The 84,955-nt window shown below is 45.6% G+C and carries 77 protein-coding genes (1 of these 77 only partly in view); 20 read left to right on the forward strand and 57 right to left on the reverse strand.

All coding sequences use genetic code 11. The annotated features are described in order from the left end of the window. On the reverse strand, window positions 1–733 hold the 5' portion of the coding sequence (gene pdhA / locus OB236_RS04885) for a pyruvate dehydrogenase (acetyl-transferring) E1 component subunit alpha (RefSeq protein WP_076231750.1). It extends 341 nt beyond the left edge of the window; 733 of the gene's 1,074 nt are visible here — the first part of the coding sequence; the start codon lies at window positions 731–733; its stop codon lies off the left edge, out of view. A gap of 210 nt (window positions 734–943) precedes the next feature. On the opposite strand from pdhA, the gene OB236_RS04890 reads away from it, so the two are divergent. After that, window positions 944–1,669 (forward strand): alpha/beta hydrolase, encoded by a 726-nt coding sequence (locus OB236_RS04890; protein ID WP_262683015.1) that lies wholly within the window; start codon window positions 944–946, stop codon window positions 1,667–1,669. A 357-nt stretch (window positions 1,670–2,026) separates the two neighbouring features. Here OB236_RS04890 and OB236_RS04895 read toward each other — a convergent pair whose 3' ends face one another. After that, complete coding sequence (locus tag OB236_RS04895; RefSeq protein ID WP_262683016.1) at window positions 2,027–2,872, reverse strand: lipoate--protein ligase family protein; 846 nt, start codon at window positions 2,870–2,872, stop codon at window positions 2,027–2,029. Between the two features lie 88 nt (window positions 2,873–2,960). Continuing rightward, on the reverse strand, window positions 2,961–3,389 hold the full coding sequence (locus tag OB236_RS04900; protein WP_076231744.1) for a MarR family winged helix-turn-helix transcriptional regulator: 429 nt from the start codon (window positions 3,387–3,389) through the stop codon (window positions 2,961–2,963). A 243-nt stretch (window positions 3,390–3,632) separates the two neighbouring features. Between OB236_RS04900 and OB236_RS04905 the strand changes: the two genes are divergently transcribed. From OB236_RS04905 to OB236_RS04935, 7 genes are all read left to right on the forward strand, one after another. After that, complete coding sequence (locus OB236_RS04905) at window positions 3,633–4,058, forward strand: MarR family winged helix-turn-helix transcriptional regulator (protein WP_076231742.1); 426 nt, start codon at window positions 3,633–3,635, stop codon at window positions 4,056–4,058. A gap of 24 nt (window positions 4,059–4,082) precedes the next feature. Next, window positions 4,083–4,736: an HlyD family secretion protein gene (locus OB236_RS04910; RefSeq protein ID WP_240414280.1), complete on the forward strand. Its 654-nt coding sequence runs from the start codon at window positions 4,083–4,085 to the stop codon at window positions 4,734–4,736. Window positions 4,737–4,774: 38 nt separating this feature from the next. Further along, entirely contained in the window at window positions 4,775–6,382 is a 1,608-nt protein-coding gene (locus OB236_RS04915) for a DHA2 family efflux MFS transporter permease subunit (protein WP_262683017.1), read from the forward strand. 44 nt (window positions 6,383–6,426) lie between these two features. Next, the gene (locus tag OB236_RS04920) at window positions 6,427–7,656 is read left to right on the forward strand and encodes an efflux RND transporter periplasmic adaptor subunit (protein ID WP_262683018.1); all 1,230 of its coding nucleotides are present in this window, start codon (window positions 6,427–6,429) and stop codon (window positions 7,654–7,656) included. Between the two features lie 27 nt (window positions 7,657–7,683). Next, the gene (locus OB236_RS04925; protein ID WP_262683019.1) at window positions 7,684–9,432 is read left to right on the forward strand and encodes a hypothetical protein; all 1,749 of its coding nucleotides are present in this window, start codon (window positions 7,684–7,686) and stop codon (window positions 9,430–9,432) included. Between the two features lie 277 nt (window positions 9,433–9,709). Continuing rightward, on the forward strand, window positions 9,710–10,579 hold the full coding sequence (locus OB236_RS04930; protein ID WP_262683020.1) for a diguanylate cyclase domain-containing protein: 870 nt from the start codon (window positions 9,710–9,712) through the stop codon (window positions 10,577–10,579). Window positions 10,580–10,643: 64 nt separating this feature from the next. Further along, window positions 10,644–12,827 (forward strand): cellulose biosynthesis cyclic di-GMP-binding regulatory protein BcsB, encoded by a 2,184-nt coding sequence (locus OB236_RS04935; protein ID WP_262683021.1) that lies wholly within the window; start codon window positions 10,644–10,646, stop codon window positions 12,825–12,827. 131 nt (window positions 12,828–12,958) lie between these two features. Here the strand turns inward: OB236_RS04935 and OB236_RS04940 are convergent, their stop codons facing one another. The 8 genes from OB236_RS04940 to OB236_RS04975 form a co-directional block, all read right to left on the reverse strand. Beyond that, the gene (locus tag OB236_RS04940) at window positions 12,959–13,357 is read right to left on the reverse strand and encodes a VOC family protein (protein WP_262683022.1); all 399 of its coding nucleotides are present in this window, start codon (window positions 13,355–13,357) and stop codon (window positions 12,959–12,961) included. A gap of 48 nt (window positions 13,358–13,405) precedes the next feature. Next, window positions 13,406–14,032, reverse strand: coding sequence for a fumarylacetoacetate hydrolase family protein (locus OB236_RS04945; RefSeq protein ID WP_262683023.1), 627 nt, complete (start codon window positions 14,030–14,032; stop codon window positions 13,406–13,408). A gap of 17 nt (window positions 14,033–14,049) precedes the next feature. Continuing rightward, a complete protein-coding gene (locus OB236_RS04950) occupies window positions 14,050–14,835 on the reverse strand; it encodes an SDR family oxidoreductase (RefSeq protein WP_262683024.1) in 786 nt (261 codons plus the stop codon). 64 nt (window positions 14,836–14,899) lie between these two features. Next, window positions 14,900–15,655: an SDR family NAD(P)-dependent oxidoreductase gene (locus tag OB236_RS04955; RefSeq protein WP_262683025.1), complete on the reverse strand. Its 756-nt coding sequence runs from the start codon at window positions 15,653–15,655 to the stop codon at window positions 14,900–14,902. A 66-nt stretch (window positions 15,656–15,721) separates the two neighbouring features. Further along, the gene (locus OB236_RS04960) at window positions 15,722–16,696 is read right to left on the reverse strand and encodes an NAD-dependent epimerase/dehydratase family protein (RefSeq protein WP_262683026.1); all 975 of its coding nucleotides are present in this window, start codon (window positions 16,694–16,696) and stop codon (window positions 15,722–15,724) included. 48 nt (window positions 16,697–16,744) lie between these two features. Continuing rightward, on the reverse strand, window positions 16,745–17,494 hold the full coding sequence (locus tag OB236_RS04965) for an amino acid ABC transporter ATP-binding protein (RefSeq protein ID WP_076231922.1): 750 nt from the start codon (window positions 17,492–17,494) through the stop codon (window positions 16,745–16,747). Window positions 17,495–17,531: 37 nt separating this feature from the next. Continuing rightward, the gene (locus OB236_RS04970; protein WP_076231719.1) at window positions 17,532–18,188 is read right to left on the reverse strand and encodes an amino acid ABC transporter permease; all 657 of its coding nucleotides are present in this window, start codon (window positions 18,186–18,188) and stop codon (window positions 17,532–17,534) included. Between the two features lie 46 nt (window positions 18,189–18,234). After that, on the reverse strand, window positions 18,235–19,059 hold the full coding sequence (locus OB236_RS04975; RefSeq protein WP_262683027.1) for a substrate-binding periplasmic protein: 825 nt from the start codon (window positions 19,057–19,059) through the stop codon (window positions 18,235–18,237). Window positions 19,060–19,646: 587 nt separating this feature from the next. On the opposite strand from OB236_RS04975, the gene OB236_RS04980 reads away from it, so the two are divergent. Continuing rightward, window positions 19,647–20,378: an IclR family transcriptional regulator gene (locus tag OB236_RS04980; protein WP_262683028.1), complete on the forward strand. Its 732-nt coding sequence runs from the start codon at window positions 19,647–19,649 to the stop codon at window positions 20,376–20,378. 187 nt (window positions 20,379–20,565) lie between these two features. Continuing rightward, complete coding sequence (gene allB / locus OB236_RS04985) at window positions 20,566–21,966, forward strand: allantoinase AllB (protein WP_262683029.1); 1,401 nt, start codon at window positions 20,566–20,568, stop codon at window positions 21,964–21,966. Window positions 21,967–22,156: 190 nt separating this feature from the next. Here allB and OB236_RS04990 read toward each other — a convergent pair whose 3' ends face one another. The 6 genes from OB236_RS04990 to OB236_RS05015 all read right to left on the reverse strand — a co-directional run bounded on the left by OB236_RS04990 (window position 22,157) and on the right by OB236_RS05015 (window position 29,543). Continuing rightward, entirely contained in the window at window positions 22,157–22,699 is a 543-nt protein-coding gene (locus tag OB236_RS04990) for a GDYXXLXY domain-containing protein (RefSeq protein ID WP_262683030.1), read from the reverse strand. Then, window positions 22,692–23,921: a DUF2157 domain-containing protein gene (locus OB236_RS04995; RefSeq protein ID WP_262683031.1), complete on the reverse strand. Its 1,230-nt coding sequence runs from the start codon at window positions 23,919–23,921 to the stop codon at window positions 22,692–22,694. The genes OB236_RS04990 and OB236_RS04995 overlap by 8 nt, the downstream gene beginning before the upstream one ends. A gap of 246 nt (window positions 23,922–24,167) precedes the next feature. Further along, window positions 24,168–24,533, reverse strand: coding sequence for a response regulator (locus OB236_RS05000; protein ID WP_076231710.1), 366 nt, complete (start codon window positions 24,531–24,533; stop codon window positions 24,168–24,170). 28 nt (window positions 24,534–24,561) lie between these two features. Then, the gene (locus OB236_RS05005; RefSeq protein WP_262683032.1) at window positions 24,562–25,053 is read right to left on the reverse strand and encodes a chemotaxis protein CheX; all 492 of its coding nucleotides are present in this window, start codon (window positions 25,051–25,053) and stop codon (window positions 24,562–24,564) included. Next, window positions 25,050–27,638, reverse strand: a complete 2,589-nt coding sequence (locus OB236_RS05010) for an ATP-binding protein (RefSeq protein WP_262683033.1) — start codon at window positions 27,636–27,638, stop codon at window positions 25,050–25,052. The genes OB236_RS05005 and OB236_RS05010 overlap by 4 nt, the downstream gene beginning before the upstream one ends. 87 nt (window positions 27,639–27,725) lie before the next feature. Continuing rightward, the gene (locus OB236_RS05015; RefSeq protein WP_262683034.1) at window positions 27,726–29,543 is read right to left on the reverse strand and encodes an APC family permease; all 1,818 of its coding nucleotides are present in this window, start codon (window positions 29,541–29,543) and stop codon (window positions 27,726–27,728) included. Between the two features lie 369 nt (window positions 29,544–29,912). On the opposite strand from OB236_RS05015, the gene OB236_RS05020 reads away from it, so the two are divergent. Together OB236_RS05020 and OB236_RS05025 are read left to right on the forward strand one after the other, a co-directional pair. Beyond that, window positions 29,913–30,938, forward strand: coding sequence for a metallophosphoesterase family protein (locus tag OB236_RS05020; RefSeq protein WP_262683035.1), 1,026 nt, complete (start codon window positions 29,913–29,915; stop codon window positions 30,936–30,938). Between the two features lie 53 nt (window positions 30,939–30,991). After that, on the forward strand, window positions 30,992–31,921 hold the full coding sequence (locus OB236_RS05025) for an NAD-dependent epimerase/dehydratase family protein (protein ID WP_262683036.1): 930 nt from the start codon (window positions 30,992–30,994) through the stop codon (window positions 31,919–31,921). A gap of 64 nt (window positions 31,922–31,985) precedes the next feature. Here the strand turns inward: OB236_RS05025 and OB236_RS05030 are convergent, their stop codons facing one another. The 9 genes from OB236_RS05030 to alaS all read right to left on the reverse strand — a co-directional run bounded on the left by OB236_RS05030 (window position 31,986) and on the right by alaS (window position 42,008). After that, window positions 31,986–34,046, reverse strand: coding sequence for a methyl-accepting chemotaxis protein (locus tag OB236_RS05030; protein ID WP_372237357.1), 2,061 nt, complete (start codon window positions 34,044–34,046; stop codon window positions 31,986–31,988). Between the two features lie 386 nt (window positions 34,047–34,432). After that, window positions 34,433–35,713, reverse strand: coding sequence for a peptidase U32 family protein (locus OB236_RS05035; RefSeq protein ID WP_262683037.1), 1,281 nt, complete (start codon window positions 35,711–35,713; stop codon window positions 34,433–34,435). Between the two features lie 33 nt (window positions 35,714–35,746). Further along, window positions 35,747–36,676, reverse strand: coding sequence for a peptidase U32 family protein (locus OB236_RS05040; protein ID WP_262683038.1), 930 nt, complete (start codon window positions 36,674–36,676; stop codon window positions 35,747–35,749). A 26-nt stretch (window positions 36,677–36,702) separates the two neighbouring features. After that, window positions 36,703–37,788 carry an endolytic transglycosylase MltG gene (gene mltG, locus OB236_RS05045; RefSeq protein ID WP_262683039.1) on the reverse strand — a complete coding sequence of 362 codons (1,086 nt, stop codon included), beginning with the start codon at window positions 37,786–37,788 and terminating at the stop codon, window positions 36,703–36,705. Between the two features lie 84 nt (window positions 37,789–37,872). Beyond that, window positions 37,873–38,178, reverse strand: a complete 306-nt coding sequence (locus OB236_RS05050) for a DUF1292 domain-containing protein (protein ID WP_076231694.1) — start codon at window positions 38,176–38,178, stop codon at window positions 37,873–37,875. Window positions 38,179–38,205: 27 nt separating this feature from the next. Beyond that, the gene (locus tag OB236_RS05055) at window positions 38,206–38,517 is read right to left on the reverse strand and encodes a DUF1292 domain-containing protein (RefSeq protein ID WP_076231692.1); all 312 of its coding nucleotides are present in this window, start codon (window positions 38,515–38,517) and stop codon (window positions 38,206–38,208) included. 5 nt (window positions 38,518–38,522) lie between these two features. Further along, window positions 38,523–38,942, reverse strand: a complete 420-nt coding sequence (ruvX, locus tag OB236_RS05060) for a Holliday junction resolvase RuvX (RefSeq protein ID WP_076231690.1) — start codon at window positions 38,940–38,942, stop codon at window positions 38,523–38,525. A 61-nt stretch (window positions 38,943–39,003) separates the two neighbouring features. Next, the gene (locus OB236_RS05065) at window positions 39,004–39,267 is read right to left on the reverse strand and encodes an IreB family regulatory phosphoprotein (protein WP_076231688.1); all 264 of its coding nucleotides are present in this window, start codon (window positions 39,265–39,267) and stop codon (window positions 39,004–39,006) included. A gap of 104 nt (window positions 39,268–39,371) precedes the next feature. Continuing rightward, complete coding sequence (gene alaS / locus OB236_RS05070) at window positions 39,372–42,008, reverse strand: alanine--tRNA ligase (protein WP_262683040.1); 2,637 nt, start codon at window positions 42,006–42,008, stop codon at window positions 39,372–39,374. A 160-nt stretch (window positions 42,009–42,168) separates the two neighbouring features. Here alaS and OB236_RS05075 point away from each other — a divergent pair, with 160 nt between their 5' ends. Beyond that, window positions 42,169–42,537 (forward strand): hypothetical protein, encoded by a 369-nt coding sequence (locus tag OB236_RS05075; protein ID WP_262683041.1) that lies wholly within the window; start codon window positions 42,169–42,171, stop codon window positions 42,535–42,537. Window positions 42,538–43,062: 525 nt separating this feature from the next. Here OB236_RS05075 and OB236_RS05080 read toward each other — a convergent pair. The 5 genes from OB236_RS05080 to cymR form a co-directional block, all read right to left on the reverse strand. Next, window positions 43,063–44,133 carry an AI-2E family transporter gene (locus OB236_RS05080; RefSeq protein WP_262683042.1) on the reverse strand — a complete coding sequence of 357 codons (1,071 nt, stop codon included), beginning with the start codon at window positions 44,131–44,133 and terminating at the stop codon, window positions 43,063–43,065. Between the two features lie 190 nt (window positions 44,134–44,323). Then, entirely contained in the window at window positions 44,324–44,521 is a 198-nt protein-coding gene (locus OB236_RS05085) for a hypothetical protein (protein ID WP_076231682.1), read from the reverse strand. Between the two features lie 11 nt (window positions 44,522–44,532). Then, complete coding sequence (locus tag OB236_RS05090; RefSeq protein WP_262683043.1) at window positions 44,533–45,057, reverse strand: PRC-barrel domain-containing protein; 525 nt, start codon at window positions 45,055–45,057, stop codon at window positions 44,533–44,535. 50 nt (window positions 45,058–45,107) lie between these two features. Further along, window positions 45,108–46,256, reverse strand: a complete 1,149-nt coding sequence (locus tag OB236_RS05095; RefSeq protein ID WP_408638409.1) for a cysteine desulfurase family protein — start codon at window positions 46,254–46,256, stop codon at window positions 45,108–45,110. 25 nt (window positions 46,257–46,281) lie between these two features. After that, window positions 46,282–46,701: a cysteine metabolism transcriptional regulator CymR gene (gene cymR / locus OB236_RS05100; RefSeq protein WP_076231676.1), complete on the reverse strand. Its 420-nt coding sequence runs from the start codon at window positions 46,699–46,701 to the stop codon at window positions 46,282–46,284. Window positions 46,702–46,870: 169 nt separating this feature from the next. Here cymR and mnmA point away from each other — a divergent pair, with 169 nt between their 5' ends. After that, window positions 46,871–47,962 carry a tRNA 2-thiouridine(34) synthase MnmA gene (mnmA, locus tag OB236_RS05105; protein ID WP_262683044.1) on the forward strand — a complete coding sequence of 364 codons (1,092 nt, stop codon included), beginning with the start codon at window positions 46,871–46,873 and terminating at the stop codon, window positions 47,960–47,962. 106 nt (window positions 47,963–48,068) lie between these two features. Here mnmA and OB236_RS05110 read toward each other — a convergent pair whose 3' ends face one another. The 15 genes from OB236_RS05110 to OB236_RS39755 form a co-directional block, all read right to left on the reverse strand. Then, a complete protein-coding gene (locus OB236_RS05110; protein ID WP_076231672.1) occupies window positions 48,069–49,409 on the reverse strand; it encodes a hemolysin family protein in 1,341 nt (446 codons plus the stop codon). Between the two features lie 331 nt (window positions 49,410–49,740). After that, complete coding sequence (locus OB236_RS05115; protein WP_262683045.1) at window positions 49,741–51,066, reverse strand: replication-associated recombination protein A; 1,326 nt, start codon at window positions 51,064–51,066, stop codon at window positions 49,741–49,743. A 161-nt stretch (window positions 51,067–51,227) separates the two neighbouring features. Further along, window positions 51,228–51,980, reverse strand: coding sequence for a tRNA threonylcarbamoyladenosine dehydratase (locus OB236_RS05120; protein WP_076231669.1), 753 nt, complete (start codon window positions 51,978–51,980; stop codon window positions 51,228–51,230). 318 nt (window positions 51,981–52,298) lie between these two features. Further along, window positions 52,299–54,080, reverse strand: a complete 1,782-nt coding sequence (gene aspS / locus OB236_RS05125; protein ID WP_262683046.1) for an aspartate--tRNA ligase — start codon at window positions 54,078–54,080, stop codon at window positions 52,299–52,301. Window positions 54,081–54,129: 49 nt separating this feature from the next. Then, window positions 54,130–55,407: a histidine--tRNA ligase gene (gene hisS, locus OB236_RS05130; protein WP_262683047.1), complete on the reverse strand. Its 1,278-nt coding sequence runs from the start codon at window positions 55,405–55,407 to the stop codon at window positions 54,130–54,132. Between the two features lie 442 nt (window positions 55,408–55,849). Beyond that, window positions 55,850–57,808: an FAD-dependent oxidoreductase gene (locus OB236_RS05135; protein WP_262683048.1), complete on the reverse strand. Its 1,959-nt coding sequence runs from the start codon at window positions 57,806–57,808 to the stop codon at window positions 55,850–55,852. A 262-nt stretch (window positions 57,809–58,070) separates the two neighbouring features. Further along, window positions 58,071–58,247, reverse strand: coding sequence for a hypothetical protein (locus OB236_RS05140; protein ID WP_262683049.1), 177 nt, complete (start codon window positions 58,245–58,247; stop codon window positions 58,071–58,073). 148 nt (window positions 58,248–58,395) lie between these two features. Continuing rightward, entirely contained in the window at window positions 58,396–58,836 is a 441-nt protein-coding gene (dtd, locus tag OB236_RS05145) for a D-aminoacyl-tRNA deacylase (protein ID WP_262683050.1), read from the reverse strand. A gap of 58 nt (window positions 58,837–58,894) precedes the next feature. Then, complete coding sequence (locus OB236_RS05150) at window positions 58,895–61,087, reverse strand: RelA/SpoT family protein (protein WP_076231659.1); 2,193 nt, start codon at window positions 61,085–61,087, stop codon at window positions 58,895–58,897. Between the two features lie 145 nt (window positions 61,088–61,232). Further along, entirely contained in the window at window positions 61,233–61,745 is a 513-nt protein-coding gene (locus OB236_RS05155) for an adenine phosphoribosyltransferase (protein ID WP_076231657.1), read from the reverse strand. Next, window positions 61,742–64,183: a single-stranded-DNA-specific exonuclease RecJ gene (gene recJ, locus OB236_RS05160; protein WP_262683051.1), complete on the reverse strand. Its 2,442-nt coding sequence runs from the start codon at window positions 64,181–64,183 to the stop codon at window positions 61,742–61,744. Before recJ ends, OB236_RS05155 begins: the two co-directional genes overlap by 4 nt. Before the next feature lie 62 nt (window positions 64,184–64,245). Further along, window positions 64,246–65,208 (reverse strand): cation diffusion facilitator family transporter, encoded by a 963-nt coding sequence (locus tag OB236_RS05165; RefSeq protein ID WP_317259313.1) that lies wholly within the window; start codon window positions 65,206–65,208, stop codon window positions 64,246–64,248. Window positions 65,209–65,262: 54 nt separating this feature from the next. Beyond that, the gene (gene secF / locus OB236_RS05170) at window positions 65,263–66,174 is read right to left on the reverse strand and encodes a protein translocase subunit SecF (protein WP_076231651.1); all 912 of its coding nucleotides are present in this window, start codon (window positions 66,172–66,174) and stop codon (window positions 65,263–65,265) included. Beyond that, the gene (gene secD / locus OB236_RS05175) at window positions 66,164–67,390 is read right to left on the reverse strand and encodes a protein translocase subunit SecD (protein ID WP_262683053.1); all 1,227 of its coding nucleotides are present in this window, start codon (window positions 67,388–67,390) and stop codon (window positions 66,164–66,166) included. The genes secF and secD overlap by 11 nt, the downstream gene beginning before the upstream one ends. A gap of 113 nt (window positions 67,391–67,503) precedes the next feature. Continuing rightward, entirely contained in the window at window positions 67,504–68,034 is a 531-nt protein-coding gene (locus OB236_RS39755) for a post-transcriptional regulator (RefSeq protein ID WP_317259314.1), read from the reverse strand. A 160-nt stretch (window positions 68,035–68,194) separates the two neighbouring features. Between OB236_RS39755 and spoVB the strand changes: the two genes are divergently transcribed. Next, complete coding sequence (gene spoVB / locus OB236_RS05185; RefSeq protein WP_262683054.1) at window positions 68,195–69,760, forward strand: stage V sporulation protein B; 1,566 nt, start codon at window positions 68,195–68,197, stop codon at window positions 69,758–69,760. A gap of 27 nt (window positions 69,761–69,787) precedes the next feature. On the opposite strand, the gene OB236_RS05190 is transcribed toward spoVB, so the two are convergent. Next, window positions 69,788–70,456 (reverse strand): DUF421 domain-containing protein, encoded by a 669-nt coding sequence (locus tag OB236_RS05190; protein ID WP_262683055.1) that lies wholly within the window; start codon window positions 70,454–70,456, stop codon window positions 69,788–69,790. Between the two features lie 272 nt (window positions 70,457–70,728). Between OB236_RS05190 and OB236_RS05195 the strand changes: the two genes are divergently transcribed. Genes OB236_RS05195 through OB236_RS05210 form a run of 4 tightly spaced genes read left to right on the forward strand, consistent with a single transcriptional unit; the run spans window position 70,729 to window position 74,320 of the window. Then, window positions 70,729–71,700, forward strand: coding sequence for a metal ABC transporter solute-binding protein, Zn/Mn family (locus tag OB236_RS05195; RefSeq protein WP_408638410.1), 972 nt, complete (start codon window positions 70,729–70,731; stop codon window positions 71,698–71,700). Between the two features lie 21 nt (window positions 71,701–71,721). Further along, a complete protein-coding gene (locus OB236_RS05200; RefSeq protein ID WP_262683056.1) occupies window positions 71,722–72,486 on the forward strand; it encodes a metal ABC transporter ATP-binding protein in 765 nt (254 codons plus the stop codon). 5 nt (window positions 72,487–72,491) lie between these two features. Beyond that, entirely contained in the window at window positions 72,492–73,427 is a 936-nt protein-coding gene (locus OB236_RS05205; RefSeq protein ID WP_262683057.1) for a metal ABC transporter permease, read from the forward strand. Further along, the gene (locus OB236_RS05210; RefSeq protein WP_262683058.1) at window positions 73,424–74,320 is read left to right on the forward strand and encodes a metal ABC transporter permease; all 897 of its coding nucleotides are present in this window, start codon (window positions 73,424–73,426) and stop codon (window positions 74,318–74,320) included. Before OB236_RS05205 ends, OB236_RS05210 begins: the two co-directional genes overlap by 4 nt. A gap of 100 nt (window positions 74,321–74,420) precedes the next feature. Here the strand turns inward: OB236_RS05210 and OB236_RS05215 are convergent, their stop codons facing one another. After that, window positions 74,421–75,722, reverse strand: coding sequence for an ArsB/NhaD family transporter (locus OB236_RS05215; RefSeq protein ID WP_262683059.1), 1,302 nt, complete (start codon window positions 75,720–75,722; stop codon window positions 74,421–74,423). A gap of 137 nt (window positions 75,723–75,859) precedes the next feature. Between OB236_RS05215 and OB236_RS05220 the strand changes: the two genes are divergently transcribed. Next, complete coding sequence (locus OB236_RS05220; protein ID WP_076231632.1) at window positions 75,860–76,219, forward strand: TIGR04086 family membrane protein; 360 nt, start codon at window positions 75,860–75,862, stop codon at window positions 76,217–76,219. Between the two features lie 62 nt (window positions 76,220–76,281). Here OB236_RS05220 and yajC read toward each other — a convergent pair whose 3' ends face one another. The 9 genes from yajC to OB236_RS05265 form a co-directional block, all read right to left on the reverse strand. Beyond that, window positions 76,282–76,611, reverse strand: coding sequence for a preprotein translocase subunit YajC (gene yajC, locus OB236_RS05225; RefSeq protein ID WP_262683060.1), 330 nt, complete (start codon window positions 76,609–76,611; stop codon window positions 76,282–76,284). A 31-nt stretch (window positions 76,612–76,642) separates the two neighbouring features. After that, window positions 76,643–77,776 carry a tRNA guanosine(34) transglycosylase Tgt gene (gene tgt, locus OB236_RS05230; RefSeq protein WP_076231627.1) on the reverse strand — a complete coding sequence of 378 codons (1,134 nt, stop codon included), beginning with the start codon at window positions 77,774–77,776 and terminating at the stop codon, window positions 76,643–76,645. A 34-nt stretch (window positions 77,777–77,810) separates the two neighbouring features. After that, window positions 77,811–78,863 carry a tRNA preQ1(34) S-adenosylmethionine ribosyltransferase-isomerase QueA gene (queA, locus tag OB236_RS05235; RefSeq protein WP_262683061.1) on the reverse strand — a complete coding sequence of 351 codons (1,053 nt, stop codon included), beginning with the start codon at window positions 78,861–78,863 and terminating at the stop codon, window positions 77,811–77,813. A gap of 7 nt (window positions 78,864–78,870) precedes the next feature. Further along, window positions 78,871–81,030 (reverse strand): SpoIID/LytB domain-containing protein, encoded by a 2,160-nt coding sequence (locus OB236_RS05240; RefSeq protein ID WP_262683062.1) that lies wholly within the window; start codon window positions 81,028–81,030, stop codon window positions 78,871–78,873. A gap of 18 nt (window positions 81,031–81,048) precedes the next feature. Beyond that, window positions 81,049–82,059: a Holliday junction branch migration DNA helicase RuvB gene (gene ruvB, locus OB236_RS05245; protein ID WP_076231622.1), complete on the reverse strand. Its 1,011-nt coding sequence runs from the start codon at window positions 82,057–82,059 to the stop codon at window positions 81,049–81,051. Window positions 82,060–82,089: 30 nt separating this feature from the next. Next, window positions 82,090–82,725 carry a Holliday junction branch migration protein RuvA gene (gene ruvA / locus OB236_RS05250; RefSeq protein WP_076231620.1) on the reverse strand — a complete coding sequence of 212 codons (636 nt, stop codon included), beginning with the start codon at window positions 82,723–82,725 and terminating at the stop codon, window positions 82,090–82,092. Then, on the reverse strand, window positions 82,722–83,225 hold the full coding sequence (gene ruvC, locus OB236_RS05255; protein ID WP_076231617.1) for a crossover junction endodeoxyribonuclease RuvC: 504 nt from the start codon (window positions 83,223–83,225) through the stop codon (window positions 82,722–82,724). The genes ruvA and ruvC overlap by 4 nt, the downstream gene beginning before the upstream one ends. 152 nt (window positions 83,226–83,377) lie before the next feature. Then, window positions 83,378–84,004: a BofC C-terminal domain-containing protein gene (locus OB236_RS05260; RefSeq protein ID WP_262683063.1), complete on the reverse strand. Its 627-nt coding sequence runs from the start codon at window positions 84,002–84,004 to the stop codon at window positions 83,378–83,380. Window positions 84,005–84,258: 254 nt separating this feature from the next. After that, the coding region (locus OB236_RS05265) for a hypothetical protein (protein WP_262683064.1) at window positions 84,259–84,955 on the reverse strand (697 nt) is incomplete at its 5' end.

An 84,955-nucleotide genomic window follows, 5' to 3' on the forward strand; every position in this document is an offset into this window, starting at 1 on the left:
GTCCACGCTCAGCAGCATCCTGAACGGCTTTAACTACAGCCAGAACATCCATACCATCTACCTGCACGCCTACAATACCCGCTGCTACTGCTTTATGAGCAACAGATGCTGCTGCGGTTTGCTTGGAGAATGGAGTCGTGATGGCATAGCCGTTATTTTGCACAACAAAAATCGCAGGAAGTTTAAATGCACCTGCAAAGTTCATACCTTCATAGAAATCGCCTTCGGACGAACCGCCGTCACCTGTATAGGTAATGGATACACGTTTTTCTCCGCGTTTTTTGAATGCCATGGCAACGCCCATTGCATGAAGAATTTGTGCACCGATAATGATTTGCGGCATAAGTACATGTACATTTTCCGGAATTTGTCCGCCGTGCTGATGACCGCGGGAATATAGGAATGCCTGATACATCGGAAGACCATGCCATACGATTTGCGGCATATCGCGATAACCCGGACATACAAAATCATCTGAATTTAAAGCAAATTCGCTACCGATCATTGTTGCTTCCTGACCCGATACTGGAGCGTAGAAGCCAAGACGGCCTTGACGGGTTAAGTTAACTGCCCGTTGATCCCAAGTACGCGTAAATACCATACGTCTCATTAATTCTTTTAACTGCTCGTCACTCAATTTCGGCATTTCTTGCTCATTTACGACAGTGCCGTCAGGCGCTAGAACGGATAAAGGCTGTACCTCGGTTACAGCTACTTCATACGGCTTACTCATGTACATTCACCTCAATAGTAGGATTTCAATGCCATTAAAGCTGGAATTCTGTTATAGTAGTATTATAAACCTGTTTTCACTCAGAACACAACTACTTACTTGAAAAATATGATTTTTATTAGTCCCACCCTATATAACAGTTTTAAAAAATATATAGTACAGATTAATAAAATCCACAAAACTATACTAATACAACAGGAGGAACCCCCTATGGACGAAGCCATTTATTATAAACGAACGATTGTAAAAGAACAGGTACCCTCTACCTCATTGGGTCAAGAAAGGCCAGTTCGAATCCTCTTACCGCCTGGTTATCAGGAGCTAAACACATATCCTGTCATATATTGTCAGGATGGTGAGCAATTTTTTAATTTTGGACGCATCGCTACACTCATGAACCATCTGATTTATGATGAGGGAGTTCAGCCTGCGATCATTGTTGGCGTCGATGTTGACGTCTCGACGAGAACCTCGGAGTATGCTCCAGGGGAAGCGCGTTTTGAAGCCTACACGCATTTTTTCTCACAGGAGCTTCTGCCCTTCGTTGAAAGTCGTTTCCCCGTGGGCAGCATTGCCAAGGATCGTATCATCGCAGGAGACTCATTGGGAGGAACCGTATCTTTGCATCTAGCCTTAAATTATCGTAGCCTATTTTGCAATGTCCTATCCTTATCCGGTGCATTTTTACAGCAAACACAAGATCAAGTTGCCAAGGAAACCGATTTGTCCTGGCTGAATCTGTACATGCTGATTGGAACGGACGAGCTGGAAATCGCTACACAGGGAGGCACTTACGATTTTCTTGAGGCAAACCGACAAACCAAACAGCTCCTCGAAGCGAGAAGCTGCAACCTTACTTATATAGAAAAGCCTGGCAAGCATGTATGGGGCTTTTGGCAAAAGGAGCTTCCAGAGGCGTTGAAGTTGTTCCTATAAGGGGGTGCACCCTCCCTTGAAGGGAGGGCCCCAGAGGGCTTGGCCCTCTGGACTCCCCTTGATCGTGTGCAGACTGTTGTGTTCTCGGGACGCTTTCGTCCCATACGGGACACGCTTGGGGCTCGATTGGGTGAGTTCGACGTATGCAGACTGTTGTGTTCTCGGGACGCTTTCGTCCCATACGGGACACGCTTGGGGCTAGATTGGGTGAGTTCGACGTATGTAGAATGTTTGTGTTCTCGAGTCGCTTTCTCCCCATTCGGGACACGCTTGGCTTCGAGATCAGAAAGATCAGACCAAGATTAACGGGGTGGATCGTCCCATACGGGACATTGCCTCCGTTTTTTGTTTATTAACTTATTTTAATCCATAACGAGTTCGTAAGGTTTCGACCATTGTGGTTATTTCGGTTTCATTAGGTAGATCCAGGGATGCTTGGTTATCGGTCTTAGGTTTGTGCGCTCTAATCGACTCTTTTATAGAATCAATGAAGGACTGCTCATCTTTTAACCCGATCAACTCCTCCAGACTGGCCATGCTGTTTTCCGTTACTTTTGGAAAACAGAGCCCTCCTGTATCACACGTACCTTCGACTGCCGTCTCACCTGTGGCTATATTGTAAAATTGCTTGGCCAATTCGGCCTTATCGTTGCCAATACCACGTACAACAACGAATGCTTGGACTGCGATAGCATGCGCCTGACGCCGCTGGGCAATTCCGCAAAATTTGCGTCCCCTTATGCTGAGATCGTAATCGCCAGGACAGTACGAGCCGATGATTTCGCCTTTTGATACATCGGATGTTACTTTATGCAGGGATTCACTGATTAATCGGAACATCGTTTCAAAATCATGACGAAAATCAATATTTCCCTGACGCTTGGGCATAATCAGTGTTATGTTGATGACACCCAGATCAAGTGGTACCGCGGCGCCACCGGAATTTCTGACAATTACCGAATAGCCCTGCTCTTCAAGCCACTCCATCGCCTGTAAGGCATAAGGTAAACGGCTGTCTCGCAAACCCATCACAAAAGCTCGTGGATGCCTCCATAGATGAACAATGGGTGTTCCACCAGCTCCCACTCTTCTGGTCAACAGCTCGTCCAATGCAAAAGGGACAAGCACATCACTTTGCTCCGTCTGCTCGGTCCGGTCCCAGATCAACATATCCCCCGGTAATGACCATTCCTCTAATTCCATGTTGTTGTAAGCCTCCTTAGGTCTGTAAAACCGTTCATCGCAACCAGATTCCATTGTAATGCGCAATCCAATTATACACAGTGGGATGCTATCCTTTGTCCTTATATACTACTTCTTTGAATATCCGAATCAAATGCTGAATGTCCTCATCCGCCAAATCACCAAAAAAGTTTTCAACATTTGCTCTACGCTGCAATCTGATCGTTCCCAGCATCTGTCTTCCCGCTTCTGTGATGCTTAAGTAAACGACTCTACGATCTTCATCGGTCCTCTCCCTTTCGACGAGACCTGCAGCTATCAGCTTGTCCGATAAGGTAGTGATGGCTCCGGGTGTATAGCACAGCATATCAGCAATCTGAGATGCCTTAAGAGGCCCCTCAATTTCAAGTCTCTCTAACAAAAAGCCCTGAACAGGCGTCATCCCATTTTCATTAAACTTGGACCATGAAACCGATATTTTACGAAACAGCTGTCTCGCTGCCTCTTCCAGCTCCAAGAGGTTGCGGTGATCAGTCATTAGCTTTATGCCCCTTTATCTTAATAATTGTCGTTGTAAAGTTCATTTTACCATGCATGGAGAACTTGCCCAAGCTTTTGTTCAGCACAGGTCTATATGCCTAAATATTTGTGTTGACGATAGATTGGTAATTGTGATATTTTTTGTTGTATAGTTTTAACTTAAAACTAATTAGCATAAAATATCTTTCGTGTAAATCTAATCTTAATCAGTTGTATTCACTGGAAAAGGAGGTAAAACCTTATGGATGATTTGGAGCATCAGCTGGATCGAATGGAAGAGTTAATATTAATGGGTATGCACCGAACGAATAAATGGGGATCCCTCACCTTTTCGAAGCAGCAGTATTTGCTTCTCATCACTTTGGATAATAAGAAACGGGCCACTGTGAGTAATCTCGCCGACGAGCTCAACCTGTCTCCGAGCGCGACAACCTTGGCCATTAATCGATTGGTTCGTGACGGACATGTCGCACGTACCCGTGATGAAACTGATCGTAGAGTCGTTTGGGTAGAGCTAACGCCTGAAGCCAGAGTGCTGGTCTACGAACAAAAGGAACGGCGCAGACAAGTACTCCGCAGCATGATCAGCAGTCTTGAACCTGAGGAATGTGAGCAGTTTATTACTATCGCCCGCAAAATGCTGACTAATATCCAAGATCCAATATAAATAGAGAGGAGCTATAACCATATTATGAAGAAAAAAATTATTATTTTAACCGTTTTAGCTATTATTCTTTTGGGAGGCGGAGCTGGCGGCACTTACTATTTTGCGATGGCCAGCAAGTATATCAATACGGAGGATGCCAAAATTGCAGGTGATTTACGCGCAATCGGCACACCCGGAGCTGGCAAGCTGATTGAGTGGAACTACAAGGAAGGCGATTCCTTCAAAAAAGGTGACATCCTCGGGATGGTTGAAACAACACCGGCTCGTGGCAATACACCTGCTATTTTACAAGAGATCATTGCTGTAGAGGAAGGCACGATTATTCAATTTAACGGCGTTAAAGATCAGATGGTATCCCCCACCAGTGCAATTGCGATGAGTGCGAATCTGGATAAGTTGTATGTCACAGCCAACCTGCAGGAGACAGAAATCGCCGATGCCAAGATTGGCAATAAAGTCACGATTAAAGTGGACGCGTATCCGGATGCCGTTATCACAGGTCATGTGGAGCGCCTTGGTCTTGGAACCAATTCTTCCTTTTCACTATTATCATCATCTAACGCAAGCGGTAACTTTACAAAGGTCATTCAACGGATTCCCGTTAAAATTTCGATTGACAGCTACCAAGGTAAACGATTAGTACCTGGACTAAATGCAACCGTCAAAATTGAGAAATAAATCGCTTAACCAGCAACACAGTGAAAGGAGGAAACCGAGTGTCAACAAAGGATCCATCCATGGAAGCACCGGCAATACATACAGCTCCCGAGAAGCCCGCTGAAGGCAAGAGCAAAGGATCCGGACTCGCTATGCTAGCCGTCATTATCGCCGTTTTTATGGCTATTCTCGATATGAGTATCGTTAATGTCGCAATTCCCAAAATGATGTCTGTCTTCGGGGTCAATCAATCCGAGATCGAATGGGTTGTAACCGCTTATGCGTTAGTGAGCGGAGCTTTGGTTCCGGTAACCGGTTATTTGGGCGACCGCTTTGGTTATAAGCGCATCTTCCTGCTGGCCATGATTATATTCACAATCGGCTCTGGTTTATGCGGAATTGCCTGGAGCAACAGCTCAATGATCATCTTCCGCATTATCCAAGCGGCTGGCGGTGGTGCACTGATGCCCATTTCCATGGCGATGATATTTCGGATGTTTCCTGCAGAAAAACGCGGAATGGCGATGGGCTTATTCGGAATTGCCGTTATGTTCGCGCCTGCCACAGGTCCTACACTAAGCGGCTACATCGTCGAATATTTGGACTGGAGACTTATTTTCACCATTAATGTGCCCATCGGTATTCTCGATTTTTTCCTGGCAATGGCGGTCTTGAAGGAATTTAAATCTCCTGTTGCCAGTAAATTCGATCTTTGGGGCTTTCTTACCTCCAGTATCGGATTAGCATCCCTGCTGTATGGAGTCGGCAAGGTAACCGAGAAAGGCTGGTCGGACCACGAGGTCATCGCTTTTATAGCGATAGGTTTGGTTTGTCTTCTTATCTTTGTCGCTATTGAACTAACGATCGACTATCCATTACTGGATTTAAGCTTGTTAAAAAACGGCACGTACACACTTTCACTTGTCATTTCCAGTATTTCGACACTGATCATGATGGGTGTATTGTTCCTGTTGCCCGTATTTTTACAAACCCTCTCCGGCTTATCCGCCGTACAGACAGGTCTGATTCTGCTGCCGCAGGCCGTGATGTCGGGGATTATGATGCCGATAGCTGGTGCTCTCTTCGATAAATTCGGCGCTCGTCTGTTGGCAATCATCGGACTTCTTCTTACAGGAGTGGCTCTCTATTTAACCTCGGCCTTGGATATTACAACTGCATTTTCCACTCTCATTTTCTGGCTCGTGTTTCGGGCAATGGGAATGGGCTTGATGATGATGCCGATTCAAACCGTTGGCATGAACACCATTCCGATGAACAAGATGGGTCAGGGAACTGCGTTGTCCAACACCGTCAGACAGATCAGCTCATCCTTCGGTATAGCCTGGCTTGGACTGCTCTATTCGGATCGTCGTACTTTTCATATCGCGGATCTTTCCGATCAATTGAATATGTTCTCAACCAACGTCGCAACTCAATTCTCCCAGCTGCAGAATCAGTATATGAGCATGGGGCAATCGGCTACACAGGCAAGCTCAAGTGCACTGGCCTACTTGAACGGTCAAGTACAGCTGCAGGCCACAGTCATGGGATTGGATGATGTATTTATTATTACGGCTGTACTATCTTTTATAGCTGCCGTACTTTCCTTATTTTTGAGAAATACCAAAGTAAGCGGCGCACCCAAACAGCACGTGATGGGCGAATAATTAGCTATTATTACCGATTTTATTGTAAAGGGGCATCTATTCAAATGAACAATAATCCCGTCCAGTGGAAACGATGGATTCAAACCGGACTTATCCTCGCTATAAGCGGAGCAGTTGCAGTCGGCTGCTCAACAACGAGTGCCAGCAGCAGTCAAGCCAAATCAGTCAAAACCACACCTGCCGCCAAACAAAAGATGGAAGATAAAACCGAGCTTGATGCGGATGTAGTCTCTTCTACCCAGGTCAACATGCTGAGCAAAGTAAGTGGCGATGTAAAAGAAATTCTCAAAAAACGCGGTGACACCGTGAATCAAGGCGACGTTGTGCTCGTACTCGATTCTGTGGATGCTGCCAGAAACAAGGAAAAAACCGATCTTACGCTGCAAAATCTGCAGGCGCAAATTAACAAAACCCGCGAAGACATTTCTACGAATCGCGGAGTTCTTACCAATACCGTGCAGAAGCTCGAAATCCTGATCGCCGATCAGGAAAAAAGCTATAACAATACACGTAATGACTACGATGCGGGGCTTGCTACCAAAGCTCAGCTGGAGAAGATCGAAACCCAGATCAAGACCAATCGACTTGACCTGGATACAGCGCAAAAGCAGTTGGCTAATCTGGATGCAACCGATCCACTCGCTACACTACGTATTCAGCAGCAATCAACAGAGCTGTCACTTCGAGATATTGACAAAACCTTATCTGATTTTGAAGTGAAAGCACCGATCAGCGGCGTGCTGACCGATCTGTTTCCTGAACAGGGTATCACCGTGCAGGCCGGTTATGTAGCCGGTGTTATCCAGCAATTGAACCCGATTAAAGTTCATGCCGACATTACCGAAAGCTCTATGAAATATATTCAAGGCAAAACAACCATTCCTTTTGTTACACAAGGCAGTAACGCTTCAATGACAGGTACGATTACTTATCTGGCTGATGTCATGAGCCCGCAAAGCAAAACCTACGTGCTGGAGCTAAGCGTACCCAACCCTGATCAAAAGCTGAAATCAGGAATGAGAGTAAAGCTGCAACTGGGCGGAGGCTCTACTCAAGATGTCGTGACAATCCCGACCGCAAGCATCGTCAAGGAAGGTAATGACAACTATGTGTTTGTCGCAGCTAACGATCAGGCAGAGAAACGTAAGGTTACTTTGGGTCGGGTTGCCGATACGAATCGTGAAGTTACGGACGGCATCAAGGAAGGCGAACAAGTCATCGTGTCCGGTACCCAGGATTTGAAGGACAAAGACAAAATTGAACTGCGAAAATAAGTTTGAATTGTAAATGGAGGCTATTGAATGAAAAAAGTCAGAAAGCAAGCTCTGTCCGTAGTTTTGATATCATCACTTCTTCTATCATTCCCTTACTGCGCCGCATTGGCTGATGAGACGCAAGCCGCAGCTGTGGACACACGTTATCCCTCCACGCTGACCGGACCACTTCAGGTCAAGATCAATGGTTTGCTGAGTGAGCATACCTTAACTGGCACGCGTATCGGCACTATTGTCAAAATGTATAATGTTTCCAACGATACGGTACGAGTCCCCGATTACGAAATTCGGATCGTGACAGACAATGGAGCACGATATGTGCTGCGCGGCAGCTCAGACAATGCCATTTCGGTCCCTCCGATGTCCAATATCACACTCAGTTACATGGCTCAGGTCGAATTACCCGATAATCTGAAGCCGACAAGTATTGTTTGGGTCGATGTGAACAAAGACGTCTATCCGAAGGTCGAAACGACTATGCTGGATCTGCCCATCTCCAATCTGGTTTGGTACGGTGATCAATCCATCGTTTCAGACCCTGCGCTTATCAAAAAATGGGGAGAAGCATTCACGATTCCTTCACTGGATTCAGCTTTGACCTATACGCCAATTAACATGACTACAGATTTCAAGGATCAGACCCCCGTTCAGGTAATCAAGCTGCTTGTACAAAATCCGGGCAAACAAACCGAGGTTATTCCCGGTTTTATTATCGAGGGCAAATCCAGCACTCAGAACTACAAAGGTTCAAGAGCCGATCAAACCGTCAGCTCCATAGATCCTGGTGAAAAGAAATACATTTATTGGACGGTTCCAACGGATTTGGATACACAGCTGATCAGCTTCACGTTATCTACACCCGAATCGTTTAAAATTCCAAACCGGACAGACGCTTCAGCTAACCTTACCTATTATATAGGTCGTCTAAGCTTTGGTGCGCCTACAGCCGAACAGCTGGTATCAGACAGCACCAAAGCATCTGCCTATTTACTGAATTCACAAATCCCAATCGATCCGATCAACAACGTGGTCAACCCTAACATCAATATATCCGCTGCCGATTTTCAAATCTATGAAAATAAAGGAATGGGCTACAGCACCGGGATCATCAAAATGAGATTCTCCAACAAAGGCGATAAGCCGCTGCCAGTTCCCCAATTTGCCGCTGAACTGATGGGTAATGGTTTTATCTACGCCGGGAATCGAATCAATGCATCAACCAGTCTGGTCGTACCTGGAACGGATTATCTCGTCAACTATTCGTTTGTGCTTCCAGTTGGCGGTACAGTGGATCAATATAATCTGCGTTTAATTGATAATAAAACGGCAGCACCTTACAAAATCAATTTTGCACAATCGATCCTGACAGTCAACAAACCAGTGAAGGATAATGTAAAGCTGAATATGTATCCTTACGAGGTTACGATTCACGATTGGGCGTTAACGAATATTGCCCTATCCAACCCATCAACCTTAAGCTACAAATACAGCTACAAGCTGCGTATCAATATGGATTTAAAGACACTTGAGCCCGTGATGGTCGATAGCAATTACAACAAGCTTTTAATTGAATTAGAAACCAAGGATGGCAGACGGATTGCATCCAATACGCAAAGCTTGAACGGCGAAGGCCGTTTGACCTCTGGCGAACAGCTCATTTATTTCACAGATTCGACATCCGATCAGTTGGAAAATCCGATCGTCCTGAAAATTTATGAGGTCATCGAAACTCCAAATGGTCCAGTGAGAAGTTTGGTTGCTACACTGAACAATTAAATTCGTATATCCATATTCCACATCAGAGGCTACCCTGGGCAGAAGTTTGCGCCAGTCAGTAGCCTTTTTGTTGCTTGTGAATCCAACTTAATAAACTTTACTAAAAATTAGTTTGCAGTCCCCCCCTACTTTCGTTTATCTTAGTAAAATAATTTGTTGAAATTTCGTTTTTTTTTAGAAAAAAAGGTGAATTCATAAGCTCTGGGGAATATAGTTATGTCGAACCTAGAACTGCTTTGTGAATACGCAAGAATGATTTGGAGGGAGAATGTAAGAAATGAAATCGCCGGACAGAATGTATGCTAATATTTTACTTCAAGTGCTATCAATTGGGTTTCTAACTCTTTATCTTATAATGACAAACCAGGTTTATCCAACGAATACGCTGTGGTTTATAGTTGCTATATTGTTAGGAGTCGTCGGTTATTTTCGTAGAACCGATCACACGTTGATGCTTACTTTTTTTGTTATTGCCGTATACGGGAGCTCCGTTGTTTATCAATTGTATGTGAGGAATCATATAGCCACAGTCGGCTGGAACGAATTGATCTGGTTGCTTTGCTTTCCGTTCTTTTCGCTCATTGGGGGAATTAACAAACGGGGCGGTCAATCCAAAAACAAGGGCAGAAGCCCGCTTGCTAACAATAGAAAAAACAGTGAGTCCTATATCGATGAACCTTTTGTCATTGAGGAATCCTTGGACTTTGTTAATCACGATCTGTTTCTGAAGCGGTTTGAGGAAGCTATATTTTTGGGTGTACGCAACAAACGCAAGCTGTCCCTTATGATAGTAGAAATCAATCAGTTTCACGAATTTTTTAAAGAGTATGGTTACGAGCAAACTCAGCTTTTTCTGAATAAGGTCGCCGAACTTATTAATGATATTATGCCTGAGGTTGAGATTAAGGCATACCTGGAGGAAGGCCAATTCGCGATGCTCCTGTCAGGAACAGAGAGAGCCAATTCCAGCATAGCCGAGCTATGGCTCGATGATCATTTTAACTCCATGCTGCTCACCCGTCCTCGCGGCAAAGGCACTGTTACTGCCAAGCTTAGACATAGCAAAGTAGATTGCCCTCCACATGGCATGACCTGCTATGAAATTTTGGAGAAGGCTCAACAGGAATTAAAATTTAGTGATGTTTAACCTAATACAGCTCACCGATCGAACGTATCCGTCAAAGAAATCCCTAAGGAAGTGACTCATTTCGATGAAACCTTTATTGCGTTCCAGTGTGTTTATATTATTTCTTTTGGTTCTTTTCTCCACCGTCAACCTGCCTTCCATCTGGGCATTAGAGCCCGGAACTGTACCTAACTCGACCAGCGCTACTCCAAAAAACAGTGAAAATTTCCCGGTTTTCTCGGAGGATCGTACGCTTAAAGGCGAAAATGCCCGCGAAGACGTATATTTTGAGATTGGGAAAGGTCGAAAGGTGCTTCCCGGTTCATTCGTGGATATCGAATTTGGACATGCTACCACGCTGCTATCCAAAACCTCAACCTTGACCCTATTAATCGACGATACGCCAGTAGGTAGTGTGCTATTGGACAATTCCAATAAAGAGAAGGCTCACTTACGTTTGGATATCGCCAATTACCTTACAAATCCAGGTTATCGCAAGCTGTCCCTTATCACACATATGGTCATTTCCGATAATGCATGTCCAGACCCGAATAATCCTGCCAATTGGTTGACTGTAAGTAAAAATAGCAGCATTCACTTGAATGTCGGTAAAAATTACGCGAATGCTGATCTGACCTGGTATCCAAGTCCTTTCTTCGAAAAAGGCAGCCAACAGCCGATTCAATCCATCCTAGTCGTCCCCGACGAAATCGAGCAGGTGGAGTTCACTGCAGCCGCTCGTATGGTGCAGTTTTTTTCAGCCCAAGCATCGGCCAGCCGAATCAATATTCCGATCTATGCGGAATCGGATCTAACCGATACGATATTACGTGAGAACAACACGATTTGGATCGGACAGACAGGTCATTGGAAGGAACGCGGCCAAGCCATAGAAGATGCCTATCGCAAGCAAGCCGACCCGGCCCTTCAAGGACAAGGCTTTATCGGGGTAGGCCAATCTCCGTGGAATTCGGAATTAAACGGTTTGGTCATAACAGGCAAGGAAGAAGAACTCAATAATGCAGTATCCATATTAACGAATGAATCGCTATATGCTCAGCTGCTTGGTCAAACAACCTCCATTCCTGCTTCTTTGAAAAAAACGGAGGCTTTAAATCCGTTCAAGCAAGGTAGTCCCTATACGGTGACTTTGGAGAAAATCGGCTATTCCAATCTCTCCATAGGTGGCATGCAGCAAGCCGGTACCACAATTAATTACAATCTTCCTGCCTATGCGGATATAGAGAATGGTGCACGGCTTACATTAGCATTCAAGCATTCCAAGTCCATCGATCTCGGAAATTCCGTCATAGCGGTTAAGCTGAATGGTATACCTGTTGACAGTCATAGGCTCAGCGAGGCAACCAGCGATTCAGGATTACTGGAAATTGATTTCACCCAAGATTCTATCGGAGCTTCCCGGAGACTTGAGATTGAAGTTACCTTCCAATTTGCAAACCTGACGCAGAATAAGCAGCAGGAAGCTTGCGTAGACCCGAATTTGATTGGAAACTGGGCCGTTATTGATAATTCTTCTTCTTTAACGTACACGCCTGTTGAAAGAAAAAGCTTTAATCTGCAATCGATACCTTACTCATTTGTAGTGAACAACCGTTGGAACCAGACCACCTTCCTCTTTCCTGACAAAATCGGCACGAAAGAGCTGAACATAGCTATGACTGCTGTTGGAATTATCGGCAGAAGCGCACAGGACAACACTGATTTAACTATGGCGAAAGTATCCGCGGCAGGGCTCAAGGATCTGCTTCGGGATCGTAACGTTCTGTATGTTGGCACAGGCAAAGAACTCCCTGATTTCATGAATGGATTCGCTGACAGCTCCGTACAATTTAAAGGTGATCAAGTGACTTCGCTTGCCAAAAATGTAGAATTATTAAGTAATTTACAGAGCCGTTCAGCGGTTATCCAATTGTCTCGCTCTCCACTGAATGAGAACAAAACCTTGCTGCTTATGGCTGCAACTTCTCCGGATCGGATCAGCTCGATAAGTGATGTATTAACAAGTCCTGTTGAAAGTGGCAAAATATCCGGTAAATTTGTCGTTATCGACAGTCTGAATAAAGTTCATGAATTTGTTGAAGAACCGGTTCCCCCCAAGGCAAACGCCAAACCAAAATCCAATCAGGTGCGTGACTTTCTAACGGGTCGCGATCAATTCGAATTAAATGGTGTAGTATTCATCATTGCTTTTATAGGCATGCTTGCTGTGATTGCCGGTGTCATTTGGTTAACACTCAAGCGCAAGTAAAAACACTTAAATAGAAATTACAAATACAGCTCAAAAAGGACCTGGCGGTTAGCTTACCGTCAGGTCCTTTTCATATCTTGGAGCAATCCTTGATCTTTACTTGGTTAAGCAAGTCAAACCGTATGGAGCCTCTAAACCTGCTCCCTCTTCACCGGTTGTACGAATTGAAGCAGCTCTTGGTCCGGTCCAGTAAAGAAAATAGTTTGAGCCCCATCAATAGCCGTATTAGGCTTGTTGGAGTTGAACTCAATCCCCTTAATCCGGTAATAATCCATAGCTTCCTCTATATTATCGACAGTAAATGCCAGATGGTTGACGATGCCCTTATCCGAGTACTCTCCCTCCGGTTGGAGATCGCGAATGAGCTCAATCTCAAAACCGGTCTGATTCTCATGATACAGGAAGGCCATCTCTCTCCTTGGGTTCTGTCCTCTGATTCGCAGCTTGTATCCGAGCATCCCGCCATAAAATTCGATAGACCTGTCCATATCTGTGACAATAATTGCGATATGCTCCGCTTTTTTAATCAAGTTAATGTCTCCCGATTTCATATAGTAGTTCATATCAAATCTTAAATATCAAGTCAGCTGGACGGTACATTCCCCAACAATTTGGCCATCCCAGTGCAAGCTCATGTGGTCGCCGTCGTTAACCGGACCCACACCTTCAGGCGTTCCTGTATATATAATATCGCCCTCCCCTAAACCAAAATGAAGCGCGCAGAAATCTACGATGGTTTGTAAATCAAACAGCATCTGTTTAATGTTGCCAAGCTGAGCTTCTACACCATTTTTGACAAGGGCAAAATCCTTAGCCTTGCATGCTTCAAATCCTGGAAAAGCAATAAACTTGCTCACGAGTGCGGAATTCGGGAAACCTTTGGCCAATAACCAAGGGTAGCTTTTTTTCTTCATTTCGTTCTGAACGTCACGCAAAGTAAAATCAATGCCTATAGCTAACCCATCCACCAGTTCATCAACCGTAATTCCTTTTTCATAGGGGCGCCCAATACGAATAACAAGCTCAGTCTCAAAATGAACGGAACCGCGGTCAGCCGGCAATTCAATATGGCTGCCGTCCGCTTCTACCAGCGCATGTGTTGGCTTGGAGAAAAGAAAGGGAGAGGTCGGTACCTCATTATTTAATTCCTTGGCATGCAAAACATAGTTTCTGCCAACACAATAAATGTTGCGAATGCTGCTCACGTCAAGCACCTCATTTCTTAGATAGATTTAATCATTCCGCCGTCAATAAGTATGGAGCTTCCTGTGATGTAAGAGCTCGCATCCGATACCAGAAAAGTGACTACCTTCGCAAATTCCTCCACAGTCCCATAACGACCAAGCGGAATGGATTGTTTGGACATTTCCTCTACCTGTTCACGCGTCTTACCGGTCTTTTGGGCTTTGACATCATCCAGAAAGGCAACTCTGTCAGTAGCAATCCGACCAGGGGCAACCGTATTAACAAGAATATTGTATGGAGCCAGCTCCTCAGCTAATGTTTTAGTCAGCCCTACGATTCCGGCGCGGAACGTATTCGATAGTAGTAATCCAGGAATAGGCACTTTAATGGAGGAAGAAGCCATATTGATAATGCGTCCACCTTGTTTTTTTAGATCAGGCAGCACTTCACGTATTACCCGGATGTAGCTTAATAGATTGAGCTCAAAAGCAGCCTGCCATTGCTCATCCGAGAACTGTTCAAACGTTCCTGCCGGGGGACCACCTGCGTTATTAACGAGAATATCAATGGTTCCAAACGTATCGCGGGTCACTTGTACAAGTCGTTGTATATCATCAGGGTTCGTAATGTCAACCGGATGGTACGCCACTTTACCTGTACCGAGCTGTTCAAGCTCAGCTTGGGCCGCTTGAAGCTTGTCCTGATCCCGGCCCGTCAGCATCACGTTAGCGCCTTCCTTTACCAATTCGGCAGCAATCCCCTTACCCAGACCTTGACTGGAGGCGATGATCAATGCTACTTTTCCTTGCAGATTTAAATCCATATGATCCACTCCTTCATAAATTATCGGTATGAATAATGCTATAACGCTATTCCCGACCCCTTTGCTACCAGGCCGTGTAACCGCCGTCTGCAGCCAGAGTCGCGCCTGTAATAAAAGAAGCCTCATCTGAAGCAAGAAACAAAGCTGCATTCGCTATTTCTATCGGCGTACCGAAACGAGCCAAAGGGATTTTATCGAGCGCTAACGCTCGGGCTCTTTCCGGATCGGCCTGCCTCTGAAACGAGGCATGGAGAAATGGCGTGTCAATCGGCCCCGGACAAAGACTGTTGACCCGTATTCCATCCGGCGCATGATCCAAAGCCATCGATCTCGCCATATTCACCACGGCACCTTTAGCAGCCGAGTAGGCGATAGAATCTTTGGCGCCGACAAGTCCGAGCTGGCTGGCAATGAATACAATCGCTCCACCACCTTGGGAAAGCAACGGTACGGCGGCCTTGCTTAAGTAAAATGCGGAGTTCAGATTGACGTTAACAACATCCCGCCAATCCTCCTCCTTCATCGTGGTTACCGTACCCTTGCGCGAAATCGCTGCCGCATGAATAACGGCATGCAAACCTCCGAAGGACTCTTGTGCCGTATTCACCATTCGGTTACATGCATCCTGATCGCCAACATCACCGATGACGACAGCTGCTTTTCCGCCTTGGGTCCTAATTTGTTCAACGGTCTGAGCCGCATTCTCTGATATATCCGATGCGACTACGGATGCTCCCTCCGCTGCAAACAATGACGCTATCGCTCGTCCAATTCCCGAACCGGATCCTGTGACAAGAACAATCTTTCCTTTAACTCTCATGCTGCTCCATCACTCCATTTCCTGCATCAGTAAGCCATCGGCAAGCTGTGCAGCCAGACAGCTCCACTAAAATTTATGCGTCTCAAGCCATTTCATGTAATCGGCCAATCCAGAATTAAGATTATAAACAGGCACGAACCGTGTATCGGTTGTGAGCCGTGTAATATCCAATCGACCAGCGCGGCTGCCATCCTTGGCAAATAAGACAGCGTCGGATCGCTCTTCCGTAACCCGTATTTCCGTACCGGGTATCGTCCCCGCTACAGCTTCCGCTAATTCCATCAACGAATAGCCGCTTCCACCCGAAATATTGTAAACATCATGCTTCATATTCGGGGTGAGCAGCAGCTCAACAATACCTTCAGCAATGTCCTTGACATAGGTGAAATCTAGTATATAGTCAGGTGAGCCTACAAGAAGCGGCTTCCGATCTTTGGCCCTGTGAACAGCTTTCCACACTTGAGACATGGAAGTCCGCGAGCCCGTATTTCGTTCCAACGGACCGTAGCAGGCTGCAACCCTCACAGACGCAGCCTCCATTCCAGAAGTTTCGGACAAATAACGCGTTATCCATTCACCCGCTACCTTCGTCAATGGATACAATCCTGTTTGCTGCAGCCGCTCCATCTCTCCCAGAACGCAGTGCGGATCTGTTATGGGTTCATATATGGACGCTGAGCTCAGATAAATAAATCTTTTGACGCCATGTCTGGCAGCCGTGTTTACAACGAGCGAGCTCCCCACGACGCCAATGTGCAGGATACGCTCCGGTTCCTCCCTTTCACGCTCAGCGGTAGGGGTAATCGTTGCAGCGTGGACTACAGCCTTCGCAGGATTGCGGGAAAATAGCGCAGTCAACGATTCTTTATCCGTTATATCCACCTGCTCAAACTGAATACGCCGACCATAAGGCCCCCAAAGCGACTTAACGGGCTGGGCAGGCTCATGCAGATCTACGGCCAGCACTTCTTCACCACGATGAGCCAGACGTTCTACGATATGACTGCCCACAAATCCGCCGCCGCCAGTAACAATGATCATAATAATCCCCCCTGCTTCATATAGGGTACTGGAATCAACCATCCATTCTTACAGGACAGAAGACAGGAATTTCCGTGTTCTTTCGTGCTCCGTATTTCGGAACACCTGCTGGGGCGTACCTTGCTCGGCAATAACGCCGCCGTCCATGAATAGCACCCGACTGGATACATTCTCGGCAAACTTCATCTCATGAGTCACAACAAGCATCGTCATGCCCGCCTGGGCCAGATTGGTCATTACCTCCAACACTTCCCCTACCAGCTGGGGATCAAGCGCTGAGGTCACCTCATCAAAGAGCATCACTTCCGGCTCCATAGCCAGTGCTCTGGCAATAGCTACACGCTGCTGCTGGCCTCCGGAAAGACTCGCAGGATATTTATCTGCCTTATCGACCATTTTCACCAATTCGAGGAGATATTTGGCCTTCTTGATCGCTTCTTCTTTGGCTACATTCTTTAATAACATTGGACCTTCAATTATATTTTCCAGAACACTTTTGTGCGGCCATAGATTAAATTGTTGAAAAACCATGCCTACCCGAGTCCGCAGCCTCGTTATTTGCGGGTGATACGTTCTTGCTTTCGCCTTGGAAGGCAGGCTTTCCACCTTCTCGTCGCCAAGCCAGATCGAACCCGCTGTTGGCTCCTCCAAGAAATTAATACACCGAAGCATGGTGCTCTTCCCCGTGCCACTTGGACCGATAACAGCGATAACTTCTCCTTTATTAACCGACAAATCAACACCTTTTAATACCTCATGATTACCATACGATTTCCGCAACCCTTGAATTTGTAGAATCGGTTTCATATCAACAGCTCCTCTGCTTCAAAATCCCTTAGCGGTTATAATAGGACAGCTTTTTCTCGGCCCACATCTGAAACCACATGAGTAAACTGGTCATCGTTAAGTAAAGCACGCCGGCTGTACCCAGTATCTCAACAGGACGGTAGGTTGCGCTGTAAATTTGTTGGCTGTTCAGCATTAAATCCGTTACCGTGATAGAGGAAACTAATGCCGAGTTTTTGATTAGCAAAATGGAATTGTTAATGTATGGCGGAATGATAATCCTGACCGCTTGTGGAAGAATGATACGTCTCATCGTTTGTCCATAGCTCATCCCGATGGCCATAGCCGATTCGATTTGACCACGTGGGATAGCCTGTATGCCGGATCGAATAATTTCTCCCTTATACGCTGCAGAATTCATCGACATGGCCAAGATCGCCGCTGCGAACGCCGGAAGACGAATGCCCCAGCTCGGGAAGGCGTAATAGACGAAAAACAATACAAGCAGCAAGGGTGTTCCCCGCATGATCCACATATAGACCATAGAGATGGAACGCATAGTCCGGTTACTGGAAATGCGCATGAGCGCCAGAAATGTTCCCGCAATGGTAGCAATAACCATAGTCAGCAAGGAAACCTCCAGAGTAATCAGAGCGCCCTCCAAAAGAGCTGGAAAATAAGTGATAATAACGTCCCACTTGATCATGGTAATCAACTCCTTCAACTGATTTTGAGCGCTAGCTAATATGGCATTATTGAGAGAACGTGGAGCCTAACCATTTTTGGGCAATTTCTTCATATTTCCCTTGCTTTTTGGCGGCAAGAATCGCTTCATTAATAGCATTTTTCAGATCAGTCTCGCCTTGCTTCATGGCTACAGCCAGTTTACGACCTTCCATCCCTTTAGGAGATACCATGTAATCCTTGCCTTCTGTTTTTATCCAATGTCCAGCCAGCATTTTACCGGTAACCATGACCTCAATGCGACCGTTTTGCAAATCATGGAAGGCTTCAGCTTGTCCCGGATAGGTCTTCAATTCTTTATATCCACCGATTTTACGTGCTGGAGCATCACCGTTGGAGGAACCCGTTACAACACCTGTAATACGTCCTTTAATATCTTCCGGACTGTTGATTCCCGTTGTTTTCTTGTTATATACGGCAACAACCTCGTCATACGCAATATGCTCGGAGAAATCCAGGGTTTTTAGTCTTTCTTCCGTTACGCCGATACCAGACAAACCAATGTCGAAGTTACCTGTCATCAAGCCTGGAATGATTCCACTAAAATCCATCCGTTTCCATTCAATTTTGACACCCAGATGGTCCGCAATAATTTTTGCCCAATCCGCATCAATACCTACCAACTCGTTCTTTTCATTTGGAAAAATAGTCGGTGCATTGTTACCACTTGTTGCAATGACGATCGTACCTCGTTTCTTGATATCAGCCAAAAGACCTTTGACATTACCCACATCCGTTTTTCCGTTAGCTGCAGGAGCAGAACTGGAACAAGCACTGATTAGCAGTACCAGGGAAAGAATAAGAACGAGTACCAGGGAAGTTTGTTTTTTCATATTGATTAGCCTCCTAAAATAGTTTGTTATCGCTAAGCATGAACAATTGCATGACCTGAACCGAAAATGAAACCGTGCTTCGACCCCGTTTTACAGTTATCCCAACCTCCATTTGGTCCGACAAAACGTTTTGAGCATATACAAACGCCTCTGAAGATTTTGTCGAATTTTGTTTTTTCATGTAGCAAAATGTAACGTGGGTCTAACTTTACAACAGCTAAAAATAGTTGTCAATAACTTTATGTCATGTTAACTAACATTAAAATTGCGAGTAAACGAATTTAAATTTAAAATAATAGACCATGTAATAAAATGTAACATTTGTAAAGCGTTATCATTTTTAAGCGGTTTGGGACATTCGATCTTTATCTTTTTCCCCTTTTGTGATCTAATAAATAAAATAGTGTGGAACCGAGCGTTTGTCCCTCCCTGAGAAAGTATTTTAGAAATCATTGATCTAATTATCAATTATTGATAATATAATATTGATAGTTGATAATTAAAGTCGATTAACAACATTATATTTCGTCTACTCTCAATTTTCAACATAAGAATTTAATTTAGAAAATATCGGAAGGATGAAAAAAGTGAGTACACGCAAAACATTAGAAATTTTGGATTTGTATACGCTGGAAACGAGAGAGCTTAGTGTTCCTCAGATTTCTGAAATCATGAATATTCCTCAAAGCTCCGTGTACCGTTACATCCGCATTCTGAAAGAGAAGAAATATCTAATGGAGACGAACAGAGGAACTTACCGTTTGGGGCTTCGTTTTCTGGAAATGAATAACATGATTAACTTAAACAACGAACTCTCGCTCGCAGCTACGCCCGTTATGACACAATTGATGAACGAAACTCAGGAAACGACGGTATTGGTTATTTTATCCGGCTTTCAAACGATTTGTATTGAAAATATCTCGTCCTCCTTTCACATGGTTAAGGTCTCTTCTGAACCCGGCAAATTTATCCCCCTGTATGCGGGTGCTTCGTCCAAAGCCATTCTGGCCTATATGGGCAATGACGCCGTTAACAAATTGTTCAAGCATGGTATTGTTCAAAAGCATACAGAAAACACAATCACCGACAAGAATGCGCTGCTGGACAATTTGAAAGATATACGAACTCTTGGTTATGCCGAATCTGACAATGAGCTAGACGAAGGTGTGTATACGTATGCGGTACCGATCTTCTCAACTCATACAATCATCGGTTCGCTCAGTGTCGCCGGTCCAAGGGACCGAATGATTCAGAAGGATAAGGAGCAATTGATCGCAAGCTTAAAAAAGGCAGCCAAGCAAATCGAGCAAAATATTTAGCAGCACGCAGAGTACGGAGCCGTATCTTCTATCCAGAGGATGCGGCTTTTTTGTGTGCAGATCAATTTCGTTATTGAAATTATTTAAAGAATCAATTATGATTATTATCAATTAATAATAATTAATTATCACTATTTGATAATAAACAAAAATTCCAATTCAGGTACTATCATTTGGAGGCATAAACATGAAGCTTGATCTATGGATAAAAAACGGGCTTGTATACCGAACAGAAGAAGACTTCCAGTTAGCCAATATCGGAATTAAGGATGGCAAAATTCATATAATTTCTGAGCTCCATACCCAGTTTGAGGCGGAACGTGTCATTGATGCTGAGGGTTTATATGTATTGCCCGGTATGATTGACGCACATGTTCACTTCAGGGAACCTGCCAAAGATCCGGCTTCTACGGAAACTTTCTTTACCGGAACTCGTGCCGCGGCAGCAGGCGGAATTACCAGTATCATCGAAATGCCGAACTCTTTTCCATGTACGTATAACACAGAGCTATTGATCAATCGTAAGGAAATATTGAAAACGGAGGCTTTAATCGATTACGGTTTGTACGGTGCTGCCGGCAGTGACCATCTGGATGATATCATACCGCTCGCAGATGAGGGAATATCCGCATACAAAACGTTTATGCACAAAGCTCCAGCAGGTAGAGAGCAGGAATTCGAGGGTTTTACGATGACTCGTGACCGCGATTTGTATGAGGGCTTTAAGCAAATTTCGCAAACCGGGCTGCCACTCGCCTTACATGCCGAACATGAAGAGCTGTTAAGCTATTTCTCGGAATTTGCAGAACGCACGTTTGTTGAAGGGGATTATAACAAGCATTTGTTAGCCAGGAATACGCTAGTGGAAACCAGCGCTATTAACCGGGTTGTATTTTTCGCTGAACAGCTGCAGGTTCCGGTCATCTGCTGTCACGTGTCAAGTCCTGAAGCGTTAAAAATCATTAAGCGTGCCAAGCAGGACGGCATTCGTATTTATGCCGAAATGTGCCCGCATTATTTAATCTTTGATGACAGCTATTTGGAGAAGATCGGCCCTTATGGCAAGTGTAATCCTCCTCTTCGCAGTCCCCAACAGATTGAAGCGTTGTGGACCTATATCGAGGACGGAACCATCGATTATATTTCGAGTGATCATTCCCCTTTTCCTAAAGCTCTCAAGGAGCTTGGGCATGCGAATATTTTGAAATCCCCTGCCGGCTTCCCCGGTACAGAGCTATTGCTGCCGCTTATGCTTGATCAAGTGAGTAAAGGAAAGCTTTCCTTGCATAAGCTGGTTGAGCTCATGTCTGTGAATCCGGCCAAAACGTTCGGGATGTTCCCGAATAAAGGCACTCTTGGGATTGGCACCGATGCTGACATAACAATAGTTGACATGCGTGCACAACGAACCGTAAATATTCATGAGCTTTATACCGTTGCCAGAGAAACGGCGTTGCTCTATGAAGGCTTGGAGCTTCAAGGGCTCCCGACCCATACGATCGTGCGCGGCAAAGTAGTCGCAGAGCAAGGTAAAGTTGACGATAAGGCAAAAGGATGGGGACAGTTCATACCGCGAACGCAGCCTTAATGCAGATTTCGCAGCAGGTGGCAAAGGTTCAGCTGTAAGGATGGACGTAGACACACGATTACTACAATAGAAAAGGCACCCGTCGGGTGCCCTTTTGCCTTATAATCATTAACCCTTTACATCACACAACCCTTTAACCATCGAAGTAAGCTTGGTTCACTGCTAATCTTCCAGTATCTCCAACTCACCTTTACGAAGGTGTCACTTCTTCAAGGCCATTAATTCTCGCCTGTCCCCAAGGAGCGATCTTCACTCTTACGATCATATTGCGGGCTTCTCTTTCCAGCTCTTTGCCTGTACCCTCCGGCACATAGTACCGCTCCAGTCCATATTCTATACGAAGCAGGTCATCCCAGCTGTAATCGACGGTTCCTTTTAATACAGCCTCACCTGCTTGGGTGCTAGGTTTGCTGCGATAAATTCCCGTCGCTTCATACAGTCCATTGGCAGAAGGCTTCAGCAGCACATAAACAGCTTCACCTTGGCTCGGCTTATTAGCAGACTCCCTCCATAATTGAGGGTTCAGCGTACTAATCTCGTAGCCGAGCGTTACATAATCGCCGTATAAAAAGTCGCGTGGATCAACAGGTACGGTTTTAATTTTAATTTCGGTGCCGAACCAGCCAACAGCGTAGTAGGAGGTTGCAATTCCACCGAGGAACAACACCTGAAGCACGACTATAATCAGAAGTAACGTTAAACGGCGCTTTTTTTCCATCGGTTGATCACTCATTGTGGTTCCCCCCTTCATTGGCATCCCGGAGAACAACTTTTTTCCTGCGGTTTAAAAACCAGCTTAACGTTAGCAACAGTAAGCCACCAATAATAAAAAACAATGATTTATCCATAAAATCCCATGTTAATTTAAAATAAGCAACCATCGTGGTACATATAAACAACACCGTAGCAAAATTAATTTTGAAACGCCATTGCTCCATATACCCTCTCCATAATACGTAAAAGGAAAAGGTGAACAAGGCCAGCAAATACATCACGGCAATACCTGAATGTAAATAGATAAACGGTACTGCCAATATCCATTCAAATGCACTCGAGATCCGGTTATGCTTCCATTTACCATACAAGGATACAGCGAATAACAATAACAAGGCCCCCATGAAATAAGGAATCTGTGCCAGCAATTCCAGACGGTCGCCCCGCGTAAAATCATCAAAGGCTAGCACCATCACGATGGCAAACAGAAATGCTGACGCCAGCGGTACGGACTGCAGCGCAAATCCTGAGCTCCGATCCTTAATCCAATCCCCCAGAGTGTACAATAGCATCATAGGAACAAATATCCAGAGGAACTTCCATTCCTGTTCGATGACAAGCATCAAGGCTTGCAGCATGAAGCTTACCGCAAAGCACCAGATCACACCAACATGCTGACGTCTCCAGCTATAATAGCCTAATCCAACAACCATGATAGCGAAGCAGACATAACTAAATTGATGATGCTCAACAACCCCATACCACTGGGCAACTGTGAAAATCAGCAAACTCATCAAGTACAAAAGCTTGCTTCGATACAAATACGTGAGCAGCGTGCCCACCGAACCCCAGATGATGAACGAAGTAATATCGTAGGAGACCAAATGAAACATTTGTGCAATGAGGACAATACCCCCACCGAAGCAGGTGAGTCCCAAAGCCGTCATGGCAAGCCCAAGCCTGTCGTGGTCATTTTTGCGGAACAGCTCTCCACCTGCATAGAAAACAACCATCAGTACGATAATCAGGATCAGTCTAACCAGCTGTGGGATCTCCTGCCAATTCGCAGCAATAAAGCTTAATATCCCCAAGCCGACGAGTATGCTGCCGAGCAGCGGCAGCACCCCTATTGCATGCTTATTATCATGGTACAGATCCAATATTTGTTCATATTGCTCCCGGGTTATAATACGTTTATCGACCCATTCGGGACCCTCATGCTCCAGCCATTTTCTGCTCATTGTGCACCACCTCAAAGTTTTCGTAGAAAACTTACATCGTAAGCATTCACTACCGTTTTCGTAGAAAACTTACTTCGTAAGCATCTATTGTCTCTACCTATTGATAAGTATACCCGACCCCTCCAGGAAAAGAAGTACTATCTTTCTATAGTACCCTAATTGACTTCAGTAGACGCAAACAAACAGCCATCCTCAGAATCTCTCTGTTGACGGCTGTTATGGGATATACCTATGTACGTTTTGCTTTTAACCGGCCATTAACACTTTTCCGATGATTTCCAACAGCTTATCAGCCTCAAAGGGTTTCACGACATAGGATTTGGCACCGGATCTGATCGCGTCCAACACCTGCTGCTTCTGTCCAACCGCACTGATCATAACAACCTTGGCTTGAGGAAAGGACTTCAGCAAAATTTGCAGCGCCTCAATACCATCCATATTGATCATTGTAATATCCATCGTAACCAAATCCGGCTTATGATTAATATAACTTGCCAGCACTTCTCTGCCATCCGTCGCCTCTACTACCACTTTATGTCCAGCGCGCTCGAGAATGAGCTTGATATTTCTGCGCATTACCGTAGAGTCGTCAACAATCATAACGTTAGCCACTGCTTTGAATCCTCCAAACATAGGTAGATTATATTGCGAGTATACGAGCAAGCTCGGATTTATTTTGTGAAGGGATATATATACAATAGAAGTTACCTGAATCGGTTTGGAATCTTTTTACGAAAAAATTGCTGAATTTGGATCGCAGCTCCGCTTTTTTGGTCACGATCACCAAGGGCGCTCCTAAAAAAATATCATGTTCATCACGGTCTGTCAAAGCATTTCCAGAAATGACGTTAGCTATTTCTGCGACCACCTCAACCCCGTACTGCGCCGCTTCTTCCTCTGTAATATCCTCTAGCATAAATTTGTGAGCCAACGCCCCTGCCAAACCATGATCGACAGTAAGAATAACACCGCCTTGAATAACACCACTAAGCTGAATAAAGGCCGTTACATCCTCCAAATATAATCCTTCTTCATCATCCTCCAGCTCCCTCAAGCCAGAAATCCCAAGCCCAGTTATGTAAGCTGCCGATTTAGCCATAAAAGCTTGAAAATATTGTTCCTCGTGATTCACAGTGATCCGACCCTTTCTGCACCCGTAATATCTTCGTATGGCAGCTTCACAATAAATGCAGTGCCGCTACCTTTTGACGTGGATACCCGAACCGTTCCACCCAGCTTTTCAGCTTCCGCTTTTACTGCCGATAGGCCAATTCCTCTACCTGACCATTCCGTAGTATGCATTGTCGTTGATAGCTGATCTTTGAATATCAAATTGGCAATATGCTCGTTCGATAACGGCATCGCTTCATTATCAGGAGGCAGCAGACCTCTGGATTCCGCTCGTGATCTTACCGCTTCCAGATCAATGCCACGGCCATTGTCGGAAATCGTCAAGGTGAGTTCGTTCTGTTCTTGCTCGATGGAGAAGCTGACCGTTGCATATTCATCCTTGCCTTGCTCGACTCGTTCCTCCGGCGACTCAATACCGTGAATAACAATATTTCTTACAATATGAACAAGGGATTGCGTCAAACCATTCAAACGATCCGGATCAACAGGAATGTCTGCTCCATTCAGCTCAATTGGATGCAAAAGGAGGCCGTTACGTTCAGCCAGCTCCGATAAATAGGCCGGATAGTGCTGTATCAAAGCCTTTAACGGCTTAAAGCGCCATTTCCTTAGTTCAGCAAGCCACAGCTTGTCCTCTGCCAGGGTCAGCCTTATCCTTAATTCACGTTCCAAGTGCTGCCATTGTTCCTTCGTTAATTTCACTTCATATTCCATGCCCATCTCCGATGTCGCATCACCCAGAGCTTCCTTCAGAAGCAGGCTATCCTTGTCCAGCCATTCATTTAACCGCAACGAACGAAGCCATTGCTCGAGATCCTCCCAAGTCGGTTTGACTTCACGTCCGAGCAGCTCCATCAGTTCCGATTCCAGTTCATGGAGCTGCGGTACGATATGCATAAATTGCAGCAAGGCAAAGCTGCCTTTGAACGTATGAATCGATTTATAGATCTCAATCAGCTTATCCTCAACCGATTCATTACCACTTGAGAGCTCAACTAGCTCCGTATTGCAGAAGGTTTCGAAGCTTCTCGTAATTTGTGCGTAATCCTCGGAATGCGTGATCACATGAACGACCATTTGCAGTCTTTTGCGCTCACGATTCATTTGCTCTTCCAATCTACGGGTTTCGGTAATATCCGTAAGCATGACCATGATAGCCCCGCCAATAGTCGTCTGTGAAGCGTTCGATTCGGCTGCCGGCAAATACTTGAACTCCACCTGGACAACCATTCCGTGTATAAGAACCTCTTCAGGCAGCAACGAGAAAATTAATTCTCTTTTCCATTCGTCCTGCTCATTATAAAATTCGTCGAGGATCGATTCCAGCAGCGCCGCTTCCTGCTCATCACCTGCATAGAACAGTGATCCCAGTCGCTCTCCGGCAATATCCTGTTGAAAAATACGTGTGCACTCCACACTATGTTCTCCCATCGCCCGAAGGTCAGGGCCAATCGACATAAAACCTTGTCTGGCATTATCCAATAAGGAACGAATGGAGGCGGTTCGCTCGGCAACCGTATGCTCCAGTACCTGGTTCCACTGCATAATCTTATCAATGGCTCCGACAATTTGTGCTTCTGCATGCAGAACATGCTTAGGCATCTCTTTAACCGTACGTCCGGCAGCAACTTCCTCCAGAGTTAACGTGAAGTGACGCAATGGCAAAATAATTCGCTGTCTTACCATAAGAATAACAAGCCCGAGCAGCAGCAGCATGCCCCCAAGTGAGCAAAGTCCGAGAATGCGAAGTCGGTCGGCGGCTTCAGTCGTCGATCGTGTCGGTTGCTCTGCGTACAGCGACCCGATAGTTTTCCCTTCCATATCCAGCAAAGGCGCTGCAGATTGCGCAACCAATAGCTCTCCGCGGCGCTCTAGATTGAAATGCTCCACGCCATCTGTTTTCATAGTATCCACGTAAGTATGCAGCCGCTCTGTCGAGATCTCTTTTGTAGAAGTTAGAAACTGTCCAGAGTTAAGGAGAAGCGCAATATCGGCTTGCAGCGTATCCTTTAAGCCAACTATAATTTCATCGGAAAGCAGTCTGCCAAATATGACAAGACCTACGGGGGCCGCTTCTCCCTTATTACTCGTAACTGGTGCTACAGCGACAATGGCAAGTCCCTTGGACGTATTTACGATCCCGGAAAACTTCGGTTCCTTTTGAAACTTATTAAGAATAAAAGGGTACAAGACCTTGGTTTTCAACTCTTCTACATCCCCGGATTGCACCAGCACGTTGCCTTGTAAATCGGTTTCCGCTACAAAATCAATATTGGGCACTACATCGGGTACTACACCAACATTGTCCTGGATCCATCGTAAATCATTGTTCAGTACAGCTTGTCGGTTATCCTCCCAATACCCGTTTGTAACGGTAATCCCGAGAATAGCATCTCCGAGACGTTCGACCAGCTTCTGAGCAGTTTGATTCGTTAGAATCGATTTCTCTTGCTCAATCTTGTTCATTCCGGACATTTCATGTTGATAAAAAAGAATGGATACGGTAACCAGTGGAGCTACTATAAGCAGCACAACCCAGATCAATAGTTCTCTCATAAAGGAACGCTGCTTGTGAATTTGATTCATTGTACAAATATCCCCCATCAACACGTCTGCAAGCCATTTAATTCCATGTTACCTGATTCTTTCACCCATGAAAAGACAATTATTGACTTACCGATTCAAATGAAAGGGAACTGTGGCGATTACGATGTCCTTTTGTTGAAATAAGTACGCACGAATCAATAAACTTGTTTGATTATGCAATATATTTTGCCACCAATACTTCGTAATGAATTGCGGAATCAATACCGTAATGTGATCGGTATCCGCTGTTTTCCACTCCACCGTCTCAATAAATCGGATCAACGGCTTCATGATACTCCGGTAGCGCGACCGTAGCACAATAAGGCGTACACCCGGATTCCATTCCTCCCATTTGGCCTCCATCTTCTGAATGTCTTCATCATCAAAGCCTACATACACCGCCACCACATTATCCGTTAATGATTTGGCGTAGCTAATCGTATTAAGCACTACACGGGTAATACCGGCGACAGGGATCACGATCGTGCTTCCTTTAATAACCGGCTTGTCGATATCAATTTGAATTCTCAGCTCATCTGCCGTATTCAGATAATGCTTGTGAATGCTGTAGAAAATAAACATAACAACTGGCAAAAAGATAAATACCATCCACACCTGACTAAATTTCGTTATGATAAAAATAAAAGTAATGACCAGTGTCGTTAGCATCCCGATTGAATTAATGATCAGCTTCAAGCCCCAGCCGTTCGGCTTGAGCTTAATCCATTTGACCATCATACCCAGCTGCGATAAAGTAAACGGAATAAACACACCAACCGCATAGAGTGGAATCAAATTTTCCGTATTTCCGTGAAATACAATGACAAGCAGTGCAGACAGAACACCCAATATAATAATGCCATTGGAAAATCCGAGCCGATCACCACGAACCATGAACATATGCGGCATAAACTTATCCTTGGCCAGCATAAATGCCAGCAGAGGAAAGGCTGAATAGGCAGTATTTGCGGCTAAAAACAAGATAAGGGCAGTAACACCCTGAATGATGTAATAAATCGTTCCCCGGCCAAAGGTAGATGCCGCTATTTGTGAAACAACCGTTTCTTTTTCCGTGGGCTGAATTCCATACCAGTAAGCTAACAGACTGATCCCGATAAACATGCTTCCGAGAATAACACCCATCATCACAAGCGTCGAGGCGGCATTTTTTTCAGCTGGCTTTTTGAAGTTAGGGATTGCATTGGACACCGCCTCAACCCCCGTAAGCGCCGAGCAGCCAGAGCTGAACGCCTTTAATAGCAGGAACAGGCCGACACCCGACATCGTCATTCCAGAGACCGGCTGTGGCGCACTGACCCCGCCCGTTATATAATTATAAATTCCACAAACAATCAATATAAAAACTGAGCAAACAAACAAATAAACCGGCAAAGCCAGCACAGAAGCAGACTCTGAAATGCCGCGCAGGTTCAACACCGTCAAAAACGTGATCATTATCAAGGAAATCAATACACGATGGTCATGAAGGCTGGGGAATGCTGAGGTAATGGCATCCGTGCCGGCAGAGGAACTAACCGCGACTGTTAAAATGTAGTCTACAAGCAAAGAACCGCCCGCCATTAAGCCCGTTGACAGACCCAAATTATCTTTGGCTACAATATAAGCTCCTCCGCCTGCAGGATAATTAAAAATGGTCTGCCGATAAGATAAAATCAGAATCGTTAGCAGTCCCAGAACCGCCACAGAGATGGGAATCGAATACCATAGTGCAGCCACACCCACCGTCATGAGAACGAGTAGAATTTGTTCGGTTCCATAAGCTACCGAGGATAGAGCATCTGATGACAATACAGCCAAAGCCTTTAACTTACTTAGCTTTTCTTCACCAAGCTCTTCTGATTTCATAGGCCTTCCAATAAAAAGACGTTTTACTCTACTTACCATGTGATTGACTTCCTCTTCTCCCTGATTAGGTTCGTTTTAAACCTGTTACATACACACATGATGTATAATACAATCGCGAGGCTCTTACCGTAAAGTCGCAGTAGTTCCTTGAATATTAGATTTAATACGGTTTTAAGACTGAATAGGCTCAAAATAGCGTATTCATCCTGATCTCCCTAACTATATCGCCACTTATTGCCCCTTTATCTCGATTATTTGGAAGTTTAATTTATACTTGATTTCTGTTTGGATTGAGATCATCCTCTCGTATAGTTATAATAGAAGAGAAACTTCATTATAAAACAAACTTTAGGGTGACCTGTCAGACCAGATTTCATACAGGCCCTAGACTGATTGGGTGATACGATTGTGATAACACGCAGAAATTTTATCAAAAAAAGCTTACTATCTTTAGGTTTCTTATCTGCTGGAGCTGCAAGCTCCCTACCTTTTGTCAATGCAGAAACAACAGCAGATTCCACCGCTGGCTTCATCGAAGCCGTATCCAATGAACCCTTAATTTCATTATTCGTGCTTAGCGATCTACATATCACGATCAATGAATCATCCATGTCAGACAAACTGCACTTGGCACTTCAAGATATTACCAATTGGGAAACGAAACTCGATGCTATCGTGCTTGGGGGGGATTTAACTGATTTTGGACGATTAAGCGATTATATGTTACTCAAAAAGATTTTGAATCAATACGAGCTTCCACAAATTTATGGCAACATGGGCAATCATGATTATTACGATGTCTGGCTGACGGCCAAGGGTGAATTTTCAACAGAAACTGTACCTAACGGCAAGACAGATGCCATGTCCCGTGCCCGATTCCAGAATTTTCTCGCTTATGGGGCTTATGGGAATAAACCTTATATCGACGCCTGGATTAACGGAGTTCATTTGATTATGGTCTCCCAGGAGGCTTATGTAGAAGAAAGACCTGAGGTTGGCGAGGGAGCCTGGTACTCGGACGAGCAACTCGATTGGCTTCGCGAGATTATGAAGTCTCATGAGGACGGTAAACCATCACTCGTATTTATTCATCAACCGCTGCCTGCTCTTGGGACAGATGGACGAACTCATCAATTGATCCGCGCGAATGAGTTTACCGATATTTTGAAGCCCTACAAAAATGTTTTCGTCATATCCGGACATACGCACAGAAGCTTTGAGAGCGAGGATCACTATAACTGGAAAACCCCCTTCCATTGGTTTAACAATGCATCTGTTGGTCGTACCCGTAGTACATTGCCAGGACAAACGTCATCACTTGCTCAAGGCATGTATATTAAAGTGTATCCGCACCAGGTCGTTATCAAAGGGCGGGAGTTCAGCAACCGTACCTGGATTGACAATGCATCTTGGACAGTACCTCTGTTAAAGTAGTTTCTGTAGCTTCTATTAGAAATTTCTTCTAATTTATCATTGGAGGTTTACTCATGAATGTTCTTGTAACAGGAGGCGCAGGCTTCATTGCTTCTCACATTGTAGATCAGCTAATTGAGGACGGACACCACGTACATATACTCGATAACCTCTCTACAGGCAAAACAAGTAACATTAACCCCCAGGCATCCTTCTATCAGGCTGATATATTGGACGAACAGCTCTCTCAACTATTTGAAGCGATACATCCAGAAATTGTCATTCATCACGCCGCGCAAATCGATGTACAGACCTCTCTCAAGCAGCCTCTCCTTGATGCCAAGATTAATATCCTGGGCACTATAGCTATTCTCGAGCAATGCCGTAATCATGGCGTGAGAAAGCTGATCTATGCTTCATCGGCAGCCGTTTATGGTACACCTGAATATTTGGGTGTTGATGAACGTCACTCCCTAAAACCACTTTCATTTTATGGTATCTCGAAGCACACGCCTGAGCATTATATTGAAGCTTTCTCCTCTTTATTCGGGTTGGATTACACGATCCTACGCTATGCGAATGTTTATGGCATTCGTCAGGATCCCAAAGGTGAAGGTGGGGTCGTATCCATATTCGTGGACAAGCTGCTGCAGAAGCAGCAGCCGTTAATTTTCGGAGATGGGGATCAGACGAGAGACTTCATCTACGTAAAAGATATCGTTAGAGCCAATATGGCAGCTTTGACACATGGGAGCCGGGGCATTTACAATATCAGCTGGAACGTTCAAACGACTGTTGTCGAGCTGCTCCAGTTGATGTGTGAGCTGTGTGATACTCCTTATTCACCTAAATTCGAATCGCCACGTGCTGGCGATATTCTTCACAGTCGATTGGATAACACGGCAGCCAAGCAGTATCTGGGATGGGAACCCGTTTATACTTTACGGCAAGGCTTGCAGGAAACGTGCGATTATTATCACGCTGCCTTTACGGTACAGAAATGAGAAAAACCTCCAAACCATTTTTAAGTGGTTGGAGGTTTTTTGCTGCATGCCATCATCAGCTTAATTAAACATCAAATTTGGAAAGAGATTCTTGCAGCGAGTTGGATAACTGCTCAAGCTTGTCTGACAAACGAACCAAACCGGAGCTAATGTTCAACTGCTCGGAGCTGAGTGATGCGACTTCCTGTGATGTTGCCGAGGATTCCTCAGCAACCGCGCTAACATTAGTCATCGCGTCATTAAGAACCAATTGGGACGCATCAAGCTGGCTGATTGATTCTGTTACCTCGGATAGCTGTCCAATAAATCCGCCCATATGACTCTGTACTTCCTTAAAGATCAAATCAGCTTCTTTTACAGACAAGATCTGTTCCTGAAAAATCGGGTACGCATTGGATAAAGCTTTGACCGTTTCATCAATTTCCTTTTGAATCGTCTCGGTTATTTGTCCAACGATTGCAATCGATTGACGAGATTGATCAGCAAGCTTGCGAATTTCGTCAGCAACAACCATGAAACCTTTACCGGCAGCACCCGCACGGGCAGCTTCGATAGTTGCGTTAAGGGACAATATATTAGTTTGCTTGGAGACATTGCTCAATACTTCAAGAATTTTACGGATGGAGCGCGTGCTTTCTTTCAGATTATCGACTTTTTCAACCATATTCCTGGTCATTTCTTCGGTAGCATTCGTTTTCAGAATCAACTCGGACATGTATTGAATACCTTGTTCACTGGATTTCTGAACGTCTGTTGCAGCTGTACCCATGACAATATTGGAATTGACGACAGCTTTCATTTGCATGCCGATGCTATGTGTCAACTCATTACCACGTTCCGATTCAACCGCCAAGCTTGAAGCTCCTCCGGCTATTTCTTCTGTGGCAATCGCAATTTCCTTAGCGGAAGTAGCCGTTTTCTTGGACGCATCCGATAACTCGGTTGCAGTCTCTAATACTTCTTGAGCCGAACGATTGGTTTGCTGAACCAGTACGGTAATTTTCTCCATCATCTGATTAAAGCTATGACCCAATTGGCCGATCTCATCCTGTGATTGAACATTCATCCGAACAGTCAGATTCCCCTGTTCTCCTTCTTTCATCAGGTTACGAAGCATAATCACAGGCTTTCCAATCATTTTGGCTACCAGAATCCCGATACCTACAGCAATCAATGCTGCTACGAGTGCCATAATCCATGTAACATTGGAAATAGCCTTGGCATCCTTAACAAGCTCAGCAATTGGCATTGCACCCAGCAGGTACCACCCTGTTTTGGCCGATTTATAGTACACCAGCTGCAAGTCCTTTTTACCATTCATCGCGCTGCGCGCTTCATCCTTCAGAATATCAGGAGTGATATCCAAAACGGTCGGCTTGCCAATAGCAGCTTTATCAGTAGCATAAGCTATATTCATTTCAGGGGTAATAATAATGGTTTGTCCGCCTTCACCCATTTGAATATCAGCTAATTCTTTTCCTACAGCATCTACGTTAATTTCCATAAGCAGAACCGCTTGTGTGCTGTTGGTGGAAGTATTTTTCAATACACGTCCAAGAGCAAAGGCCGCCGTGTTGCTTCCTGAGGATGTATCTACAAAGCCTGAGGTTCTAGTTTCGATCCAGGAGGCACGACCGTTGTCATCCGTAATCTTTTTGAACCACGGTTCCTGAATCAAAGTTTCTTTGCTTGTAGAGCCTCCCGAAGCGGCGATAGGCTCACCTGTAGGACGAAATAAATGCAAAGCTTTAATCGTTTTGTTCGAGTATGTATACACGTTTAATTTATCGCTGATTTTTTGGCGCATTTGCAAATAATCATAGCTTCCTTTATTAACGGCTTCCGAGTCAACAAGCAGCCTTTTCATCTCGTCGTCCAACAAAATTTGCATCGACAGATCCTCATAGACCGTGTACATGATATCCAGCTTTTGACCTGCCTGAATGATCGTCTGCTCAGAAGCATCTGCTACCTTTTTCTGAATCACACCTTTGGAAATGTTGTACGACGTGAATCCTACTGTCAATACGAAAAAGAGAATGCTCACGAGAAAAATTAAAAATAATTTCATGCCGACGGATTTAATTGGATTTTCCAAACGAAGACCACTCATCGAATTTTTCATATGCTGTGAACTCGAAGCTCCTTTGTTGGATTCATTTTTTGACATAAGATTTTTAAAGAAATTGCCGATTTTTGCTGTCCATTCGTTGAGCACAGACAGTATTCCTTTCAAAGGAACCACCACCTAATCTGATATAGTTTCTTCTGCACAATAGTGATGACATAATAACATTAGAAATGATATTCGACATCGTTTTTGTAATTCCTTTTTATAAATCGCTTTCATTGGAAATAAAATAGTCCAAACGCTTCATTTTTAAATTTTTTGGCGATTTTTGCATTTTTTTCGACCATTTGGATCATATTACTTTTTTCCATTACTGTCCATGGGTATTATGACCCTAGACAAAAAAAGCCTCAAGAGTTAGAGGCTTCTTTTATCCGTTTTTATGCTTTGCGCATTCTTTTACGCATCATATCCATAGGTTGAACGGGCTGATCCAGCTTCATCCGGATCGATTGGAGAGGGTGCCGCGCTGCATCGAGCTCTTGCCCCGATTCATCATAGATAGCAGGAACGTTTTGCTTGAAAAAGGTTCCCGTAGGTCCAAAAAATTCAATCTCTTGACCCGGCTTAAAATGATTACGCTGCTGAACGGTAGCTATGCCGCTGTCCGCATCATAAGCTGTGACTACACCTACAAAATCATAAGGCGCTGCTTTATCCTCCGGCTCAAAAATATGGTCTTCATGATCCGGGTGCTCATAGAAAAATCCAGTATTCAAAGGCCGATTGGCAGCCTTCTGGATTTCGTAAAGCCATTCGGGCTTCATCTCATAATGTTCAGGATCAGCAAAATATGCATCGATCGCTTGACGGTATGCATTAACGACTGTAGCCACATAGTGAACGCTTTTCATCCGGCCTTCGATTTTGAAGCTATCTACACCCGAGCGTACCAGCTCAGGAATATGCTCGATCATCGATAAGTCCTTGGAGCTCATCGAAAAGGCGTCGTCCTCGGCCTGAAATAAAGGAAGCTCCTTAATCCCGATCTGCTGATCCTGCTCCGTTGTAAACAAATCATATTTCCATCTACAGGATTGCGAGCAGCCACCACGGTTAGAATCACGGTCGGTAAAATGGTTGGATAAGACACAGCGCCCTGAATAGGAGCTGCACATCGCGCCATGAACGAAAACCTCAATCTCCACATGGACGTTTTTCTTGATATCTTCAATTTCCTGCATACTCGCTTCACGCGCGAGCACAACACGATCCACGCCTTCTTCCTTCCAAAATTGCACAGCCTGCCAGTTCATCGTAGATTGCTGGGTACTCAAATGAATTTCAAGCTTGGGAGCAACCCGCTTACAGGTTTCAATAATAACCGGGTCCGCGACAATAATCGCTGCTACACCAGCATCCTGAATACCTCGTAAATAGGTCTCCAACCCTTCGATATCTTCATTATGGGCATAAATATTCGTAGCAACGAATACTTTGGCCCCGTAACGTTCTGCAAATTCCACACCTTCGCGCATCTCATCGAATGAAAAATTATCCGCATTGGAACGCAGTCCATACTGCTGGCCCCCAATATAGACGGCGTCAGCTCCATAATGGACAGCAAATTTCAGCTTTTCCAGATTACCAGCCGGGGCCAGTAGCTCCGGTTTATCCAGACGTACTCGCTTGCCAAGAAGCTGCTGCTGTATCATCGTCATCACGATCACTCCTTTTACCTATCCAATTCTAGTTTAATACACTTGCTCTTTAAAGAAAAAGCCGAACGTCAGCTCACGTCTTGGGTCCTGCAGCTCACGAATTGCATCCAGCCATTGTTCTTCGAATACGTAGTTTTCCGGGTCAGAGCAGAAGGTATCAATCGCCAGGCGATACCCTTTGATTACAGCTTCGTTGTATTCAGGTGACTTTAATAAGCCTTCAATCTTCAAGCTATCGATATGACCTTCAATCAGCTCATGCAGGTTTTCAAGCATACAAATATCATCAGAGCTCATAATATGCGTACCATTCTCGTCCTCGTACAGCGGATAACGCTCATCCTTACGTTCCTGTTCGATCAGAAACAGTCCATCCTCAAGCCCCTTGGATGCGCCTTGTTCGCGTCCCTGATGGTCCTCGTAATTGGTTACCAGGCTGCGTTTGGAATGGTATATATTCGTAATCCCGTGCACCTGCACCTGTACTTCCATGTGCGGCAGCTTGCTTTTTATTTCAAGGGTTTCATCCATATTCAGTTCCCGGGCCAAGACGACCCGCTTCGATCCCTTGGAGCCCCAATAATTGGCTGTTTCATAATTCGTGGAAGTCATTTCGGCATTCCAATGCAGCGGCAAACCCGGTGCAGCCTGGCGCATTGCTATTAATACTGCTGGATCGCCGAATACAACCGCATCGGCCTGCAGCTGCTGCACACGTTGTAAATAATCCGGAAGCTGCGCAAGCATCTCGTTATCGATAATTTTGTTAACCATCACATATACCTTGGCACCACGCTCATGGCACCAGGGAATTAAATTACTTAACTCGTCCAGCATGACCTCGCCAGATAACCGCATGCCATAACGGTGCTCACCGACCGATACCGCATCGGCTCCGGCCTCTACATAACGCCGTGCTTCTTCTGCTGTTCCGGCAGAAATGTACAGTTCTGGTTTTTTCATTGTACTCTCACCCTTCAATAAAAAAATTACTTTTTAAGCGTACTTTCGTTTTTCTTGCTGACCGCTATATTTTTTTGGTGCTGATCAAAGTTTTCCCCAAAGTAATGCGCTTTGGTGCCATCCTTTTTCGTGACATAATACAGGTAGTTGTTGTCTGCCGGGTATATCGCCGCTTTAATCGACGAAAGACTTGGGCTCGCAATAGGACCAGGTGGCAAGCCTTTGTGCAAATAAGTGTTATACAGACTTTCCGTTTGCAAATCCTTTTCAAATAATCGATCCTTCGGCTTATCAAACAAGTATTGAACAGTGGCATCGATTTGCAGCTCCATCTTCTTGCGCAATCGATTATGAATGACGCCGCTGACGAGAGGACGCTCTTCATCCAATACAGCCTCACGTTCGATCAACGAAGCAATGGTCAGCATCTCATGAAAGCTTTGTCCACGGTCCGCCATCGCTTGCTGCCAGTTGTCCGGAAGCTGCTCCAGCTTCTTGTCGAGCTCCAGCATCATATTATTGAGCATGTCCTCCACTTTAATGTCTTTGCTCCATTCGTAAGTCTCAGGAAACAAATACCCCTCCAGCCTGCTTTTCAGCTGTGCTTGATTTGCCATTTTCGTGAATACTTGGGCCGTAAAGTGACTCTCCTGCTGTGCCTTCTCTATGAATAATGCCGGATCGATTCCAAATTGCTGTTGAACCTTATCCGCGATCTGCCTTACGGTGTAGCCCTCGGGTACGGTAAGCTTGATCCCCTGCTCTTTAACTGTTAAACCTTTATTTAAAGTATCAATAATGGCATCGTTGGTCATGCCGGGAAGCATTTCATATTCGCCTGCCTGAAATTTACTACCCTGCTGAACATATTTCAAATAATAAGTAAAGATTCGTGCACTGCGAATCAAACCTTTACGTTCCAACAGCTCAGCAATGGAGATCGGGCTCATACCTGGTGGGATCATAATCGTTTGCGGTTTAGAGGATTCAGGAACAGGCTGTAAGGCTTCCTTCACATATAAAGTCGTGCCTACAGAAGCTACTACGACTACTATTAAAACTATCACAATTAAGGTTACTACAATCTTCTTTACTCTACTAAACGGTGCCACTACTACTCCTTTCGACCAAGTACGCATAAACAACGAAAAAGAGCGGATTGTCTCCGCTCACTCCGTTTGAAACCAACATCTTGTTTACAACGCACTATCCTCAGAAAACGTCATCTCATCATACAGCTCAGTCACGTTTTCCCATTCGTCATCATCATCTATGGTTTCCAGCTCAAGCTCTCCATCTGGGCCTGTTGTAACCCGGAAAACCTCAGGTTCTCCGATAACAGGCTGATCCTGCTTCACAACCGCATAGCCTTGATCACCCAGCTGAAATTCAGTAAGCAGCTTGTAAACAACGGATTGTTCATTATCATCATACAAAATAATATCATCTCCGTAGGTGCTGCGCAACTGACTTATTAATTTTACATCCTTTAATGTGAACAAAAAGAACGCCTCCTGTTGTCGTTTCAATTAATTGGAGTCTTCTTCTTCCTCTTCGACATCCTCATCCATCAATGTATTAAAGGTCTCTTCGACAATATTCCATTCTTCTTCGTTATCGATCGTAAACAACTGCAGGTCGTCTCCGTCTTCTTCATAACGGAAAGCATACACCTCATCGGATTCCTCTTCCGCGTCGACCGGCACAACCATCATGTACTTTTTATCGGAACCGTCAACCTCGAACTTCATAATGACTTCAAACTCTTCTTCATTACCTTCTTCATCCGGGATATAAATAATTTCCGGTTCTTCTTCTTGAAGTTGTTCTTCTTTAGTCACGCCAATCACCTCTTCGTATTGGAATCCATATAATTTTGCAAAATGAGCGCAGCTGCCATCTTATCGATGACTTGCTTTCTTTTCTTGCGGCTGACATCAGCATCAATCAGCACACGCTGTGCAGAGGCCGTTGTCAACCGCTCATCCCATAGATGTACGGGCAATGCGAAAATTTCTCGCAGGGACTCGGCAAAAGCGATACACAGCTCTGCACGAGGACCTATGGTATTGTTCATATTCTTGGGCAAGCCTACGACAAGTCCGTGAACGTTGTACTGCGCAATCAATTCACGAAGTCTTGCCATATCTTTCTCTGAGCTTGTTCTCCGGATGACCTCAAGACCTTGAGCTGTCCAGCCCAATTCGTCACTAAGGGCGATACCGATCGTTTTGTCTCCGTAATCCAAACCCATCAAACGTTCCATCTTATGCTAAACTCCCAACGGCAGGCAATCAAGTAATATCTTAAAATTCCTGCCCTGCATCTTATGATTTATGCTGCTGCAAATACGATCTGACCAGCTCTTCAATCAACTCGTCACGTTCGCGCTTGCGAATGATGCTCCTAGCGTTATTATGGCGTGGAATATAAGCCGGGTCGCCGGATAAAAGGTAGCCTACAATTTGATTAATCGGATTATAGCCTTTTTCCTGCAGTGCGTCATATACCGCCAATATAACTTCCTTGGGTGATGTTTCGATTTCTTCCGCTTTCACATTGAACTTCATCGTTTTATCCATCGAGCTCATCCCTACACCCCCTAGAAACAAAAATGATGAATAGTAACTTACAAAACACGTTACCTTCTTAGATATTCGCTATTTGTCGAAAGATTCCTCTTGACAGTGCAAATTTATTTTTTCAGCATCGCTTGATTTTCTACAAAATGTCCTACCTGCTCCAATGCCGCCGACAATTGGGAAGCATCCTTGCCTCCTGCTTGTGCCATATCGGGACGGCCACCACCGCTGCCGCCAACAATTGCAGCTGTTTCCTTGATCAGCTTACCGGCATGAAAGCCTTGAGCCACAAGGTCCGGTGTTACGGCTGCTACCAGATTCACTTTGTCATCCGCAATCGCACCCAACACGATGATTGCTGAACCAAGCTTAACCTTCATTTGATCCACAATACTGCGAAGTGAATCCATATCCCCGGCATTGACCTGCGCGGCCAGCACGGGTACTCCTGCAATGGTTTTCAACTGGTCCGTTAAAGAGCCAGCCTCGATTTTGCCAAGCTTCGACTTCAGGGATTCATTCTCTCTTGCCAATTCCTTCAGTTGAACAAACAAGCCCTCGATTCGTTTGGGAACCTCTTGAATGTTGGATTTCAGCAGTCCTGACGAATCACGCAGCAGCTGCAGCTGTTGATCTATATACATATAAGCATTACGGCCAGTCACGGCTTCAATCCGGCGAACTCCGGAGCCGATCCCTGATTCACTGACGATTTTGAACAGACCAATCTGGCTAGTGTTGGCCACATGACAGCCTCCGCACAACTCCAGACTGTAGCTGCCTACTTGAACAACACGGACAACATCGCCATATTTCTCACCAAATAAAGCCATCGCACCCATTGCTTTTGCATCAGCAATTGGTTTAAGTGTAATCGAAACCTGCGTGCTTTTCCAGATTTGCTGGTTAACCCGTTTTTCGACATCCTGCAGCTCTTCAGCAGTAATGCTGCCGAAATGCGAGAAGTCAAAACGCAATCTCTCTGGAGCTACCGATGAGCCAGCCTGATTCACGTGCTCACCCAGCACATCTTTCAAAGCTTTATGCAGCAAATGAGTGGCCGTATGATTTTTGATAATGTCCTCGCGCATTTCTTCACTGACCGCCGCCTGAACGGTATCACCCTTACGCAGCACACCCGATTCAACTACAACAGTATGCACATGCTGACCATGCGGTGCTTTGCTGACATCTACTACTTTTAAACGGACATCCCCTGAAGCAAGATAGCCGTGATCGCTCACCTGTCCACCGCTCTCAGCGTAGAAAGGAGTGACATCCAGCACCACCTGACACGTCTCGCCCAAACCGACCAAATCAACAAATTGATTCTCATGCACCACAGCAATCACTTTAGCAGTAGTTACCAATTCAGTATAACCAACAAACTCACTTTTAACCGTCAGCTCAGCAAGTGGTCCGCCCTGTACCTTCATACTGTCCGAATCCTGGCGAGCTGCCCGGGCACGATTACGCTGCTCCTGCATTGAGCTGTCAAACCCTTCACGATCTACCGTCAAACCTTTTTCCGAGGAAAAATCCTCTGTTAAATCGAAAGGGAAACCGTACGTGTCATACAGCTTGAAAGCATCCGCGCCGCTGATCTGTGTTTTGCCCTCGGAGCTGGCTTTTTCCGTTAATTCAGCAAGTATAGCCAAACCATCGGATAAGGTTTCATGGAAACGCTCCTCTTCGGTGCGAATCACCTTCTCGATAAACTCACGTTTGTCGACAACTTCCGTATAGTACATCCCCATGATTTCACCAACAATGGGGGTCAGCGTGTGCAGGAACGGTTTATCGAGACCGATTACTTTCCCGTAACGTACGGCACGACGCAGTAAACGACGAATGACATAGCCGCGCCCTTCATTGGAAGGAAGCACGCCGTCACCTACCGAAAAGGCAACCGTACGGATATGATCGGCAATAACCTTTAACGCTACATCGGTTTCTGTATTCACATGGTACTTCACACCCGCAAGCTTGGCGGTTTGCTCAATAATCGGCATGAACAAATCCGTATCAAAGTTGGAGTCCACATTTTGCAATATCGAAGCAAAACGCTCCAGACCTGCTCCTGTATCGATGTTTTTATTAGGCAATGGCGTGTAGCTGCCATCCTTGTTATGGTTGAACTGGGAAAACACCAGATTCCATACTTCAAGGAAACGTTCATTTTCTCCGCCTGGCCAGCATTCCGGATCACTCAAATCCCCATACGCATCGCCACGGTCATAAAAAATTTCGGTACAAGGTCCGCAAGGTCCTTCGCCAATATCCCAAAAGTTTTCTTCAAGCTTATAGATCCGTTCTTCCGGAAGTCCAATTTTTTTGTTCCAAAATTCAAAAGCTTCGGTATCCTCAGGGTACACCGTCACCGACAAACGTTCCGGATCAAAGCCGATCCATTCCGGACTCGTCAAAAATTCCCATGCCCAGGTAATAACCTCTTCTTTAAAATAGTCACCGATTGAAAAGTTACCGAGCATCTCAAAGAAAGTATGATGACGGCGTGTTTTGCCGACATTTTCAATGTCATTGGTACGAATACATTTTTGTGAATTGGCAATCCGCGGATTCTCAGGAACAATACGTCCGTCAAAATAAGCCTTGAGCGGTGCCATCCCTGCATTAATCCACAGTAAGGATGGATCGTTGTGCGGAACGAGCGGCGCACTCGGTTCAATGCGGTGTCCTTTACTTTCAAAAAATGCGAGCCATTTGGAACGGATTTCACTGGCTTTCATATTAAATACCTCCGGTGGTTTTTTTACCCTCCCAAACCCTCCCTATAGGGAGGGCCCCAAAGGGCTTTGCCCTCTGGACTCCCGTGGGAGCGTGGCGGACTGCGTTGTTCTCGGGCCGCTATGTCCCTCAGGGACACGCTCGACTGTGGTGCTATGCCTTTTGAGTTCATGCGTGTGCTCGGGTCGCTTTCGTCCCTACGGGACACGCTTGACTTTGGTGCTTGAGCAAGTGCGTGAGTACAAGTTCAAGTACGTGCGCTTGGTGCAGCTGTTGTGTTCTGGAGCCGCATCGTCCCTGCGGGACACGCTCAGGTCGGTGCTTGAGTTTTGCGGTACGGGAAGCTTCGCGCAGCGTGGGGTTCACTACTCCACCCCTATTGGGGATGGAGTAGGAGTTTTGCCCCAAGCGAAGCAGGTAAAGTTCTTCCGCAGGAAGGAATTTGTGCAAATGGGTCCCGGAGGGAGCAAGGGATTGTGCCGTAGAGTTTACGTGCCGCCTTTGAACATGGATGATTACCACTTCGTCTAATCAAGATCATCCAGGTTCAACAGTGGCCGAAGGCACATCCCTTGCGCACGCAGGGGACATTAGCATTTGCACAAATTCCCTGCTCTTGAACTTTGCCGCCCAGCCCAACTAAACTCCGATTCCACTCCCCAAAACCCCTTTTAAACAGAAAAACGCCCCTGCTAACAGGGACGAATTGATCGCGGTACCACCCTGGTTACTGCACAGCTGTCAATTAAGACGCAAGCCTGCTGTACAATCTCCTTGAACAAGACTTGTAACGAGTCCATCCGGCGGATTTGTTCCGCACTCCGAAATGAGCTTTCAACCATCCTTCATTAGTAAGGTTCTCTCAGCTAGCCTCGTGCAAGCAGCAATGGGCTATAACCTATTCTCTGGATAATGGACTATGGTTTACTTGATTTCATCAACGCTTTCAGTTATATACTTGTATACGATTATATACGTTTCTTGAAAGGAATGTCAACAAGCCGGCCAAGCAGCGGATTAGGAAGATGCGCCTGGAGAACAATTCAATCTTCTTGTTTACGTTGTTCTCCGATGTACATAATATTGGAAAACATGCTGAACAATTACCTTGATGACAGCAAACAACGGAACCGCCAGAATCAAGCCGATCACACCCGCTATCTCTCCACCCGCAAGCAGAGCAAATATAATCAGGAGCGGATGCATTTTTAACGAGCGACCTACTACCTGAGGCGAAATGACATTGCCTTCGAGAATTTGACAGACTGCATTCACTACAGCGACCATCAGCACCATCTTAAAGGAAATGGTCGAGGCCATTATAAGAGCGGGGGCCGCCCCAAAGAAAGGGCCCAGATAAGGGATAATATTAAACACGGCAACCAGACAAGCCAACAGCAGCGCGTACGGCATTCCCACCAGCCAATAACCCAGATACGCCAGTATTCCAATAATCACACATACTAAAAACTGTCCGCGAATATAATTACCGAGAGCCGTATCAATATCCATCAGCAGCTTGTAAACCTGTTTGCGCTTTGCTTTAGGTACCGTAGCCAGTACGGTTTTTTCTATCAGTTGAAAATCCTTGAGCATGTAGAAAGCCAAAAAAGGTACGATAAAAGCAATGAATATCATATTGATCGTACTGCCAATTCCGTCAATATACTTCGATATGGCATGCGATACGCCGTTTTCCAGCTTCATCAGAGATTGATTGATGCCAGTCCGGATAGTGTCCGGTACAAATTGCATATTGTTCATCGTATCGACAACGCCTTGAGCCTTCATTTCCAGCTGTGGAATATGCTCATTAAATTCATTCAATTGGTTAATGAACATCGGTATCAAGTTCATCAGTATAACCGTTGTGGACACGATGAAAACCGCATAAATCAGTAGAACAGCCACCGTCCTCGGCACCTTGCGTGCGTTAAGCAGGGATACAACAGGATTCAATACATACGATATGATCATTGCGATAATAAAAGGAGCCAGGATCTCAAGCAGAAAATGATAAATTCCGAGCCAGATCGGACGAATTTTCAATAAAACCAGCAGGATCAGCAGACCCAGCAGTATATGTATCATAATTGAAAATACTCTGCTTTTGTAAAAATGATTCATGCGTTCTCACCACCTCAGTTCCATGTCCAAGCCATTCTTGTCCAAATCGCTCAACTTCTATAAGTATATGTACAACCCTGCATCTTAATCCCCTTGGATAACACAAAAAAATCGCATTCGCTTCCAGCCGCTGCATGATTCAAGCGGTTAGGGCGAATGCGATTCGACATACATCTGATTCGATAATTTATCAGTTTGCATGAATATGCGGCATTTCCTCTTCAAAAAACAGATCATCGAGAGAGCTTAAAGTACCGTCTTCTTCAACTTGATATACGGACATTTTCTCTCCGTTCACACTAAGTTCAATAAAGCAGCCCCAGCAATAAAACTGATGCGAGCCTATTTTGCCAATATCCTTCGAATTACAATTCGGACAACGTAACATTTGGTATCACCCTATTCCTCATTTGATTTGACTATTTCAGTCAACCATTCATTACAGTGAACGGGGACTATAATTGCATCCTCACCCATTGTTACAGAATCCGGTAAGGGCAGCCATTTGCGCCCCTCTTTCAGATCGGAAATAAAACCTTCGGTCAATTCATAGCCTATTACTTTTTTACCCAGCTCGGGGTCCAGATAAACATCATCCACAATACCCAAATGCTGACCATTGACGGTTACAACAGGCATTCCCTTCACCTTGTGGTCCCCATTCAAGAGCGAGATGTACACTTGATCCTGAGCATCCAACGGGATGACAGCCTCTTCGTTATGAATGGTTATAGCATCTTCACCCAGTGCAATAACATCCTTCCAGGCAACACAGCTTGATACTGAAAACCAATGCCTGTTCTCCAGAAGTACGAGCTCAATCTGCCAAGCTTCATCTAGCAATAGATCCTTGACTGTACCGACTTGTTTACCTGTTTGTACACAAAGGATCGGTAATCCTATCACATCACGAGCTTTTTTCAAGCGCTGTATCCTCCCGATGCAATAGCTGCAAATGAATGAAACATCTCTTACTAATAATTATTACGTATACGGGTTACAATGGTTACAATTTTCTCTGTGCAAGTCATAATATCTTGCAAACTGCTGCTGGATCCGAAGCTGAGTCGGACAGCTGATGCGGTTACCTGCTCAGATAGCTTCATAGCTTGAAGCACATGTGATACTTCCAATGATCCCGAAGTACAAGCAGATCCGCTGGCAGCAGCGATTCCCTCCATATCAAGGTTCATCAGCATCGTTTCGGATGAAATACCAGGAAAACTGAGGTTGAGTATATGCGGCAAACGCGCTGTCGGGTGACCGTTGACTACCACTTGCTCTGTTCCCAATTGCTCTTGCAGCCTCGTTATCATCTCTATACGTAGTTTTTCCATCTTTTGTTGCATTTCATACCTATGATCGATAAAAATTTGTAATGCTTTTGCAAAACCTGCAATTCCCGGTACATTCTCGGTGCCTGCACGCCGCTTTCTTTCTTGAGCGCCACCATGCAAAATCGGCTCTAGCTGAATTTGTTTAGCTATATAAAGGGCTCCGATTCCTTTGGGTCCCTGAATTTTGTGCGCAGAAAAGCTCATTAAATCTATAGGAAGACTATTCAGACTAAGCTCCATGGCTCCCAAAGCCTGAACAGCATCGACGTGGAACCAGATCCCTTTACTTCTGGCCAGTTCCCCAATCTCAACAATCGGTTGAATCGTTCCCACTTCGTTATTGCCATACATCACACTGATCAAAATAGTATCGGATCGAATCGCCTGTACAAGCTGATTCCATTCGATCTGACCATTCGTATCCACAGGCAAATAGGTTACCTCAAAGCCCAGCTTTTCTAGATACTGGCATGTATGCAATACAGCATGATGTTCAGTCTGTACCGTTATAATATGCTTGCCCAAAGATGAGCGCGCAGCAGTTGCACCTAATATAGACATGTTATTGCTTTCGGTACCTCCGCTTGTAAAAACAAGCTGTGAAGCCGCACAGCCAAGTAAAGAAGCTATCGAATCTCTTGATCGTTGAACAACAGAACGTGCTTCTCTACCGGCACTATGCGTACTGGAGGCATTTCCATAGTAATGTGTGTAAATGGGCAGCATGGTTTCGAGAACCTCGGGATGAACCGGGGTTGTTGCTGCATGGTCCAAATAGATCGTCATGATAACTCCATTATCTTCATCTGAATTAAATATAGAACATGTAGCTATCGCTGACGCCTTCACCCTTGAAGCTGATTAAATCCTTCAATGTGGTGGAATCAAGCACTGTTGCGATGCTATCCCGGATGCGTACCCACAGGTCGCGTTTGGCTGGATCATCCTCTTCTGTGAAATCAACAGGGCTGATCGGTCCTTCCAGTACCCGAATCACATCGCCCGCAGAAATATCTTCTGCCAGCTTGGACAAAATATAGCCTCCATAGGCTCCTCGAATACTTTTAACTAAACCTGCATTACGCAAAGGGGCTACCAATTGCTCCAAATAGTGCTCGGAAAGCTGATGCTTTTCGGCAATACTTTTTAATGAGGTGGGTCCTTCTCCGTACCTGGACGCCAGTTCCATCATAATTGTTAAACCATATCGGCCTTTGGTAGAAATTTTCAAGTCAAGCACCTCATTTACATTTCAATACATGTTGGTATCGTATATATGGTATCATAAATCCTTGTATTTTGGGAGAAAAACCGTGTCATATTGATGAAATATTTATTATTCAGTATAACCCATGTATAATACAAGATAAACGTAAAGCAGCAAGGAGAGAAAATCCATAATGAATAAGCAAACACGAGTCGTTCTCGGTATGTCCGGCGGTGTCGATTCCTCCGTATCAGCTCTGCTTTTAAAGGAGCAAGGATACGAAGTTATCGGTGTTTTTATGAAAAATTGGGATGACACAGACGAGTGGGGCCACTGCACCGCTGAAGAAGATTCCGAGGATGTCCGCAGAGTATGCGACCAAATCGGCATTCCCTATTATACGGTAAATTTTGAGAAACAATACATGGATAAGGTATTTCAATACTTTCTGGATGAGTATCGCAAGGGCAGGACACCGAATCCGGATGTGATGTGCAACCGTGAAATTAAATTCGGGGAGTTTCTGAACAAAGCGCTTGAGCTTGGTGCAGACTACATTGCAACCGGACACTATGCGCAAGTAGACCAGCAGGATGGTATATACCGCTTACGACGGGGTGTTGACGGCAACAAGGATCAAACGTATTTTTTGAACGCACTTAATCAATACCAATTGTCCAAGGCTATGTTCCCGATCGGACATCTACCGAAGCCGGAAGTGAGAGCCATAGCGGAGCGGGCAGGTCTTGCAACTGCGAAGAAGAAGGACAGCACAGGTGTGTGCTTTATCGGGGAACGGGACTTTAAGGAATTTCTAAGCGGCTATTTGCCGGCCAAGCCTGGTGATATGCAGACCTTGGAGGGGGAAGTCAAAGGACGCCATGACGGATTGATGTACTACACTTTAGGACAGCGGCAGGGTCTTGGTATCGGTGGCGGCTCCGGCAGTGGAGAGCCTTGGTTTGTATCAGGCAAAAACCTGGAAACTAATGTTTTGTATGTTGTGCAGGGTGAGCAGCATCCAAGCCTTTATTCCTTGGGACTGAGAGCAACAGATCTAAATTGGATCAGCGGAACGCTGCCTCAACAGGAATACCGCTGTACAGCCAAGTTCCGTTATCGGCAGCCTGATCAAGGGGTTAGCGTCACTTTTAACGAGAAGGAACGTACGTGCGAGGTTATTTTTGACAAACCGCAAAAGGCGGTCACACCAGGCCAATCGGTCGTATTTTATGATGGCGAGCTTTGTCTTGGCGGTGCTATTATCGATACGGTTATAACTTAACCTTTCCTCAATTCAGCTAAGAACTTCACAACACACAAAAAAGCGGACTATCCGCTGCAGCCACTCTTTGTAAGAGTACATGCTGCAGGTGGATATCCGCTTTTTTTTACATGCTCATTGGGAGCGTAACCTCTTGTTCATCTTGCTCACTGCGTTTAATGACCAAAATTCGCGAGATTCGTAAATGATCGGTTTCATCAATCACAAATTCATATTCATTATTGTAATCGATCCGTTGGCTTCTTTTGGGAGGCATTTCTACCTGTGCATAAATCCAGCCACCTATAGTGTCGTAGTCATCAGATTCGATTTCTACACCAAAATAACTATTTACTTCTTCAATCAGCATCCGCCCGTCAATGGAATGTGTTGAATCATCACGCTTTTCGATCTGCGGACGCTCTTCATCAAATTCATCCTGAACCTCGCCGACAATTTCTTCTATAATATCCTCAAAAGTGACTAATCCCGATGTGCCGCCATACTCATCAATGAGCAGCGCCATTTGCGTTTTTCTTTTTTGCATCAGCTTAAGCAGCGCACTGATTTGCATCGACTCGGGAACTTTGGTGATCGGACGAATAATTTTTTTGATATTGCCAATACCTCGGTCTGACTTCAACAAATCCTTGATATGCACAAACCCAATGACATTATCTTTGTCTGGATCACAGACCGGATAACGGGTGTGCATTTCCGTAACAGCAATTTGTCGATTTTCCTCGTAGGATAGATTAGCGTACAAACATATCATTTCAGTACGAGGAATCATAATTTCACGGGCATTGGTTTCCGAAAATTCAAAAATATTGTCCATTAAAGTTAATTCAGCATTATCAATGAGTCCGCTTTTATTGCTTTCTTTCATCAAGCCGCGAATTTCCTGTTCCGTATGAGCTGTCTCATGCTCGTCTGTAGGCTCTATTCCAGATTTGCGCAGCATCCAGTTGGAAGTACCATTAAGAAACCAAATAAATGGAAACATGATTTTGTAAAACAGAATCATCGGGCCCGCAGCCATCAGCGTAATTTTCTCTGGCATGCGAATCGCATAGGTCTTGGGGAATTGTTCTCCCAGTGTGATATGAAAAGAGGTGATGATCGTAAAAGCAATAATAAACGAAATCGTATGCTGGATCGTTTCAGGGATTTGCAGCGGCTGCAACACCGGTTGGAGCAGTTTAGCTATTGCTGGTTCACCAATCCAACCAAGCCCCAGGGAAGCAAGCGTAATTCCCAATTGGCAGGCTGATAAGTATCCGTTAAGGTTTCTCATGATGATTTGAGCAAACTTGGCATTGCGGTTACCTTCCTTAACCAGCACATCAATGCGGCTATGACGAACCTTGACCAAAGCAAACTCTGCTGCCACAAAAAAGCCGTTTAAGAATACCAAAAGCAAAACTAAACTTAAATTCCAAAGTATCGGTAATGGGTCACTACTCAATTAATTTCCTATTCTCCTCGTTCGAGATGAATAGGTACACCTCCCCTAAATTCACAATTTTTTGAGACATTTGAAACTGATATATGTGAGAGCTTATCAACATAAATATTGGTATAGTATGCAAAAAAATGTTTCGATGCTTAATTAAGAAGCCTTCGTCATTCTTTTACGAGCATAATATAACTCTATAATTAAATTATATATGATTAAACTATACAGTCAAACCGTGGGCTATGCTTAAAAGTTAAACAAAACAGTCAAAAAGCTTGATCAGTTAAACTTATACCGAGAATTAGCCTTAAATGAGGCTAAAATGGGCCAGCCTGACCCATTATCGCGATTTTCGCTGCTTTTGCCCGTTTCTGCGCTCTTGATTAAGCCTTATTTTATCCTCCATGCCCTGTTCGGTTGCCTCGTAGAAGGTTTGCTCTTTGAGCTTGTCCGGTAAATACTGCTGGTCCACATAGTGCCCTGGAAAGTTATGAGGATATTGATAACCAACATGCCCAAGCTTCTCCGAACCTTTATAATGCGCATCACGTAAATGCAGCGGTACCTCGGCTGCGCCCAGAAGCTCAAAGGCTCCCATGACTTTGCCAATAGCGAGTGGAATCGCATTGGATTTGGGACTTTCAACAGCAAACAAAATGGCTTGAGCAATCACATATTTCGATTCCGGCCAGCCGATCTTATGATAGGCATCCATCGCCGTTACGGATTGCAGCATCGCCTGTGGATTAGCCAAACCTATATCCTCACTGCTCGCTACTATCAGACGGCGCAGAAAGGTCATCGGATCCATGCCCAGCTTCTCTACCGCATAGAGGAACCAGAACAGCGCTGCGTCACTGGAGCCGCGGATGCTCTTGTGGAAGGCTGAGAGCACATCATACTGAGTCGATTCATCTGCTTTGACGGTAGGACGCCGTATCGACTCCTCTGCCACCTCCAGCGTAATGTGTACCGCTCCGCTCCTATCCGGCGGAGTCGTTAGCGCAGCAAGCTCAAGCGCATTAAGTGCGCGGCGAATATCGCCCCCAGCCATGCGAGCAATATGCGCAAGCGCTTCCTCCGTAGCTGCGATAGGCAGCGAGCCAAGGCCGCGCTCTCGGTCAGTAAGCGCTCGGTGCAGCGCCACAAGCGAGTGCTCTTGAGTTAAGGCCTGCAGCTCAAACAGCGTGGATCTTGACAAGAGTGCGCCATTCACATGATGAAATGGATTCTCGGTCGTAGCCCCAATAAGCACGATAATACCCTGCTCGACAGCAGGAAGCAGCGCATCCTGACGTGACGTATTGAAGCGATGCACCTCATCCAGAAACAAAATGGTTTTACGACCGTACAGCGTCTTATTGTCTTTGGCTTGTTCAATGACCTCACGTACATCTTTGACAGTAGCATCCACCGCATTCAATTTGATAAAAGTGCCTTGTGTAGCATGCGAAATAATGTTCGCAAGCGTTGTCTTTCCTGTTCCTGGTGGGCCGTATAACAGTATGGATGATACCTGATCTGCTTCTATAGCCCGACGCAGCAGCTTACCCGGACCGACGATCTGTTCCTGACCAATATATTCATCCAGCGTAACCGGTCGCATCCGATCTGCGAGCAGCTTCCCTGCCGGGCTTTTCTCCTCTGCTAATGAAAATAAATCCATGCTTCATTCACAACCTCTAACGTATTCATATCTAGATTTCAAATAGTAAAAAAAGCACAGGAGAACTCCTTACGGAGCTTCCCCTATGCTTTACATTATAAAGGACTTTTTAGGCGTTTACAAAATGTGGTCACATTTGTGCTCACTACACTCCAAAATCCTCAGTCCTGATTCGATTTTTCCAGTAAATCTTTCACTACCACACTGACTGCAATCAATCCCGCTACAGGCGGCACGAAGGCATTGCTGGCCGGTGGTTGCTTGGCCTTACGAATTTCTGGTGCATTTTCCGGAACGATTTTCTGCGTAACGTCCACTCTCGGCTTAAGGGGGGCTTCCGTCGAAAAGACGACCTTAACTCCCTTTTTGATTCCATCCTTACGCAGCTTGTTTCTGATGACACGGGCTAATGGGTCCATGGAGGTTTTGGAAATATCGGCAACCTGAAACTTGGTAGGATCCATTTTGTTGGCCGCACCCATACTCGATATGATCGGGATTTTACGTTCCAGGCATTGTTTGATCAAATGAATTTTGTAGCTGATTGTATCCGAAGCATCCACAACATAATCCAAAGGATAAGCAAACAACTGCTCGTACGTTTCTTCCGTATAAAACATTCGCAAGGAAACGACGTCGCATTCAGGATTGATTTGTAAAATACGGTCGCGCATCAAATCGGCTTTGGGCTGGCCAACTGTCGACATCAGAGCATGCACCTGACGGTTAATGTTCGTAATATCGACTACATCCTTATCGATCAGCACGAGCCGCCCAATCCCTGTACGGGCTAATGCTTCAGCAGCCATACCGCCTACGCCTCCGATGCCTAATACCGCTACGCAACTGTTACGCAGGATTTCCAGACCTTCCGGTCCGATGGCAAGCTCCGTTCTTGAAAACTGGTGCAGCATGAAAAAACTACTCCTTTCAGTGGTGACCCTCCCAAACCCTCCCTATAGGGAGGGCCCCAAAGGGCTTTGCCCTCTGGACTCCCTTTGTTGTGCGCAGACGGTTTGGGTTTTCGGGTCGCATTCCGTCCCTATGGGACACGCTTGACTGTTGGTGTGATGCTTGTGTGCGAAACTTCGATTTCTCGGGTCGCTTTGGCCCCTTCGGGACAAGCTTGACTATTGGTGTGGTGCTTGTTTGCGAAACTGTGATTTCTCGGATCGCTTTGGCCCCTTCGGGACACAAGCTTGACTGTTGATGCAGGGCTTACTTACTACTTATTACGCTTTTGCAGCGGGTTGCTTAAGGGCTAAGCGGATTGATAATTGTTCCAGCTGTTTGTCGTCTACTGGACCTGGTGCATCTGTTAGTAAATCGGTAGCACTCGCGGTTTTAGGGAACGCAATCGTTTCACGCAGGTTGGTGCGTTTTGTAATTAACATTACGAGACGGTCAAAACCGAAGGCAATTCCGCCGTGTGGAGGAGTTCCGTATTCAAAAGCTTCCAGCAGGAAGCCGAATTTTTCTTGTGCTTCTTCTTTGCTGAAGCCGAGCGCTTGGAACATTTGCTCTTGAACCTCACGCTTGTAGATCCGCATGGAGCCGCCGCCAACTTCGTAGCCGTTTAGTACCAAGTCATAAGCTTGCGCTCTGATCTTGCCTGGGTCGGTATCGAAGAAATGTACGTCTTCTTCATTAGGACGGGTGAACGGATGGTGCTCGGCAACATAACGTTTAGCTTCTTCATCATAGCCCAACAGCGGGAAGTCCATAACCCAGGCGAATTTGAATTCGTTCTCGTCGATCAGACCGAGGTCGCGTCCGATTTTCAAACGAAGATTACCTAATACATCAGCAACAACCTTTTTGCTGTCTGCCGAGAATAACAGTAAATCTCCCTCTTCTGCTTCCAGACGAGTCTTTAACGCGGCAAGCTCTTCTTCGGAGAAGAATTTAACGATAGGGCCTTTCATTTCGCCTTCCTTGAGCACTACCCAAGCAAGACCTTTAGCGCCATAGCGTCCAGCGAATACGCCCAAGTCATCAATTTCCTTACGGCTCCAGCTGCCGCAGCCTTTGGCATTAAGCGCTTTGACTTGACCGCCTTTTTCAACAACGGAAGCAAATACTTTAACACCGGAATTTACTACGATATCGGATACATCGTTAAGCTCAAGACCGAAACGCAAATCCGGCTTATCCGAGCCATATTTGCCCATAGCATCAGCATAGCTGATACGTTGGAAAGGACGTGCAAGCTCGGTGCCAGTAGTCACTCTGAACAGCTCAACAGTAAGCTCCTCCATCATATCGAGCAATTGATCCTGCGACAGGAAGGAAGTCTCGATGTCGACTTGTGTAAATTCAGGCTGACGGTCCGAACGCAAATCTTCATCGCGGAAACAGCGTGCAATCTGGTAATAACGCTCCAAGCCGCCTACCATAAGCAACTGCTTAAAAATTTGTGGAGATTGCGGTAAAGCAAAAAATTCACCCGGATGCACACGGCTTGGCACCAAATAATCACGCGCGCCTTCAGGCGTGCTTTTGGTCAAAATCGGCGTTTCTACTTCCAAAAAGCCATTGGCATCAAGGAAGTCACGGAATACTTTGGCAGCTTTGGAACGCAGCATCAGCGTACGCTGCATCTCCGGACGACGCAGATCCAGGTAACGATATTTCAAACGTAAGGACTCGTCGATTTCGATTCCGTCTTCGATGAAGAATGGCGGGTTTTTGGCAGCATTCAAGATTTCAATCTCAGTAACCTGAATTTCGATTTCACCCGTTTGCAGGTTGGCATTAATCGTAGCTGCATCACGCTCAACAACTTTACCACTGACGGCCAGAACGTATTCATTACGTGCACGGTCACCTATAGTTAAGGCTTCACCTGAAAAATCAGGATTGAATACGATTTGTACCAAACCACTGCGGTCACGCAAATCAATGAACAATACGCCGCCCAAATCGCGTCTTCTTTGTACCCAGCCGTTCAGAATAACGGTCTCTCCTACATTTGCTTTCGTTAACGCTCCACAATGATGGGTTTTCAACAACATGACTATCATCAACCTCCAGGTTTTGTTAGATAAAGTTAGATAAAAATTCTTAGTTCAGCTTTATAGATTTCATATGTGCGACAAATTGGTCAAGCTTCACGGTTTGCTGCTCGCCACTCACCATCGACTTGATCGTGATCTCACCGCGTTCAAGCTCATCGTCACCGAGAATTGCAACATAGGAGGCTTTGAAGCGATCAGCCGATTTCATTTGCGCTTTAATTTTACGGCCCAAATAATCTTTTTCTGCCTTCAGACCAGCCAGTCGAAGCCATTGCAATTGCTTGGTAACTTCTTTCTCCGCAGCTTCTCCCAGACCAACCAAATAAATATCGAGCAGCTTCACTACAGGAAGGTCCACATTTTGCGCCTGCAGGATTAGCAGAGTACGTTCCAGACCCAGTCCAAGACCAACTCCAGGCTGATCGTTGCTGCCGCCACCAATTTGGCCTACAAGTCCGTTATAACGGCCGCCTCCGCCAATTGTATCAATAGCTCCAATACCTGCCGCCTTATACTCAAATGCCGTATGCGTGTAGTAATCAAGTCCGCGGACCAAGCGTGGATTAATACGGTACGGAATGTTCATGGCACTCAGATGTTCTTGGACCGCGGCAAAATGAGCGGTACATTCCTCGTCCAAATATTCCAGAATGGTCGGGGCGCCCTCGCAAAACTTTTGATCCACCTTGCAATCCAGAATCCGCATCGGATTTCGATCATAGCGGGATTGGCAATCGGAGCACAGTTGGTCTTTTACCGGGGCAAAAAACTCCTGCAGTTTCAGCTTGAATACGTCTCGACAAGCAATAGTTCCAACCGAGTTAACATCGACGGTCACATTCTTGATACCAAGCTCATTATAAAATGTGTATCCCAGCGCGATCACTTCCGCATCAATACTCGGGTCCACCGATCCGAAGGCTTCAATGCCAAACTGATGAAACTGGCGATATCGTCCGGCTTGCGGCTGCTCATATCGGAACATCGGCCCGATATAAAACAGTTTGCTGACGTCTGGCTCACCGAACAGCTTATTTTCCACATAGGCACGGACAACACCAGCTGTTCCTTCCGGACGCAGCGAGAAGCTTAGCGGCTTGTTGCGATCACCTTTAGCTTCAAACGTATACATTTCTTTCTCCACGATATCCGTTGTTTCACCAACACCCCGTTGAAATAGCTCGGTATTCTCAAAGATCGGTGTGCGAATTTCACGATAATTGAATCGTTGGCACAATTCACGTGCTTTGGATTCTACATACTGCCATTTTTCGATCTCTCCAGGAAGCAGATCCTGGGTCCCCTTCGGTTTCTGAATACTCATATAAGGCTGCTCCTTTCTTCTTTTGCCGGATATGGACGGAAATTAAAAAAGCTCCCGCCCCCGACATCAATTTGTCAGGGACGAGAGACTTATCGACGAAGTCTTCCCGCGGTACCACCCACGATTTGCATCTTAACATCTTAATCATCAAGATACACACTCAAAGCGGTTAACGCCCGCAATACGCAATTCGACTACTGCACAGTATCCATTTACTGTGGTTCCCCGATTGTCCTCCGGGAGGTCTGTTCGTTCGTTTCACATAAGGAAGCTTGCAGCTTGAGCTTCCCTCTCTGGATATGCGAGGGTACGAAGTACTTGATCCCATCAACGGATATATAATCCTATTCAATAACCATTATTGTAATAGCGAATTTTGGCAAAGTCAAGCCATTTGCTTGATAATGTGTGTTATTCCATTTAAGCACTGCGTTCAATAAGTTTATTTTGCCGCTTTAATATACTTATATACATCATTAATGAGCATGTAAGTATCCCCATTCGACAATTCCTGTTTTTTGGTAATCCCGTCTACGGTCTCTTTGTTCAGGATTCCCTTAGTCAATAAATTGTTCAAAGCATTCGCTGGAGTAGCATCTTGCTTCAGCAAGGATGCAATCATTTGCGCGGCTGAATCCAGCGTCAATGCTTGCTTGGCAGGTTCATTAGCCTTGGCGATTACCGCCGAAGCACTGCCTGACATCGCTCCGGGCTTGAACTTGCGCATGCCTTCCAGCATATTGACCATCCGCTGCTGATTCGAAGCTTTATCCAGATCGAATTCATTCCTGTAACCACCGCTGGAAAGTCCCAGGCTTACAGCTGTCTTTAACCCCTCATACGATTTGTGTTCCATGTAAGGGGCAGGTTTGAGACTATACGGCTTTAAGTCCATTCCTTGGTCATTCAGCATCGTATGCAGCTTGGCAATGGATTCTTTGGATGCCGATAGCTGCCGGAAGCTTATATTTTTATCGATTGCGATCTTCACCGATGCACCGGCAGCTTCGCCTTCAGCCATACCCACCGGTACAACTCGCGCACTGCCGTGAGGAAGTGTATCATAGCTCGCGGCTCGGCCAACGACCAGCAATCCATCTACCTTAAGCGGTACAATACTGCGGTAAGGCACCGCATATTTATCTGGATCAATCACGACTGCACCATTATCCTTGGGGCTTGTTCGTTGAATGTCAACCGGATATCCACCAAATGCGATACGGTCCCATTGATCCCGATTTTCCAGCAAATCGATAATCGACAATCTGTATTCACCCTGCATATGGCGTGATTCGCGCACATATAGCTCAGGTGCAATTCCTGCCAGTTCTACACCTTCAAATTCAGGGTACTGCTCCTTCAGATATGCCAGAACATTAGGAAGCTCGTCCTTGGCAATCTGGAAGGCTTCCTGCCGTGATTTAGGATCAAAAGGATCGACGCCAAAAATTTGCAGCGCATTAACGAGCATCGTATTATCGTTTTGTCGTCCCCCGTTTAGGCCACGCATTCTTACCTTTTCTTTATTAACAGCGGGGTAGTCCTGCATTTTGGTTAATCCCCACAGACTCATTTCATTGATTCCGTATACACCAAGCCCTTTGTCCTCAGCTTGTATCGGCTTGCTAAAGCTGGCCCAGCGTTCAGGCGTAATATCGCTAAGTCTGAATACAGCTGTGACCGCCATCCGGCTTTTGGGGTCCATCAAATCTTCGCGTCCCACTGTAAAAGGAACACCTGCTGCTGCTGCTATGTCTCCATCCTGTGTTGCATCAATAACCGCCTTCGCTTCGATAGCAACCCTGCTGCCATCTGATTTGGTAACGACTATACCCGTTACACGGGCAAGCGCTCCAGCTCCTGCTGTGGCCATCTGCGGCTCGATCTTCTTTGTTTTCAACAGCAAATCGATATTATCTTCTTTGCTCACAATATCATTAAACACATTAGCTGCTGTTACCACATCGAAGGAATCCCCTTCAATACGTCCATACCATTCACTGAATATCCCTTTATTCAGAATGTCATGATTCGACAATAAGCCTTTGCTGGGCTCATAGTTCATGTCCAGACTGTTCAGCCACCCCAGTGTCATTAATCCTCCGAGGATCTCACGATCATACCCATCCACTAAAAGTGTTTTGAGACCGTTACGTGCTGCCGATACCGCTGCAGCCAAGCCTTCCGGATCAGTTCCCACTACTATAAGATCATAGCTGCTTTTAATAATTTTGCTGCTTTTCACTACGGTTAGCTGCTGCGGCTTACCAGGTCCTCCTGATGAAGTCATCTTAGTAGCTAACAAATATGTACCTGCTCCTATTACGGCCACGAGCAGCACAGCAAACACTGCCAGCTGCCATCCCTTACTATTTCCACTTGAATAACCTGCTTTCCCCATCCTGTGCACCTCGTAAGTATCATTTTTATAATTCGATAAAATTGTGAGTTAAAATTACCCGCACCTTCTAAATACGAGCTATAGGTGATAATGGTTGCAAATGTTCGCTAAAATTCAACAAATGATCATAATTTAATGCTTGTCCGCTACTAATCGACCCATGAATGAATCCAAAACTAGACTAAGTGTATCACAGGTCAGGAAGAGACAAAAGAAAAAACCGCCAGAGCATGCCCTGACGATTTACTTGATCTGCATGTGGTTAACGATAGGTCCGGCGAGGCTGCTGCTTTAACTGCTCTGTAACCGATGAATAGTCTGCAGTGACTTCATTGCCGTTCAAACTGGCAGCAACCATTCCTATAGACTCCCCCAAGCCACAGGATAGCAGTTGCTGCTCAGGTCGATAAACGATATTTTGATTAACAGACTTATGCATAGGAAACAAGCTCCTTTTCAGTACTAGCTGATCGAGTTGACGGCTCGTTCACTGCTGAGCTTATTATTTCCACATTGAATTGCATTTATCCGTATGCCATACCGTATGCGCAGCATATCGTAAGAGCGGTTTGAGGCAGAAAGAACAGCTATCGGCTATCAATAATTAAGGTAACCGGGCCGTCATTAACTAAGGCTACATCCATCATTGCGCCGAACACTCCAGTTTCCACCTGTAAGCCAAGCCTGCGAAGATGCTCATTGAACTGCTCATATAAGGGTTCAGCTTGCTCCGGCCTGGCAGCAGCCATAAAGTTGGGACGTCTGCCTTTACGGCAGTCCCCATAAAGCGTAAACTGTGAAACCGACAAGATTTGGCCTGCTGTCTCGGTGATGGACAGATTCATTTTACCTGTCTCGTCCTCGAATATGCGTAACCCGGCTATTTTCTCAGCTGCATATCGGGTATCCTGCTCGGTATCCTCATGAGTCACACCCACCAGCAGCACAAGACCGTTCCGAATCGAACCGATCGTGACTCCATCCACGACAACGCTAGCCTGCTTACTACGCTGAACAACAATACGCACTTGTCCACACCTCAATCCTCGTGCTAAACCTGCTTTTAACTGGAAATCATTATCATTGTTATGTCTGCATGATCCGTTGTACCGAATAAATATCACGGATCCGTTTGATTTTTTCAACGACAGAATGCAAATGCTCAATATTGCGAATCAATATCGACATATGAATAACCGCCATCTTGTTTTTGTCCGAACGGCCGGAGACAGCCGATATGATTGTTTTGCTTTCGGAAACGGCCTGCAGCACTTCATTTAACAAGCCCATTCGATCATGTCCCGCAATTTCAATTTCTACGTTATAGCTGGCTTCAACCGAATCTACCCACTCCACCTCGATCAGGCGATTACCTTCTTCGCTCCCATCGTCTGCGGGAATGTTCGTACAATCCTCACGATGCACCGAAACACCTCGGCCACGAGTAATGTAGCCAACAATAACATCCCCTGGAACCGGATTGCAGCAGCGTGCAAAACGAACGAGCAAATTGTCTACGCCTTTAACTCGAACTCCGTGTGTAGGCCGACTTTTCTTCTCGGCTGTGGCTCCCTTGACTTCTTTAATCTCATTGGTAAGCTGGAGCGCTTGCTGCTGTGCTTCTTCCGCTTCTTTACGTATTTTATCGGTAAGACGGGTAACGATTTGTGCAGCAGTAATTCCACTAAAGCCAACCGCAGAGAACATATCTTCGACTTCATGGAAGTTGAACTTTTTGGCGACCTCCATAAGCTCGTTGTCTTTCATAAGAGCCGATGGCTCCAGTCCCAATCGCTTCAGCTCGCGCTCGATTGCTTCTTTACCCTTCTCTACGTTCTCCTCGCGCTTTTCCTTCTTAAACCACTGCCGGATTTTGCTGCGAGCATGTGAGGATTGGGCCAGCTTGATCCAGTCCTGACTCGGTCCATAGGAATGCTTAGAGGTTAATATTTCAATGATATCTCCGGTTTTCAGACGATAATCCAGCGAAACGATACGACCATTTACTTTGGCACCAATAGTACGGTTACCGATCTCGGTATGAATGCGATAAGCAAAATCAAGCGGGACTGAACCTGCTGGCAGCTCGATGACCTCGCCTTTGGGCGTAAAAACAAACACAAGATCGGAGAAAAAATCCATCTTTAATGACTCTACAAATTCGGAAGCATCCTCGGCATCCTGCTGAAGCTCCAATATTTCCCGGAACCAGCTCATCTTATCTTCAAAGCTGCCTGACGGTACGACACTGCCCTCTTTATAGGCCCAGTGTGCTGCTACACCGTATTCCGAGGTTCTATGCATTTCGCCTGTACGGATCTGAACCTCTAGCGGCTCCCCCTTGGGGCCAATTACTGTCGTATGCAGAGACTGGTACATATTGGATTTGGGCATAGCGATATAGTCCTTAAACCGTCCTGGCATAGGCTTCCAAAGTGTATGAATGATACCAAGTGTAGCATAGCAATCTTTTATATTGTCCACGATGATACGGAGCGCTAGCAGATCATAAATCTCATTGAACTGCTTATTGCGAGCTGTCATCTTTTTATAAATGCTGTAGATGTGCTTGGGGCGCCCTGAAATATCCGGCTCTATTCCCATTTCGGAGAGCTTTTCGCTGACATTATGCACGACGTCCTCGATATATTGCTCACGTTCGACACGCTTTTTTTGCATCAAATTGACAATCCGGTAATATTGCTGCGGGTTGAGGTAACGAAGAGCGATGTCCTCCATTTCCCATTTGATCGCAGAGATCCCCAGTCTATTGGCAATTGGACAAAATATTTCCAGTGTTTCATCAGCAATACGCCGCTGGCTTTCCTCGGACTGATATTTTAATGTGCGCATGTTGTGCAGGCGATCGGCCAATTTGATAAGAATAACCCGAATATCCTGAGCCATCGCAACAAACATTTTGCGGTAATTTTCGTTCTGATGCTCTTCTTTGCTCTTGAATTTGATTTTCTCAAGCTTGGTCAAGCCATCTACAATCATGGCACAGGTTTTCCCGAATTTGGCATTAACAATGTCCAGCGAAACAGTTGTATCCTCAACAACGTCATGGAGCAGCGCGGCGATGATTGAAGTTGCATCCATCTGCATGTTGACAACAATATCCGCAACTGCCAATGGATGTAAAATATAGGGCTCGCCCGACTTGCGAACTTGCCCGGAATGGGCCTGCTCAGCAAATTCGTATGCTTCCCTGATACGCTTCAAATCATGTTCTTTTATAAACCCAGACGCCTTTTCAAGAAGCTGCTCAATCCCCATTCGCTTTACTCATTCCCTTAATTCGATTTTAGTCCATTATGCATTTTTCATAGGCAATACGTCAACTTATTTACGACAATTCGACATATTTTGTCGAAAACAAAACCCGGATCCTTTGTCCGGGTTTTGTTTCAAAGCGTACCTTTTAGTAGGTTACCAATGAAATAATATCGATCGGACCCAGCTTTTCGCGTCCATTCAGCTCTAACAACTCAATCAAAAAGGCAGCTCCGACTACTTGTCCACCCAACTGCTCAATCAGATTGATCGAGGTCGCTATCGTTCCTCCTGTGGCAAGAAGGTCATCAGCAATCAGTACCTTTTGACCTGGCTGAATCGCGTCTTGGTGCATGGCAAGCTTATCCTTGCCGTATTCCAAAGCGTAATCCGCTTCAATGGTATGGCCGGGAAGCTTGCCGCTTTTCCGAATCGGTATGAAGCCTACTCCGAGCGCGATGGCGAGCGGCGCACCAATAACGAATCCTCTTGCTTCCGGTCCGGCGATACAGTCAATTTCGACTTCCTTTAACTGACGCGCCAGCTCGTTAATAACTTCCCGGTAAACGGGCCCATTTTGCAATAAGGTCGTGATGTCTTTAAAGCTGATGCCAGGCTGCGGGAAATCTTCTATAACACGGATATACGGTTTGAAATTCATATAATACCCTCCAGTAATGGTTTGTTTGATTGTTGCTTTTGCTCCATCAGCCATTCATGCAGCTCCTGAGCACTTGAATAGAGCAAGGCCTGCTCTACCTCGACATGAAGCTGTCGATTTTGGTAAATCTGAGATTGAGTGAGATCTTTTTTGTCAGGCTTGACTACGAGCCTATAGCTGCCTGCAGATTGTGTAATTAAGCCCACCTCGGTAAACACATCCAGCATAAATTGAATAAGACTGGAAGAAAGACCTGAACGCTTCGACAGACTGGCTATGAAAGCTGCAGACGGACTCGCTGCTGCTTGCTGTTGAACGGCTCCGTACACGGTCTTAAACATATCTCGCGATGGCAGAGCACCTTCATAAACAGTTCCACCCTGATAAAATATCGCATAGACACGCTCCATACCGACTGCTGAACTAAGAGCTGCACCCAGGCTTGATAATTCTGAAGGAAGATCGAAAAGAATCATATCGGTCACCATGGACAGATTGCTCTGTCTAGCCAGCTCGTTCGAAGGCATCAGGCTGTTGCCATTCTCTTTCGCCAACACCCACACCGGAAGCTTGTTCACGATGGAGCCAAGCATGCTTGTATTACTGGTATGAAACATGAGAATACCAGCTCGTGCGTCACCACCTGAGCTTCGCCCATCAACACGTTCCGCCAGCTCGGCGAGCTTAGGCTCTATCTTGGCAATGCCCCGCCAATCAAACAGCTGCATATGAGCAATCCGCAAATCCTGAATCATTACCTGAGGCTTACGGACTCCGTTCCATTCATTTATGGACAGCTCTCCAAGAACATCCATTGCTGCTGTAGAAGAAATCCAGGGCAGCAGCGCGCTTTTATGAAAGCCTACGGCATCAAGGGTAGCGGCACTTTCATCCTTGCTTGTCTTTAGTGTTATTTTTACATGCTGCTGTTCTTTACCTATGGTACGAAGCTCTTTATATGCAGCATTGCTAATAATGACCTTGGGTGTGGGATTCCCCATACCGAACGGTCCAAGCAACTCCAGCTGTTGGACCGTTGTCACTCCAATTTCCTTTAGCGAGCAAACCATATCTACATTCATATAGGGGGTAAAATCGTCGGAACACAACCATTCTTCAGCCAGCAAATTCAAACGTCTTTCCAGCTCAGGCAGATGCTCTCGCGAGAGCGTCAATCCTGCGGCTGCCTGATGTCCTCCGTAATGATCAAGCAGGTCTTGACAATGACTTAATGCCTGATATAAATCATAGCCTGCTATAGATCGTGCAGAGCCTTTGGCCAAGCCGGTTTCTTTATCAATACTTAACACAAGCGTGGGGCGATAATATTTGTCAACCAGCTTGGAGGCGACAATGCCAACCACACCTACATTCCAATCCTCTTGGGCAACGACCAGCACCTGCTTGAGCGGCGCTGATTTGCTTTCCTGAACAATCTCATAAGCTTGCTTGGTCATCTCTTCAACAATTCTTTGCCGTTCTTTGTTTAGCTGATCCAGCTGATAGGCCATCTGTTCGGCATCCTGCTGATTATCGGTAATGAGCAGACGAACGGCATCATCGGCATGCTCAAGCCTTCCACTGGCATTGATTCGAGGGGCCAGAGTAAAGCCGATATGCGTGGAATTGATATCCTTCAAATTAATACCCGCCGCATCAAACAGAGCACGTATCCCAGGATTGGACGAAGACTGCATGCGTTTAAGCCCTTGCTTAACGATCATCCGGTTCTCATTCAATAAGGGCATCAAATCGGCAACCGTACCAATTGCTGCGAACTCCAGCAGCTCCGAAGGCCAACGGCCCAGCAGCGCCTGAGCCAGCTTGAAAGCTACACCTACACCAGCCAACTGCTTGAAAGGATAAGGACAGCCTGGTTTTTTGGGATTTATAATGATGCATTCCTGCGGCAGGTGTTCCGGTGGTTCGTGATGATCCGTCACAATCACTTCAAGACCCAACTGTCTGGCATAAGCAATTTCTTCAACAGCGCTGATACCCGTATCAACCGTAATGATTAATTGAACTCCTTGCTGGAGAGCTAAATCGAGAGCTTTGTTATTTAACCCGTAGCCTTCATGAATCCGGTGCGGTATGTAATAATCAAAGGTTGCCTGCATTTGATTCAGCAAATGGATCATCAATACGGTGCTGCTGATCCCATCTGCATCATAATCTCCGTATATGCGAATCTTTTCACCTTGTTCAATAGCCAATCGAATACGGGAAACCGCTTCTCCCATTCCATCCAAAAGGAACGGATCATGATTCCAATCCGTTCCTTCGTCAAGAAAAGCTTTGGCTTGTTCAATATTCGTCATTCCTCGGGCAATAAGCAGACGAGCAAGTAATGGTTCTATCTGAAGCTCCTGCGCCAGCTTTTCCACTTGATCGTCATCCGCTTCAGTTATGTTCCATTTTGCCTTTGCGTGAAGCATATTTTACCCTCCTGAAAGTTTTGCGTTGCAAAACTAGCTTCGTAAACATCTACTTAGCTTTCCTAATGAAGCATCGATGAAAATTGGTCCTGCTCCAAATCAATATTATTTTTATAGGGATATCCCGCATCATATGGATTGACATGAATATAAACCTCAGCGACATGGATATGCCGCTTCATTAAGGCTTGCTTAACCGTTTTTGCAATGTCATGGCCTTCAAGCACACTGATTCGTGGGTTTACACTGATTTTGATATCCACAATCACATAATGTCCCTGTTCACGTGCACGCAAATATTCGACAGCAATTACCCCTTTAATAACCTGCACCGTGCGCATCAGCTCTGCTACATCCTCATCATGAAGCACATGCTCTAATGTCTGGTTAATGGACTCCATTACAAGACGATAGCCCATTCTCACAACAAGTACGGCTACCAATAAGCCTGCAAGCGGATCAAGGTAATATAAATAATTATTTCCCAGGTAATTACCTGATAGCGCACCCACTACACCGATCAATACGACAAATGAAGAATACATCCCCAAACGGTGCTTCCGGGCGCTCGCAATTAAATCTTGATTCGACATCTTTTTACCTAGACGGTATTGATATTGGAACATCGTTTCTTTAAGAATGATCGACAGCACAATCGCAATGAGTGCAGTAGCTTTCGGAGGCGAATCCACTCCATAATAAATCGTTTTAACGGATGAAAAACAAATCTCGATACCAATAACCAATAGTAATACCGACACAATAATGGCGGCAATGGATTCAGCCTTCCCTTGCTTATAGAGAGGATTTCCATCCGGTTGTTGTTTGGCAGCACGCTGTCCCATCAGCATGGCACATGAATGTCCAGCAGTTGAAACTGAGTACAAGGCATCAGCAATGAGCGCCTTGCTTCCTGAGATATAACCGAATACACCTTTCAGGGCAGCAAGAAAAATATTTCCAATGATTCCGATCCAGTAGGCGAATTCCGTTTTTTGAAAACGTTCCTCTGTCAAAAGAGCCACTCCCTAAAAATTGATAGAAAGGCCGCGGAACCGTTCAGTTCACGCGGCCAGCTATTATTCTTTTACTGCAGTTGCTCTTGGTTTAGAACTCAATGATTTGTTTTTCAGTAAATACCACAATGGGCTGGCTATGCAAATCGAAGAATAAGCTCCGGATGTTAATCCGATAATTTTGGCAAGTGCAAAAAGCTTGATCGATTCGCTACCAAATACAAACAAACAAATAGCTGCGAGTAATACAGTAAGAACTGTGTAAACATTTCTTCTCATCGTCTGCCAAATACTATTATTCAGCAAATTGGAAAGATCTTGTGTGGATTTAATTTTAGAAAAACGAAGGTTCTCACGAACCCGGTCAAAAATAACGATTTTATCGTTGATTGAATAACCGATAGTAGTTAAAATTGCTGCCAGGAATGGCAGATTGACTTCAAAACGGAAAATCGCAAACATCGCAATAACGACACAAGCATCATGTAAAATCGCAATAATGGCAGCGAGAGCAAAACGCCACTCAAATCGGATACTTACATAAATACAAATCGCGATACTTGCAATAGCTACGGCATAGATCGCCTTAAGTCCTAACTCACGTGCAATATCCGGAGATACGGTGTTGACCTCCTGGGAAACCTTATCCCCGAAAGTGGAAACCATAGCTGCATTAATTTGTTTGATTTGATCATCTGTAAGTATGATATCAAATCTGGCGGAGACATGATCATTATTCCCGCCTATGGATACAACCGAAGGTTTCAGATTGATGCCGGTAAAGACCTCTTCCGCTTTTTCCTTCGTTACAGCTTGACCTACGTTAATATCAAGACCCGTACCTGCTTTAAAGTCAACACCGAAATTCAAGCCAAAAATCGATGTGACAATTATTCCTACAATCAATAAAACGATAGATATGGTGAAAAATTTGTTGCGGTTTTTCATAAAATCAAAATGGTCTCTATAATCCACGAATTTCCGCCTCCTTTACACCGTAATAAGAAGGTTTCTTGAACTTGTTACTTTTAATAATTAAGTACAATAACATTCTTGAAAAAAATATGTTGGTCAAAACACTTAGTACGATACTCATAATGGTCGTAAGCGCAAACCCACGGATGGCACCATTACCTACATAGTAAAGCACACCGGCAGAGATGATATTCGTAATGTTAGCATCCATAATCGTCCGGAAGGAATGCTTGGATCCTGATTTCAAAGAGGACAGCAAGCTTTTTCCGCTGCGAATCTCTTCTTTAATCCGTTCATAGGTGATGATATTGGCATCAACAGCCATCCCGATACCGAGTACAAAGGCGGCAATACCAGGAAGTGTCAGGGTGGCATTCATCCAGTCAAACACGACCAGCAGCAGCCATGTATATGTAATCAAAGTAATCGCTGCAACAAAGCCAGGCAAGCGATAAAAAATAATCATGAATATTAAAATCAGGATGGAACCGATCAAACCCGCTCTTACGGTTTGCTCCAACGAAGCTTTACCCAAGGATGCTCCCACAACCTGTGTGTACTTTTCAGTCAGCTTCAACGGCAATGCACCCAAATTGATGGTTGATGCGAGTTCAGTAGCTTCCTCAAACGTATAGTTACCGGAGATCGTCGCACTGCCATCTGTAATAACCGTATTAACAACCGGTGCAGATAGCTGACGCTCGTCCAGATAGATAGCCAAAGGCTTGCCTACGAGCTTCTCGGTTACTTTTTTAAATTTCTCAGGGTCTTTGACCTTGATATTGATCTGCGGTCGGTTAGTTTGGTCGAAGCCGATTTTGGCTGCGTTTTCCACAAAATCACTGCCCAGCATTTCTTTCGTTCCATCTGGACCGCGGAAAGTGAGCTCGGCTGGCTTTTTAATAACCTTACGAACCTCATCCTCATTTTTTACATCAGCCAAACGCACACGAATCCGGTCTTTTCCTTCGGTCGTAATCTCTGGTTCAGCTATACCCAGCTCATCCGCCCTTTTCATTAAACTGTTCGCTGTCTCTTTTAAAGCTTCCGCAGTAACGGGCTTACCTTCCTCTATAGCCTCCGCTACGTAAAGAATTTCGAAACCACCTTTTAAGTCCAAACCCAATTTAATTTTGTTAACTAAACTCGGGCTTGTCCAGGCCACTAGCGCCAATGTAACAAGCACTACAGCCACAAATATTGCAATCCGTTTCATATGAGTAACGATCTCCTTCCAATCTCAATAGTCCTATTATACTCACCTGCTAAAAACGAGTCAATTTGATGATTTACGACACGTCTCTGCCAGCAGCAAAAAAATAACCCCTTCTAAGCGAAAGGGTTGCTTTTATATATACTCATCGTCATCCAGTTCATAAATTTCGTCACCTTTAACGACAAAATGTCATTCACAATTTGATGAAGCGCAGGCATCCCTGTTTTCTGATATTTATCGCTAACGCATTCCCAGATTTCTCTACCGGTAACATGCTCATAGCCGATCATTCTAAATTCCTCCGCCTTACTTGTACAGATGCTCTCAATTAGCTCGTTAAGCTCCATTTCCGATAATGCAACAGGCTCCTCATCAAGCTCCTCACTTGAGAAAGCTTCCAGTTCCTCACCATTTTCAAGCTCCTCGACATCGTCACTAACATCGTCATTAGTCATAATGACCTCAGGACTGTCCTCCTGTCCAATTACAAGAGGATCTGTCTGTTGCACATCGGCTGCTGTCTCGTTCAATTCGGTTTCCGTAGTCAGCTCAAGAAAAGTCTGTTTTTGCTCGATAGTTTCTTGCTTCGTTTGATCTTCTGAATGCTGAGCATCCTGCTCTTCCTTGCGCCCATCATGCTCCACCTTCACAACCTCCTGCCCTAAACCATCTTCCTCTTACTCATATTCGCTGCCAAGCAGGATTTTCCTTCTGTATCCTGATCTCCATGTTAAATATTGTGCATGCATAGGGACAGGTACTGCATATCCATGTTAGTAGTCTCGGGAGGAAGAAGGAATCGATGTGACCAAACAATCGTTTTTGAAGGGAACGCTTATATTACTGGCAGCAGGAATTGTAAATCGTATTCTTGGCTTTATTCCCCGAATTACGCTGCCCAGACTTATCGGAGCAGAAGGCGTGGGGTTATATCAAATGGGTTTCCCGTTTATGATTGTTATTTTAACCTTAATAACCGGAGGCATACCGATTGCTGTCGCCAAGCTTATTGCTGAAGCAGAAGCAGAAAATAATGAAAGCAGAATCAGACGCATACTCCGGTTGGCAATGACACTTACGGTGTCGCTCGCTATCCTGTTCACTCTGGCCAGTCTGCTTGGCGCACAATGGATTGCCAACCATTTGCTAACCGATTCCAGAGTCTATTACACCTTCTTGTGTATGACTCCAATTATCATTTTGGTAGGAATTGGCTCTGTGCTTCGCGGTTACTTTCAGGGCAGACAAAATATGATCCCGACTGCAGTATCACAGGTAGCAGAAACGTTCATACGTATTTTCACAGTGCTCGCCTTTGCCTATGCCTTGCTTCCTTATGGTATTGAATACGCGGCCGCAGGAGCAATGGCTGGAGTCATGGTGGGAGAAGCCGTTGCTCTGTTGGTACTATACCTCTATTATCGACGCAGTCGCAGCCAGACAACCCCTTTTCCCATTGCAAAAATCGGAAGCGTGCCGCTTGTCGGCCGTTTGGCAAATCTGAAACATCTCTTGAAGCTGGCCATGCCCATCACCGGAAGTAAGCTGGTAGGCTCATGCTCTTATTTTCTTGAATCGATTCTCATTATTCGCAGTCTCGCCGCGGCAGGAATTGCAACCAAGCTGGCGACAGCACAATATGGGATGCTTCAGGGTATGATTATTCCGATTCTGCTGCTTCCAAGCGCGTTGACCTACTCCCTATCCGTTTCGCTCATTCCCTCATTGTCCGAAGCGGCCGCACGTAACGACATGCAAACCATTCATAATCGGCTTCATCAATCACTCAAGCTAGCCTTGGTTACAGGAGCCCCTTTTGTCATGATTATGTTTGTATTGGCCGAGCCGCTTTGTGATCTGATGTATGGACAAAGCCAAATCGCTCCTATGTTGAAAATGATGGCTCCGGTGGCTCTCTTTATTTATTTTCAGGCACCCCTGCAAGCCAGCCTGCAGGCCTTGAATCGCCCCGGCTCGGCTTTAGTTAATACATTAATTGGCTCAGTGATCAAGCTTGCTCTTATAGTCGGACTTGCAGGTCAGCCTCAGTTTGGCATCCTCGGGGCAGTAATGGCTATCAATATCAATATCATGCTCGTGACGGTACTGCATTGGCACAGTGTCGTGAGACTGCTTCATTTCCGGATGCAAATGATTGACTTTGCCAAGGTCGGCTTAGCCATGCTGGTATCGGGCTGGTGCAGCTATGTCCTGATGTATACACATTGGATAGATGTCGAAGCTGTGCGTTTCGCGGTCTCGTGTATCGCTGGAGTGATTATCTACTTATCCTGTTCAGTTCTGTTGCGACTTATTGACCGCAGTGATCTGACGCGTGTTCTTCTGCTTGGACGCAAGCTTATCAAGTAAACTTATTCAAAGCTAGTGAATAAGATGTTACCTGCGGCGGTCCACAAACCATTTTCCACGGTGATCAAAAGTACAGAAGAATACATCCTTGAACTCTTTGATTCCTTGCAGCTGAAGTTCACTCTTAAGCCAGAACCGTGTTTTCCCCAGCTTCTCCAGATTCTCATCCTGCACCTTGCCATCCATAATCAGCGGTAACGGCAAGCCCTCGTAACGGAAAAGACTTTTCCCCTCGGCGGGTGCTGCAGCAGATTCCTTTTTCTCGACGACAGTGAGCTTGCCCGAGGGCTCGAGAATGGCGAACTCGACATTGGCTACGTCCATCACTTTACTTTGACGCAGCTGCAGCAACAAGTCATCCAGATTATAGCGCTGTCGTCTCATCTCCTCACGGTTGAGTTTTCCATTCTCAATAATCAATGAGCTCTTGCCTTCAAAAAGTCTGCGAATCTTTTCATTTTTTAAAGACAGATAGGCAATGATCAGTTGAACCCCTACCAGCGTGAACATCGGCAAAATACCATCCATAAGCGACTTATTCATATCCTCAAGTACAAATACAGCAATTTCTGCAATCATGATCGAGATCACCAAATCAAAAACGGACAGCTTGCCAATTTCTCTTTTTCCCATAATTCTCATCGTAACAAACACAATAAAGTACACGAAAATGGTACGAAAAAAAAGCATCAGCATATGGGTTGACCCTCCTGAGCATATTCCAAGCCTATTGTGACCTCTATGTATACCCCTCATACTCAAGTTGATTTGCGAATTGTTGCCAGCATAGCATTCAAATGTTTCCCGAAGGAAATTATTTGTCTTATGGAAAATAATTGTTGCATGGCAAACATTTTTGCTGTAGGATAAAATGCATATAGATATAGGTTCGAGCCTATTTTTTTGTCCTAATTGTTTCCCTATACCAAAATATTTGTATCCAGAAAACATTTTAAGGAGTGATCACAATGATGAAGGTAAGTCAGAAACAAGCATCCTCAGCTCTTCATAAGCTAATTTTTATTGTGTGCAGTATAAGTTTTATGGCCTTTATAGCCGCTTGCTCCACCATCGATACGTCTGGCAAACCGGCATCCGGTGAGCCTAAGCTCAAGGTAACAACCACCATAGGCATGATTACAGACGTAGTGCAGCAGATTGGTGGAGATCATGTTGCAGTTACAGGTTTGATGAAGCCTGGTGTTGATCCCCATCTGTATAAAGCCTCGCAGGGAGATATTCAAAAGCTGGATAATGCCGACGTTATTTTCTACAACGGTCTTCATCTTGAAGGGAAAATGGGTGAGATTTTCGAAAAGATGGCCAAAAAGAAAACAACTGTCGCTGTATCCGAAAAAATCGATCGCTCCAAGCTGCGTTCCGGTGCCGAAATGGACAGTGAATTTGACCCACACATTTGGTTTGATGTCAGACACTGGATGCAGGCAGCCGAATCGATTCGTGACACTCTGATCAAGAAAGATCCAGCACACAGCGAGGATTACAGGAAAAATGCAGAAGCCTATCTCAAGCAGTTGGATGTCCTGCATAAGGAGGTAGCTGAACAGATTAAATCGATACCAGAGCAAAGCCGGGTGCTCGTTACCGCGCACGATGCGTTCGGATATTTTGGAGATGCTTACGGAGTTAAGGTAATGGGTCTGCAAGGCATGAGCACAGCATCCGAGGCAGGAACCAAGGATGTCACAGACCTGCGTGATTTTCTTGTCAAAAATAAAATAAAAGCCGTATTTATTGAGTCCAGTGTTCCTCGAAAAGCGATCGATGCCGTTATTCAAGGGGCCAAGGAAAAGGGCCACGAGTTGACTATTGGCGGTGAGCTATTTTCCGATGCTATGGGTGAAGCCGGTACGCCTGAGGGCACCTATCTCGGGATGGTTCGTCACAATGTCAATACGATCGTCAAAGCCCTAAAATAAGTTCAAAAAGGAGAATGAACGATGAGCACAACGCCGCTGCAAATTTCGAATATGTCTGTCGCGTATTTAAAGAAACCTGTACTTCGCAATGTTACCTTTGAAGCACCTGAGGGAAAGCTGATTGGAATTGTTGGTCCGAATGGCGCTGGAAAATCAACTTTAATCAAGGCTGCGCTCGGACTGATTCCGAGCCTGACAGGTGACGTATCCATCTATGGACGTCCCTATGCAGAACAAAGGAATCTTGTCGGCTATGTACCGCAGCGTGAATCTGTTGACTGGGATTTCCCTACCCATGCGCTTGATGTCGTCATGATGGGACGTTATGGGCATTTGGGATGGTTTAAACGTCCCGGCAAGGCTGAAAAAAAAATCGCCATGGAATGCCTTGAAAAGGTCGGTATGGCTGACTTTGCAGATCGGCAAATCAGTCAGCTCTCCGGCGGTCAGCAGCAGCGGATTTTTTTGGCAAGGGCCTTGGCTCAAGATGCTCAGTTGTACTTTATGGATGAACCGTTTGTTGGTGTCGATGCCGCTACAGAAAAAGCTATTATCACACTGCTGAACGAGTTGAAAATGCAAAAAAAGACCGTGCTGGTCGTCCATCATGATCTCGCCACAGTGAAGGAGTATTTTGATTGGGTCATGCTGCTGAATGTACAGATCATTGCCTTTGGTCCAACAGAGCATGCTTTTACATCGGCTAAGCTCCAGGAAACGTATGGTGGCAGACTCACGATGCTGGATCACGATAACCGCTCGGCATTACTTATAGATACGAGGTGAAAGGTATGTTCTCGTGGTTTCAATTATTTCTCGATCCGAATACACAGTGGATACTGCTCGGTTGTATGCTGCTTGGATTAAGCAGTGGCGTTATCGGCTGCTTTGCCTATTTGCGTAAGCAATCCTTAATGGGAGATGCATTATCGCATGCGGCACTCCCGGGAATTTGCATTACTTTTATGTTGACCGGCTCCAAGTCCATTCTTCTGTTTCTGGTTGGGGCAGCTATTGCAGGAATCATTGCTACATTCGGAATTGGCTATGTGACACGGCATACCCGAATCAAGCAGGACTCCGCGCTCGCTATCGTACTCTCTGTGTTTTTTGGATTCGGTATCGTGCTGCTCACGCAGATCCAGCACAGCGGGAGCGGTAATCAAAGCGGCTTGGATAAATTCCTGTTTGGTCAGGCCGCTTCGATGGTTAGATCCGATGTGATTACTATTTCGATCATTTGTCTGCTCTTGCTCAGCGTCAGTGCGCTATTATTCAAGGAATTCAAGCTGGTCAGCTTTGATCCCGGATTTGCCCGCGGTATGGGGTACCCTGTTGCCTTTCTGGAGCAGTTAATTATGTTTCTCATAGTCATAGCCGTCGTTGTGGGAATCCAGGCGGTAGGCGTCGTTCTAATGGCTGCTCTTCTCATTACCCCGGCTGTATCCGCACGGTATTGGACCGATAAGCTTGGTGTCATGATTGTGATATCAGGATTGTTCGGTGCCCTGAGTGGTTTTATAGGCACTTTGATCAGCGCGAGCGGCAACAATTTACCGACAGGCCCCTTAACTGTGCTTGCGGCGACCGCCCTCTTTGTCCTCTCATTATTAGCCGCTCCCCGCAGGGGTGTCATCTCCAAACTGCTCGTTCGCGCCTCGGTTCGCAACCATGTACGGCAAGAGGAAAACACACTACAACTCGAGCAGAGAGGTGAAGCAGGATGAGCACCTTCTGGATTATACTAACGGGAGCTTTGGTCGCCAGCACCTGCGGAATTGTAGGCTGCTTCCTGGTGCTGCGGAAGATGGCGATGATAGGAGATGCAATCAGTCATGCCGTACTTCCTGGTATCGTGATAGCCTTTCTGATTACCGGTTCCAGAGACTCTTTATTTATGATGCTTGGCGCTGCGGCGATTGGTCTCATAACCGTCTTTCTGATTCAATTGTTCCATCATAGCGGTGTGCAATCCGATGCAGCGATTGGAGTTGTGTTTACCGCACTTTTCGCGGTTGGGGTTGTGCTGATCAGCATTTTTACCAAGGATATTGATCTCGACCTCGACTGTGTGCTGTATGGGGAAATTGCTTATGTACCCTGGAATACACTTCATATCGGTGGGCTTGACATCGGACCCAAAGCTGTTTGGGGTGTCGGTCTGGCCCTGCTGCTCACTGTTATTGTGATCTCCTTGTTCTACAAGCAGTTTAAAATTTGCTCGTTTGACCCGGCAATGGCTGCAGCGGTAGGAATTCCGGTTGTTTTGTTTCATTACCTGCTGATGGGCCTCGTTTCTATCAGTACCGTTGCATCCTTTGAAAGTGTCGGCGCCATCCTCGTTGTTGGCATGCTCGTTATACCTCCTGCGACAGCCTATCTGCTCACAGAAAAATTAAGCAAGATGATCATCTACAGCATCATCATTGGCTGCTTCTGCTCCATTATTGGCTATTATGTCGCTCATCTACTAGACGCCTCGATTGCCGGAAGCATGATCAGTATAGCAGGCTGTTTCTTCGTTCTGGCTTTGTTATTTTCACCTACACACGGAGTATGGGTTCGTAAATGGAAGCAAAAACAATTCATTCACGAAGACGTTACACAAACACAGGTGTAACGGTAACCGTTAGGTACGTCAGCAATCTGTTAATACCCAAACAGCCGTATTCGTCATCAAGACGAGCACGGCTGTTTGCCAAGTTATGAGGAAGCTTTTATTAATAATACATATAGCTCACATAAGCGGTTGCTATTAAAAGCGAGACCAGCGTAATTGGCGCTCCTGCTTTCAAAAAAGCTCCGAATGAGATGGGATGACCTGCTCTACCAGCGAGTCCAGCCGCAATTAGATTGCCTGTTGCCCCAACTAATGTACCACTGCCCCCTAATCCCGCCCCAAGTGCTAATGACCACCATAGTGGATGTAATGCACCTTGGGATTGTAAACCCAGATCCTGAATGATGGGAACCATTAGTGCAACAAACATGGTGTGATCCGTTGTTGCTGAAACCAGTCCTGTTAACCATAGAATCAGCATCGAGACATACATCAAATTACCAGAGGTAAGCTCCATTGCTTTTACCACGATAATTTGAACAATACCAGCTTCGATGAGCCCGCCAACTACAATGAACAAACCACAAATGTAGAATAAGGTGTTCCAATCCACAGAGCTGTAAATCTCAGTCCAGCTGTACGTTTTATAATTGACCAGAGACATCAATACTGCGCCTGCTATCGCTACATAGGCTACCTCAAAGTGCAGCAGCGGATGCAGCATGAAGGCGGCCAGAACAAGAGCCCATACCGTCAAGACCTTAATAACCAATCCTTTGTCCTTAACATAGGAGCCTGGTTGTATGGACATCAGTTCAACCATCGAAATTTGTGTAGTCCTCCAGCTTTTTGCATAAATAAGGCTTAACAGCCCTACCGTCACTATCCAAATGATAAGCACAGGAGGCACGAGATTCATCAAGAAATCATTAAAGGTCAGTCCGGCCTTTGTTCCAATGATACTGTTGGGCAGACTGCCAATCATCGTCGCTGTACCACCCAGATTCGCGGTTATTATGATAGTGATCACGAAAGGAACCGCACTGATTTTCATCACCTTGGCGATAGAAATGGTAACTGGAATGAGCAATAAAATAGCGGTTAAATTATCCAGCCAAGCAGCTGTTACGGTGCTTAGCAGCGCCAGAGCAATAAGCAGGATGGCCGGCCTTCCCTTCGAGCTCTGCGCTGCTTTGGCAGCCGCATAAGCAAAAACGCCCGTTCGATTTGTCAATCCGATCATCATCATCAAGCCCATCAAAAGCCCAATCGCCTGCCAGGGCAGATGGTACCAAAAGACCGAACCAGCTTCAACAATGCCCAATACGACCATCAGCAGTCCGGCGCCAAGCGCTACATACGTGCGATGAATCAGTCCAGTGACAATCCAAATTAAAGTGAATAAAGCAATAATAATAGCAGCTAGTACCTGCCAGTTGGCAAGGGTGTGAACCGTACCCATACAATCACTTCCTTTCACTCACAATAATGCCATTCCCCGATTTTTGATTGTGCAGGAACGGATCAACCTGTACTAATTTTATGTACGGGCCCATACAATGATGATAAGAACCTCTATCTGAAAGGAAGAGAGCCGGAATGAAGTCATCCCCCTTATTATCCGGATTAATGGTTGCTATGATATTCATGTTGCTCGGAACACTTATGACCTCGCTGCTGATGCTTGCGACCAATTTACAGGAAAGCTCATTGTACAGCTACACCATGTCCATTCATGGAATAGCCATGCTGATCGGTGGCATGACAGCGGGCAAACGAAGTGGAACTAAAGGCTGGTATCACGGAGGCATGCTTGGGTTGGTGTACACCTGTATCATATGGCTCATTGGATTTCTGACTTATGATGCCGGATTTAGTCAACAAACCTTGTACCTGACAGCGCTGACACTTGTATCAGGTGCACTCGGAGGCATCCTCGGCATTAACTTCAAAAAATAACGTACAACAAAAATGCGAGTCCATCCATATCAGTGGAGGCTCGCATTTTCCCTTACAGCAACCTATTTCTTCTCATCTACGGCAGGTTGGTTCGAAACGGCATTGATTGCTGAACGTTCGAATGTAAGCTTCGTCACATCATTAACTCGTAAAACGATCGTATCGTCGGAAATCTCCAGAATAGTACCATGAAGGCCGCCAATCGTTACGACTTTATCGCCTTTTTTCAAATTACCCAGCATCATACCGCGAGTTTTTTGACGCTTTTGTTGAGGACGAATCAATAAGAAATACAACACAACAAACATCAGTACAAGCGGACCGTATGTAACCAAATACCCTTGTAGTCCCGGATCTCCAGCAGCAGCATCAGCTGCAACTAAAAACGACATTTCAATCTCCCCTTTTAACTTAAACTATAGTTTAGAAACCTCTTCCGTTCTCATGTAATCCATACTTGTCAAAAAAATGATCACGGAAATCAAGCAGACGATCCTCAAGAATCGCTTGTCGAACCTGACGCATCATCTCAACCAAAAAATGAAGGTTATGATAGGTCGTGAGACGAATACCAAACGTTTCATCCGCTTTAATCAAATGCCTGATATATGCTCTGGAATAATTAGTACAGGTATAGCAAGAGCATTCAGGATCAAGCGGGCCAAAATCCTCTGCGTACTGGGCATTACGAATCACTAGTCTTCCCGAACTGGTCATAACCGTACCATTACGGGCAATACGAGTCGGAAGAACACAGTCAAACATATCAATTCCGCGAATTGAACCTTCAATAAGTGCATCGGGCGAACCGACACCCATCAAATAACGGGGCTTATTCGCAGGCAGGATTGGAACCGTGTAATCCAGCATCTCATACATTAGCGGCTTGGATTCACCAACACTCAGTCCACCAATAGCATAACCCGGGAAATCCATGGAAGTCAACTCAGTTGCACTTTGTTTACGCAGATCCTCGTACATTCCGCCTTGTACAATCGCAAATAACGCCTGATCCTGCGGGCGAGCATGACTCTGTAAGCAACGTTCCGCCCATCTGGTTGTCCGCTCCAATGATTTCTTCACATAGCTATGCTCGGCAGGATACGGCGGACACTCATCAAAAGCCATAATAATATCGGCTCCCAGCGAGTTTTGTATCTCAATCGATTTCTCAGGAGAAATGAACAGCTTGTCGCCATTCAGATGCGACTTGAAGGCAACGCCCTCTTCCGTGATTTTACGCATGTTGCTAAGACTGAATACTTGAAAGCCACCACTGTCTGTCAAAATCGGACGGTCCCAATTCATAAAACCATGCAGTCCGCCTGCACGTCTTACAATATCATGTCCTGGTCTGATGAACAGGTGGTAGGTGTTACTTAAAATGATATGCGCGTCCATCGCTTTTAATTCTTCCGGACTCATCGTCTTTACGGTAGCCTGAGTACCTACGGGCATAAACGTAGGTGTCTCGATAATCCCATGAGGTGTATGAACGCGTCCCAAACGGGCTCCCGATTGCTTGCATGTCTTGATGTGCTCGTAGGTTATTGCCATCTCTAATCACTCTTCCTGCTGAACTAATATCGAACTAATAAATAAACATTGCATCTCCGAAGCTAAAAAAACGGTATTCCTGATCAACGGCCTCGCGATAAGCGGCCAGTACTTGCTCTCTCCCAGCCAAAGCGCTGATGAGCATAAGCAGTGTCGATTTCGGTAAATGAAAATTCGTTAATAAGGCGTCCACAATTTGAAAGGTATAGCCTGGATAAATAAAAATACCCGTCCATCCGCTGCCGGCCTCAACTCGCCCGGATTGCTGACAGTTACGTGCTGCCGTTTCCAGCGTTCTCGCCGAAGTGGTGCCTACAGCGATTACCTTGTGCCCTCCTGCCTTGGCTGCATTAATACGGGCTGCCGCCTCTTCACTCACCTCATAGAACTCCTCGTGCATCTCATGTGTCTCCACATCATCCACAGATACGGGTCTGAAGGTTCCGAGTCCTACATGCAGTGTGATATAGGCTAATTGTATACCTTTTTGTTCCAGCCTATTCAAGTAAGCTTCCGTAAAATGCAGCCCTGCTGTCGGCGCAGCGGCCGAGCCCTCATTTCGGGCATATACAGTTTGATAGCGCTCTTTCTCCGGAAGCTGTTCTTTGATGTAGGGCGGAAGCGGCATTTGACCTAACCGGTCCAGCAGCTCCGGAAAAATCCCTTCATAGCTAAAACGTACCACACGTCCGCCCATGTCTGATTCTTCCTCAATGGTAGCCGTAAGCAATGGCTTGCCATCTGCTTCTGCTTCACCAAACAAAATAACAGCCCCTGTTTTCAGCCTTTTGCCTGGACGTACCAAGGCTTCCCACCGGTCACCCTCCAGTTGCTTCAGGAGCAGCAGCTCTGCTTTTGAACCCGTACCGGATTTCACACCAAAAAGCCGTGCAGGCAGCACCCGTGTATCGTTCAACACGAGTACATCCCCGGCTTCCATATAATCAATCAATGCTGGAAAAGCTTTATGATCCACTGCGCCTGTTGTTTTATTCAACGTCAACAAACGCGAAGCTGTACGATCCTTCAAGGGGGTCTGTGCTATTAATGAATCGGGTAAATCATAATCGAACCAATCTACTTGCATTTTCGCTTCATTCCTTGATTATCGAGACTCCTACATAGTAGGTCTGCAATATTTTTTTGTAATCATAGCCAAGCTCAGCATAACCTTTGGCTCCCCATTGGGACATGCCAAGGCCATGACCATTGCCGGTTCCTTTAAATACATACTGGGATGTTTTATTCGTCAAACGTACTTTGTTATCGCCACTGAGCACAAACAGCTGAGATTCAGCAGCTGGCTTCGCAGAGCCAGTCCCTCCGATTACGGTCACATTCGGCATGGACGCCGACTGATTGCGTACGACACTATCTGCTCCCAATACAGTATACCTTCCTGTTTCCTCAATTTCAAACCGGGTGCTGGGCAGACCATTAAATAGAGTGCGCAATGCATCCGGGTAATCAGGTTCCAAAAGCTGACCATTGGCTGTCATCTCAATTACACGGCCCGATGCTCCGCGTCCCTTCACTTCCAATCGGTCCAGAGCACCCGTAATCGGTTTTTTCATCACGGTATTCACTTTTTCCTTAATCTTGTCCGCATCATAGGGACCTCTAATCCATGAGTAGGCATTGGATTCCACAGCTTGATCAAACACAACGAAACGGTCTCCAATATTAACCTTGAAAGCGGCAGGATTAGCTGTATTATCGACATAAGGTGCGGGACGTACGGCAATATCCGTACCCGTGGACTCATAGTAAGGAAGACCGGCCGGATTCTTTTGCCCCGTATCCCTTGCATAGGAAGAATGGATATAACCGCTATTCCCATTTGGCAATACGATCCGATACCAAACCGCCTTGCCTTTCTCTGCTCCTTCATCGGGAGTAGCCACGCTTTTCAAATAGTTGACCTTATTACCCCATACCTCGGTAGATTCAGCTGTCATTCCACCTGCATTCGAATAAAACAAAGGTGAAATCAAACCCGCCTGCTCCATGATGACTTCTCCTTGAGTTGCCATGACAGCTTGCGAGGCAGTGGCGAATTCGGCACCTGCACCTTTATAAGCCTGGTCCAGAGTCGTATCTGTGAGATGGGCAATCTGATATTTGACACCCTGTTTTAATGCAAAGGTTCGCGCAGCTACCGCCTGTGCTTTCAGAGCTTCAAGCGGCCACTCTTTGCTGAGCTCGGAGCTTACAACCGATACCAGATATTGCTCGAAAGGCAATTCATTAATAACAGCAAGCTTGTTGTTGAGACGTGACAATTCAATCAGCCCTCGGTAAGCCCGCTCCGATCTTTCCAGGACGGTAACCGTTTCGGCAGATTTGGACGTTACGGCTAGCTTAACGCCTGTCCCCCCCAAAAGGAGCTGCTGAATCGTTCCGCCTGTAGTCGATGAAGGATCGGCAAGCGTACGTTTGATCACATAGGTGAGACCAGCGTCGACAGGCTGTAAGGAAATACCTGGTACAAGGGTACCCAGCTGCTGCTTGGCAGCATTCAGCTCCGCTGTATCCGATCCTGCGGCTACCAGAACTGCAAAGGCAGGTGCACCTGCAACTGCGTCCAGATATGCTACATCGGCATCCAATCCGGCTTGCCCAAGGACTGCCGCCTGCGCCTGCGCCTCAGCTTCCGTTGAGTAGCTGCCTGCACTCCAGTGCAGAGGCCCATTTACCGCAGCTGTAAAGCCTTTGCTCACTGCAGTCAAATCAGCAATCGTCTTGGCTTTGGTTAGGGCAGAGGCTGCCAGCTCCTTGGTTGTATATGGACCCAGCTCCAATTGGTATGCTGGTTTCCCAAGCTTTGTGCGAACACTGATACTTGCATCCAGCTTTAAATCGGTCAGCTTTTTGGCGAGTGCTCGAGCTTGATTCGCATCCGGCGTTTCCAGAACCATCACACTGTAAGAATCAAGCTCCACACGCAGCAGGCTTTTATCTGAGGTTGCAAATAGCGGCTTCAAACCTGCAGCATTTCTTAAACTGACATCAAGCCCTTTATCTGCCGATAAAGTTACATCTGGCGTAGGTGCGCTATATTTTCCTGTATCGATAAATAAGGCAATTCTAATCAAATCCAATTTGGGTACGGCGGCTGCATAAGCAGGAGCTATATGACCTGCCAGCATCCACATTGTGCAGCTCATAAGTAAGAGCAGGCTTGCTTTATACCGAACCTTTTGTGTCGATTTCCCCCAACCGCCCAAATGCAGTTGGTACCGGTGCTTTCCCATTACCGTGTTTCCCCCTTTTTACGGTGAGCTTTTTGGAATAGGCAATCCTAAATGCTGATAAGCAGTATGTGTCGCCATCCGACCACGCGGCGTGCGCTGCAGGAACCCAATCTGTAAAAGATACGGCTCATACACGTCCTCAATCGTTTGACTTTCTTCTCCTATTGTTGCAGCAATCGTATCCAAGCCCACAGGTCCGCCCTTAAAGCTGAGAATGATGGCGCGCAGCATCTTATGATCGATTTCATCCAATCCAAGATGATCTACCTGAATACTGATCAAGGCATCATTTACGATATCCATTGTTATGATGCCGTCTCCCTTAACCTGGGCAAAATCACGTACACGCTTCAACAGACGATTAGCAATCCGCGGTGTTCCCCGAGACCGCATTCCAATCTCACGCGCGGCTTCACCAATAATTTGCACCTGCAAAATATCAGCTGTCCGGCTCACAATAAAAGTCAGCTCTTCAATCGTGTAGTATTCCAATCTGCTGATAACACCAAATCGGTCGCGCAAGGGAGCAGACAATAATCCAGCTCTTGTGGTTGCACCGATTAGAGTAAAGGCAGGCAAATCCAATCTGACGGTGCGAGCGCTCGGTCCTTTACCGATAATAATATCAAGCGCATAGTCCTCCATCGCCGGGTAAAGCACCTCTTCGACGGTTCGGTTCAAACGGTGAATTTCGTCGATAAATAGCACATCGCCTTCCTGCAGATTCGACAATATCGCTGCCAGATCCCCGGGACGTTCGATTGCTGGTCCTGATGTCGTACGAATATTTACGCCCAACTCATTGGCGATAATGTTCGATAACGTGGTTTTACCGAGTCCGGGAGGACCGTACAGCAATACATGATCCAGCGCTTCTTTACGCATTTTGGCAGCATCTATGTAAATCTTCAGATTGTTTTTGGCTTGAGTCTGCCCGATGTATTCAGCCAAATAGCGCGGACGCAGGCTGTACTCCATCACTTGTTCTTCTTCCATCATCAGATTGGCCGAGATAATCCGGTCGTCCATCATGGTGTCTCCTTTCATCGCCAAAAAACTTTACCGCAATGACTGCTGGAACAGAGCCTGCAGCGCAAGCTTGATCACGATATCAACGGTTTCATCACCCTTGAGCTTAGCCTTGATAAGCTGACCTGTCCGGTCTGCCTCTGCTTCCGTGTAGCCCAGCCCAAGTAAAGCCGTCTTGGCCTCATTCCACACGCTGGCTCCTTGGGACGGCACTGCGAGATGACCTGTACCTGTGATGGCCAGCATCGAATCATCGCCAGCTGAAATAACTCCAAGCTTATCCTTCAAATCGAGGATCATCCTTTGAGCGGTTTTACGTCCGATCCCGGGCAGCTTCATCAGAAAGCTAATATTTTCTTGTTGAATCATAGCCGCGATAACTTCAGGTCTCCCTCCGGCAAGTACCCCGATCGCCACCTTGGGCCCAATACCATTAACCTCCAAAAGCAAACGAAACAACGATTGCTCCTCACGAGTGGGGAAGCCAAATAGCAGATGCGCATCCTCGCGGACCTGATAATGAATAAACAGAGTCGTTTCTTCTCCATCCTTCGTCTGGACGGCATAAGGATTCGTGCAGAATACCCGATAGCCTACGCCTTTGACATCCAGTACCAAATAATCCGGTTCTCTATGTACAACTATACCTCTTAAAAAATCGATCATGGTTTACGTACCTCATTTATCTTTTGTAAAAGAACAGCCGAATGTGCATGACAAATCGCAATCGCTAAAGCATCCGCCACATCATCAGGCTTGGGTACAGCCGACAAATGAAGAAACAGCTTAACCATCTCCTGCACCTGTTTTTTTTCGGCCTTACCGTAACCGACTACAGCTTGCTTCACCTGAAGCGGTGTGTATTCGCCAATTTCCAGACCTTGTTGGACCGCTGCCAAAATGAGCACACCCCGAGCCTGTGAGACCGTCATCGCAGTAGTGACATTACGATTAAAAAACAATTTTTCGATGGCCACGGCATCCGGCTTATATTTATCGATCAGCTGGACCATCGAGTCATAAACGGTCTTTAGACGAAGAGCACCATCCGTATGAGCCTCTGTCTGAATACAGCCGTATTGAACGGGAACAAGACGACTTCCCTGTTTATCAATAACACCGAATCCAACAATCGCAATTCCCGGGTCAATTCCCATAATTCGCATTACTTACCCACTCCTAGCCTACCAAAAGCGAACATATGTGTTCCATTATAGCAGATATCGCTTCCAATGAACACGCCAAAAAGTCCATTCAGCTTAAAACAACTGAACAGACTGTACGGTTTTTCTATCAACACTGTGATTTTCCTGCTTGTCTATGGGGCTGGTGAAATCTTTAAGGCTTGTCCAGGTGCATCGACCGCGTAATCACTGAACGTTGACAAGACACTGTTATACTCCGATAAATCTCTCACCTGAATACCCCGATACAACTCTTTGATTGCACTGTTAGGCAGGCTGCTCTTCAAATGCTCTATATTTAATTGAAAGAAGGTTTGAATTACATTGCCGCCCCCTACCCCTGGAACACCTTCAAATAATGATAGGTTCCCTCCGCTGTCCATTCCGAAATACGCATTTTCTTTACAGCGTGGTGAAAGGTCCTCAATGGTTTCCCTGAAATAAATGCGTCCATTCGCATCCATACTAACCGTTGCATCAGGACTGCTCCTATGGTAGGCCAATATCTCGTCTGCACTCATCATACCTATCGGCTGCAGCTCTTCGCCGCACACGTATAATTTTTGGGTAAAAGCTTCCCGTTGAGCTTTGATTTGGCTGATCATCTCCATCACTTCCTTCTCAGGCTGCCTGCTGTTATGGCTCATTACCATCTGCGTCTGCTCGTCGGGTTGTAAGGTCACCGTAGATTGTGAGGAATAATGCCACATGTAAGCAGCGGCGGAAGCGCTGACAACGAACCAAAATATCGTTAAATTCATCCAACGACGCTTCCAGCGCAAGCTTTTCTGCAATCGTTTTTTAAGTTTTTTGAGGAATGCAAGGATAACCATATGTACCCACCCCTTCTGTACAATATCCGAACCTGTGAGGTTTTTATTACCTATTTTCCCCTCCGTTCCTTTCTTTATACACAACCGCCTGATTCCGTTTTACTCTTTATGAAAATAACAAAAAAACTGCGCTTATCACTCATTAGGTGACAAGCAGCAGTTTCGAAAAATGGAATTACTCGTTATCTGACCAGCCATGGAGAATTCGATGTAGCTTTACTGGTTTTGTTCGTCGATCTGCGGTTTCTTTGCGACGGCTTGGCGGCTCTTGTGGAGATAGAAGCTTTTTTCTTATTGTTATTTGTGTTTTGAATAGTCACTTTATTAGCTTCTAAAGAATCCGTTTGTGTAGAGATTTCGGCCTTTGCTCTCGCTTCGGCTTCACTTTGCTGTCTGAGCAGCTGCTCAAGTTCATATTTGCTGTTGCAGCCGCAATCAGGCACGCCAGCTCCATATGGGGACCATCCGTACGGGTGAACCATCTGTGGCTGCATAGACATTGGATACACGGAGCCCGGATATGCAGAGTTAGCAGCAGCAGTATTTACATTCATAGGTTCGTACCCGTGAGAGTAGCCTGGTATTTCTCCATAAGCTGCCGGGTATTGAGCATTAGGCCAAGTTTCGTATGGCATTTGCGCATTCGGCATCCCGTATGCATAAGGCATTACTTGATGATGCTGAGTGTTGGCCACAGGACCCCCGCAGCCGCAACCACAACCACCTACAGACGACTGCGGTTGTTGGTAGAAGGGATAGTTCGGCATGCCGGCAAATCCAGCTTCCATAGGCATGTTTGGCGAATAAGGTGCTGCAGCCATAGGGGAAACCATAGGTGCCATATTAGGCGCTACTGCCATTGGAGAAACCATAGGTGCC

It is taken from the genome of Paenibacillus baimaensis (genome assembly GCF_025567575.1).

Bases quoted from the DNA above. Each gene is read 5' to 3' on its own strand.
- OB236_RS04890 (WP_262683015.1), top strand. From the start codon at position 944: ATGGACGAAGCCATTTATTATAAACGAACGATTGTAAAAGAACAGGTA.
- OB236_RS04895 (WP_262683016.1), bottom strand. From the start codon at position 2,872: ATGGAATTAGAGGAATGGTCATTACCGGGGGATATGTTGATCTGGGAC.
- OB236_RS04900 (WP_076231744.1), bottom strand. From the start codon at position 3,389: ATGACTGATCACCGCAACCTCTTGGAGCTGGAAGAGGCAGCGAGACAG.
- OB236_RS04905 (WP_076231742.1), top strand. From the start codon at position 3,633: ATGGATGATTTGGAGCATCAGCTGGATCGAATGGAAGAGTTAATATTA.
- OB236_RS04910 (WP_240414280.1), top strand. From the start codon at position 4,083: ATGAAGAAAAAAATTATTATTTTAACCGTTTTAGCTATTATTCTTTTG.
- OB236_RS04920 (WP_262683018.1), top strand. From the start codon at position 6,427: ATGAACAATAATCCCGTCCAGTGGAAACGATGGATTCAAACCGGACTT.
- OB236_RS04925 (WP_262683019.1), top strand. From the start codon at position 7,684: ATGAAAAAAGTCAGAAAGCAAGCTCTGTCCGTAGTTTTGATATCATCA.
- OB236_RS04930 (WP_262683020.1), top strand. From the start codon at position 9,710: ATGAAATCGCCGGACAGAATGTATGCTAATATTTTACTTCAAGTGCTA.
- OB236_RS04935 (WP_262683021.1), top strand. From the start codon at position 10,644: ATGAAACCTTTATTGCGTTCCAGTGTGTTTATATTATTTCTTTTGGTT.
- OB236_RS04950 (WP_262683024.1), bottom strand. From the start codon at position 14,835: ATGGATTTAAATCTGCAAGGAAAAGTAGCATTGATCATCGCCTCCAGT.
- OB236_RS04955 (WP_262683025.1), bottom strand. From the start codon at position 15,655: ATGAGAGTTAAAGGAAAGATTGTTCTTGTCACAGGATCCGGTTCGGGA.
- OB236_RS04960 (WP_262683026.1), bottom strand. From the start codon at position 16,696: ATGATCATTGTTACTGGCGGCGGCGGATTTGTGGGCAGTCATATCGTA.
- OB236_RS04970 (WP_076231719.1), bottom strand. From the start codon at position 18,188: ATGATCAAGTGGGACGTTATTATCACTTATTTTCCAGCTCTTTTGGAG.
- OB236_RS04975 (WP_262683027.1), bottom strand. From the start codon at position 19,059: ATGAAAAAACAAACTTCCCTGGTACTCGTTCTTATTCTTTCCCTGGTA.
- allB (WP_262683029.1), top strand. From the start codon at position 20,566: ATGAAGCTTGATCTATGGATAAAAAACGGGCTTGTATACCGAACAGAA.
- OB236_RS04990 (WP_262683030.1), bottom strand. From the start codon at position 22,699: ATGAGTGATCAACCGATGGAAAAAAAGCGCCGTTTAACGTTACTTCTG.
- OB236_RS04995 (WP_262683031.1), bottom strand. From the start codon at position 23,921: ATGAGCAGAAAATGGCTGGAGCATGAGGGTCCCGAATGGGTCGATAAA.
- OB236_RS05010 (WP_262683033.1), bottom strand. From the start codon at position 27,638: ATGAATCAAATTCACAAGCAGCGTTCCTTTATGAGAGAACTATTGATC.
- OB236_RS05015 (WP_262683034.1), bottom strand. From the start codon at position 29,543: ATGGTAAGTAGAGTAAAACGTCTTTTTATTGGAAGGCCTATGAAATCA.
- OB236_RS05025 (WP_262683036.1), top strand. From the start codon at position 30,992: ATGAATGTTCTTGTAACAGGAGGCGCAGGCTTCATTGCTTCTCACATT.
- OB236_RS05030 (WP_372237357.1), bottom strand. From the start codon at position 34,046: ATGAAAAATTCGATGAGTGGTCTTCGTTTGGAAAATCCAATTAAATCC.
- OB236_RS05035 (WP_262683037.1), bottom strand. From the start codon at position 35,713: ATGACGATGATACAGCAGCAGCTTCTTGGCAAGCGAGTACGTCTGGAT.
- OB236_RS05040 (WP_262683038.1), bottom strand. From the start codon at position 36,676: ATGAAAAAACCAGAACTGTACATTTCTGCCGGAACAGCAGAAGAAGCA.
- ruvX (WP_076231690.1), bottom strand. From the start codon at position 38,942: ATGGAACGTTTGATGGGTTTGGATTACGGAGACAAAACGATCGGTATC.
- OB236_RS05065 (WP_076231688.1), bottom strand. From the start codon at position 39,267: ATGAGCTCGATGGATAAAACGATGAAGTTCAATGTGAAAGCGGAAGAA.
- alaS (WP_262683040.1), bottom strand. From the start codon at position 42,008: ATGAAAGCCAGTGAAATCCGTTCCAAATGGCTCGCATTTTTTGAAAGT.
- OB236_RS05080 (WP_262683042.1), bottom strand. From the start codon at position 44,133: ATGAATCATTTTTACAAAAGCAGAGTATTTTCAATTATGATACATATA.
- OB236_RS05085 (WP_076231682.1), bottom strand. From the start codon at position 44,521: ATGTTACGTTGTCCGAATTGTAATTCGAAGGATATTGGCAAAATAGGC.
- OB236_RS05095 (WP_408638409.1), bottom strand. From the start codon at position 46,256: ATGACGATCTATTTGGACCATGCAGCAACAACCCCGGTTCATCCCGAG.
- mnmA (WP_262683044.1), top strand. From the start codon at position 46,871: ATGAATAAGCAAACACGAGTCGTTCTCGGTATGTCCGGCGGTGTCGAT.
- OB236_RS05115 (WP_262683045.1), bottom strand. From the start codon at position 51,066: ATGGATTTATTTTCATTAGCAGAGGAGAAAAGCCCGGCAGGGAAGCTG.
- OB236_RS05120 (WP_076231669.1), bottom strand. From the start codon at position 51,980: ATGCTGCACCAGTTTTCAAGAACGGAGCTTGCCATCGGACCGGAAGGT.
- aspS (WP_262683046.1), bottom strand. From the start codon at position 54,080: ATGTTGTTGAAAACCCATCATTGTGGAGCGTTAACGAAAGCAAATGTA.
- hisS (WP_262683047.1), bottom strand. From the start codon at position 55,407: ATGAGTATTCAGAAACCGAAGGGGACCCAGGATCTGCTTCCTGGAGAG.
- OB236_RS05135 (WP_262683048.1), bottom strand. From the start codon at position 57,808: ATGGGGAAAGCAGGTTATTCAAGTGGAAATAGTAAGGGATGGCAGCTG.
- OB236_RS05140 (WP_262683049.1), bottom strand. From the start codon at position 58,247: ATGCATAAGTCTGTTAATCAAAATATCGTTTATCGACCTGAGCAGCAA.
- OB236_RS05150 (WP_076231659.1), bottom strand. From the start codon at position 61,087: ATGGGGATTGAGCAGCTTCTTGAAAAGGCGTCTGGGTTTATAAAAGAA.
- OB236_RS05155 (WP_076231657.1), bottom strand. From the start codon at position 61,745: ATGAATTTCAAACCGTATATCCGTGTTATAGAAGATTTCCCGCAGCCT.
- recJ (WP_262683051.1), bottom strand. From the start codon at position 64,183: ATGCTTCACGCAAAGGCAAAATGGAACATAACTGAAGCGGATGACGAT.
- secD (WP_262683053.1), bottom strand. From the start codon at position 67,390: ATGAAACGGATTGCAATATTTGTGGCTGTAGTGCTTGTTACATTGGCG.
- OB236_RS05190 (WP_262683055.1), bottom strand. From the start codon at position 70,456: ATGCTGATGCTTTTTTTTCGTACCATTTTCGTGTACTTTATTGTGTTT.
- OB236_RS05195 (WP_408638410.1), top strand. From the start codon at position 70,729: ATGATGAAGGTAAGTCAGAAACAAGCATCCTCAGCTCTTCATAAGCTA.
- OB236_RS05200 (WP_262683056.1), top strand. From the start codon at position 71,722: ATGAGCACAACGCCGCTGCAAATTTCGAATATGTCTGTCGCGTATTTA.
- OB236_RS05205 (WP_262683057.1), top strand. From the start codon at position 72,492: ATGTTCTCGTGGTTTCAATTATTTCTCGATCCGAATACACAGTGGATA.
- OB236_RS05210 (WP_262683058.1), top strand. From the start codon at position 73,424: ATGAGCACCTTCTGGATTATACTAACGGGAGCTTTGGTCGCCAGCACC.
- OB236_RS05215 (WP_262683059.1), bottom strand. From the start codon at position 75,722: ATGGGTACGGTTCACACCCTTGCCAACTGGCAGGTACTAGCTGCTATT.
- OB236_RS05220 (WP_076231632.1), top strand. From the start codon at position 75,860: ATGAAGTCATCCCCCTTATTATCCGGATTAATGGTTGCTATGATATTC.
- yajC (WP_262683060.1), bottom strand. From the start codon at position 76,611: ATGTCGTTTTTAGTTGCAGCTGATGCTGCTGCTGGAGATCCGGGACTA.
- tgt (WP_076231627.1), bottom strand. From the start codon at position 77,776: ATGGCAATAACCTACGAGCACATCAAGACATGCAAGCAATCGGGAGCC.
- queA (WP_262683061.1), bottom strand. From the start codon at position 78,863: ATGCAAGTAGATTGGTTCGATTATGATTTACCCGATTCATTAATAGCA.
- OB236_RS05240 (WP_262683062.1), bottom strand. From the start codon at position 81,030: ATGGGAAAGCACCGGTACCAACTGCATTTGGGCGGTTGGGGGAAATCG.
- ruvB (WP_076231622.1), bottom strand. From the start codon at position 82,059: ATGGACGACCGGATTATCTCGGCCAATCTGATGATGGAAGAAGAACAA.
- ruvA (WP_076231620.1), bottom strand. From the start codon at position 82,725: ATGATCGATTTTTTAAGAGGTATAGTTGTACATAGAGAACCGGATTAT.
- ruvC (WP_076231617.1), bottom strand. From the start codon at position 83,225: ATGCGAATTATGGGAATTGACCCGGGAATTGCGATTGTTGGATTCGGT.
- OB236_RS05260 (WP_262683063.1), bottom strand. From the start codon at position 84,004: ATGAATTTAACGATATTTTGGTTCGTTGTCAGCGCTTCCGCCGCTGCT.